Source organism: Mycobacterium sp. NGS18, from assembly GCF_059813185.1.
On sequence record NZ_JCALEC010000007.1, the window covers coordinates 1 to 115,343 of the forward strand.

The 115,343-nt window shown below is 68.7% G+C and carries 99 protein-coding genes, 1 tRNA gene and 2 pseudogenes (1 of these 102 running past the window's edge); 72 read left to right on the forward strand and 30 right to left on the reverse strand.

What is annotated here, in order from left to right; genetic code table 11:
• The 4 genes from AC5Y31_RS14355 to AC5Y31_RS14370 all read left to right on the forward strand — a co-directional run.
• The coding region (locus tag AC5Y31_RS14355; protein ID WP_499981088.1) for an SDR family NAD(P)-dependent oxidoreductase at positions 1-2,847 on the forward strand (2,847 nt) is incomplete at its 5' end.
• Positions 2,847-8,333 (forward strand): type I polyketide synthase, encoded by a 5,487-nt coding sequence (locus AC5Y31_RS14360; protein ID WP_499981090.1) that lies wholly within the window; start codon positions 2,847-2,849, stop codon positions 8,331-8,333. The genes AC5Y31_RS14355 and AC5Y31_RS14360, both read left to right, overlap by 1 nt.
• The gene (locus AC5Y31_RS14365; protein ID WP_499981091.1) at positions 8,330-12,733 is read left to right on the forward strand and encodes a type I polyketide synthase; all 4,404 of its coding nucleotides are present in this window, start codon (positions 8,330-8,332) and stop codon (positions 12,731-12,733) included. The genes AC5Y31_RS14360 and AC5Y31_RS14365 overlap by 4 nt, the downstream gene beginning before the upstream one ends.
• A 19-nt stretch (positions 12,734-12,752) precedes the next feature.
• Entirely contained in the window at positions 12,753-14,012 is a 1,260-nt protein-coding gene (locus AC5Y31_RS14370; RefSeq protein ID WP_499981092.1) for a phthiocerol/phthiodiolone dimycocerosyl transferase family protein, read from the forward strand.
• On the opposite strand, the gene AC5Y31_RS14375 is transcribed toward AC5Y31_RS14370, so the two are convergent.
• Positions 14,005-14,835, reverse strand: coding sequence for a class I SAM-dependent methyltransferase (locus AC5Y31_RS14375; protein WP_499981093.1), 831 nt, complete (start codon positions 14,833-14,835; stop codon positions 14,005-14,007). The genes AC5Y31_RS14370 and AC5Y31_RS14375 overlap by 8 nt on opposite strands.
• Before the next feature lie 217 nt (positions 14,836-15,052).
• On the opposite strand from AC5Y31_RS14375, the gene AC5Y31_RS14380 reads away from it, so the two are divergent.
• The 6 genes from AC5Y31_RS14380 (at position 15,053) to AC5Y31_RS14405 (ending at position 22,244) form a co-directional block, all read left to right on the forward strand.
• Positions 15,053-15,748 (forward strand): flavodoxin family protein, encoded by a 696-nt coding sequence (locus AC5Y31_RS14380; protein WP_065025248.1) that lies wholly within the window; start codon positions 15,053-15,055, stop codon positions 15,746-15,748.
• Between the two features lie 13 nt (positions 15,749-15,761).
• On the forward strand, positions 15,762-16,274 hold the full coding sequence (locus AC5Y31_RS14385; protein ID WP_065025249.1) for a DUF2505 domain-containing protein: 513 nt from the start codon (positions 15,762-15,764) through the stop codon (positions 16,272-16,274).
• Positions 16,271-16,999 carry a nitroreductase family protein gene (locus AC5Y31_RS14390; RefSeq protein ID WP_064853842.1) on the forward strand — a complete coding sequence of 243 codons (729 nt, stop codon included), beginning with the start codon at positions 16,271-16,273 and terminating at the stop codon, positions 16,997-16,999. Before AC5Y31_RS14385 ends, AC5Y31_RS14390 begins: the two co-directional genes overlap by 4 nt.
• A 148-nt stretch (positions 17,000-17,147) precedes the next feature.
• A complete protein-coding gene (locus AC5Y31_RS14395) occupies positions 17,148-18,749 on the forward strand; it encodes a hypothetical protein (RefSeq protein WP_499981096.1) in 1,602 nt (533 codons plus the stop codon).
• A gap of 265 nt (positions 18,750-19,014) precedes the next feature.
• Complete coding sequence (locus AC5Y31_RS14400; protein ID WP_131810575.1) at positions 19,015-20,730, forward strand: hypothetical protein; 1,716 nt, start codon at positions 19,015-19,017, stop codon at positions 20,728-20,730.
• Positions 20,731-20,894: 164 nt separating this feature from the next.
• Positions 20,895-22,244, forward strand: a complete 1,350-nt coding sequence (locus AC5Y31_RS14405) for a hypothetical protein (RefSeq protein ID WP_065025253.1) — start codon at positions 20,895-20,897, stop codon at positions 22,242-22,244.
• A 48-nt stretch (positions 22,245-22,292) separates the two neighbouring features.
• On the opposite strand, the gene AC5Y31_RS14410 is transcribed toward AC5Y31_RS14405, so the two are convergent.
• Positions 22,293-23,360, reverse strand: coding sequence for a PE-PPE domain-containing protein (locus AC5Y31_RS14410; protein WP_499981098.1), 1,068 nt, complete (start codon positions 23,358-23,360; stop codon positions 22,293-22,295).
• Positions 23,361-23,508: 148 nt separating this feature from the next.
• Here AC5Y31_RS14410 and AC5Y31_RS14415 point away from each other — a divergent pair.
• Together AC5Y31_RS14415 and AC5Y31_RS14420 are read left to right on the forward strand one after the other, a co-directional pair.
• Positions 23,509-24,300 (forward strand): annotated as a pseudogene (locus AC5Y31_RS14415) (SDR family NAD(P)-dependent oxidoreductase); the annotation flags it as partial.
• 195 nt (positions 24,301-24,495) lie between these two features.
• Positions 24,496-25,173 (forward strand): annotated as a pseudogene (locus AC5Y31_RS14420) (alpha/beta hydrolase); the annotation flags it as partial.
• A gap of 38 nt (positions 25,174-25,211) precedes the next feature.
• On the opposite strand, the gene AC5Y31_RS14425 reads toward AC5Y31_RS14420, so the two are convergent.
• From AC5Y31_RS14425 to AC5Y31_RS14445, 5 genes are all read right to left on the reverse strand, one after another.
• Complete coding sequence (locus tag AC5Y31_RS14425; RefSeq protein ID WP_064853944.1) at positions 25,212-26,024, reverse strand: phthiotriol/phenolphthiotriol dimycocerosates methyltransferase; 813 nt, start codon at positions 26,022-26,024, stop codon at positions 25,212-25,214.
• 71 nt (positions 26,025-26,095) lie between these two features.
• Positions 26,096-26,926: an SDR family NAD(P)-dependent oxidoreductase gene (locus AC5Y31_RS14430; RefSeq protein WP_499981099.1), complete on the reverse strand. Its 831-nt coding sequence runs from the start codon at positions 26,924-26,926 to the stop codon at positions 26,096-26,098.
• Positions 26,923-28,281 carry a cytochrome P450 gene (locus AC5Y31_RS14435; RefSeq protein ID WP_064853836.1) on the reverse strand — a complete coding sequence of 453 codons (1,359 nt, stop codon included), beginning with the start codon at positions 28,279-28,281 and terminating at the stop codon, positions 26,923-26,925. Before AC5Y31_RS14435 ends, AC5Y31_RS14430 begins: the two co-directional genes overlap by 4 nt.
• Before the next feature lie 190 nt (positions 28,282-28,471).
• Entirely contained in the window at positions 28,472-29,239 is a 768-nt protein-coding gene (locus AC5Y31_RS14440) for a phthiotriol/phenolphthiotriol dimycocerosates methyltransferase (protein WP_499981396.1), read from the reverse strand.
• Between the two features lie 85 nt (positions 29,240-29,324).
• Positions 29,325-30,422 carry an AurF N-oxygenase family protein gene (locus AC5Y31_RS14445; RefSeq protein ID WP_301635460.1) on the reverse strand — a complete coding sequence of 366 codons (1,098 nt, stop codon included), beginning with the start codon at positions 30,420-30,422 and terminating at the stop codon, positions 29,325-29,327.
• 230 nt (positions 30,423-30,652) lie between these two features.
• Here AC5Y31_RS14445 and AC5Y31_RS14450 point away from each other — a divergent pair, with 230 nt between their 5' ends.
• The 4 genes from AC5Y31_RS14450 (at position 30,653) to AC5Y31_RS14465 (ending at position 36,581) form a co-directional block, all read left to right on the forward strand.
• The gene (locus tag AC5Y31_RS14450) at positions 30,653-32,149 is read left to right on the forward strand and encodes a flavin-containing monooxygenase (RefSeq protein ID WP_499981100.1); all 1,497 of its coding nucleotides are present in this window, start codon (positions 30,653-30,655) and stop codon (positions 32,147-32,149) included.
• A gap of 77 nt (positions 32,150-32,226) precedes the next feature.
• Positions 32,227-35,367 (forward strand): MMPL/RND family transporter, encoded by a 3,141-nt coding sequence (locus AC5Y31_RS14455; RefSeq protein WP_499981102.1) that lies wholly within the window; start codon positions 32,227-32,229, stop codon positions 35,365-35,367.
• 232 nt (positions 35,368-35,599) lie between these two features.
• Positions 35,600-36,082, forward strand: a complete 483-nt coding sequence (locus tag AC5Y31_RS14460; RefSeq protein ID WP_499981103.1) for a hemerythrin domain-containing protein — start codon at positions 35,600-35,602, stop codon at positions 36,080-36,082.
• 55 nt (positions 36,083-36,137) lie between these two features.
• Positions 36,138-36,581 carry a hemerythrin domain-containing protein gene (locus tag AC5Y31_RS14465; RefSeq protein ID WP_499981105.1) on the forward strand — a complete coding sequence of 148 codons (444 nt, stop codon included), beginning with the start codon at positions 36,138-36,140 and terminating at the stop codon, positions 36,579-36,581.
• Here AC5Y31_RS14465 and AC5Y31_RS14470 read toward each other — a convergent pair.
• Positions 36,578-37,987, reverse strand: coding sequence for a PE-PPE domain-containing protein (locus tag AC5Y31_RS14470; RefSeq protein ID WP_499981106.1), 1,410 nt, complete (start codon positions 37,985-37,987; stop codon positions 36,578-36,580). The two genes, AC5Y31_RS14465 and AC5Y31_RS14470, sit on opposite strands and share 4 nt — an antisense overlap.
• Before the next feature lie 26 nt (positions 37,988-38,013).
• A complete protein-coding gene (locus tag AC5Y31_RS14475) occupies positions 38,014-38,772 on the reverse strand; it encodes a lipase family protein (RefSeq protein WP_499981108.1) in 759 nt (252 codons plus the stop codon).
• A 272-nt stretch (positions 38,773-39,044) separates the two neighbouring features.
• Here AC5Y31_RS14475 and ileS point away from each other — a divergent pair, with 272 nt between their 5' ends.
• The 4 genes from ileS (at position 39,045) to AC5Y31_RS14495 (ending at position 45,552) form a co-directional block, all read left to right on the forward strand.
• Complete coding sequence (gene ileS / locus AC5Y31_RS14480; protein ID WP_499981110.1) at positions 39,045-42,185, forward strand: isoleucine--tRNA ligase; 3,141 nt, start codon at positions 39,045-39,047, stop codon at positions 42,183-42,185.
• 315 nt (positions 42,186-42,500) lie between these two features.
• Positions 42,501-43,787: a PPE family protein gene (locus AC5Y31_RS14485; protein WP_499981112.1), complete on the forward strand. Its 1,287-nt coding sequence runs from the start codon at positions 42,501-42,503 to the stop codon at positions 43,785-43,787.
• Between the two features lie 13 nt (positions 43,788-43,800).
• Positions 43,801-45,189: a PPE family protein gene (locus tag AC5Y31_RS14490; protein WP_499981114.1), complete on the forward strand. Its 1,389-nt coding sequence runs from the start codon at positions 43,801-43,803 to the stop codon at positions 45,187-45,189.
• Between the two features lie 21 nt (positions 45,190-45,210).
• Positions 45,211-45,552, forward strand: a complete 342-nt coding sequence (locus AC5Y31_RS14495; RefSeq protein WP_065026516.1) for a DUF732 domain-containing protein — start codon at positions 45,211-45,213, stop codon at positions 45,550-45,552.
• A 2-nt stretch (positions 45,553-45,554) separates the two neighbouring features.
• Here the strand turns inward: AC5Y31_RS14495 and AC5Y31_RS14500 are convergent, their stop codons facing one another.
• Positions 45,555-46,121, reverse strand: a complete 567-nt coding sequence (locus AC5Y31_RS14500) for a class I SAM-dependent methyltransferase (RefSeq protein ID WP_499981115.1) — start codon at positions 46,119-46,121, stop codon at positions 45,555-45,557.
• A 66-nt stretch (positions 46,122-46,187) separates the two neighbouring features.
• On the opposite strand from AC5Y31_RS14500, the gene AC5Y31_RS14505 reads away from it, so the two are divergent.
• Entirely contained in the window at positions 46,188-47,546 is a 1,359-nt protein-coding gene (locus AC5Y31_RS14505) for a DNA polymerase IV (RefSeq protein WP_499981117.1), read from the forward strand.
• 9 nt (positions 47,547-47,555) lie between these two features.
• Here AC5Y31_RS14505 and AC5Y31_RS14510 read toward each other — a convergent pair whose 3' ends face one another.
• Positions 47,556-48,494 (reverse strand): asparaginase, encoded by a 939-nt coding sequence (locus AC5Y31_RS14510; RefSeq protein ID WP_499981119.1) that lies wholly within the window; start codon positions 48,492-48,494, stop codon positions 47,556-47,558.
• A 42-nt stretch (positions 48,495-48,536) separates the two neighbouring features.
• Here AC5Y31_RS14510 and lspA point away from each other — a divergent pair, with 42 nt between their 5' ends.
• From lspA to AC5Y31_RS14525, 3 genes are all read left to right on the forward strand, one after another.
• Positions 48,537-49,214 carry a signal peptidase II gene (gene lspA, locus AC5Y31_RS14515; RefSeq protein ID WP_065026526.1) on the forward strand — a complete coding sequence of 226 codons (678 nt, stop codon included), beginning with the start codon at positions 48,537-48,539 and terminating at the stop codon, positions 49,212-49,214.
• Positions 49,215-49,218: 4 nt separating this feature from the next.
• On the forward strand, positions 49,219-50,157 hold the full coding sequence (locus tag AC5Y31_RS14520) for an RluA family pseudouridine synthase (protein ID WP_499981121.1): 939 nt from the start codon (positions 49,219-49,221) through the stop codon (positions 50,155-50,157).
• A gap of 107 nt (positions 50,158-50,264) precedes the next feature.
• On the forward strand, positions 50,265-51,749 hold the full coding sequence (locus tag AC5Y31_RS14525) for a neutral zinc metallopeptidase (RefSeq protein WP_499981123.1): 1,485 nt from the start codon (positions 50,265-50,267) through the stop codon (positions 51,747-51,749).
• Here AC5Y31_RS14525 and AC5Y31_RS14530 read toward each other — a convergent pair.
• Both AC5Y31_RS14530 and AC5Y31_RS14535 read right to left on the reverse strand, forming a co-directional pair.
• On the reverse strand, positions 51,746-52,519 hold the full coding sequence (locus AC5Y31_RS14530; protein ID WP_499981125.1) for a methyltransferase domain-containing protein: 774 nt from the start codon (positions 52,517-52,519) through the stop codon (positions 51,746-51,748). The genes AC5Y31_RS14525 and AC5Y31_RS14530 overlap by 4 nt on opposite strands.
• A 5-nt stretch (positions 52,520-52,524) precedes the next feature.
• Positions 52,525-52,752, reverse strand: a complete 228-nt coding sequence (locus AC5Y31_RS14535) for a dodecin family protein (protein ID WP_064853819.1) — start codon at positions 52,750-52,752, stop codon at positions 52,525-52,527.
• Between the two features lie 137 nt (positions 52,753-52,889).
• Here AC5Y31_RS14535 and dnaE point away from each other — a divergent pair, with 137 nt between their 5' ends.
• Positions 52,890-56,429 (forward strand): DNA polymerase III subunit alpha, encoded by a 3,540-nt coding sequence (gene dnaE / locus AC5Y31_RS14540; protein WP_499981127.1) that lies wholly within the window; start codon positions 52,890-52,892, stop codon positions 56,427-56,429.
• Here dnaE and AC5Y31_RS14545 read toward each other — a convergent pair.
• Positions 56,426-56,878: a PPOX class F420-dependent oxidoreductase gene (locus AC5Y31_RS14545; RefSeq protein ID WP_499981128.1), complete on the reverse strand. Its 453-nt coding sequence runs from the start codon at positions 56,876-56,878 to the stop codon at positions 56,426-56,428. The two genes, dnaE and AC5Y31_RS14545, sit on opposite strands and share 4 nt — an antisense overlap.
• A gap of 53 nt (positions 56,879-56,931) precedes the next feature.
• Here AC5Y31_RS14545 and AC5Y31_RS14550 point away from each other — a divergent pair, with 53 nt between their 5' ends.
• The 3 genes from AC5Y31_RS14550 to AC5Y31_RS14560 all read left to right on the forward strand — a co-directional run bounded on the left by AC5Y31_RS14550 (position 56,932) and on the right by AC5Y31_RS14560 (position 59,077).
• A complete protein-coding gene (locus AC5Y31_RS14550) occupies positions 56,932-57,342 on the forward strand; it encodes a MerR family transcriptional regulator (protein WP_499981129.1) in 411 nt (136 codons plus the stop codon).
• 148 nt (positions 57,343-57,490) lie between these two features.
• Positions 57,491-58,180 (forward strand): hypothetical protein, encoded by a 690-nt coding sequence (locus AC5Y31_RS14555; RefSeq protein WP_499981131.1) that lies wholly within the window; start codon positions 57,491-57,493, stop codon positions 58,178-58,180.
• Positions 58,181-58,336: 156 nt separating this feature from the next.
• A complete protein-coding gene (locus AC5Y31_RS14560) occupies positions 58,337-59,077 on the forward strand; it encodes a hypothetical protein (protein ID WP_131810607.1) in 741 nt (246 codons plus the stop codon).
• Between the two features lie 9 nt (positions 59,078-59,086).
• Here the strand turns inward: AC5Y31_RS14560 and AC5Y31_RS14565 are convergent, their stop codons facing one another.
• The gene (locus AC5Y31_RS14565) at positions 59,087-59,920 is read right to left on the reverse strand and encodes a class I SAM-dependent methyltransferase (protein WP_499981132.1); all 834 of its coding nucleotides are present in this window, start codon (positions 59,918-59,920) and stop codon (positions 59,087-59,089) included.
• Between the two features lie 80 nt (positions 59,921-60,000).
• On the opposite strand from AC5Y31_RS14565, the gene AC5Y31_RS14570 reads away from it, so the two are divergent.
• The 3 genes from AC5Y31_RS14570 to AC5Y31_RS14580 are packed head-to-tail and all read left to right on the forward strand — an operon-like array spanning position 60,001 to position 63,181.
• Positions 60,001-60,786 (forward strand): enoyl-CoA hydratase/isomerase family protein, encoded by a 786-nt coding sequence (locus AC5Y31_RS14570; RefSeq protein WP_499981133.1) that lies wholly within the window; start codon positions 60,001-60,003, stop codon positions 60,784-60,786.
• Between the two features lie 22 nt (positions 60,787-60,808).
• On the forward strand, positions 60,809-62,641 hold the full coding sequence (gene fadD11, locus AC5Y31_RS14575; protein WP_499981134.1) for a fatty acid--CoA ligase FadD11: 1,833 nt from the start codon (positions 60,809-60,811) through the stop codon (positions 62,639-62,641).
• 3 nt (positions 62,642-62,644) lie between these two features.
• Positions 62,645-63,181 (forward strand): DUF488 domain-containing protein, encoded by a 537-nt coding sequence (locus AC5Y31_RS14580; RefSeq protein WP_499981135.1) that lies wholly within the window; start codon positions 62,645-62,647, stop codon positions 63,179-63,181.
• A gap of 15 nt (positions 63,182-63,196) precedes the next feature.
• On the opposite strand, the gene AC5Y31_RS14585 is transcribed toward AC5Y31_RS14580, so the two are convergent.
• Entirely contained in the window at positions 63,197-63,397 is a 201-nt protein-coding gene (locus tag AC5Y31_RS14585) for a hypothetical protein (protein ID WP_065026500.1), read from the reverse strand.
• A gap of 90 nt (positions 63,398-63,487) precedes the next feature.
• Here AC5Y31_RS14585 and AC5Y31_RS14590 point away from each other — a divergent pair, with 90 nt between their 5' ends.
• From AC5Y31_RS14590 to AC5Y31_RS14600, 3 genes are all read left to right on the forward strand, one after another.
• On the forward strand, positions 63,488-63,925 hold the full coding sequence (locus tag AC5Y31_RS14590; RefSeq protein ID WP_065026499.1) for a nitroreductase family deazaflavin-dependent oxidoreductase: 438 nt from the start codon (positions 63,488-63,490) through the stop codon (positions 63,923-63,925).
• 28 nt (positions 63,926-63,953) lie between these two features.
• Positions 63,954-65,255 (forward strand): threonine ammonia-lyase IlvA, encoded by a 1,302-nt coding sequence (gene ilvA, locus AC5Y31_RS14595; RefSeq protein WP_499981138.1) that lies wholly within the window; start codon positions 63,954-63,956, stop codon positions 65,253-65,255.
• Between the two features lie 90 nt (positions 65,256-65,345).
• The gene (locus AC5Y31_RS14600; RefSeq protein ID WP_499981141.1) at positions 65,346-66,695 is read left to right on the forward strand and encodes a threonine/serine exporter family protein; all 1,350 of its coding nucleotides are present in this window, start codon (positions 65,346-65,348) and stop codon (positions 66,693-66,695) included.
• A gap of 1 nt (position 66,696) precedes the next feature.
• On the opposite strand, the gene glgX is transcribed toward AC5Y31_RS14600, so the two are convergent.
• The 3 genes from glgX to ripD form a co-directional block, all read right to left on the reverse strand.
• Positions 66,697-68,838 (reverse strand): glycogen debranching protein GlgX, encoded by a 2,142-nt coding sequence (gene glgX, locus AC5Y31_RS14605; RefSeq protein ID WP_499981142.1) that lies wholly within the window; start codon positions 68,836-68,838, stop codon positions 66,697-66,699.
• Positions 68,829-71,051, reverse strand: coding sequence for an acetyltransferase SucT (gene sucT / locus AC5Y31_RS14610; RefSeq protein WP_499981144.1), 2,223 nt, complete (start codon positions 71,049-71,051; stop codon positions 68,829-68,831). The genes glgX and sucT overlap by 10 nt, the downstream gene beginning before the upstream one ends.
• Positions 71,052-71,123: 72 nt before the next feature.
• A complete protein-coding gene (gene ripD / locus AC5Y31_RS14615; RefSeq protein ID WP_065025283.1) occupies positions 71,124-71,774 on the reverse strand; it encodes an NlpC/P60 family peptidoglycan-binding protein RipD in 651 nt (216 codons plus the stop codon).
• A 159-nt stretch (positions 71,775-71,933) separates the two neighbouring features.
• Here ripD and AC5Y31_RS14620 point away from each other — a divergent pair, with 159 nt between their 5' ends.
• Genes AC5Y31_RS14620 through AC5Y31_RS14635 form a run of 4 tightly spaced genes read left to right on the forward strand, consistent with a single transcriptional unit; the run spans position 71,934 to position 75,651 of the window.
• Entirely contained in the window at positions 71,934-73,226 is a 1,293-nt protein-coding gene (locus AC5Y31_RS14620) for an adenosylmethionine--8-amino-7-oxononanoate transaminase (protein ID WP_499981146.1), read from the forward strand.
• Between the two features lie 32 nt (positions 73,227-73,258).
• On the forward strand, positions 73,259-74,467 hold the full coding sequence (locus tag AC5Y31_RS14625; RefSeq protein WP_499981148.1) for an 8-amino-7-oxononanoate synthase: 1,209 nt from the start codon (positions 73,259-73,261) through the stop codon (positions 74,465-74,467).
• Positions 74,464-75,144 (forward strand): dethiobiotin synthase, encoded by a 681-nt coding sequence (bioD, locus tag AC5Y31_RS14630; protein ID WP_499981150.1) that lies wholly within the window; start codon positions 74,464-74,466, stop codon positions 75,142-75,144. The genes AC5Y31_RS14625 and bioD overlap by 4 nt, the downstream gene beginning before the upstream one ends.
• A gap of 3 nt (positions 75,145-75,147) precedes the next feature.
• Positions 75,148-75,651 (forward strand): 2'-5' RNA ligase family protein, encoded by a 504-nt coding sequence (locus AC5Y31_RS14635; protein WP_065025279.1) that lies wholly within the window; start codon positions 75,148-75,150, stop codon positions 75,649-75,651.
• Here AC5Y31_RS14635 and AC5Y31_RS14640 read toward each other — a convergent pair.
• On the reverse strand, positions 75,648-76,220 hold the full coding sequence (locus tag AC5Y31_RS14640) for a TetR/AcrR family transcriptional regulator C-terminal domain-containing protein (protein ID WP_499981153.1): 573 nt from the start codon (positions 76,218-76,220) through the stop codon (positions 75,648-75,650). The genes AC5Y31_RS14635 and AC5Y31_RS14640 overlap by 4 nt on opposite strands.
• 14 nt (positions 76,221-76,234) lie before the next feature.
• Here AC5Y31_RS14640 and bioB point away from each other — a divergent pair, with 14 nt between their 5' ends.
• From bioB to AC5Y31_RS14655, 3 genes are read left to right on the forward strand one after another with little or no spacing between them, the layout of a single operon-like run.
• Positions 76,235-77,266, forward strand: a complete 1,032-nt coding sequence (bioB, locus tag AC5Y31_RS14645) for a biotin synthase BioB (protein WP_082966513.1) — start codon at positions 76,235-76,237, stop codon at positions 77,264-77,266.
• Entirely contained in the window at positions 77,266-77,502 is a 237-nt protein-coding gene (gene bsaP / locus AC5Y31_RS14650) for a biotin synthase auxiliary protein BsaP (RefSeq protein WP_065025276.1), read from the forward strand. The genes bioB and bsaP overlap by 1 nt, the downstream gene beginning before the upstream one ends.
• Entirely contained in the window at positions 77,499-78,200 is a 702-nt protein-coding gene (locus tag AC5Y31_RS14655; protein ID WP_499981156.1) for a DUF2567 domain-containing protein, read from the forward strand. The genes bsaP and AC5Y31_RS14655 overlap by 4 nt, the downstream gene beginning before the upstream one ends.
• Here AC5Y31_RS14655 and AC5Y31_RS14660 read toward each other — a convergent pair.
• Positions 78,166-79,503 carry a lipase family protein gene (locus AC5Y31_RS14660; RefSeq protein WP_499981157.1) on the reverse strand — a complete coding sequence of 446 codons (1,338 nt, stop codon included), beginning with the start codon at positions 79,501-79,503 and terminating at the stop codon, positions 78,166-78,168. The two genes, AC5Y31_RS14655 and AC5Y31_RS14660, sit on opposite strands and share 35 nt — an antisense overlap.
• Positions 79,504-79,528: 25 nt before the next feature.
• A complete protein-coding gene (locus AC5Y31_RS14665) occupies positions 79,529-80,248 on the reverse strand; it encodes an NUDIX hydrolase (RefSeq protein WP_499981158.1) in 720 nt (239 codons plus the stop codon).
• 46 nt (positions 80,249-80,294) lie between these two features.
• Between AC5Y31_RS14665 and nadA the strand changes: the two genes are divergently transcribed.
• The 3 genes from nadA to nadC are packed head-to-tail and all read left to right on the forward strand — an operon-like array spanning position 80,295 to position 83,784.
• The gene (nadA, locus tag AC5Y31_RS14670; RefSeq protein WP_499981160.1) at positions 80,295-81,347 is read left to right on the forward strand and encodes a quinolinate synthase NadA; all 1,053 of its coding nucleotides are present in this window, start codon (positions 80,295-80,297) and stop codon (positions 81,345-81,347) included.
• Positions 81,344-82,918: an L-aspartate oxidase gene (locus tag AC5Y31_RS14675; protein WP_499981164.1), complete on the forward strand. Its 1,575-nt coding sequence runs from the start codon at positions 81,344-81,346 to the stop codon at positions 82,916-82,918. The genes nadA and AC5Y31_RS14675 overlap by 4 nt, the downstream gene beginning before the upstream one ends.
• 8 nt (positions 82,919-82,926) lie before the next feature.
• Positions 82,927-83,784 carry a carboxylating nicotinate-nucleotide diphosphorylase gene (gene nadC, locus AC5Y31_RS14680; RefSeq protein ID WP_499981399.1) on the forward strand — a complete coding sequence of 286 codons (858 nt, stop codon included), beginning with the start codon at positions 82,927-82,929 and terminating at the stop codon, positions 83,782-83,784.
• Between the two features lie 87 nt (positions 83,785-83,871).
• Here nadC and AC5Y31_RS14685 read toward each other — a convergent pair whose 3' ends face one another.
• Together AC5Y31_RS14685 and AC5Y31_RS14690 are read right to left on the reverse strand one after the other, a co-directional pair.
• Positions 83,872-84,273, reverse strand: coding sequence for a nitroreductase family deazaflavin-dependent oxidoreductase (locus AC5Y31_RS14685; protein WP_301635521.1), 402 nt, complete (start codon positions 84,271-84,273; stop codon positions 83,872-83,874).
• A 30-nt stretch (positions 84,274-84,303) separates the two neighbouring features.
• Complete coding sequence (locus AC5Y31_RS14690; RefSeq protein WP_499981166.1) at positions 84,304-84,708, reverse strand: nitroreductase family deazaflavin-dependent oxidoreductase; 405 nt, start codon at positions 84,706-84,708, stop codon at positions 84,304-84,306.
• A 141-nt stretch (positions 84,709-84,849) separates the two neighbouring features.
• Between AC5Y31_RS14690 and hisD the strand changes: the two genes are divergently transcribed.
• From hisD to AC5Y31_RS14740, 10 genes are all read left to right on the forward strand, one after another.
• Positions 84,850-86,175 carry a histidinol dehydrogenase gene (hisD, locus tag AC5Y31_RS14695; protein ID WP_499981401.1) on the forward strand — a complete coding sequence of 442 codons (1,326 nt, stop codon included), beginning with the start codon at positions 84,850-84,852 and terminating at the stop codon, positions 86,173-86,175.
• Complete coding sequence (locus AC5Y31_RS14700; protein WP_499981167.1) at positions 86,172-87,305, forward strand: histidinol-phosphate transaminase; 1,134 nt, start codon at positions 86,172-86,174, stop codon at positions 87,303-87,305. Before hisD ends, AC5Y31_RS14700 begins: the two co-directional genes overlap by 4 nt.
• Positions 87,302-87,916 (forward strand): imidazoleglycerol-phosphate dehydratase HisB, encoded by a 615-nt coding sequence (hisB, locus tag AC5Y31_RS14705; RefSeq protein WP_065026556.1) that lies wholly within the window; start codon positions 87,302-87,304, stop codon positions 87,914-87,916. Before AC5Y31_RS14700 ends, hisB begins: the two co-directional genes overlap by 4 nt.
• Entirely contained in the window at positions 87,913-88,527 is a 615-nt protein-coding gene (hisH, locus tag AC5Y31_RS14710) for an imidazole glycerol phosphate synthase subunit HisH (protein ID WP_065026555.1), read from the forward strand. The genes hisB and hisH overlap by 4 nt, the downstream gene beginning before the upstream one ends.
• A gap of 8 nt (positions 88,528-88,535) precedes the next feature.
• Positions 88,536-89,276 carry a bifunctional 1-(5-phosphoribosyl)-5-((5-phosphoribosylamino)methylideneamino)imidazole-4-carboxamide isomerase/phosphoribosylanthranilate isomerase PriA gene (priA, locus tag AC5Y31_RS14715; protein WP_082966631.1) on the forward strand — a complete coding sequence of 247 codons (741 nt, stop codon included), beginning with the start codon at positions 88,536-88,538 and terminating at the stop codon, positions 89,274-89,276.
• A gap of 8 nt (positions 89,277-89,284) precedes the next feature.
• Complete coding sequence (locus AC5Y31_RS14720) at positions 89,285-90,100, forward strand: inositol monophosphatase family protein (RefSeq protein WP_499981169.1); 816 nt, start codon at positions 89,285-89,287, stop codon at positions 90,098-90,100.
• A 1-nt stretch (position 90,101) separates the two neighbouring features.
• Positions 90,102-90,887, forward strand: coding sequence for an imidazole glycerol phosphate synthase subunit HisF (gene hisF, locus AC5Y31_RS14725; protein WP_065026552.1), 786 nt, complete (start codon positions 90,102-90,104; stop codon positions 90,885-90,887).
• Positions 90,884-91,231 (forward strand): phosphoribosyl-AMP cyclohydrolase, encoded by a 348-nt coding sequence (gene hisI / locus AC5Y31_RS14730; RefSeq protein ID WP_499981171.1) that lies wholly within the window; start codon positions 90,884-90,886, stop codon positions 91,229-91,231. The genes hisF and hisI overlap by 4 nt, the downstream gene beginning before the upstream one ends.
• Positions 91,232-91,267: 36 nt before the next feature.
• Positions 91,268-91,981, forward strand: a complete 714-nt coding sequence (locus AC5Y31_RS14735) for a V-type ATP synthase subunit E family protein (RefSeq protein WP_065026550.1) — start codon at positions 91,268-91,270, stop codon at positions 91,979-91,981.
• 173 nt (positions 91,982-92,154) lie between these two features.
• Complete coding sequence (locus AC5Y31_RS14740) at positions 92,155-93,186, forward strand: hypothetical protein (protein ID WP_499981173.1); 1,032 nt, start codon at positions 92,155-92,157, stop codon at positions 93,184-93,186.
• On the opposite strand, the gene AC5Y31_RS14745 is transcribed toward AC5Y31_RS14740, so the two are convergent.
• Positions 93,183-93,647 (reverse strand): peroxiredoxin, encoded by a 465-nt coding sequence (locus AC5Y31_RS14745; protein ID WP_499981175.1) that lies wholly within the window; start codon positions 93,645-93,647, stop codon positions 93,183-93,185. The genes AC5Y31_RS14740 and AC5Y31_RS14745 overlap by 4 nt on opposite strands.
• A gap of 26 nt (positions 93,648-93,673) precedes the next feature.
• On the opposite strand from AC5Y31_RS14745, the gene AC5Y31_RS14750 reads away from it, so the two are divergent.
• From AC5Y31_RS14750 to AC5Y31_RS14790, 9 genes are all read left to right on the forward strand, one after another.
• Entirely contained in the window at positions 93,674-95,230 is a 1,557-nt protein-coding gene (locus AC5Y31_RS14750; protein WP_301635537.1) for an anthranilate synthase component I, read from the forward strand.
• Positions 95,223-95,882 (forward strand): TIGR02234 family membrane protein, encoded by a 660-nt coding sequence (locus tag AC5Y31_RS14755; protein ID WP_499981178.1) that lies wholly within the window; start codon positions 95,223-95,225, stop codon positions 95,880-95,882. The genes AC5Y31_RS14750 and AC5Y31_RS14755 overlap by 8 nt, the downstream gene beginning before the upstream one ends.
• 72 nt (positions 95,883-95,954) lie before the next feature.
• Positions 95,955-96,773, forward strand: coding sequence for an indole-3-glycerol phosphate synthase TrpC (trpC, locus tag AC5Y31_RS14760; protein WP_065026546.1), 819 nt, complete (start codon positions 95,955-95,957; stop codon positions 96,771-96,773).
• A complete protein-coding gene (gene trpB, locus AC5Y31_RS14765; protein WP_499981179.1) occupies positions 96,774-98,042 on the forward strand; it encodes a tryptophan synthase subunit beta in 1,269 nt (422 codons plus the stop codon). It begins immediately after the preceding gene.
• Complete coding sequence (gene trpA, locus AC5Y31_RS14770; protein ID WP_499981181.1) at positions 98,039-98,845, forward strand: tryptophan synthase subunit alpha; 807 nt, start codon at positions 98,039-98,041, stop codon at positions 98,843-98,845. Before trpB ends, trpA begins: the two co-directional genes overlap by 4 nt.
• Entirely contained in the window at positions 98,842-100,260 is a 1,419-nt protein-coding gene (lgt, locus tag AC5Y31_RS14775) for a prolipoprotein diacylglyceryl transferase (protein ID WP_499981182.1), read from the forward strand. The genes trpA and lgt overlap by 4 nt, the downstream gene beginning before the upstream one ends.
• Positions 100,261-100,294: 34 nt before the next feature.
• Complete coding sequence (locus AC5Y31_RS14780) at positions 100,295-100,696, forward strand: NINE protein (protein ID WP_082966629.1); 402 nt, start codon at positions 100,295-100,297, stop codon at positions 100,694-100,696.
• A 60-nt stretch (positions 100,697-100,756) separates the two neighbouring features.
• Complete coding sequence (gene pyk, locus AC5Y31_RS14785) at positions 100,757-102,175, forward strand: pyruvate kinase (protein WP_499981185.1); 1,419 nt, start codon at positions 100,757-100,759, stop codon at positions 102,173-102,175.
• Positions 102,175-103,053: an acyl-CoA thioesterase II gene (locus tag AC5Y31_RS14790; protein WP_065026542.1), complete on the forward strand. Its 879-nt coding sequence runs from the start codon at positions 102,175-102,177 to the stop codon at positions 103,051-103,053. The genes pyk and AC5Y31_RS14790 overlap by 1 nt, the downstream gene beginning before the upstream one ends.
• On the opposite strand, the gene AC5Y31_RS14795 is transcribed toward AC5Y31_RS14790, so the two are convergent.
• From AC5Y31_RS14795 to AC5Y31_RS14810, 4 genes are all read right to left on the reverse strand, one after another.
• Complete coding sequence (locus AC5Y31_RS14795) at positions 103,050-103,607, reverse strand: DUF4190 domain-containing protein (protein WP_499981186.1); 558 nt, start codon at positions 103,605-103,607, stop codon at positions 103,050-103,052. The genes AC5Y31_RS14790 and AC5Y31_RS14795 overlap by 4 nt on opposite strands.
• Before the next feature lie 97 nt (positions 103,608-103,704).
• Complete coding sequence (locus AC5Y31_RS14800) at positions 103,705-104,313, reverse strand: HdeD family acid-resistance protein (RefSeq protein ID WP_499981402.1); 609 nt, start codon at positions 104,311-104,313, stop codon at positions 103,705-103,707.
• Between the two features lie 39 nt (positions 104,314-104,352).
• Positions 104,353-105,597, reverse strand: a complete 1,245-nt coding sequence (locus tag AC5Y31_RS14805) for an alpha/beta hydrolase (RefSeq protein ID WP_065026539.1) — start codon at positions 105,595-105,597, stop codon at positions 104,353-104,355.
• A gap of 63 nt (positions 105,598-105,660) precedes the next feature.
• Positions 105,661-106,968 carry an adenylate/guanylate cyclase domain-containing protein gene (locus AC5Y31_RS14810; protein ID WP_499981188.1) on the reverse strand — a complete coding sequence of 436 codons (1,308 nt, stop codon included), beginning with the start codon at positions 106,966-106,968 and terminating at the stop codon, positions 105,661-105,663.
• A gap of 66 nt (positions 106,969-107,034) precedes the next feature.
• Here AC5Y31_RS14810 and AC5Y31_RS14815 point away from each other — a divergent pair, with 66 nt between their 5' ends.
• The gene (locus AC5Y31_RS14815; RefSeq protein ID WP_065026538.1) at positions 107,035-107,361 is read left to right on the forward strand and encodes a YnfA family protein; all 327 of its coding nucleotides are present in this window, start codon (positions 107,035-107,037) and stop codon (positions 107,359-107,361) included.
• Between the two features lie 13 nt (positions 107,362-107,374).
• Here AC5Y31_RS14815 and AC5Y31_RS14820 read toward each other — a convergent pair.
• Positions 107,375-107,451 (reverse strand) — tRNA-Leu (locus AC5Y31_RS14820).
• 73 nt (positions 107,452-107,524) lie between these two features.
• Between AC5Y31_RS14820 and AC5Y31_RS14825 the strand changes: the two genes are divergently transcribed.
• The 8 genes from AC5Y31_RS14825 to AC5Y31_RS14860 all read left to right on the forward strand — a co-directional run.
• Positions 107,525-108,148, forward strand: a complete 624-nt coding sequence (locus AC5Y31_RS14825) for an ANTAR domain-containing response regulator (RefSeq protein ID WP_065026537.1) — start codon at positions 107,525-107,527, stop codon at positions 108,146-108,148.
• 37 nt (positions 108,149-108,185) lie between these two features.
• A complete protein-coding gene (pafA, locus tag AC5Y31_RS14830) occupies positions 108,186-109,547 on the forward strand; it encodes a Pup--protein ligase (RefSeq protein ID WP_109470887.1) in 1,362 nt (453 codons plus the stop codon).
• Positions 109,548-109,564: 17 nt separating this feature from the next.
• Entirely contained in the window at positions 109,565-110,560 is a 996-nt protein-coding gene (locus AC5Y31_RS14835) for a helix-turn-helix transcriptional regulator (protein ID WP_499981192.1), read from the forward strand.
• Positions 110,557-111,507 carry a helix-turn-helix transcriptional regulator gene (locus tag AC5Y31_RS14840; RefSeq protein WP_499981194.1) on the forward strand — a complete coding sequence of 317 codons (951 nt, stop codon included), beginning with the start codon at positions 110,557-110,559 and terminating at the stop codon, positions 111,505-111,507. Before AC5Y31_RS14835 ends, AC5Y31_RS14840 begins: the two co-directional genes overlap by 4 nt.
• Positions 111,504-111,734: a DUF2510 domain-containing protein gene (locus tag AC5Y31_RS14845; protein ID WP_499981196.1), complete on the forward strand. Its 231-nt coding sequence runs from the start codon at positions 111,504-111,506 to the stop codon at positions 111,732-111,734. The genes AC5Y31_RS14840 and AC5Y31_RS14845 overlap by 4 nt, the downstream gene beginning before the upstream one ends.
• Positions 111,735-111,890: 156 nt before the next feature.
• Positions 111,891-112,121, forward strand: coding sequence for a Sec-independent protein translocase subunit TatA (gene tatA / locus AC5Y31_RS14850; RefSeq protein WP_064855676.1), 231 nt, complete (start codon positions 111,891-111,893; stop codon positions 112,119-112,121).
• Between the two features lie 109 nt (positions 112,122-112,230).
• Positions 112,231-113,067 (forward strand): twin-arginine translocase subunit TatC, encoded by an 837-nt coding sequence (gene tatC / locus AC5Y31_RS14855; RefSeq protein WP_301636326.1) that lies wholly within the window; start codon positions 112,231-112,233, stop codon positions 113,065-113,067.
• Positions 113,060-115,343, forward strand: the 5' portion of a protein-coding gene (locus AC5Y31_RS14860; protein WP_499981198.1) for a DEAD/DEAH box helicase. It continues 488 nt past the right edge of the window; only the first 2,284 of its 2,772 coding nucleotides appear in the window; the start codon lies at positions 113,060-113,062; the stop codon falls past the right edge of the window. Before tatC ends, AC5Y31_RS14860 begins: the two co-directional genes overlap by 8 nt.

Sequence of the window (115,343 nt, forward strand, 5' to 3'; positions counted from 1 at the left end):
CTGTTGACGCACTCGATCATCGAGACGGTCGAGGCCGCCGCAGCCGAACCCGCGACGGTGGCGTCGACCCTGCGCCGGGGCGACGACGAAACGCTGAGCTTCCACCTTCAGCTCGCCGAACTGGGCTCCGGCGCAGACGGCACCATTGCCGGGGGCTTCGCCGAATTGCCCAGCGCCCCATGGCAGCACAGTCATCACTGGCTCGCTGCGCCCGCGCGGGCCGGCCAGGCACCCGATGTCCACCCGCTGCTTGGTGCGCACGTCGAGCTGCCCACCGGCCGCGACCACATCTGGCAGACCGACCTGAGCACCGAACTGCTGCCCTGGCTGGCCGAGCAGCAGGTGCAGGGACAACCCGTGCTGCCGGCGGCGGCCCTGATCGAGATGGCCTTGGCCGCGGGCAGCCAAGCACTCGGCACACCCGTCGAGTCGCTCTCGGTGACCGGCTTGGCGATCGAGCAGCCGCTGGTGCTCGACGACGCGATGCAGATCACCACCCAACTCAAAGCGGACGCGCAGACCCGGATCGAGATCCACGCCCGGTCCGCCGGCGGGGCCTGGACGCGGTATGCGCTCGCCGAGATCGCACCGGCGGCGCAGGCGGCCGAGGCGACCCCGGGGCAGAGCGTGCTCACGCTGCCCGACGACGTCGCCACCCATCCGGCCTACCACCTGCACCCGGTGCTGCTCGATGCCGCGCTGCGCCAGCTGGCGGCAGCGATCCCCGGCGACGGCTCCGGAGACCTCGGTTATGCGCCGGCGGCGGTGGCCGCGGTGCAGGTTTTCGCACCGGCCGGACGTCAGGTGCGTTGCCACACCGAGGTGACCGGCAGCGACGACGGAGCCGCGGTGGGCCGGGTGCTGCTGACCGATGACGCGGGCGCCCCACTCGCCGAGCTCACCGGGATCGAACTGCGTCCGATCGACCCGCGCTCGCTGCGGGTGCCGCTGGAGCAGAAGATCTTCGCCACCGAGTGGATCGAGTCCGCGGCGCCGGAACCCGCCGATGCGGCCCCGGGCAGCTGGCTCGTGCTCGCGGAGCCGGACTCGGACACCGAGGGCGTCGCGGCGGCATTCGCCGCGCGGCTGGCCGCACCCGACCGCAAGGTCGTCACCGGCCCGTTCGCCGACCGACCGGCACTGACCGAGGCCGTCGCGCAGGCCGCCGCCGATTCCGCGCACCCGCCGGCCGGGATCGTGGTGTTCCTGGCGCGGCAGAGCCTCAATGTCGCCGACCCGCAAGCGCTGGCCCGCGCCCGCGACCTCATCTGGACGGCGTCCACGGCTGCTCGCGCGGCCGTTGAGGCCGGGGCTAAAGGCGCGCGGCTGTGGCTGGTCAGCCGCGGCGGGCTGGCGGTCGCCGGCGGCGAGCCCGGCGACCCGGCCATCGGCGCCCTCAAGGGTGTGGTGCGTACCTGGCGGTTCCCCGGCGAGCTGGCCCGGGTGCTGGCCGACGAACCGGACTTGGCCGCCACCCTGGTCGATGTGGACCCCGCGGCCGACACCGAGTCCCTGGTCGCCACGCTGCTGGGCGAACTTCGGGCCCCGGTCCGCGACGATGTCATCGCCTACCGCGGGCAGCAGCGCCACATCGAGCGGCTCACCCGGGCCACACTCGCCGGAACCGGCGACACCCCGCGCGCCACCGTCCGCGCCGACGGCTCCTATCTGCTCACCGGCGGTCTGGGCGGGCTGGGCATCGTGGTGGCACGCTGGCTGGCGGCCCGCGGCGCCGGGCGGATCGTCCTCAACGGCCGCAGCGAGCCCTCTGAAGCCCAGCGCGCGGTGCTGGCAGAGCTGGCCGTCGACACCGAGGTGCTGTTCGTTCCCGGTGACATCAGTTCGCCGGGGGTGGCGCAACGTCTGGTCGCCGCCGCCGAAGAGACCGGCCGGCCGCTGCGCGGCGTCGTACACGCGGCCGGTGTGCTCGGTGACGGGCTCGTGACGGAAGTGACCCCGGAGAGCCTGGAGAGCGTCTGGTCGGCCAAGGCCGCCGGCGCGGCGCAGCTGCACGCCGCCACCGCGGACCGCGGGCTGGACTGGTGGGTGGGGTTCTCCTCGATGGCCGCCCTGCTGGGCCTGCCCGGCCAGCTCGGCTACGCCACCTCCAACGCGTGGCTGGACGCCCTGATGGCGTGGCGGCACGCGTCCGGCTTGCCGGCCACCGCCATCAACTGGGGCCAGTGGTCCGACGTGGGCCTCGGGCGCTCCATGACCCTCAGCGTTCTCGATCCGATCAGCCCCGACGAGGGCGTCGAGGCGCTGGACGCGGTGCTCGGCGCGGACTTCTCGCGGGTCGGGGTGGGACGGCTGCGCATCGACCGTGCGGTCGCCACCTCGCCGGAGTTCCGCGACCTCACCTTCTTCGAGGATCTGGTCGGCGAGGCCGCGACGTCCGGTGCTGCCGAGTCTTCGGGCAGCGGCGGTGCCGCAGATCCGTCGGCGGCCCCGGACTGGTCGCAGATCCCCGCGGACCAGCGACGTGACGAGTTGGTGGTCAGATTGCAGGCTATTCTTGCCCGCGAGCTCCGGACATCGGCGGCTGCGGTCGACGTCGATCAGCCGTTCCCGGAGATGGGCCTCGATTCGATGATCGCGATGACGGTTCTGAAAGAGACACAGCAGCTGGTGGGGGTGGATTTGTCGGCGTCAATGCTCTGGAATCACCCCAGCATTTCTGCTTTGGCGACCCATCTGGTGGGATTGTTGGCATCCCGGTACGCCCCCCAGGACGACGCAGCCCAAGATGACGGTCATCTGACGTTCGACTCCACCGGCGGTGTGCTGGACGAGTTGTTCGATCAGGTCGAATCGGCATCGACCGGGAGCGAGAGCGGTAGTTTTTGATGACGACGATCTTCAACAGGATGTCGGCGCTGCCGGCCGAGAAGCGCGACGAACTGAACGGGAAGTTCGAGAAGGCAGCGCAGACCACGGCCGCCGAACCGATCGCAGTGGTCGGCATCGGTTGCCGGCTGCCCGGGGGAGCCGCCGGTCCGGACGCCTACTGGAACATGCTCGCCAACGGCACCGACGCGATCGTCGAGGTTCCCGCGGACCGCTGGGACGCCGAGGAGTACTACGACCCGGACACGCTGGCGTCGGGCAAGATGTCGTCGAAGTGGGGCGGCTTCCTCACCGATGATGTGGCCGGGTTCGATGCTGATTTCTTCGGCATCTCGCCGCGCGAAGCCGAAGCCATGGACCCCCAGCAGCGGCTGATGCTGGAAGTAGCGTGGGAAGCCCTCGACCACGCCGGGATGTCGCCGGAGAAGCTGGCCGGCATCCGCGCCGCGGTGATGATGGGCATTTATTACACCGAATACCAAGGTATTTCGGGATCGAACCCGAACGCCATCGACGGTTACACGGCCACCGGAACCGCCCACGCCGTGGCGGTCGGACGCATCGCCTACCTGTTGGGCCTGCGCGGGCCCGCGATCGCGATGGACTCGGCGTGCTCCTCGTCGCTGGTCACCATCCACATGGCCTGCCAGAGCCTGCGCATGCGTGAGAGTGACCTGGCCCTGGCCGGCGGCGTCAGCCTCATCCTGCGCCCCGAGACGCAGATCGCCATGGCCAAGTGGGGCATGCTGTCCCCGCGCGGCCGCTGCCACAGCTTCGACGCCGGCGCCGACGGCTTCGTGCGCGGCGAGGGCACCGGGGTCGTGGTGCTCAAGCGGCTCACCGACGCGATGCGCGACGGCGACCGGGTGCTCGCTGTGGTGCGGGGTTCGGCGGTCAACCAAGACGGCCGTTCCAACGGCCTGACTGCGCCGAACACCATCGCCCAAAGCGAGGTCATCCGCCAGGCGCTGCGCGGGGCGAACGTCCCGCCGAGTTCGGTGAACCTGATCGAAGCGCACGGCACCGGAACCGGTCTCGGTGACCCGATCGAGTTCGAGGCGCTGGCCGACGTGTACGGCAAGGGACCCGACCGCTGTGCGCTGGGCGCGGTGAAGACCAATATCGGCCACCTGGAGGCCGCCGCGGGAATCGCCGGCTTCATCAAGGCCGCACTGGCGGTACAGCGGGCCCAGATTCCGCCGAATCTGCACTTCTCCAAATGGAACCCATCGATCGACCCGTCCCCGACCCGGCTGTTCATCCCCACCGAGATGACACCCTGGCCGGCGGCCGAGGGCCCCCGCCGCGCCGCGGTGTCGTCGTTCGGGCTGGGCGGAACCAACGCGCACGTGGTGCTCGAGCAGGGACCCGACCTGGCACCGGCACCGGCTCCGGCGGATCCGGTGAGCACGCTGGTGGTCTCGGGCAAAACCGAGCAGCGGGTGGCGGCCTGGGCCGCCACCCTGGCCGACTGGCTGGCCGGCCCCGGCGCCGCGGTGCCGCTGGCCGACATCGCCAACACGCTCAACCACCACCGCGGCCGGTACGCCAAGTTCGCCACCGTGTGCGCGCGCGACACCGAGCAGGCGTTGGCCGGGCTGCGGGCGGTCGCCGGCGGATATCCGGCGCCCGGCGTGGTCGGCACCCGCACCGCGCAGAGCGACCAGGGCGGCAAAGGCACGGTCTTTCTGTACTCGGGCCAGGGGTCGCAGTGGGCCGGTATGGGCCGTCAACTGCTGATCGACGAGCCGGCGTTCGCTGCCGCCGTCGACGAGCTGGAGCCGGACTTCGTTGCGCAGGTCGGGTTCTCGCTGCGCGGCGTGCTGGAATCCGGTGAACCGGTGGTCGGCATCGACCGGATCCAGCCGGTGCTGGTGGGCATGCAGCTGGCGCTGACGGCGTTGTGGCGCTCCCACGGGGTCGAGCCGGACGCGGTGATCGGGCATTCGATGGGGGAGGTGGCCGCCGCGGTGGTCGCCGGTGCGCTGAGCCCGGCCGACGGACTGAAGGTGATCGCCACCCGCTCGAAGCTGATGGCCCGGTTGAGCGGCCAGGGTGCGATGGCACTGCTGGAGGTGGACGCCGAGGCGGCCGAGAAGCTGGTCGCCGAGCACGGCGGGATCACCGTGGCGGTGTACGCCGCCCCGCAGCAGACCGTGATCGCCGGCCCGCCCGATCAGGTCGACGCGGTGGTCGCGGTGGTCGACGCCCAGGGCAAGCTGGCCCGTCGCGTCGAGGTGGACGTCGCCTCGCATCACCCCACCGTGGACCCGATCCTGGGCGAGCTGGCCACCGCGCTCGCCGGCCTTGCGCCGTCGGCCCCGAAGATTCCGCTGATCAGCACGGTCGGTCAAACCGGAGATGGAACCGGCCTGCCGGTATTTAATGCCGACTACTGGGTGCACAACCTGCGCAACCCGGTGCGGTTCAGCCAGGCCGTCACCGCCGCCGCGGCCGGTCACGCCACCTTCGTCGAGGTCAGCCCGCACCCGCTGCTCAGCCACGCCATCAACGGCAACCTGGAGTCGGCGCGGCCCGCCGGCGACCACGTCGTGACCGGCACCTTGCTGCGCGATCAGCCCGAGGCGCTGAGCTTCCACACCAACCTGGCGGCCGTCGCCCCGCCGCCGGCTGACGCGCCGCACCCCGACGGCGGCATCGGGCGCGCCGACCTGCCGCCGCGGCCGTGGCAGCACGTGCGGTACTGGGCGGGCGCGACCGCCGCCAACCGGCACTTGGCGGATGCGCATCCGCTGCTGGGTGTCCACGTCGAGCTACCGGCCGGCCACGGCCACGTCTGGCAGGCCGACGTGGGCACCGACATCGTCGCGTGGATGGCGCATCACAAGGTGCACGGCCAGGTCGTGATGCCGGCCACCGGTTTCGCCGAGATTGCGCTGGCCGCGGCCGGCGAAGCGCTGGGCCTGCCCCCGTCGGCAGTCGCGGTGGACCGGGTCGAGGTCGAGCAGATGCTGCGGGTCGACGACCGCACCGAGGTCACGACCCGGCTGTTGCACGACGCTGATGGCTCCGACGAGTTGCGGGTCGAGGTCCACTCCCGCGCTCCCGGCGGCGCCTGGTCGCGTCACGCCGTCGCCCGGGCCGCGGCGGCGCAATCCGCCGCCCCGGCGCAACGTCCGGCATCCGCCACCGGCGGTACCACGCTGTCCCCGGCGGATCTGTACACGGCGCTGCGTCGCACCGGACTGCAGCACGGTCCGGCGTTCGCCGCGCTCACCCGCATCGTCCGCAAACCCGGCGGCGCCTCGGAAGCCGAGATCGTGCTGCCCGACGAGGCGACCGCGCACCGCGGCTACCGGATTCACCCGGTCATGCTCGACGCGGCCCTGCAGTGCTTGGCCGCCGCGCTGCCCGACGAATCGCTGAGCGGGGCCGAGGAAGCCACCTACCTTCCGGTCGCGGTGGAGACCATCCGGGTGTTCGGCGAAGTGGGCCGGCGGGCCCGCGGCTACGCCGAGGTGGTCAGCCATGACGACGGCGGCATCCTGGGGCGGGTCATCCTGACCGACGAGACCGGGGCGACGACCGCGGAGCTGTCCGGGATTTATCTGCAGCGGGTGCAGCGCCGCACGGTGCCGCTGCCGCTGACCCAGAAGATCTTCGACACCGACTGGATCGATGTTCCGGTTCCGGCGCAGCCCCCGGCAGCCGCCGACGGCAGCTGGCTGGTGCTGACCGACGGACCTGAAAGCGAAGCGCTGGCAGCTGATTTCGCCGCCCGGTTCTCCGCGGAGAGCCGCCGGGTCATCACCGCGGACCTGCGCAGCGAGCCCGCGGTGCGCGAGGCGTTCTCGCGGACCGCCGACGACCCGGACCGGCCCCCGGTCGGCGTGATCGTCGTGCCTGCCGCCACCCCCTTCGACGAGACCCCGGGCGATGCAGCTGTTCGAGGCCGCGATCTGGCCTGGTCGGTCGCCTCGACGGTGCGCACCATCGTCGGCGGCTGGCACGGCACCGCGCCACGGCTGTGGCTGGTCGGCCGCAACGGCCTGACCGTCGGTGCCGGAGAATCCGGCGGTTCAGCGAGGCTCGACGGAGGAGAGGCGAAGCTGGGACCGCCGCTTGAGCACGGCGACCCGTCGATCTCCGCCCTCAAGGGGCTGGTGCGGGTGCTGGCCTACGAGCACCCGGACCTGCACACCGGCGTGGTCGACCTGGACGCCTCGGCGGACCCGGTGGCGGCGCTGATCACCGAGCTGGGGCTGGCCAGCACCGACGACGTGGTGGCTTGGCGCGGGGAGAACCGCTACGCCGAACGCCTCAAGCGGGCCACCCTGACCGCCACCGGCGTCCCGGCCGTGCGGCGCGACGGCGCCTACGTGCTCACCGGCGGTTTGGGCGGCATCGGGCTGGTGGTGGCCCGCTGGCTGATCGACCACGGCGCCGCGCGGATCGTGCTCAACAGCCGTTCGCAGCCCTCCGCGGAGCAGCGCGCGGTGCTCGACGAGCTGGCCGAACGCGCCCAGATCGCGGTGGTCTCCGGTGACCTCGCCGCTCCGGGTACCGCCGAGAGCCTGGTCACCTCGGCGGAAGAGACCGGGCTGACGCTGCGCGGAGTGATCCACGGCGCCGCGGTGATCGACGACCAGATCGTGGTCGGCATCGACAAGGAGACCTTGGACCGGGTGTGGGCGCCCAAGGCGGCCGGAGCTCTGCGCCTGCATGTGGCCACCACCGGAAAAGACCTGGACTGGTGGGTCGGGTTCTCCTCGACGTCATCGCTGCTCGGGGCGCCCGGCCAGGCCTCCTACGCCGCGGCCAGCGCCTGGCTGGATGGCCTGGTGGCGTGGCGGCGGGCCGCCGGGCTGCCGGCGATCACCATCAACTGGGGCCAGTGGTCGGGTGTCGGCGTCGCTCAGGAGCTCAAGTTCAGCGCGCTGGACCCGATCGACCCGGTCGAGGGGATGGAGGCGCTGGAGGCCATTCTCGGCGGCGATCTCGGGCAGATCGGGGTGGCGCGACTGCGGCTGGACCGGGTGGCCGCGGCCTTCCCGGAACTGCAGCAACTCGGGTACTTCTCCACCTTGGCCGGCGAGCTCGACCTCGACAGCGAGGACGACGACTGGCCCGGCCCGGAGGGCCTGCGCCAGCTCGACCCCGCCGAAGCAACCAAAGCGGTGGTCGCCCGGTTGGGGGCCCGGATCATGGCCATCATGGGCTACCCGAAGGACAGTGCGATCGATCCGGCCCGTCCGCTGACCGAACTCGGGATGGACTCGTTGATGGCGGTACGCATCCGCAACACCGTCCGCGGCGACTTCGGGGCGGAGCCGCCGGTGGCGCTGCTGTTGCAGGGCGCCTCACTGACCGACCTGGCGGCCGACCTGACCCGGCAACTCGGCCTGGCAGCACAGGAGAGCGGAGACGGCGCCGGCGATGTCGGCGGTGTTCGTAGCCGGGCGCAGCAGCGTGCCGCAGCGCGGCAACGGGCGGCGTCGCGGCGAAAAGTAGGAGACCGAACGTGAGCACCAACAACGAAGTGCCGCCCAATGCAATCGCGGTCGTGGGTATGGCCGGGCGGTTTCCCGGCGCCCGCACCCTGACGGCGTTCTGGGACAACCTGCGGCGCGGCACGGAGTCCATCGTCACGCTGTCCGAAGACGAGCTGCGTGCCGCCGGCGTCAGCGACAAGGCGCTGGCGAACCACAACTACGTTCGGCGAGCCGCGCTGCTGGAGGGCATCGAGGAGTTCGACGCCGGGTTCTTCGGCTTCACCCCGCTGGCCGCGCGCACCATGGACCCGCAGCACCGGCTGTTCCTGCAGACCGCATGGCACGCCCTGGAGGACGCCGGCTACCAGCCCGGCGAGCTCGAGGGATCGGTCGGCGTCTACGGGACCAGCACCACCAGCGGCTACCTGCTGCACAACCTGATGTCGCACTACGACCCCAACCAGATCATCGGGCAGGGCGTCAGCTTCGACATGGTCAACCTGTCGCTGCAGAACGACAAGGACTACCTGGCCACCCGGGTGGCCCACCAGCTCAACCTGCGCGGGCCGGCGCTGTCGGTGCAGACGGCCTGCTCCTCGGCGCTGGTCGCGGTGCACCTGGCCTGCCAGAGCATTCTCAACGGCGAATGCGACATGGCGCTGGCCGGCGGTGCGTCGCTGCGCATTCCGCACCACGTCGGGTACTGGCACGAGCCGGGTTCGATGGTGTCGGCGACCGGGCACTGCCGGCCGTTCGACGTGCGCGCCGACGGCACGATCTTCTCCAGCGGTGTCGGCGTGGTGGTGCTCAAGTCGCTGGCCGACGCGGTCGACGACGGTGACCGCATCCACGCGGTGATTCGCGGCTCGGCGCTGAACAACGACGGCGCCACCAAGATGACCTACGCCGCGCCCACCGCCGCCGGGCAGGCCGACGTGATCGCCGAAGCGCACGCGGTGGCCGAGGTCGACGCCTCCACCATCAGTTACATCGAATCGCACGGTACCGGCACTCCGCTGGGCGACCCGATCGAAATCGAAGGCCTGCGACAGGCTTTCGCCGTTTCGGAGGAGGAGCGCTCCGGCCCCTGCTATGTGGGCTCGGTCAAGTCCAACATCGGGCACCTGGAGTCGGCGGCCGGGATCGCGAGCCTGATCAAGACCATCCTGTGCCTCAAGCACCGGGCCATCCCGGGCACGCTGCACTACACCAGCCCGAACCCGGAACTGCACCTGGACTCCGGGCCGTTCCGAATCCGCAGCGAGTACGGGCCCTGGGAGTCCGACGGCATCCGCCGCGCGGGTGTCAGCTCCTTCGGGGTCGGCGGCACCAACGCGCACGTCATCTTGGAAGAATGGGCGGAGGAGTCGCCGGTGGGCGCCGCACCGCAGGCCGGGCCGCAGGTGCTGTTGCTGTCCGCGCGTACCGCCGAGGCGCTGCAACAGGGCCGGTCGGACCTGGCGGCCGAGCTGTCCGGCGGCGCTGACACCGAAGCGCCGAATCTGACCGATGTGGCCTACTCCCTGGCGCGCCGCAAGCCGGAGAACCTCCGGCTGGCCGCGGTCGTCGCCGACCGGGCCGACGCGGTCACTGTGCTCGGCGCCGAGGAGAGCGAGAACGTCTTCATCGGCGAAGGTGTGACCGACGCGTCGGAGACCGACCGGGTGGTGTTCTTGTTCCCGGGCCAGGGCGCGCAGCACATCGGGATGGCGCGCGGGCTGTATGACACCGAACCGGTGTTCGCCGAGTACTTCGACCGTTGTGTCGCCGGATTCGACGCCGAACTGGGCTTCGACCTGCGCGCGCTGATCTTCGACGGCACCTCCCGCGACCTGGAGCGCACCGACCGCACCCAGCCGGCACTGTTCACCGTCGAATACGCGCTGGCGAAGCTGATCGAAAGCTACGGGGTGCGTCCGGCGGCGCTGGTGGGCCACAGCATCGGCGAATACGCCGCGGCCACCGTCGCCGGCGTCTTCGACCTCGACACCGCGATCAAAGTGGTGGCGATGCGGGCCCGCCTGATGCATGCCGCGCCACGCGGCGTCATGGTGGCGGTGCCGCTGAGCCCCGACGCGGTCGGCACGTATCTCACCGGCGACGTCGACCTCGCCGCGGTCAACGATCCCGACGGCTGCGTGGTGGCCGGCAGCGAAGAGGCGATCCGCGCGTTCTCCGACGCGCTCAAGCAGGCGGGGATCAACGCCCGCCGGGTGCGCACCTCACACGCATTCCACTCCCGCCTGATGGAGTCGATGATCCCGGAGTTCACCGGTTTCCTGTCCCGCCAGACGCTGCACGAGCCGCGGATTCCGCTGCTGTCGAACCTGACCGGCACTCAGATGGCGGCCAGCGAAGCCACCAACCCGGCCACCTGGGCGCGCAGTGTGCGGGCCACGGTGCGCTTCGCCGACGAGATCGACACACTGCTGAACGAGCCGCACCGTGTGCTGGTGGAGGTCGGACCCGGGGCCACCCTGACCGCCTCGGCGGCCCGCCATCCCAAGTTCGCCGACGGTCACCGCACCGTGCGGCTGATGCGCCACCACGCCCAGAACCGCGACGACCGGGACACCTTCTTGCTGGCGCTCGGCCAACTCTGGGCCGCCGGCGTCGACGTGGACTGGTCCGGCCTGCGCGGCGATTACCAGCCCAAGCGGGTCACCGTCCCGGGCTATCCCTTTGAGCGTCAACGGCATTGGCTGGAGCACAATGCCGGGGCCACCTGGGTGTCCGGCGCGGTGAACAACGGTGCCGCGGCGAGCGGGGCCGGCAGCGCCGACGGTGCCGGCGGCTCGACCGGGTCGTCTATCGAGGCGACGCTGCAACGCATCTGGGGGATCTGCCTGGGGGTCGGCTCGGTCGACCGCAACGCCAACTTCTTCGACATCGGCGGGGACTCGCTGGTGGCGATCAGCGTCGCGATGGCCGCCTCCCACGAGGGGATGGACCTGACCCCGCAGGATCTCTACGACAACCCGACCGTCGCGGCGCTGGCCAAGGCACTGACCGCCCGCTACGCCGCCGGCGGGCTGGCCCGCCAGTCGCCCGGCAGCGTCGAGCACCCGCCGGTCCCGCCGAACATCACCTACTTCCTGGAGAACGGTGTTCGCGAGCACGGGCATTGGCGCATCCCGCTGATCCTGCGACTGCGCCCCGACGTCTCGGTCGACGACGTCCGTTCGGTGCTCACCGCGGTGGTCAATCACCACGACGCCCTGCGGCTCCGCATCACCGAGCGGGCCGGCACCTGGGAGCAGCACATCGCCGAGCCCGGCGAGTTCGGCGAGATCGGCACGCATTCGCTGCCGGAGGGCCTCACCGCAGAGCACGACGCGGTGCGCACGATGCTGGCCGAACACATCCGCGAACAGGACCTGTCCTGCCCGCCGCTGACCGCCCTCTACATCCGCGGTTCAGCGGGTGACGTCTGCTATCTGGGCCTGAGCCTGCACGCCACGGTCGGTGACGAGGCGTCCCGCGACATCCTGCTGACCGACATCTTCACCGCGTTCGGCCAGAAGCTGGCGGGCAACGACATCGAGTTGGCGCCGGTCGGCGTCGGCTGGGCTGAATGGTCGCAGCGCTGCGCCGGGCTTGCCACCCACCCGGCGGTGTTGGAGAGCCGCGAATACTGGGTGCAGGCAACCAAAGCCGCGACCCTGCGGCTGGGCGCGGAGGTCGCCGAACCGCCGGCGGCCGCCGACCTGTCCAAGCTCACCTCGTCGCTGGCGGCCGCTGACACCAGCGAGATCGACGACGCCCGACGCCGGCTGCGTCTGCCGATCAACGAGATCCTCTTGGCCGGGTTGAGCCGGGCGGTGGCGGCGACGGTCGGTGCGGGCACCGTGGCCGTCGATATCGGGGGAGCGGGCCGCTCGGTGCTCAAGCCCGACGTGGATCTGCGGCGCACCGTGGGCTGGTTCACCACCATCTACCCGGTCGCGCTGAGCTGCTCCACCGAGGCGCAGGCCACCGCACGTCAGCTGCTGGACGAAGTCCACGAAACCCTGGGCGGTGTACCGCATTACGGGATCGGCTACGGCTTGCTGCGCTACCTCTACGCGCCGACTGCACGACTGTTCTCCTCGGTCGCACCCGCCGACATCCACTTCGCGTACGTCGGTGCGATCCCCGAGCTGCCGTCGCTGGGCGACGCACCGGTGCAGTTCGACCGCGACATCGCGATGCCGGTGCGCGAGGCGATCCCCGGTCTGGGACACGCTCTGGAGCTGCGGGCCTACCGCACCTCCGGTGTGCTGCATCTGGACTGGTGGTTCGACAGCCGCCGGATCGAGGAGTCGGTGGTGTCCTCGATCGCCGACGGCTTCTCGACAGCGGTGATGGATCTGGTCCGCGAGGCCATCGCCGAAGACGATCTGGCAACGGCCGATGCTGAAGACGGGGAAATGACCCTGGTAGAGCTGTCCTAGTTGAGGGGAGAACCCGAAAGTGTTTGCCACGTCGGTCATTCGGAAGCTTGCGAACAGTGAGGAGATGCTCGCCGAGACCCACAATTTCGTGGGTCTCGCCGCCCACCTCACCGGTCCGGTCGACATCGATCTGCTCTCGGAGGCCTACGAGGCGCTGCTGGAGGCGCACCCCATCCTCACCGGGCGACTTGAGCGACTGCCCGACGGCAGGCACCAGTTCGTCACCGACGACCTGATGCCCGACGGCATCGAGGTGATCGAACTCGCTCGCCCCGATGCCCAGCCGCCGGCCCCGCACTTCGACCAGACCGAGTCGCTGGTCGCGATGCGGGTGATCATCCGCGACGGGCAGGCACAGCCGACGCTGTATGTGCACCACGCCGTCGCCGACGGCCACCACATGTATGCGCTGATCGAAGAGATGCTCGCCTTCTACACCGATCTGGTCACGACCGGACGCATCGGTGCGATCAACGTCGAGCCCGCGCCGCAGTCGATCGAGGCGGTGCTCGCCGACCGGGGGATCGAGAAGCAGCAGCGTTCCGGGATCGAGCGGTTCATGCCGGCCCTATTCGCCTACGACCTGCCGCCGACTCGCCGAGCCGTCTCGCAAGAGACACCGTCGGAACCGGTACTGGTCCCGATGGCGTCTTGCCGGCTGACCGAAAGCCAGACCGACGACGTGGTCGCGTTCGGCCGGGCGCACGACCTGAGCCTGCACGCGGTGCTCTCGGCGGCGGTGCTGCTGGCCGAATGGCAGTTACGCGGCAAGCTGCGCATCCCGGTGCCCTACATCTACACCGTAGACCTGAGATATTTTCTGTCGCCGCCGGTTTCGGCCACCGGATGCACCAACCCGATCGGGCTGGCCACCTACCTCGCCGAGATCGACGCCAAGACCGAGCTGGTCGACATGGCCCGCGAGATCGCCGAGAACTTCCAGAAGGACCTCGACGAGGGCGTGATCCAGCAGTCGCGGCTGCACTTCAGCCCGCAGTACGTCGGCAACCCGCCCGGCATGCCGGACGTGGTGGTGCTGAGCAACAACGGTCTGGTGCCGCCGGTGCGGACCCCACCGGGTGTGGAGGTGACCACCACGCACGGCGAGCTGTACTTCGCCGTCAGCGCCGGCATCGACATCTACTTCACCCAGATCTTCGCCGGCCAGCTCAACATCGAGTACCACTCGCACGGGCCCGAGCCGGAGCGCTCGGTGGAGGCGATCCGCTCGCTGCTGTGCGGCATCGCCGAGCGGCACGCCGCTGCCGGCGTCAGCTGACCGGGCCGAAAGCGTAGCGGTGGTACTGCAGCATTCCGCGCAGCGGCGGCACCGCGCGAGCCACCCGGCTGGATCGCCGGAATCCGGCCGGCACCCGGCGGAAGGTCTCGGCGTCGAAGAGGTTGGCGGCGGCCAGCAGCCGGATTCCGGTGACCTTGTCGAGAATGTCGGCCGGGTCGTTGACGGCCCAGTGCAGCGTGGCGCCGGATTGGCGCTGCAGCCGGTGGGTCTTCTGCGTCTTGACCCCGAGCCAGTTGTAGAAGTCGATCTGCAGTTCGCCGGCGGGAAACCGGTCGACGATGCTCTGCAGCAGCGCCACGCCGTCGGATTCGGTCAGGTACATGCTGATGCCCTCGGCCAGCAGCAGTACCGGGCGATCGGCGGGGATCTCGTCCAGCCAGGACGGGTCGGTCGCCGACGTCGCCACCAGGTGATAGCCGGGACGGTCGGGATAGATCTGCTCGCGCAACGCGATCACCGGCGGTTGGTCGACGTCGTACCAGGCCACCTGCGGTCCCGGGTCGATCCGGAAGACGCGGGCGTCCAGGCCGCAGCCCAGGTGGATGACGGTGGCCTGCGGGTGGGCGGCCAGGAACTGACGTGCCCAGATGTCGTACTGGGCGGTGCGCACCGTCACCAGCGGCGCCCACCGGCCGGGGGCTTTGAGTGCGTCCCAATCGAAGTCGATGCGCTCGACCGCTTCCTTGGCGTACCGATCGCCCAGGACCGGGGAGTCGAAATCGGCGTCGAGTGCCTTGAGGTACAGCGTCGTCAACATGGTCGCCGCGGCACCGTGCAGGTCGACGGGGATCTTGTCTGCCACGTCGGGGAGCCTAATACGCTAGACCAGCACTCGATGCACCGCACGGTCGAACCCGGCGGTTCAGCGAGGCTCGACGGAGGAGAGCCGAAGCTGGGACCGCCGCATGAACCCGGCGGTTCAGCGAGGCTCGACGGAGGAGAGCCGAAGCTGGGACCGCCGCATGAACCCGGCGGTTCAGCGAGGCTCGACGGAGGAGAGCCGAAGCTGGGACCGCCGCATGAACCAGGAGGCAGACATGGCGGATGAGACCAATGGCAACCAGCGGGCGCCGCGGATCCTGTTGCTGTACTACAGCTACAGCGGGCAGGCGCTCAAGGTGCTCGAGGCCGCCGGTGAGGCCTTCGCCGAGCGCGGCTGCGAGGTGGTCAAAGCCGGCATCGAATTCACCGATCCGCGCTATGCGCAGCGGTTCTCGCGGTTCCCCATGCGGCGGGTGTGGCCCGACATGCTCAGCGTGCTCAAGGCCCAGCAGCGCGGCGAGACCGGCGAGATCCGCACCCCCGACGCGGTGCGCGACGGCGACTACGACCTGATCTGCATCGGCTCACCGACCTGGTGGAAGGCGCCGGCCATGCCGATCCGGTCCTTCCTGCAAACGGATGAGGCGCGAAAGCTGTTGGACGGCAAGCCGTTCGCGGTATTCACCGTGTGTCGGGAGTACTGGCAGGAGAACTACGCCGAGGTCGCTCGGCTGGGGGAGCAGTGCGGTGGCCGCTACACCGACGAGATCCACTTGACCTATCCCGGCGACCCGCTGCACTCGATGCTGTCGCTGACCAGCTACCTGGGCACCGGGCGCTACCGCAAGCGTTACCTGGGGCTGCGCCTGCCGCCCACCAACGTCCAGCCCGAGCAACTCGACCGGGTCCGCACGTTCGCCGCGGGCCTGGCGAGCCGCTTGTTCGGCAAGTAGGGGAAAGGTACCCATGCCGCGTTCCTTCGAGATCGTGTTCGAGTCGCCCGCGAGCGTCGAGCAGGTGCACTCCGCGTTCGGCTCGCGCGACTACTGGCTGGCCCGCAACGCCGAGTTTGACGGCGGCGAGAAGACGCTGGACTCGCTGACCGTCGACGCCCAAGGCGCGGTGCGCGTGGTGGTCACCGAAGACCTGCGCCACGGCGCGCTGCCGGGAATCCTGACCAAGGTCTACCGTGGCGACCTCAACATCGTCACCACCGAAGTCTGGACCCCTACCTCCGACGGCCGGGTCACCGGCGACATCGACGTCGCGGTGGTCGGGGCGCCGGGCCGCGGCGGCGGGACCGCCGTGCTGCAACCCACCGGCAGTGGCTCGCGGATGGATCTCACCGGGACCATCGAGTTCAAGATCCCGCTGGTCGGCGGCCCCATCGAGAGTTTCCTGGCGAAGGAATTCGCCCAGGGCATCCCCGAGATCCAGCGGTTCACCGCGGAGTGGCTGGGCGACAGGGCCGGAAAATGACGGCACCGGACGCCCCGCGGTTCATTCCCACCCACGTGCCCGCCCCGGCCGAGGCGCTGGCCCGCCTCGATATGCCGCTGGGCGAGGCGATGATGACCCAGCGCGCGGTGCGGCGGGTGTACTCCGAACCGGTCGACGACGCCGTGGTGCTCAAGTGCATCGAGCTGGCGCAGCGCGCGCCCACCGGTAACGACGGGCAGAACTGGGAGTTCATCGTCGTGCGGGACCGGCGGGTCAAGGAAGAACTGGCCAAGCGTTACCGGCAGGCCTGGAAGCTTCAGCGCGGGGTGGTGCTGCGGCGCAGACTCAAGACCGACCCGGCGATCGCCGGCATCGCGCGGGCGATGGAGTGGCAGATCGACCACTTCGCCGAGATTCCGGTGCTGGTGGTGGCCTGCCTGCGGCTGGGCGCGCGAGAGGGCCGGCTGCCGGTGGTGCGGATGCCGCACATCGCCGAGTCGGCCTACTGGGGCTCCATCTATCCCAGCGTGCAGAACCTGCTGCTGGCCGCGCGCGCCATGGGGCTGGGCGCCTCGCTGATCACGCTGCCACTGTGGAGTCAGCGCGCGGCGCGGCGCATCTTGGGTCTGCCGCACGCGGTGACGCCGTGTTGCATCGTGCCGCTGGGGTGGCCGCGCGGGCGCTACGGTCCCACCACGCGCCGACCGGTCGGGGAAGTGGTCCATCTGGACAGCTACGGCAACCGCGCCTGGCTGACCAAATGATACTTTTTGGATGAATTGGCTCTCGGTATAAGCGAGATAGCCTTTAGCGTTGCGGTAACAATCACAAAATATTGTCTTTAGTGGTGTAGGCGTACCGCCTGGTGTAGATTCAGCCGGTCTTATGTAACGCCTGGGGCCGGGGGGATCCGTGAACTTCAACAAAGACGCCGCAATGCGCCCACCCGAGGCGAAACTCGCCGCTCTGGCGGCGGCCGGCCTGGTCGCCGCCGCTCTGGTCACGCCGGTGGCGACGACACCGATATCGGCCGTCGAGCGCGAACTGCTGCTGCTCAGCGGCGCCGACTCGCTGCTGAACGTCCCGCTGAACCTGTTCCAAGCGCTGGTCAACGTGCCCAGCACCGAGATCGGGGCGATGAACATCGTGGGGAACGCCCTGATCTACAGCGGTAACTGGTGGTCGCCGAGCGCGACCAACATCTGGGGAGAGGACCCCGGCGACCCGGGACACTTCATGGGCGTCATCGACATGGCTTTCCCGTTCAGCCAGATCTCCGGGCAGGGCAGTCCGGAACCGGGTGCTCCCGGCTTCGACTGGGACGAGGCAGCAGCTGGGCACCTGGGTCTGGGCCAGCAGTTCACCCTGCTCGCCGATGCCGAGATCCCGACGAGTGCATCCAGTGACGCCGACTACAGCGCGCCGCTGTTGCCCTCGAGCGAGATAACCGGCTCCTCCTTTTTCGACCACAATGCCTGGTTTTTTGCCGCGCTCTCGGGAATGCAGCCCTACCCGATATTCCAGAACTGGTTCCAGGTCCCGCTATCGGATCTGCAGAATGGCTACACCTTTCCCACCGTGATCAATCCGGCGATGGGGATCGGAACCGACGCAGCGGGAAATCCCGACGGCTCGGTGCCCAGCGACCCCACCCTCGGTTTCGTCGGCACCCATCCGGCGACCCCGGCTGACATTGCCAACCTGCCCCAGGACGCCGCCACTCAGTCGCAGGGCATTCACGTCGTCCCCGGCACCGATGAGGTCGTCAACGGCAACGGCAACCCGGTCAACCTGATGCCGTGGTCCAACGAGACGTTCAAGCTCGACCTGTTGTATCCGTTCCAGAACTTCTTCAACAGCCTGCAGGCTCCGGTCGACCTCAATACCTACGCCAGCGGCTTCCAGATCCCCACGTTCGAAGAGTTCGGCCGGGCACTGCAGACCATGGCCGCGGGCCAGATCATCGCTTTCGACCCGTCGTCTCCCGGTGACCCGTTCTGCGGGACCACATGTCTGGCCAATCCGTCGGCGACGCCGCTGGCACTGGTGTCGGAGCTGGACAAGATGTGGCCCGGCAACCCCTACCTGGAGGACTGGCTCACCCGGGCCAATGCGGATAGCCCGCTGAACGCGTTCTACGGGATGGCCAACGGCCCGACTCCGCACCAGGTCGACGTCAATGACGCGGTGTCGCAGTCGCTGCAGCAGTGGTTCGATATCGGCAACCCGTCGCCGGCTAACCCGCCGGCAAATATCGACACCCCGATCGCTTTCGCGCCGTCGCCGGCGATGCAGCAGCTCATCGACTTCATGCAGCAGTCGGGAGTTCAGCAGTTCTTCGCGGACTGGGCGAACTCCGCCGGGTACCAGCCGGTGGACTTCGACGACCTGACCCCGGTGCTCGGGGCGGCCACTGACACCGGGGACGCCGGTGGCGCTGCTGCGGGGAGCGCGGACGGGTTCACCGGGCTGCTCGACGCCTTCGGATTGGGGGACCTGAACGCTTTGTTCTAGGCCGGCGCCACGGGCTCACCCGCTCCTCGCGCAGGCGGTAGCGCGGTGCGGTATCGTCCCGCTGGGCCGACAGCGCGGGTGCTACGGTCCGGCCCGCCCGCTGATATCGACCAGAAGATCAGCCAAAGATGACCATGATGTGCGACTTAGCAGATGTTTGTACGGACCCTATGTAAATTGACTCGTACTCGCTTAGACACCGGGTCGTGACACAGATATGCTGTCACGGTCTGTAGGGACTCAAGGGGGAAATGTGAAGCATGGTGTGACGCGTGAGCGTGGGTATGCGGACGCCGGCCGGCACCGGGCGGCGCCGGAGCGTCGATTTGCGCTCCGCGGCGCCCATCGGGCGGCCTCGCAGCGCCGCCACGTGACCGCGGGGGCGGCCGTCGCCGCCGCGAGCGTCGTGGCGCTGGCTCCGGTCGCTCCGGTCAATCCGTGGACACCGGGACTGACGGCCGCGGAGCGGGCGGTGGCGCTGGCCGCCGAGGCCTCCTTCCTGAACATTCCGTTCAACCTGTTCCAGGACCTCGTCAACATCCCGTTCAACGAGGTGTCGGCCACCAACGTGCTGGCCAACTCGTTCTTCTTCACCGGCAACTGGTTCACCCCGAGCGCCACCAACATCTGGGGTGAGGACCCGGGCGACCCGGGCCACTTCATGGCCGTGATGGACTACCTGTTCCCGTTCGCGCCCCAGCTCTCCGGCCTGTACGACCCCACGATCGACCCGGATGCCCTGGCCAACGGCACCGCGGGCTGGGGCCAGCAGTTCGCGATGTTCGCCGCCGCCCTGCTGCCTATCAGCGCCTCGTGTGACTCGATCCAGTGCTACCCGATGTCGCCGGTCGAGCCGATCACCGGGATCACCGGTTTGGACGCAATGCTGAACTTCTTCGCGAAGTTCACTAACTTCCCCAACGACGACAACCAGCTGGACCTGTTCAAGTACTGGCTCAAGGTGCCGATCCAGGACATGCTGAACGGTTACAAGTTCCCGGACAGCCCGTTCAGCGACCCCGACAACCCCACGTCCGGCGGCATCGCCAACCCGGACGCCGGTGTCGGTGAGGGCGGCGCGGTGCCGGGCGGGCCCATGTACGGCGGGAGCCCATGGTCCGGTGCGGCCCAGCCCGGCTTCGGCTACCCGGGCACGCATCCGCTTCTCGACGAAAACGGCGACCCCGTCCTCGACGAGCACGGCAACCAGATCAACCTGATGCCGTGGGCGGGCCTGGAGTTCAAGCTGGACCCGTTCGGCCCCATGCAGAAGTGGTTCGACAGCCTGATGCAACCGGTCGACTGGAGCGTCAACGGCGACGACCCGCTCACCGGCTTCCACTTCGCCAGCTCGGACGACGTCTTCCAGGCCATGAAAGCCCTGATTGCCGGGATGGTCGTCGACTTCAACCCCTACGTCGCCGGCAGCCCGATGTGTCCGGGACTGTGCAATATGCCGCCGGTCTCCCCGCCGTGGGGGGTGACCACCCTGGACCTGGTCAAGTCGATCCAGGGCATCGGCGCCCCCAACCCACTGATCCAGCAGTGGATCGACCTGACCGAGCAGGAAGCGGCGAACGCCGTCGGCAATGCCAACGGCGGAACCGACGAGCAGATCCTGGCCGGTATCTCGGCGCTGCAGACCGGTATGTTCACCTTCGACGCGGACACCCACAACCAGATCATCGACTCGCTCGCGGCCATCAACCCCTGGTTGCCGGCCCTGGTCGTCAACGGCGGGATCCTGACCGACCCGGGCCTGCTGGGGCCGTGGCCGATCAACCCCGAGACCGGCTACTACATGCCGCCGACCTGGAACCCCGACCTGCCGCTGGACATGCAGGAGATCGGCGACTACGGCGGCAAGAACTCGCTGCTGGTCTGGGACGACTTCCTGCACGCCCTGGACCCCGAGCACGACAGCGTCTATCTGGGGCTCACCGACCTGTGGGCCGAGATGTCGAGCTGGTTCAACTTCTAGACCGGCACACCACAACAGCCCGGCCCGCATCTGCGCGGCCGGGCTGTCGTGCGCTTCCGGCCGGGCGGACTTCGGTGTGACGCGTTGCACTTATTTAACGCTTTGGTAGATTACTCACGTCTCTCAGAGGTACGTCGGCCCACTGCAATCGGAGGATCATCGGGATGGTTGCTGCCCTGCGCTCGTACGGCAGTGCCGGGCTGGCGATCACCACGGCGGGTCTCATCGCCGTCACTCCGGCGGTAGTGCGCGTTCCGGAGCCCACCGCAGTCCACCTCGCGGAGCGTCTCACCGCCGGCGAGTCGTTGGTGAACGTCCCGCTGAACCTGTTCCAGGCGCTGGTCAACATTCCGGCAAACGAGATCCACGCGCTCGACACGCTGTCGAGGTCCCTGTTCTACAGCGGGCCCTGGTTCGTCGGCAGTCCGACGAACATCTGGGGTGAGGATCCGGGCGACCTCGGCCACTTCGAGTCGGTCATCCAGCTGCTGGTGCCGTTCCCGGAGCTATCCGGCGCCGGCCACGAAGGAGATTTCTTCTACCCGGGTCTGGGCCAGCAACTGTCGATGCTGGCCAACGTCGAGATCCCGGTGCACCCGAGTTGTGCCAGCCTGGACTGCCTGCCGGCCATGCCGACCAGCCCCATCACCGGCTTCACCTGGATCGACCAGACCATCTGGAGCCTGCTGATCGCCACCGGCCTGCAGAAGTTCCCGCTGATCGAGAACTGGTTCCAGGTCCCGTTCTCGGACATGATGGACGGCAATTCCTACTACTTCGACCCGAATTCACCGGGCATGATCAACAGCGGGCTGGCCCACGACGGGTTCTACTGGGAGGGCAGCCGCACCCTCGAGCAGCTGGGCCTCAACCCGGAGGACTACCCGAACATCGACCCGGACACCCCGCTGATGCCCTGGGCCGGAACGTCTTACGAGATGCAGTTCGACCAGCCGTTCATCAACTTCTTCAACAGCTTGATGCAGCCCTTTGACCCCGACAAGTTCCAACTGCCTGATCCCGTGGAGTTCGGCAGGGTCATGCAGGCCGTCATCGCCTCGATGCTGGTGGCCTTCAACCCGTTCGTCCCGGGCAGCCCGTTCTGCCCCGGACCGTGCCTGCTGCCCGACCCGGCCGGCGACCTCCTGGACCCCGCCACCTGGTCGCTGCCCAGCTACTACGTGCTGGCGAAGGCGGTCGGTGACCTGTGGCCGGGTAACCCGGTGATCGACCAGTGGCTGGCCCACTACGACGAAGGCACCGCCAACATCTCGACCCCGGAGATCATCGACTACGAGGCCTGGCTGTGGCGGCTGGGTACGGTGCTGCTGGACCTGAAGAATCCGCTTCCGCCCGACGCGGTGATCGACACCACCGACTTCCTGCCTTCGATCGAGCAGATCCACGACTTCTTGGGCGACTACCTCTACAACATCGCCGACAACAGCGGGATCATCGGGCCCTTCGACATGCAAGGGCTCTGGGATGCCGTCTTCGACGTTGCCGCCACCTAGTCGGCCGGCCCGATTCGGACCGGCCGACCGGATGGGTTCTGCGGTGTCTTAGACCCCGATCAAACCGGAGAGGTCCGGCAGGTACGGGTACAGGTCCGGCAGCTCGGTTTCCGGCAGCATCCCCAGGTCGACCTGGGCGGCGATCCAGCCCTGCTCGAACCCGAGCTGCAGTTGTTGGGACACGGTGTCCCAGTCGATCGTCGGCAGGCTCCACGACACCGGCGTGAGGACATCGGCGGGATCGGTGCGGTCATAGCCGAGGTCGACCAACACCCGCAGGGCGGGCTGAATCAGGTCGGCCATCGCCGGGCCGAAGAAAGGCATCCAGCGTATGCCGTCGAGCAACGGCAGATTCTGGGTCGGGATGAGGAAGTAGTCAGTGTTGATGTCGCCCGAGGTCGGCAGCTGTACCGCGTCGGCGACCGCACTCGGGTCGAACGTCGTCGGCCACCCCGGCAGCAGGGCCGGGTGCAGGTTGACGTAGCCGGACATCGCGTTGGCCAATGCGAGGAAGTTCAGCGGATACTTCGGGAAGTCGGTCGCCCCGCTGTACTGGATGGTGTAGATGTCGGTGTGGTAGATGCCGTCCGTAGGCGTCATCGGCATGTCCGAATCGAAGCGGGTGAAGAACCCGCCGTTGGGGTTGCCGAGGTTCTCCAGCAACACGAAGCTCAACTGATCCGGATCCGGCTGCTCGCCGGGCGGCAGCGCCAGCAGGTTGATCATTTCCTGAGTGGCCACCGCGGCGCTCATCGAGTAGCCCCAGACGGTGACATTGTCGCCGTCGGCCAGGTGATCCATGATCGCCTTGTGGATGTCGGCGACCCCCTGGGTCAGCCCGGGGCCGTAGTCGGTCTCCGGTGTGGTCACCCCGACGGGGGTGTAGCCGGGAAAGGTCGTTTGCCCGGGAAAAGGGTTCTGCGGGTTGAGAAAATCGCGCATGACCTGGTCGATGTAGGAGTCCTTCGGGGTGGGCTGAAGCGCCGAGCCCATGATGAGCGCGGTGTCCTCACCCAGGGCGAACCCCGCGTTGAGCATCGAAGTCAACCCCATCAGGCCGGCGCAGCCCCCCGCTGCCAAACCGACCGCCATCCACCGGTAGCCAGAGCGTGTCATCAAAATTCCCCCATTTAGTCCACACACATGTCCGCGTCAGCGTACACAGGAACTCATCCCAGCGCTTGTCGAGGTGTCTAGAATTTGCACCAGCGTCAGATCCTTGCCGCCGCGCGGTCGACGGTGCACCGGACGATAGGGTGAGCCCGTGGCTTTACCAGCACCCGGTCCCGACCGCGCAGCCATCGTCACCGGCGCCTCGTCGGGGATCGGTGCGGCGGTAGCGCGTGAGCTCGCCCGCCGCGGCCACCAGCTGATCGTGGTGGCGCGCAGCGCCGATCGCCTCCACGCGCTGGCCGCCGAGCTGGGTCCCTGGCCGGTGCACGTGCTGCCGGCCGACCTGTCCTGCCGCACCGAACGCGCGGCCTTGCCGGACCGGGTCGCCGAACTGGGCCTGGTGCCCGATGTCCTGGTCAACAACGCCGGCCTGGCGGTGGTGGCACTGGCGGCGACTGCGGAACCGGAGCGCCAACTCGGCCTGGTCGAGGTCGATGTCGCCGCGGTGGTCGACCTGTGCACCAGGTTCCTGCCGGGCATGGTGGAGCGGGGACGCGGTGCCGTGCTGAATGTGTCGTCGGTTGCCGCGTTCGGGCCGCTGCCCGGGCAGGCGAGCTACGGCGCCGCCAAGGCGTTCGTCGCCTCCTACACCGAAAGCCTGCGGGCCGAGTTGCGCGGGACCGGGGTTACCGCCACCGCCCTGTGCCCGGGGCCGGTGGACACCCGATTGGACCTCGCCGCCGGGTTCCGCGAGGGGGAACGGCAACGGGTGTTGCCCGCTGTGATGTGGAAGTCGGTGGACAAGGTCGCTCAGGCGGCCGTCGACGGCCTGGCCTCCGGCAAAGGCCGTGTGACGCCCGGATGGGCCAACCGATTTCTGGTTGCCGCCTACCGTATCGTGCCGCACGGTCCGCTGCTACCGTTGCTGGCGCGGCGCACTCCACTTTCGACGCGCAACGCGGGTAGGGGAGGGACCCGGTTGTCGACGGCGTCAGGGGACGGCCGATCGCCGGACAGGGGGAGCGGTGTGGTGCTTGAGGTGATCGACAAGGGCTGCGTCAGCGACGCCCATCCTGTTCCTTTGCTGTTCGTCCACGGCGCCTGGCACGCCGCCTGGTGCTGGAACGAGCATTTCCTCGGCTACTTCGCCGACCACGGCTACCGCGCGGTGGCGGTCAGTTTCCGCGGTCACGGCACCAGCGGGCTCGACAAGCCGCTGCGGGACTGCACCGTCGCTGACTACGTCGCCGACATCGCCTCAGTTGCCGACAGTCTGCCGGTGCCTCCGGTGGTCATCGGCCACTCGATGGGCGGCCTGATCGTGCAGAAGTATCTGGAGTCGCACGCCGCGCCGGCCGGTGTGCTGATGGCCTCGATCCCCCCGCAGGGCAACCTGGGGTCGAGCCTGCGCTGGCTGCGGCATCGACCGGGGCAGGCCGTGAAGATGGCGATCACCGGAAAGTCACTGCGCTACATCAACACTCCGGCGCAGGCCCGGGAAAAGTTCTTCTCCGCGAACACCCCGGAGGAGGTGGTCGCCGACTGCGCCTCCCGCCTGCAGGAGGACAGTTCGCGGGTCAGCATCGACTGTCTGGTGCTCAAACTGCCTCGCCCCGACCGGGTGACGACGCCGCTGCTGGTGCTGGGCGCCGAACAGGACGCCGCGCACACACAGAAGGAGGTGCGGGCGACGGCGCGTGCCTACCGCACCGAGGCGGAGTTTTTTCCCGACATGGGGCACAACATGATGCTGGAGCCGGGCTGGGAGTCGGTGGCCGACCGGATCCACGCTTGGCTCGGTAGCCGCGGACTCTAGCGCCGTCTCTGGTGCGGCCGTCTCCGCGGCCAGGGCTATCAGTCCTTGGTGAAGTGGTACAGCCGGTAGACGAACTCGCCGTTCTTCAGGGCGCCATTGAAGGTCCAGTCAGTGGCAGCACTGGCGAAGCGCGCCAGGCTGCCGTGGTGGGCGATCATGTCCTGCTTGCGGGCCAGGTTCTTCTCGTTGCCGCGCAGCACCGCCATGCTGATGTCCTCTTGCGACACCAGCCGCAAGCCCGTGTCGGCCAGCTCGGCGTCCCAGCGGGCCAGCTCGCTGCGGCGGCGGAAGTCGGTGTAGAGGAAATGTCCGCCCGGGGCCAGCACCCGTGCCGCGCCGTTGAAGAACTTGGCCGGGTGCGGGTACAGGTGTGAGGCCTCCACTTGGAACACCACGTCGAACGAGCCGTCGTCGAAGGGCAGGTTCTCGGCGTCGCCCTGCACGAACTCCATCCCGGGCAGCTGGTGGCGCTCCCGGCAGAACTCGATCGCGGTCTCATTGAGGTCCAGGCCGGTGTAGGAGGCGGGTTTGAAGGTGCGGGCCACATAGGACGCGCCGCCGCCGTGGCCGCAGCTGACCTCGAGCACCTTCTTGCCGGCCAGATCGGCTTGGGCGGCGGTGCGGTGGTACTGCTGGATGAAGAACCGGTTGGGCTCGTCGGAGGGTTCCAACGGCACCGCCATCGCCGGGTCTTCTTCGTAGCCGTAGTTCAAAAACAGCCAGTCGTCACCGGAGAGCATCTTGGTCTGGGTGGCGAACCGCTTGGTCACGAACGAGGTGAACAGCAGGTGGTAGACGAACGGGTTCGTCATGATTCGGTGGGAGACCGGGTTGAAGATGAGGCGGTTCATCGTGGGCACCGGGGCAGTATGTCACGGCGGGTGGGCCCCGTCGGTGACTGGGTCACGGGGTCTTTGCCGCCTCAGTCGCGCAACTGGCGCATCACAATTCGCTCCCACATCCGGTCGGTCAGCAGTGCCCGGGCGAACACGGTGGCTTTTCCCGACGCTCCGACGATGTAGCGGGGTCGAGGGTTCTTCGACCGGACCGCGCGCAGCACCGCACGGGCGACCACGTCGGCTTCGATCATCACGCCGCGCTTCGCCGACAGCCGCCGGGTGTTGTCGGCGTAGCGGCGTTTGAAGCCGCCGTAGGGGTCGTCGGGGGCGTAGACGGGCTGCGCCTCCTGCTGCGAAGTGACGAACGGCGTGCGCACCGCGGTCGGGTCGAGCAACACCACCCGTATGCCGAACGGCGCCACCTCGGCACGCAGTGACAGCGACAGCGCCTCCATGCCGTATTTGACCACGTGATAGCCGCCGGCGCCCGGGCTGGCGAAGCGCCCCCCGGTGCTGCCGACGTTGACGATGATGCCGCTGCCACGCTCCCGCATGGCCGGCAGTACGGCCTGCGACAGATGCAGTGCCGCAACGACATTGGTTTCGAACAGGTGGCGCAGATCGGTCAGTGGCACCTGCTCGAGCGGACAGGTCAGTGGAAAACCCGCGCTGTTCACCAGGACGTCCACCGCGCCGTGGTCGGCTTCGATCTCGGCGACCAGGCTTCCTACCGCGGACTCGTCGGTGACGTCGAGTGCGCGTGCGATCAGTCCCCGCGATGCCAGGCGTTGCAGCGCTTCGGGATTGCGGCCGACCGCGAACACGCGGTAGCCGGCGGCCTGCAACCGCTCGGCGGTCGCCTCACCGATCCCGCTCGTCGCCCCGGTGACCAGCGCTACCGGCTCGGAACTCATCGGGTGCCGGTACGCCCGGACGGGGCCGCCGCCGGATCCACGCCCGCTTGCGCGGGCACCAACTCGACAGGCAGGTGCTCCAGGCCGCGCATCGTGGCATTCACCAGGTACCGGTGCTTCCCGGCCGGCCGGATCTCGGCGACGTGGGGGATCAGCTGAGTCAGCACCCGGCTGACCTCGATGCGGGTCAGGTGCGTGCCGAGGCAGTAGTGGGCGCCGCCGCCGAACGCGAGGTGGTCGGTCGGATTGCGGTCCAGATCGAAGGTGTCGGGATCGGGGTAGTGCGCGGGATCGCGATTGCCTGCCGCGTACAGCACCAGCACCCGCGCACCGGCCGGGATGGTGTGGTCGCCGACCCGATAGTCGCGGGTCGCGGTCCGGTAGAACCCTTGCACCGGGGAGACCAGCCGCAGCTGCTCTTCGATGGCGGCGGGGATCAGCTCGGGGTGCTCGCGCAGCCGGGTGTAGACGTCCGGGCGCTGTGCCAGCGTGAGAAACAGGCCCGAGATCAGGTTGGTGGTGGTCTCACTACCGGCGCCGACGAGCATCGACGCGCTCCAGAACACCTCGTCGTCGGAGAGGGTGTCCTCGCCGCTCGGAGCCGCCAGCATCGAGATCAAGTCGTCGCCGGGTGCGGCGCGCCGCTCCTTGATCATCGGATCGAGGCTGCGGTGCATCGCGATGACCGCCTTGCTCGAGCGCATGTTCAGGGCCATGCCGCGCGGGGTCAGCGGCGCGAACGCCGCCTCGTTGATGGTGTCGGCCCACTCCAGGAACTGGTGGCGGTCCTCCTGGGGGATCGCCAGCATCATCGTGATCAACCGGTTCGGCAGCGGCTTGGCCAGATCGTTGACGATCTCGACTCGGCCGCGGGTGATCATCTCGTCGACGAGTTCGTCGGCGACCCGGTTGATGTTGACCTCCCACGCTTTCATCGCGCGCGGGGTGAAGGCCCGCGACACCGACCGGCGCAGCCGGGTGTGCACCGGCGGGTCCTGGGCGTTCATCGTCTGCAAGCGGACCCGGAAGCGGGCCTGGCTCTGCGCCGAGGACAACGCCTCGTCGTCGCGCAGTGCCTGCCGGACCTCGTCGTAGCCCGGAATGATCCAGATGCCGCGTTTGCGGCTGTACCAGACCTTGGGACCGGTCAGCAGGGTGCGATATCCCGGGTAGGGGTCGAGCATCGTTTCGCGAGCGAAGGGGTCGAAGTCGGTCAACGGGGCGGTCTCGCGGCCGGTCAGGGCGTACCGGTAGGCGCTCGCCCGGTCCCGGGCCACCCCGACCAGGCCATCGATGCCGATCTTGAACAGGCTGGCGCGGAAGCGAAGCCGACGCGTCAGTTCCCTCTGGTCCATCTGGCTAGCCCCTCGTCACGATCGTCGGGTTTTCAGCGCGATTGGCCCGCGATCGGGCCGACAATGACTGCAGCCGTCACCCTAACCCGGTTTCGCCTCGCCGGTTCACGGGACATCAGCCGGAAAATAAAGCGCCGGAGCGGGGGAACAAGTCCCGGCCCGCTCCGGCGCTTCGAACAGTTCGGTGGAGTCAGTCCTTGACGAGGTCGAAGATCCGGTAGGTGATCTCACCGCGGTCCAGGTCGCGGTAGAACAGCGACCCCTCGACCACCGCGAACTCCCGGGCGAAGCGACGCAGGAAGAACGGCATCCGCTCGTTGATCAGCTCGTTGGAGCGCGGCGAGTTCGCCGCCAGGCCGCGGACGACCTCCCGGCTGATGTCGCGCTCGTTGAGCACCCGCAACGGCGGGGTGGCCAGGGTCTGCTGCCAGGACCCGATGTCCTCCTTGGCGCGGAAGTCGGTGTGCAGGAAGTGCCCGCCCGGACGCAGCACCCGGCCCACCTCACGAACAAACTGCGCGAAGTCGGGGTAGATGTGCGAGGCCTCGACGTTGACCACTGCGTCGAACGAGTTGTCGGGGAACGGCAGGTTCAGTGCGTCGCCCTGCACGAACTCCAAGCCCGGCACCTGGTGGCGCCGCTGGCAGAAAGCCACCCCGTCGGGGTTGAAGTCCAGGCCGGTGTAGGAAGCCGGCTTGAGGGTGCGGGCCAGGAACGAGGCGCCGCCGCCGTGGCCGGAGCTGACCTCCAACACCTTCTTGCCGGCCAGGTCGATCTGGGTGGCGGTCTGGTGGTAGAGCTGGATCGAGTACCGGTTCTCTTCGTCGGCCGGATCGAGCTTGAGGCCCAGCGGCGGGTCCTGCTCGTAGCCCCAGTTCAGGAAGACGACGTCGTCGTGTCCCATCCGCTTGGTCATGAACGGGTACCAGTACTTAAAGGCCTTCTTGTACAGCGGCATTGCCGAGATCCGGTAGACCAGATCGGCGCCGACTTTTTCCAAGGTCTCAGATGGGGAACGCACCATACCGAAAGTATGGCACAGCTCAGGAGGCGCTTTTGACCCCGGTGACTTGCACCGCCACCTGCGCGCGCTGCGGCTCGCCGCGGTAGCGCGACGGCGCTCCGTCGATCTTGCAGATGCGCCACATCAGCCGCCCGGCGAGAGTCATCAAACCGATGTCGTCGCAGAGCATCCGGATGTCGGCGAACGTATCTCTCAGCGCCTGCTGGGACTCGGGCGAGCCGGACCGCAGCTGCTTGCGCACCGAACGGGGCACCTCGAACTGCCGGAAGAAACTGCGCGGCGGCACCACCATCGGCTTGGCCAGCAGTCGCATGACGAACGGCACGTACACCGACATCCATAGCCGGTTGATCCGCCACACCTTCGGCACGCGTTTACGCAGGTAGGCATCGGCGAACGAGATATGGCGGGCCTCTTCGGCGATGTGGATGGCCATCACCTTCTCCACCACCGGATGCCCGGAGCCGGCCTCGCGCAGTGCGTTGGTCTGGATCACGTCCACCGGCACCTCACCGGCCAGAACCCCGAAGAAGAACACGTTGGGGAACGGCCCGGCGTACAGCGGCATCAGCGGGGACAGCCAGCGCATCCACCACTGCATCCCCGGAACGTCGAACCCGATGCGGTTCACCAGCTCCTGGAACATCAGGACGTGGTTGCACTCCTCGACGGACTCGTGCATGCAGTAGCGGTGTTCGGGCGAGCCGTTGGGCACCCGGGACGCGTACTGGACCAGGCCCCGGATCAGCATGCTTTCGAACTGCAGGGTGACCTTGGCGATGTTGGCTTGGCGCCACATCCCGATCGCGATCTGCTTGTCCAGCGGCTGGCTGCGGTACCAGTCGGTACGTCCCAGCGGGTCGTCGGTCAGCACCCAGCGCGGGTCGTCGGCGGTGATGGCGTTTTCGGGGGCGTCCCAGTCGATGTCGGTGAACGGATCGAATCGGCGTCGTACTGAGCTCTGTGACAGGTTTTGCAGCGTCGCCGTGTACTGAGGATCGTCGCTGACGTCCATGGTGCGGCGGTAGCGGGCAACAGCGAGAGCGACGGTGGCGGAGACCAATCCGACGACCAACAGGCTGCCCAGCAGCCCGAGGATCTGGAGCCAGATCGGCATCTCGAAGTCACTTCCGTCGTTGGGCACCGCGCGAAGAAGTCGGCGGCTCGGCCGAAGCTTACCGCCGAAATTGGCAAAACACTAAGATCCGCCGCGCTGTTGTGGTGTGATTGCCGCCATCTCGCGACCGGTCGGCGCCCGTTACTCTACCGCCGGCTCATGCAGCCCGCAGTTCGAACGGGCAGCGCGCACAACGGCGTGCCGCGAAATTGCGGTAGCGTGTTCACCTTATGGGGACCCAGCAGTACCAGCACTACGAGGCCATCATCGTGGGAGCGGGCTTCGGTGGAATCGGCGCGGCGATCCAACTGAACCGGCTGGGTTACCAGAACATCCTGATCGTCGACCGCGAGGACGGCCTCGGTGGGACGTGGCGGGTCAACCACTATCCCGGCCTGTCCGTCGATCAGCCCTCGACGACCTATTCCTATTGGTTTGAGCCCAACCCCTACTGGTCGCGGCTGTTCGCGCCGGGCCATGAGGTCCAGGCCTACGCCGAGCATGTCGCCGACAAGTACGACGTGAACCGCTTCATGCGCTTCAACACCTGCGTCGACGGCGCCCAATGGGACGAGGACGCCAAGGTGTGGCGGGTGACCGTGGCCGGCGGCGAGACCCTGACGGCGCAGTTCCTCATCGTGGCCACCGGCTTCTTGTGCCAGCCGAAGACACCGGACATCCCCGGTATCGACACCTTCGCCGGGCGCATCGTGCACACCGCGGCCTGGGACCACGAGTACTCCATGGCCGGGCGGCGGGCGGCGATCATCGGCACCGGTTCGACCGGGATCCAGGTGATCCCGGAGCTGGCCAAAGAGGTCGCCGAGCTGACGGTCTACCAGCGCACGCCGATCCTGGTGACGCCCAAATCCGACGTGGCGTTTCCGCCCGTGGTGCAGCGGATGTTCGCCCGGGTGCCGTTCACCCAGCGCATCGTGCGGTGGATCACCGACAACGTCACCGACTTCATGATGGTCCTGACGATGTGGCGCTACCGGCGGTTCAAGCTGCTCAACAAGGCGATGGCGGCCCAGTCCGCACGGCACCGGCGGCGGTCGGTGCGGGATCGCGAGCTGGCCCGCAAGATGGCGCCCGACTTCGACTTCGGCTGCAAGCGTCCGTCGATCTCCAACAATTACTACCCGACATTCGCCAAGCCGAATGTGCACCTGGTGACCGAGGGAATCGAGCGGATCGAACCCGACGGCATCGTGGCGCGGGACGGCACCAAGCGTGAGATCGACACCCTGGTGCTGGCGACGGGCTTCGACGTCTGGGAGGGCAACCTGCCGGCGATCGAGGTGGTGGGTCGCGGCGGGCGCAACCTGGGCAAGTGGTGGCGGGAGACCCGCTTCCAGGCCTACCAGGGCATGACCGCGCCCCAGTTCCCGAACTTCATCAACATGGCCAGCCCGTTCGCCTGGGTGGGGCTGTCCTGGTTCAACACCGTGGAATACCAGATGCGGCACATGAACCGGCTGTTCGGTGAGCTGCAGCGGCGCCGGGCGCGCACCTTCGAGGTCACCGAAGAGGCCAACACGGCGTTCTACGAGCGGATGATGGGCCTGCTGGACAGCTCGGTGTTCCACCTCGGCAACTGCGCGACGTCGAATTCCTATTGGTTCAACCACAACACCGGAGAGGCCCCGCTCTTCCGGCCGACCTCGGTGCGCACTGCGGTCAAGGAGCAGGATCACTTCCCCCTGTCGGACTACCTGATCGGGTAGCTTCCGCTGCCGCGGTCGGTGAACCGGGGTTACAGTGATCGTTTGGGGGAAATCGTCTGGTGAGGGGCCTTGGATAAGTGACGAAAACGCACCTGAGCCATAGCCGGTCGTCTGCGGCAGGATTGGTCCGTAAGTTCGCGTTGCCGATCATTCTCGGCTGGGTGGCGATCACGCTTTTGGTGAGCCTCGCCGTTCCACCGCTGGAGCAGGTCGCCAAGGAACACCCGGTGTCGTTGAGCGCCAAGGATGCGCCGTCGATTCAGGCGATGGCGCGGCTGGGACACTCCTTCCAGGAGTCGAACACCGACAGTGCGGCGATGATCGTCCTCGAAGGCGACGAACCCCTCGGCGATGCCGCGCACCACTACTACAACGAGCTGATCGCCCAGCTCAACGCCGACACCAAGCACATCCAGCACATCCAGGACTTCTGGGGGGACCCGCTCACCGCGGGCGGAGCCCAGAGCTCTGACGGCAAGGCGGCGCTGGTCCAGCTGAACCTCGCCGGCAACCAGGGCGAGGCGCTGGCCAACGAATCGGTCGAAACGGTCCGCGACATCGTGTCGCGCACGCCCGCGCCGCCTGGCGTGCGCGCCTACGTCACCGGCCCGGCGCCGATGGTCACCGACATGAACACCAGCGGTGACCGTGCGGTGCTGAAGATCCTGATCGCCACCGTGTCGGTGATCTCGCTGATGCTGTTGCTGCTCTATCGCTCGTTCAGCACCGTCGCTGTGTTGTTGGCGGTTGTCGGTGTCGAGCTGGCGGCGGCGCGCGGAATCGTGGCCTTCCTGGGCGACAACGGGTGGATCGGGTTGTCCACCTTCGCGATCAACATCCTGGTGACACTGGCGATCGCCGCCGGGACCGACTACGGCATCTTCTTCATCGGCCGCTACCACGAGGCGCGCCACGCCGGCGAGGACCCGAAGACGGCCTACTTCACCACCTACCGCGGAGTCGCCCACGTAGTGCTGGCGTCGGGCCTGACGATCGCCGGCGCCACCTTCTGCCTGAGCTTCACCCGGCTGCCGGTCTTCCAGACCATGGGCATCCCGTGCGCGGTCGGCATGCTGGTCGCGGTGGCGATCGCGCTGACGCTGGTCCCCGCGGTGCTGGCCGTCGCCAGTCGGTTCGGCCTGCTCGAACCCCGGCGCAAGATGTCGGATCGGGGCTGGCGCAAGGTGGGCACGGCGATCGTGCGCTGGCCCGGACCGATCTTCGTGGCCGCGTGTTCGGTCGCGCTCATCGGACTGCTGGCACTGCCGGGCTACAAGGTCAGCTACAAGGACCCGTCGTTCATCCCGGCCGACACTCCGGCCAACCTCGGTTGGGCGGCCGCGTCACGACACTTCCCGGAATCGCGGTTGCTGCCCGAGGTGCTGCTGATCGAATCCGATCACGACATGCGCAACTCCGCGGACTTCCTGGTGCTCAACAAGCTGGCGAAAAGCGTCTTCGCAGTCGAGGGCGTCGCGATGGTGCAGGGGGTGACCCGACCCGAGGGCACTCCGCTGGGGCATACCTCGATCCCGTTCCTGCTGAGCATGCAAAGTGCCGGGCAGATGCAGAACCTGGACTTCATGAAGAACCGGGTCGCCGATATGCGCAAGCAGGCCGACGACCTCGAGGGCACCATCGCGTCGCTGCAACGGATGTACGGGCTCATGCAGCAGTTGGGCACCAACACCCATGAGGCGACCGGCGTTTCGCACGAGGCGATGGATCTGGCCCAGCAGATGCGCAGCCACATGGCCGATTTCAACCAGAACTCCAAATTGCTGCGCGAAACGGTCGACACGAACGACTGCCGCGGGGACCCAACCTGCCTGTCACTGCGGTCGGCGTACGCCTCGATGGACGGCGCGACCCAGCTCACCGACAAGCTCAACGAGCTGGCGCCGGTGATGAGCAACGTCGACGTGGTGACGCCGCAGTTGCTGGAGATGATGCCGGCGCAGATCGCGGCGCTTCGCAGCCTGCAGACCATGATGCTGACGTTGCACAGCACCATGTCCGGGATGATGGCGCAGGTCGAGGAGGTCGGCGGGGATTCGGCCGCGATGGGCCAGGACTTCGACGCGGCCAAGAGCGACGACTCGTTCTACCTGCCGCGGGAGGCGTTCGACAACCCGGACTTCAAACGCGTGATCCAGCTGTTCCTCTCGCCCGACGGCCACGCGGCGCGCTTCTTCATCACCCACGACGGCTATCCGGCGACGCCGGAGGGCATGGCGCGGGTGAACCTGATCAAGAAGGCCGCCACCGAATCTCTGAAGGGAACGCCGCTGTCGTCGGCCCAGGTCTATGTGGCCGGTACCGCCGCGCTCTTCAACGACCTGCAGGGAATCGCCGACTACGACCTGTTGATCGCCGGAATCGCTTCGCTGGCAATCATTTTCATCATCATGCTGCTGATCACGCGCAGCTTCATCGCCTCGCTGGTGATCGTCGGGACGGTGTTGGCCTCACTGGGGGCGTCGGTCGGGCTGTCGGTGTTGGTGTGGCAGTACATCTTCGGCATCCACCTGCACTGGCTGGTGATGGTGATGTCGGTGATCATCCTGCTGGCGGTGGGCTGTGACTACAACCTGCTGCTGGTCGCCCGGTTCAAGGAGGAACTCGGCGCCGGGATCAAGACCGGCATCATCCGGGCGATGGGCGGCACCGGCAAGGTCGTCACCGCCGCCGGCTTGGTATTCGCGTTCACGATGGCCTCGATGCTGGTCAGCGACCTGCGGGTGGTGGGCCAGGTGGGCACCACGATCGGGCTCGGCCTGCTGTTCGACACCCTGATCGTGCGCTCGTTCATGATGCCGTCCATGGCTGCGCTGCTGGGCCGGTGGTTCTGGTGGCCGCTGAACGTGCGTGAGCATCCGGCGCGCGCGCCGCGCGTGACCGGACCGGTCACGGCGGCCGCTGACGACATCGACACCGACGCCGAGTACACCGACGTTGCCGACGCCGACGACGCTGACGAGGCTGTTGTCGCCGTGGACTCCGACGCCGCTGACGACGCTGATGATGTCAACCAGGACGTCTCGGCGGATGTCGAACCGGACGAGACGACCGAACCGGCCAAGGACGACCGGACGTTCGAGGACATGGTGGCCACGGCGTTCCCCGAGCTGTCCGGACGGCCCGACGTACCCGGCGAGGATCGCGCCAGTGAGGTGCTGGCCGCCATGCAGCCACCGGAGGAGGAAACCGACCGGTAGTCGGGCCGATCGGCTCTGGTCAGCGCGCCGCCCCGTGCACTAACGTTTCAACAAACGTTGATTGTAAAAAATACTGGTGCGGGTTCCAGCTCTCAGCCGGCGTCCACACCGAGGAGGCGGCGGATGAGCATCGCGGATCGGACCGAACAGACCACCGGGGAAGGAGCGCTGACGCCCGGGGCGGGAACATTGGGCCACGGCAGCAGCGGTGCCCTCGACGGGCTGCCCGCCAATGTCTGACGAAAACCTCTCGGCCGCACTGGAACGCGAGCATCAGGAAATCGACGCCGGCATCGGGGATTTCCTGGACAAGCTGGATGCCGGCAGCGTGGACGCCGAGGCCCTCCGGGTGACCCTGGCAGCGCTGCGGCGCCACATCTATCTGGAAGAACAGCTCCTGTTCCCGCCGATCAGCAAGGGCGCCCAGATGATGTCGGTGTTCGGGATGATCCGCGGCCACGGGGAGATCTGGCGCACCATCGACGCACTTGACGGCCTGGTCGGCGGGCCGGACGACCCGGCCGACCCCGACACGTTGCGGGAAGTCTGCCAACGGCTGGTGGCGCTGCTGGTCGACCACAACAAGGTCGAGGAGCCGGTGATCTACCCGGCCGCCGACACCGGCCTGGCGCCCGAGCAGGCCGCCGAACTGGCGGAGTTCCTCGAAGCGGGCCGGATGCCCGAGGGCTGGGTCTGCGCGAAAGCCACCGTCTGAGTTGGATTGGGGAACGCCGGTGTCCGTTGAGAAATCAGACAGGTCCCCGTCGGCCATGCTGGAACGTGAGCATCAAGAGGTCGACGCCCGCCTCGAGGCGTTCCTGATCGGGCTCCGGGACGACCGGGTCGATGCCGACGAGGTGAACGCGGCTCTGGAAGCGCTGCGCCGGCACATCTACCTCGAGGAGCGGATCCTGTTCCCGCCGATCCGGCACGGCGGGATGGCGATGCCGGTCGCGGTGATGATGACCGAGCACGGCGAGATCTGGCGCACCATGGACGCGCTGGCGAGCCTGGTGGCCGGCGGTGACACCGAGCGGACCGGCACGATCTGCCGACTGCTGCTCGATCAGCTCGCCGTGCACAACTCCAAAGAGGAGCAGGTGATCTACCGCGCCGCCGACTCCGAGCTGGAACCCGAGCAGGCGGCGGAGCTGACCGACTTCATCGAGACGGGGCTGATGCCCGATTCCTGGGAGTGCCGGGAGGCGCGCTAGAGGCCGCCGCCGAGTCCGAGTCCGAGGGCCACGGCGATCGGGATCAGCGCCATGTCGGCCGCGATCGGAAGACCGATTGCCTCGATGAGGTTGCCCGACTCGAGCTGGTCGAGAAAAACCGTCAGGTTGTAGGCCGGCAGGGTGATGGTCAATGCAGTGAACATGTCGGCCAGCGGGAGCAGTTGGGTGTAACCCTCCGATGGCGTCCCCGATGAGCCGAGGTCCAGCGCGTTGAGCACCTGGGTGAAGGTCGACAGGTTCGGATCGTCGAGGAAGGCCGCCGGGTTGGTGGTGAGGTCGCCGAGGGCGTACGCCGCCCGCAGTAGCGGACCGGTCGCCGGATTGTCGGCAATCGAGGCGAAGACGTCGTAATTCTGCGGGTCCAGCAGATCCCTGCCGGCAGCGACGATCCCCTCCGGTATCGCCTTGACCAGTGCGTTGAAGACGTCATCCCAATCGAGGTCCGGCGGGAAGAGACCGAACGGGGTTTCCACGTCCGCCGGACCCTGGCTCCAGCCCTCGGTGATACTTCCGTAGCCGAGGTTCACCAGGATCTTCATGGCCGGCTCCAGCAGGTCGGCCAGCGGATTGCCGAGGAACGGCAGGAAGCGCACCAGGTCCAGTAGCGGCAGATGATCCTGCGGAATCATGAAGTAGTGGGTCAGTGAGTCGGCGTCCGCCGTCGGCAGCGGTATGGCGTTGGCGATCTGGTCGGGTTCCAGCCCCAGATAGGTGAAGTGCTCGAGCACCATTCCCGCCATGGCGTTCAAGACCGCCAGCGGATTGAGCGTGTACTGCGGGAAGTCGGCGAAGCCGTCGTATTCCAGCGTGTAGACGTCGGTGGGGTAGAGGTCCGGCGTGGGATGGCCGAACGTGATGCCCAGGCTCGGGATCGACGGGTTCGAACCCAGCGGGACGTCGAAGCGTTCCAGCAGCCCGCCGTTGGGTGCCGCGGTGTCGCCGACCAGCACGAAGTGAACATCCTCGGCCGGCACGCCCTGGTCGGCGAGCTGGGTCATGGCCAGCGAGGAGAGCGCCGAGCTCTGCGAATAGCCGAAGACCACCACCGGATTCGTGGCGTCCACACCGCCGTCGGCGATTTGGCGGCTGACCGTCTCACTGAGCATCTGCGCCCCCTGGGTTTCGGAGACGAACGCCGGGAGGCTCTTGACGCCGGTCGTGGGGTAGAAGCCCGCCGGGGTGAACAGGGCCTGCGGTGTCCCGGTGAAGCCGTGCGGTTGGAGGTAGAGCGTGGTGGCGGCGTCGACATAGCCGGGCGGCGGGAGCGGGATCCCGCTGCCGCCCATGATCAGCGCTAACCCGTCTCCCAGGCCGGCGAGCCGCACCTCACCCGCCTGAGATCCCGGTACCGCCGGGACGAGACCGATCAGCACGGTGGCCGCCATACACAGTCCGCGAGCAACCGGCTTGGTCATGGCGGCGCGGCGATCAGCGCCGACAGCCCGGCGTGATAGGCGGCCAGGCTGTGCCGCCAGCCGACGTCGATAGCCCCGCCGCTGTCCACAGCGATCTCGGCCCCCACGTGCACGTACGGCGACGGCGGTACCAGCGGCACGACGTCGAGGAAGTTCACCACCCGATAGCAGCATTCGATCGCCGCGTCGAAGGCGGCGGCGAAGTCGGGCAGCCCGACCCGCGGTCCGGCGAAGGTGGTCAGCCGCGGCTCGATGGTGTTGGGTGGCATCGCCAGGGCGATGTCCGGCGCCGCCAGCACGGCCAGTGCCGCGCCGAGGCTGTCGCCGGTGATTAGGATCTGGTTGCAGCCGTGGGTGGCGGCGGGCAGGTTGGCGGCGATGCTGTCCCGGACGCAGCGGTAGACGTCCTGGAACCCGGCATGGACCTGGCCGAACCCGCTGACCGGTGCATAGACCGCCGGCACGAAGTCAAAGTCGGCGATCCAGTCGGCCACGTCCGCGCTGCCGCGAACGGACACGAACGCGGTTCCGGTCGCGGTGTCGTGCCCCATCAACCCGAAGACGTTGGTGTCCTTGGCCATCGCTTTTGCCGGGTGCTGGTCGGGCAGTGCGGCCAGGTGCGCGGAATCGGCTTTGATCAGGGCGGTCTGGGCGAACCCGGGCGGCAGCGTGGGCTGGGCGCCGGTCATCACCGTGTAGGCCGCCTGCGCCAGCGGCAGCACCACATCGCGGGCATAGGACGCGCTGAATGCCACGCAAAAAAGTGTAGGGTCCGGCGGCCCTGCCAATACGAAGATCGACCAGGGGATCTAGACTCTGGTGCCAACGGCAATGATCCGGCCATCACCGGGGAGCCTTCGGAAGAACGGGCCAGGCAGAGACCGGCCTCAGTAGAACCGAACGGGTAAGCCCGTCACAGCCTTGTTGAGCGGTCGCGTCGGAAGCGCGGCAAGCGGGGTGGTACCGCGGTGCTCGCGTAACCTGCGCGGCGTCGTCCCCGGGCCGGGCGCTTGGGAGACGACAGACAGTGAGCGAACGCAGCTATCCGAAGCCGGCCGCCGGTGCCCCCGACTTTCCGGCGGCCGAGGCCGAGGTCCTCGATTACTGGGCGGCTGATGACACCTTCCGGGCCAGCATCGCCCGCCGCGACGGCGCCGAAGAATACGTGTTCTACGACGGCCCGCCGTTCGCCAACGGACTGCCCCATTACGGGCACCTGCTCACCGGTTATGTCAAGGACATCGTGCCGCGGTATCGCACCATGCGCGGCTACAAGGTGGAGCGCCGGTTCGGCTGGGACACCCACGGTCTTCCCGCCGAACTGGAGGTGGAACGCCAGCTCGGCATCACCGACAAGTCGCAGATCGACGCGATGGGTATCGCCGCCTTCAACCAGGCCTGCCGGGAGTCGGTGCTGCGCTACACCGCCGAATGGCAGGCCTACGTCACCCGGCAGGCCCGCTGGGTCGACTTCGACAACGACTACAAGACGCTCGACCTGCCGTTCATGGAATCGGTGCTGTGGGCGTTCAAGCAGTTGTGGGACAAGGGACTTGCCTACGAGGGCTACCGCGTACTGCCGTACTGCTGGCGTGATGAGACCCCGCTGTCCAATCACGAACTGCGGATGGACGACGACGTCTACCAGAGCCGCCAGGATCCCGCGCTGACCGTGGGGTTCCAGATTGTGGGCGGGGCGGCGGGAGAGGGGTCGGCCGGGGAGCTGGCCGGCTCCCATCTGCTGGTGTGGACCACCACGCCGTGGACGCTGCCGTCGAACATGGCGGTCGCGGTCAACCCCGAGGTGACCTATGTGCAGGTCGCGGCGGGGGAGCGCCGCTACGTACTGGCCGAAGCCCGGCTTGGCGCCTATGCGCGTGAACTCGGCGAAGAACCGCAAGTACTGGCGAGCTACCGGGGTGCTGACCTGCTGGGCATGCGGTACCTGCCGCCGTTCGGATACTTCATGGACTCCGCCAACGCTTTTCGGGTGCTCGCCGCCGACTTCGTCTCGACCGAGGACGGCACCGGGCTGGTGCACCTGGCGCCGGCCTACGGCGAGGACGACAAGAACACCACCGATCCGGCCGGGATCACCCCGGTCACCCCGGTGGACGCCAAGGGCCGCTTCGATTCCAGCGTCGGCGATTACGCCGGTCAGCACGTCTTCGACGCCAACAAGGCGATCATCGCCGACCTGAAGAACGGCACCGGACCGGTCGCCGCCAACGGGGCGGTGCTGGTGCGCCACGAAACCTACGAGCACCCCTATCCGCACTGCTGGCGGTGCCGTAACCCGCTGATCTACAAGGCGGTTTCGTCGTGGTTCGTGCGCGTCACCGAGTTCCGCGACCGGATGGTGGAACTCAACGAACAGATCACCTGGTACCCGGAGCACGTCAAGGACGGCATCTTCGGCAACTGGCTGCGCGGTGCGCGCGACTGGTCGATCTCGCGAAACCGCTACTGGGGCACCCCGATCCCGGTGTGGAAATCCGACGATCCGGCGTACCCCCGAATCGATGTCTACGGCAGCCTCGATGAGCTCGAGCGGGATTTCGGGGTGCGCCCGGATAATCTGCACCGGCCCTACATCGACGAGTTGACCCGGCCCAACCCCGACGATCCGACGGGCGCCTCGACGATGCGACGCATCCCCGATGTGCTCGACGTGTGGTTCGACTCCGGGTCGATGCCCTACGCCCAGGTGCACTACCCGTTCGAGAACTCCGACTGGTTTCAAACCCATTACCCCGGCGACTTCATCGTCGAGTACATCGGTCAGACCCGCGGCTGGTTCTACATGATGCACGTGCTGGCCACCGCGCTATTCGACCGGCCGGCATTCAAAACCTGTGTGGCGCATGGCATCGTGTTGGGCTCCGACGGGCAGAAGATGAGCAAGTCGCTGCGCAACTACCCGGATGTGAACGAGGTGTTCGACCGCGATGGCTCCGACGCCATGCGCTGGTTCCTGATGGCCTCGCCGATCCTGCGGGGCGGCAACCTGATCGTCACCGAGCCGGGCATCCGCGAGGGTGTGCGCCAGGTGATGCTGCCGTTGACCAATGCCTACAGCTTCCTGGCGCTCTACGCACCGAAACCCGGGGCTTGGCGCACCGATTCGTCGCACGTGCTGGACCGCTACATCCTGGCGAAGCTGGCAGCATTGCGCGAGGAGCTGACCGCGGCGCTGGACGGTTGCGACATCTCCGGGGCGTGTGAGGAACTGCGCCAGTTCACCGAGGCGCTGACCAACTGGTATGTGCGGCGCTCCCGGCAGCGGTTCTGGGACGAGGACCCCGATGCCATCGACACCCTGCACACCGTGCTGGAGCTGACCTGCCGGCTGGCCGCACCGCTGCTGCCGCTGACCACCGAGGTGATCTGGCGTGGTGTCACCGGTGAGCGTTCGGTGCACCTGACCGACTGGCCCGAGCCTGCCGGCCTGCCCGCCGATCCCGAGCTGGTCGCCGCGATGGACCAGGTGCGCGAGGTGTGTTCGGCCGCGTCCTCGCTGCGCAAGTCGCATCAGCTGCGGGTGCGGCTGCCGCTGCCCAAACTCACCGTGGCCGTCGATGATCCGCAGCGACTGGCGCCGTTCACCGAACTGATCGCCGACGAGCTCAACGTCAAGGCGGTGGAGCTGACCGCCGACATCGACCGCTACGGCCGCTTCGACCTGGCGGTCAACGCCAAGGTGGCCGGTCCGCGACTGGGCAAGGATGTGCAGGCCGCGATCAAGGCCGTCAAGGCGGGACAGGGGGTGGTGCATCCGGACGGCACCCTGAGCGCCGGGCCGGTGGTGCTGCGCGAGGGCGAATACACCTCGAAGCTGGTGGCCGCCGATCCGGAGTTCACCGTGGCCCTGCCGGACGGCGCCGGACTGGTCGTGCTCGACGGCACGGTGACCGAGGAGCTCGAAGCCGAGGGCTGGGCCAAGGACCGCATCCGCGAATTGCAAGAACTGCGCAAGAACACCGGCCTGCAGGTCTCCGACCGGATCAGCGTCGTGATGTCGGTGCCCGACCAGCGGCGCGGATGGGCGCAGGCCCATCGCGACCTGATCGCCGGCGAGATCCTCGCCACCGGCTTCGATTTCGGCGACCCGGGTGCCGGCGCGTCGGAGATCGGCGACGGGGTGCAGGTGAGCATCGCCAAGGCGTGATCAGCGCAGCGGCCCGGCGGCGACGCGAGTTTCTCGCAGCCAGATTCTTTTGGTCACCGGCGGTCGGACCGTCCCCGACAGCGGGGTGCGTCTCGGCGGCCGATAATCGGTGTTCGCGCTGATCAACGTGCCCGACGGCGCCCGGCGAACAGACCTCCGAGCGCCGCGGCAAGCGCTTGCCAGACGTGGCTCGCGCGGCCGGGAACACCGGTCTCGCCGGCCCGGAAACCGGCCCTCCGCTGGCTAATCTTCTGACACATCATCCTTGATTGCCGGTGGCTGCAGTCGGTTACTGATCGGAAGCGGAGGAGGGCTATGGATTTCGGGGCACTGCCACCGGAAATCAACTCCGCCAGAATCTATTCTGGGCCGGGGTCGGCTCCCCTGCTGGCCGCTGCGACAGCCTGGGATGCACTGGCAGGCGAACTGCATACCACCGCGACGGGGTACGGGTCGGTCATCGCCGACCTGGCCAGTTCAGCCTGGCACGGGCCCTCGGCGGGTGCGATGGCGACCGCGGCAGCGCCGTATGAACAGTGGATGAGAGCCACCGCGGCGCAGGCGGAGCATGCGGCGCTTCAGGCCAGGGCGGCCGCTGGCGCCTACGAGCTGGCCTTCGGCGCCACCGTCCCGCCGCCGGTGATCGCGGCGAATCGGACTCTGCTCGCATCGCTGGTCGCCACCAATTTTCTGGGGCAGAACACGCCGGCGATCGCCGCCACCGAGGCCCAGTACGGCCTGATGTGGGCCCAGGATGCGGCCGCAATGTACGCCTACGCCGGCTCCTCGGCGGCCGCCACCCAGCTGACCCCCTTCTCCGGGCCCCCGCAGACCACCGATCCCAGCGGACAAGGCAGCCAGGCGGCAGCGGTGGCCAACGCGACGCAGTCCTCGGCCGGCTCCAATGCGCAGTCGGCGCTGTCTCAGCTGATGTCGCAGGTGCCGAGCACCTTGCAGACGCTGACCACGAACCCGACCTCGCTGTCGTCGGCGGCTACCCAGGCGACAACAGGTCTGAAGAACGGCATGGACAGCATCACCAACCTCATCAAGGTCGTCGACGGTCCCTATTCGCCACTGGGGATACTGCGGCTGTTCAAGAACTGGTGGCAGGTCAGCTCCAGTCTGGTCAGTACGCACAACGGTGCGCAGAGCCTGACCTCGTTCCTCAACCCGAAACCCATCACCGGGGCGCTGTCGCCGCTGCTGGCCAGCGAGCTGCTGACCGGCGGGCCGGCGGTCAATCCGGCGAGCGTGCCCGCGGCGTCGGCGGCGATCGGCCGCGCGGGCATGGTCGGGTCACTGTCGGTCCCGACCAGCTGGGCCTCGGCCGCTCCCGGGGTCCAGACGGTGTCGTCGGTGCTGCCGACGACCGTACTCGAGGCGGCTCCCGCGCTGGCGGCCAACGGCCAGAGCGGCATGTTCGGACAGATGGCGGCGTCGAGTCTGGCGGGCCGGGCCTTCAGCGCACCGGTCAGCAACGCGGTGGGTGCGGCCACCACCCGCACGATCAGCACCGTCACGCAGGTCACCAACACGGTGGCCGCCCCGGACATCGCCACCACCGCCACCATCATCGTCATCCCGCCGATTCAGAAGTAAGGAGGCGCAGCACATGGTTTTTCAGAGCTTCGCGGCGCAGCCGCCGGAGATCATCTCCGGTCTGATCTATTCGGGTCCGGGTGCGGCGCCCCTGCTGAGCGCCGCCTCGGCCTGGACCGGCCTGGCCGGCGAATTGCATGCCACCGCAGAGTCGTACGCCGCGGTGGTCTCGGGGCTCACCAGCGGTGGATGGCAGGGGCCGGCCGCTGCAGCCATGGCGGCCGCGGTTGCCCCGTACGTGAGCTGGTTGTCGACCACGGCCGCGCAAGCCGAGGAGACCGCCGGCCAGGCCAGGGCCGCGGCGGGTGCCTACGAGTCCGCCTTCGCCGGAATCGTGCCGCCGCCGGTGATCGCAACCAATCGCGTTCAGCTCGCATCGTTGGTGGCCGGCAACATCCTGGGGCAGAACAGCGCCGAGATCGCCACCGTCGAAGCCCAGTACGGCCAGATGTGGGCGCAAGACGTCGCGGCGATGGTCGGCTACGCCACCGAGTCGCAGGCGGCCACCCAGCTGACACCGTTCGCGGCGCCGGCCCAGACCACCGACGACAGCGGCACGGCCCGCCAGGCCGCCGCGACCGCGGAGGCGACCCAGGCCTCGGCAGGCTCCAACGCGCAATCACTGCTGTCGAAGCTGGGGCAGTCCATCAGCACCGCACCCAACAGCTACACCGATGCGGCGGAGGGCGCGATCAACGGCGCCACCGGAAATCCCGACTTGGCGGGGCTCTACGAGTCGTTCTGGAACTTCCAGTCCTCGATCGGCTCGGAGGGCACCTGGACCAATGCGGTGGGCGGCACCACCAACCTGGGCATGACCCAGGTCAGGCTGTTCCACAAGCTTCCCAGTGCGCCGGTGATCGCGAAATCGGCGCTGGGCGGCGGACTTATGAGCACCGGATTGACCGGCGGCGGCCCGGTCGCGGGCGCGGCCCGCGGCCTGGCCACGGCCGCGGCGACCGCGGGCAGCGCCTCGACGGTGGGGGCGCTGTCGGTGCCGCCCAGCTGGGCCACCGCCGCCCCGGCGATCAAGCTGGCTTCGCTGGCGTTGCCCAACGCCGCAGCAGCCGCGGCGCCATCAGCAGGGCTCGGCGGACTGCTCAGTCCGGCCGCGCTGGGCAGCATGACCGGAGCTGCTTTGGGCGGCCCGGCCGCGCGGGTGGCCAGCCCGGGCGTGCGAGTCATGACGACCAACACCAAGAACCGTGACGCTCCGGTCAAGCTCGATCAGGTCATTGCCCAGCTGCAGCAGACGCCGGACGTGGTGCAGCATTGGAACGTCGACCAGGCCGGGCTCGACGATCTGGTCGCCAAGCTGTCGCTGAAGCCGGGTATCCACGCCGTCCACGTGTGCGCCGAGGGCGAGGAAGTGCCCGCCGGGGCGCAATCCGCGCTCGGCTGACCCATGTCCAGGAGGTCTGCAATGCGAGTCTTGTTCGCCCCGTTGGTGGCACTGCCCGCGATCGTTCTTGCCGCGCCGGCGCACGCCGAACCCGGTGTCGTCGAGGCGAGCGCCGTGGATCCGACCGACTTCATCACCTCGCTGCACCAGGTGGGAATCACCTTCGATGACCCGGCGCAGGCCGTGGCGGCCGGCCAGGCGGTCTGCGGTCTGGCGGCCAACGGCGAAAGCGGCTTGGAGCTGCTCACCGATCTGCGCGAGGCCAATCCCGCGCTGACCATCAGCGGCGCCGCCCAGTTCGCGGCGATCGCGGCCAAAACCTATTGCCCGCAGCAACTCACCCCGGCCAAGTCGGCCAAGTAGTTTCAGGGCTTGACCGCTCGCCAGCGTTGGCGCCCGCCGGCTCTGCGCACCTCCACATCAGCGAATCCGCTGCGCTGCAACCGGTCCGGAAGCGTCTCGGGGGAGACCGGGTTGTAGGTGTCGCGAGTGTGCAAGAGGCGGAACGTGGTCGAATGCACGCCGTCGCTGCCGGCGAACACCCCGCCGGGCTTGAGCACGCGAAACGCCTCGTCGAACAACCGATCCTGTAACGCAGGCGTCGGGACGTGATGCAGCATCGTGAAGCACACCACCGAACTGAACTTCCCGGCCGGCAGGCCGGTGTCGGTGCCGTCGCCGTTGATGATGCGCGCCCGCGAGCCGTATCTCGCCTGGAGCAGCTCGGTCATCGGGGGATCGATTTCGACCGCGGTCAACTGCGGCGTCATCTCCAGCAGGCACCGCATGTTGGCGCCGTAGCCCGGGCCAACCTCCAAGGTGTCGTCCCCGAGGTCCACGCCGGCGAGCGCCCACGGCAGCAGCTTGTGCTCGACGCTGCGCGCCCAATACGCCGAACTGCAACACAGCCGGTGAACCAGATTCATCGCCATGGAATCTCACGCTAGTCCCGCGTCGGCCGGCGGCGGCGCACTTGCGGCCCAATAGGATCGAGCACTGTGGACGCGCGGTGGGTCCTGCACCTGGACATGGACGCCTTCTTTGCCTCCGTCGAGCAGTTGACCCGCCCGACGCTGCGCGGACGGCCGGTACTGGTCGGCGGGCTGGGCGGTCGCGGCGTGGTGGCCGGTGCCAGCTACGAGTCGCGGGTGTTCGGGGCGCGCTCGGCGATGCCGATGCATCAGGCGCGCCGGCTGGTGGGCGCCGCCGCGGTGGTGTTACCGCCCCGCGGCGCGGTCTATGGGATGGCCAGCCGCCGGGTCTTCCAGATCGTGCGTGCGGTGATCCCGGTCGTCGAGCAGTTGTCCTTCGACGAGGCGTTCGGCGAACCGGCGGAGCTGGCGGGGACGAGCGCCGAGGACGTGCAACGGTTCTGCGAGCAGTTGCGGCGCCGGGTGCGCGAGGAAACCGGCCTGGTGGCCTCGGTGGGGGCTGGTTCGGGCAAGCAGATCGCCAAGATCGCCTCCGATCTGGCCAAACCCGACGGGGTGCGGGTGGTCAGCCGCGCCGAGGAACGGCTGCTGCTCGACGGCCTGCCGGTGCGCCGGCTGTGGGGGATCGGCCCGGTCGCCGAAGAGAAGCTGCACCGGCTGGGCATCGCCACCATCGGGCAGTTCGCCGCGCTGACCGATAGCGAGGTCGCCGACATTCTGGGCGCCACGATCGGTCCCGCCCTGCACCGCTTGGCCTGCGGGATCGACGACCGCCCGGTCGCCGAACGCGCCGAGGCCAAACAGATCAGCGCCGAATCCACCTTCGCCACCGACCTGACCACGCTGGAGCAGCTGCGCGCCGAGGTCGGCCCGATCGGCGAGCACGCCTATCGCCGGCTGCTGCGCGACGGCCGGGGCGCGCGCACGGTGACGGTGAAACTCAAGAAGGCCGACATGAGCGTGCTGACCCGCTCGGCCACCTTGCCCTACGCGACCACCGATGCCGCCGCGTTGACCTCGGCGGCGGCCAGGCTGCTGCTCGACCCGCAGCAGGTCGGCCCGATCCGGCTGCTCGGGGTGGGGTTTTCCGGGTTGACCGATGTCCGCCAGGAGTCACTGTTCCCGGATCTGGCTTTTCCGGAACCCGCCGCATCGGAGTCGCCGGAAACACCTGCCGCAGAGGCGATTTCACCGCCGGCCACCGCGCCGTGGCGGATCGGCGATGACGTCGCCCACCGCGAGCTGGGGCACGGCTGGGTGCAGGGGGCCGGCCACGGGGTGATGACGGTGCGATTCGAGACCCGCAGCTCGGGCCCGGGACCGGTGCGGACGTTTCCGATCGACGAGCCGGCGATCACCCGCGCCGACCCGGTCGAAAGCCTGGATTGGCCCGATTTCGCCGCCAGCCCGGAGGAGCCGGCTTAGGGGAGCGGGTCAGCCCCACCGGTCGATGACGTCGTCGACCGGCAGCCCCGCTCCCAGCGCCGCCATCAGCAGGACCCGGGCCTGCGGGGGCCGCAGCCGCGGCACCATGACCGCACCGGCGTCGACCAGCGCCCGGCCCGGCCCGTAGGCCGCACCGACCCGCGCATCCGGCACCCGGCTGGACACCGCGACCACCACCCCGTCGCGGCACTGCCGACGCACGCCCTCGATCACGGCGGACCCGGCGTTGCCCGAGCCCAACGCCTCCAGTACCACCGCGCGCGCCCCGGCGGCCACGCAGGCGTCCAGGGCCACCGCATCCGCGCCGGCGTAAAGCGCGATGACGTCAACCCGGGGGGCCTCTGCCACCTCCAGGTGGGGACGGGCCTTGCCGTCGTTCAGCCGCACCCGCCCATCCGCCACCGTGCCCAGCCGTGGCCCGCTGAAACCGGTCAGATCGGTGGTGGTCGTCTTGGACAGGCCCAGCGGCGCCAGCACCTGCCCGGCGAAGCACACCAGCACGCCGAGCCCTCGCGCCGCCGGGTCGGCGGCCAGCGTCAGCGCGTCGCGCAGGTTGCCCGGACCGTCGGCGTCCGGAGCGTCCGCGCTGCGCTGCGCTCCGGTCAGCACCACCGGGGCGACCCCGGTGTAGCCCAGTTCCAGCCACAGCGCGGTCTCTTCGCAGGTGTCGGTGCCGTGGGTCACCACCACCCCGTCGGCGCCACCGTCCACGGCGGCCCGCACCGCGGTCAGGATCCGCTCCCAGTCGGCCGGGGCCAGCTCCGAGCTGTCGCGCGCCATCAGGTCGACCACCGTCACGTCGGCGCCGGAGTCGAGACCGGCGACCAGATCGGCACCGTGCACGGTCGGCCGGCGCACCCCGCCGTCGTCGGTACTGGCGGCGATCGTTCCGCCGGTGGTGATGACCGTGAGGCGCTTGGACACCATGCCGCGATCATGCCGCACGCGCGCTAAGGGATGATGGGGGGCGTGACTGACGAGACAACCGACTCGACCGAGCCGGCCGTCGATCCGGTGCCGGACCCGGAGCCGGCCGCGCCGCCGCGGCGGCTGGGCCTGCTGCTGTCGGTGGCCGCGGTCGTGCTGGTGGTCGACGTCGTCACCAAGGTGCTCGCGGTGAAGATGCTGACCCCCGGTCAGCCGGTGTCGATCATCGGCGACACCGTGACCTGGACCCTGGTGCGCAACTCCGGTGCCGCGTTCTCGATGGCCACCAGCTACACCTGGGTGCTGACGCTGATCGCCAGCTCGGTGGTGCTCGGCATCATCTGGATGTCGCGCCGCCTGGTGTCGCCGTGGTGGGCGGTCGGGTTGGGCATGATCCTCGGCGGAGCACTGGGCAATCTGGTGGACCGGTTCTTCCGGGCGCCCGGCCATCTGCAGGGCCACGTCGTCGACTTCCTCTCCATCGGCTGGTGGCCGGTGTTCAACGTCGCCGATCCCGCGGTGGTGGGCGGTGCGATCCTGCTGGTCGGGCTGTCGGTGTTCGGCTTCGACTTCGACACCGTGGGCCGTCGCCGCGCCGGCGACGAGGCAGCGCGAAGCGATGCCGAGGAGCCGCGCCATCAGCACCGCGCCGGCGACGAGGCAGCGCGAAGCGACGCCGAGGAGCCGCGCCCCCAGTCGGGCGCGGGTGACCAGGCCTGATGGCGTGACCGAACGGTCCATGCCGGTGCCGGAGGGGCTGGCCGGCATGCGCGTGGACGCCGGGCTGGCCCGCCTGCTGGGTCTGTCCCGCACGGTCGCCGCCACCCTGGCCGAGAACGGCGACGTCGAACTGGACGGGGCACCCGCCGGCAAGTCCGACCGGTTGGCCGCCGGCGCGTGGTTACACGTGCGCCTGCCCGCGCCGCCGGCTCCGCTGGAGAACACCCCGACCGAGGTCGAGGGCATGACGATCCTGTACTCCGATGACGACATCGTCGCCGTCGATAAACCCGCCGGGGTGGCCGCCCACGCGTCGGTGGGCTGGACCGGGCCCACCGTGCTCGGCGGGCTGGCCGCGGCCGGCTACCGCATCACCACCTCCGGGGTGCCCGAACGCCAAGGCATCGTGCACCGCCTCGATGTCGGCACGTCGGGGGTGATGGTGGTGGCGATCTCCGAGCGCGCCTACACCGCGCTCAAACGCGCCTTCAAGGCCCGCACCGTCGACAAGCGCTACCACGCGCTGGTGCAGGGCCATCCGGATCCGTCCAGCGGCACCATCGACGCCCCGATCGGCCGGCACCACGGCCGTGACTGGAAGTTCACCGTCACCGCCGACGGCCGGCACAGCATCACCCACTACGACACGGTGGAGGCCTTCGTCGCCGCCAGCCTGCTCGACGTGCACTTGGAAACCGGTCGCACCCACCAGATCCGGGTGCACTTCGCCGCCCTGCGGCATCCGTGCTGCGGCGACCTCACCTACGGCGCCGACCCGACCCTGGCCAAAAAGCTGGGATTGGAACGCCAGTGGCTGCACGCCCGCTCGCTGGCCTTCGCCCACCCCGGCGACGGGCGGCGCGTCGAGATCACCAGCGAGTACCCGGGTGATCTCCAACACGCCCTCGACGTGCTGCGGCACCGCGACCAGCACGCGCTGTAAAGGGCGCCGCGTTTCCAGGAACCGGTACGGCGCGCCGATTTGGGTGCCGGTGCAGCACCCCCTATCCTTTGCGGGTCGTAGTGCAGGTTTACGGGCGAGGTCGGAGTATGAGACAACGCCGGTGCAGGCGAGGTATTCGGTGGGCCGGCGCGTTGCTGACCGCTGGATTGGTCAGCGCGGCCGCGGCGCTGGCGCCGGCGGGCTACAGCAGCACCGTCGACGGCCGGCCGGTCTCGATGCGCTACGACCCATGGCGGGTCAGCGGCCTGCCGGTGACCGACGGCCCCAGCGGGCCGCGCCCGGACGCCCCCGTGGCGACCGGTACCGTCCGTGACGGCGACGGCGGCGACATCGATCGGCTGGCACTGCTGTCGGTCAACGACATCGCGGACTTCTGGCAGCGCAACTACGACGGTTTGCACGGCCGCTTCGCCCCGGTCGGCACGCTGATCTCTTATGACTCCAGCGACGCCGCCGGCTCGACGCTCTGCGGTGTCAATACCCACGGGTTCGTCAACGCGTTCTATTGCTACGGCCACGACAAGATGGCGTGGGACCGAGGGGTGTTGCTGCCGGGCGCCAAGCGCTACTTCGGCGACATGGCGGTCACCGGGGTGCTGGCGCACGAATACGGGCACGCGGTGCAGGACATGGCCAAGCTGGTCGACAGCTCGACGCCGGTCCTGGTGGCCGAACAGCAGGCCGACTGCTTCACCGGGGCTTATTTGCGCTGGGTCGCCGAAGGCGATTCACCCCGCCTGACCCTGAGCACCACCGACGGACTCAACGGGCTGCTGGCCGGGCTGATCACGCTGCGCGATCCGGTGCCCGGCCCGGACGGCGAACTGGTCGTCGGAGCCGGGCACGGCACCGCGCTGGACCGGATCGGTGCCCTGCAGCTGGGCTTCGACACCGGCGTGCAGCGCTGCACCGAGATCGACACCGGCGACATCGAGCACCGCCGGGCCGGCACGCCGGCGTCGTTGCGGGTCGGACCCACCTCTCACACGCCGTCGCCGGTGACCCGCATCGATGAAGGCCGCCTGAGGCGGATGATCGAGGCGCTCAACACCCGTTTCCGCCCGGTGCGCCCGCCCGCGCTGTCCATCGCGTCGGCGTGCCCCGACGGTGCGGCAAGCCCACCGGTGTCGTATTGCCCGGCTGTCAACACCATCGCCGTCGACCTGCCCGGTCTGCAGCGCCTGACCGGCGCCCTCGACGACGACGGCGGGAACCGGCTGATGCTGCACGGAGCCAATACTGCGTTGTCGGTGGTGATGTCGCGCTACATGCTGGCGTTGCAGCACCAGCGCGGTGTCGAGCTGACCTCGGCGATGGCGGGGCTGCGCACCGCGTGCCTGACGGGGCTGGGGCAGCGGCGCCTGTCGGAATCGTCGGACGAGGGCACCCGCGGGACGCTGAGCGCCGACGACCTCGACGAGGCGGTCACCGGCCTGCTCACCAACGGCCTGGCCGCCAGCGGCGCCGACGGCGCGGCGGTGCCGGCCGGTTTCACCCGGATCCAGGCGTTCCGTTCCGGGCTGTTGGGCGACGCCGAGCTGTGCTATCAGCGCTACTCCTCACCCGCCTAGGGATTCGCGGGTTTGCGGGCCTCGACGAGCACCCGGGTGGCGTGCGCGACGAACGGGCCTTGGGCCTCGATGCGCTCATGCAGCTCGCGTAGCCGGTCCCGGTGCTCGTCGACAGCGAAGTCGGGCACCGTCCAGATCACCTTGCGCAGGAAATAGATCACCGCGCCGATATCGAAGAACTCGGCGCGCAGCCGTTCCATCCGCAGATCGAGCACCTCCATACCGGCGGCCGCCGCGTCGGCACGCACCGCTTCGGGCTCGTATTGGGCGCCTTTGCCCGGCATCGGCCCGAGAAAGAACTCGCTGAGCTCGAGCATCGTCGCCGGACCGATCTGCTGGGCGAAGTAATGACCGCCGGGCCGCAGCACCCGAAAGATCTCGTCCCACCACGTCGCCAACGGGTGCCGGCTGCTGACCAGATCGAATGCGTCATCGCCGAACGGCAACGGCGGCCGGTCCGGCACGGTCACCACCACGACGCCACGCGGATGCAGCAGCGTGGTGGCGCGGGCGGCATTCGGCGGCCACGACTCGGTGGCGGCCATAGCGGGCGGGAAGGTACCGAACTGCTCGATGCCCGCCAGCACCTCGCCGCCACCGGTGTGCAGGTCGACTGCGGCCGCCACGCCCGACAATCGTTGCGCCAGCTGACGTTGATACCTCCACGACGGCCGCTGTTCGGTGGCCCGGCCGTCCAGCCAGGAGAACTCCCAGCCGTCGACCGGTGCGGCGGCGGCCTCGGCGACCAGCTCGTCGAAGCTTCGCGGCACGGTGGTCAGCTGGGTTCGCGCGATGCCTTCGGCGGCCGGATCTTGAAGGAGATCCGCAGCTTGGTGCGGTAGATGATCCCGCCCTTGTCGTCGAGGGTGAGGTCCTGCTCGACGACCTGGGCGACGCGGATGTCGTCGATGGTTTGCTTGGCCCGGTGCACCGCCTCGGCCGCGGCGTTCTCCCAGGACGACGGACTCGTCCCGATGATGTCGATCACCCGGTACACGCTCATGTATGTGTCTCCTCCGCTTCCGACGAACCTCAACGTAGTGCACGGCGGCGGTCGCTGTCCGGCGAAACGCCCGCCGAGAAGACACACCCGACGACACGCCGAGTGCCGTCGGTGGCCGGCCATAGACTTGCGGACCTATGGGATCTTCGTTCGTACACCTGCATAACCACACCGAGTACTCGATGCTGGACGGTGCGGCGAAGATCGCCCCCATGCTGGCCGAGGCCCAGCGGCTGGAGATGCCCGCGATCGGGATGACCGACCACGGAAACATGTTCGGCGCCAGCGAGTTCTACAACGCCGCGACCAAAGCCGGCATCAAGCCGATCATCGGGGTGGAGGCCTACATCGCCCCCGGTTCTCGGTTCGACACCCGCCGGGTCCACTGGGGCGATCCCGGCCAGAAGAGCGACGACGTCTCCGGCAGCGGTTCCTACACCCACCTGACCATGGTCGCCGAGAACGCCACCGGGTTGCGCAATCTGTTCAAGCTGTCCTCGCTGGCCTCCTTCGAGGGCCAACTCGGCAAGTGGTCGCGGATGGACGCCGAGATCATCGCCGAGCACGCCGAGGGCATCATCGCCACCACCGGTTGCCCGTCGGGGGAGGTGCAGACCCGGCTGCGGCTCGGCCAGGAGCGCGAGGCGCTGGAGTCGGCCGCGAAATGGCGAGAGATCTTCGGCGCCGAAAACTACTTCCTGGAATTGATGGATCACGGCCTGTCCATCGAGCGCCGGGTGCGCGACGGGCTGCTGGACGTCGGTCGCAAGCTCAGCATCCCCGCGCTGGCCACCAATGACTGCCATTACGTCACCCGCGACGCCTCGCAGAACCACGAAGCGCTGCTGTGTATCCAGACCGGCAAGACACTGTCGGATCCGACCCGGTTCAAGTTCGACGGGGACGGCTATTACCTCAAGTCGGCCGCCGAGATGCGGGCGTTGTGGGACGACACCATCCCCGATGCCTGCGATTCCACCTTGCTGATCGCCGAGCGGGTGCAGTCCTACGCCGACATCTGGGCCCCGCGCGACCGGATGCCGGTGTTCCCAGTTCCCGACGGTCACGACCAGGGGTCCTGGCTGCGCCACGAGGTGCAGGCCGGCCTGCAGAACCGTTTTCCGGCCGGGGTGCCGGCCGAGTACACCGAGCGCGCCGCTTATGAGATCGATGTCATCTGCGGCAAGGGATTTCCGTCCTACTTCCTGATCGTCGCGGACCTGATCAACTACGCGCGCTCGATCAACATCCGGGTGGGTCCGGGCCGTGGCTCGGCGGCCGGGTCCCTGGTGGCCTACGCGCTGGGTATCACCAATATCGACCCGATTCCGCACGGGCTGCTGTTCGAACGCTTCCTCAACCCGGAGCGGCCGTCGGCCCCCGATATCGACATCGACTTCGACGACCGTCGCCGCGGCGAGATGGTGCGCTATGCCGCCGAGCGGTGGGGCAGTGACCGAGTCGCCCAGGTGATCACTTTCGGCACCATTAAAACCAAAGCGGCGCTGAAAGATTCGGCACGCGTGCATTACGGGCAGCCCGGTTATGCGATCGCCGACCGGATCACCAAGGCACTGCCCCCGCCGATCATGGCCAAAGACATCCCGCTGTCGGGCATCACCGACCCGACCCACGAGCGGTACAAGGAGGCCGCCGAGGTCCGCACGCTGATCGACACCGATCCCGACGTGCGCACCATCTATGAGACCGCGCGCGGTCTGGAAGGCCTGGTCCGCAACGCCGGGGTGCACGCCTGCGCGGTGATCATGAGCTCCGAGCCGCTGATCGACGCGATCCCGCTGTGGAAACGGCCGCAGGACGGCGCCATCATCACCGGCTGGGACTACCCGTCGTGCGAAGAAATCGGCCTGCTGAAGATGGACTTCCTGGGCCTGCGCAACCTGACGATCATCGGTGACTGCCTGGAGAACATCAAAGCCAATCGGGGCGTGGACCTCGACCTGGATTCGCTGCCGATGGACGATCCGGCCACCTATGAACTGCTGGGCCGCGGTGACACGCTGGGGGTGTTCCAACTCGACGGCGGCCCGATGCGTGACCTGCTGCGTCGCATGCAGCCCACCGAGTTCAATGACATCGTGGCGGTGCTGGCGCTGTACCGGCCCGGCCCGATGGGCATGAACGCCCACAACGACTACGCCGACCGGAAGAACAACCGCCAGGCGATCAAGCCCATCCATCCCGAACTCGAGGAGCCGCTGCGCGAGATCCTGTCGGAAACCTACGGCCTGATCGTCTACCAAGAGCAGATCATGTTCATCGCGCAGAAGGTGGCCTCCTACACGATGGGCAAAGCCGATGCGCTCCGTAAAGCCATGGGCAAGAAGAAGCTTGAAGTGCTGGAGGCCGAGTACAAAGGCTTCTACGAAGGGATGACGGCCAACGGGTTCTCCGAGAAGGCCGTGAAAGCGTTGTGGGACACCATTCTTCCGTTCGCGGGCTACGCGTTCAACAAATCGCACGCGGCCGGCTACGGCCTGGTGTCGTACTGGACGGCCTACCTCAAGGCCAACTACCCGGCCGAATACATGGCCGGCCTGTTGACGTCGGTCGGTGACGACAAGGACAAGGCCGCGGTGTATTTGGCCGACTGCCGCCGCCTGGGCATCACGGTGCTGCCGCCGGACGTCAACGAATCCGAACTGAACTTCGCCTCGGTGGGCGCCGACATCCGCTACGGGCTGGGCGCGGTGCGTAACGTCGGTGCCAACGTGGTCGGGTCGCTGATCGGCACCCGAACGCATAAGGGCCGGTTCACCGATTTCTCCGATTATCTCAACAAGATCGATATCGCCGCCTGCAACAAGAAGGTCACCGAATCGCTGATCAAGGCTGGCGCCTTCGACTCGCTGGGGCATCCGCGCAAGGGCCTGTTCCTGGTACACACCGACGCCGTCGACTCGGTGCTGGGCACCAAGAAGGCCCAGGCGATGGGTCAGTTCGACCTGTTCGGCGGCGCAGACGGCGATAGCGCCGGCGCCGACGCGGTGTTCGGCATCCGGGTGCCCGAGGAGGAGTGGGCCGACAAGCACAAACTGGCCCTGGAGCGCGAGATGCTCGGACTCTATGTGTCCGGGCATCCGCTCAATGGCATCGCGCACCTGCTGGCCACCCAGGTCGACACCCAGATTCCGGCGATTCTGGAGGGCGACATCGCCAACGACACCCAGGTGCGGGTGGGCGGCATCCTGGCATCGGTGAACCGCCGGGTGAACAAGAACGGGATGCCCTGGGCGTCAGCGCAATTGGAGGACCTTACCGGCGGCATCGAGGTGATGTTCTTCCCGCACACCTATTCCGCCTACGGCGCCGAGGTCGTCGACGACGCGGTCGTGCTGGTCAACGCCAAGGTCGCCATCCGCGACGACCGGATCTCACTGATCGCCAACGAGCTGGTGGTGCCCGACTTCTCCGGCAACGCCGCGGACCGGCCACTGGCGGTCAGTCTGCCGACCCGGCAATGCACCATCGACAAGGTCAGCGCTCTCAAGCAGGTGCTGACCCGCCATCCCGGCACGGCACAGGTGCAGCTGCGGCTGATCAGCGGGGAGCGGATCACCGTGCTGGAGTTGGATCCCTCGCTGCGGGTGACGCCGTCGTCGGCGCTGATGGGCGACCTCAAGGCGCTGCTGGGTCCGGGGTGCCTGGGGGGCTAAGCGGCCCTGAGTGCCACCGCCACGATGGCACTGTCCGGCCAGAGGGTGCGGCTTCGCGCCCGACGCAGTTTTTCGCGCAGCGGCAAGTCGCGGTGCACATTGGTCACGCCCGGAACCCGGATCATCGGTATGACGGTCCACTGCCAGCCGTAACGCGCGCGCAGGATGCGGTTGGCGGCTTCGGCCTCGTCGCCGAACAGGATCGTGGCTTTCCCGGTCACCGGCGCGGTATCGGGACGGCGCCGGCCGCGGTAGTCGCAGGGGACCAAGGCGACATCCGGGCGTAGTGCCAGTCGCCGGGTCTTCGGGCCGACCTTAGTGCGGAAGACCACGGTGTCGCCGTCCAGCGCGAACCATATCGGCGTGTCCACCGCCGAGCCGTCGCGGCGGAAGGAGCGCAGCAGCGCGTAGCGGGCGTCGTGCAGTTCTTCGAGTCGTTGTGCGAGCATGGCGCCAGTGAACAACCTAGAGTTGGCTCTAAGTCAAGCACCAGGGAGCGTCGTTGTCCGGCCGATTGACCATTGGTGAGGTGGCCCGCCGCAGCGGAGTCGCCGCAACCACCTTGCGCTACTACGAGCAGATCGGCCTGGTGGCGCCGCCGGCCCGCATCGGTGGCCAGCGTCGCTACGACGAGGCGGTGCTGGCCCGGCTCGAGATCATCGGCCTGTGCAAATCCGCGGGTTTCGCCCTCACCGAGATCCAACTGCTGTTCGCCGACGACGTGCCCGGGCGCCCGGCGAGCCGAGCGCTGGCGCAGGCCAAGCTCGCCGCGATCGACGCCCAGCTGGACTCCTTGTCCCGGGCGCGGGCGGTGATCGAGTGGGGCATGCAGTGCCGATGTCCCTCCATCGATGCCTGTACCTGCGGTATCCACCCGCCGCCGGCGCGACCAGACGCGGATGAGGCGCACTGAAACGCCTGCTCAGACCCGGTGGCCGGAAGCGAGCTCAACCTCAACATAACGCTTAGGTCCGTTTCCGGTAACAACACAGCATCACCGGTGTAACGTCTGAAACTTCCCACACAACTGGTGGGGCTCTGGGGGGAAGGGACTATTAGTGATGTCTGTGCGACAACGCGTTGTATCGCTGCTCGGGGGAGTGGCAGCCGCCCTGTTCGCCGGATTTGTCATGCCGGCGGCGCTCGCCCACGCCGGCTACGCCGACCCCGGCCCTTATCAGACCTGCGAGGGGTCGACGTGTCTCGTCATGGGCGTCTACGACCCCGACACCTGGACCTACAGCGGCTTCCGGCCGTACTTCACCGACTGGAAGGGGGACCAGGTCTATAACGTCGAGGTGACCGGAGCCGACGGCGCCACGGTCGACGCGGGCAGCTATGACATCAAGGTGGAGGACTACTGGTCCACAATGATGTCCAGCTCCACCTACACCTACGGTGCCTTCACCGCGGCCGACACCGGCGCCGACCTGGGCGCCTTCGCCGATCTCACCGGTACGACCGTGTATAGCACCACTTTTGGCGACTTCCACCAGGTGACGATCAATGACGCGGCCAACGGTGCGAGCTACTGGATCGTCACCACGCCGAACTACGTCAACACCGAGGTGACGATGGATGGGGCGTCGCAGGACTACATCCAGTACACCGGAGATGCGGCGCCGACGCTGTTGTGGAATAGTCTCGATAACTCGAGTTATGTGCCGGTGCCCGACTACCTGATCCCGGATGACCCGTGGGCCGGACTGGACTTTGACCCGGGCCAGTACGGTTCGGTGGCGGGACTCTAGGAGCAACGCGTATGGTGTCGAAGCCGAACGAACCGAGACTCAGTAGCAACAAAAAATTTCGTCAGATTCGGATGTGAATCCGGTAACACGAGGGTAACGTTTGGTCACCTGCGGCATCACGGGTGCTCAAGTGCAACAAGCTTAACGGAGGCTTTCATGGGGAAATCGCGTCGTCTTCTTACCCTGATCGGGGTAGGCGCCGCTGCTGGGTTCGCGGCCTTTGTGCTGCCGATGTCGATGGCTACCGCCACGGCCGAAAGCACGACCAGCCCGGTCCCCGGATGGGACGGCCCCTATGAGACGTGCGACGGCGTTGTCTGCCTGGTGATGGAGCCGCTGACCCGCGAAAGCGTGGGCCGGGACTGGTCCTATGAGGGCATCCGCCCGTGGATCACCGACTGGAAGGGTGACCAGCTCTACAACGTCACCCTCAACGGCGAAGAGGTCGGCGGCTACAACATCAAGATCGAGGACTACTGGAACTCGTTGTTCTCCACGTCGGCCTACCAGTTCGGTGACTTCACGCCGAACGCCGACACGCCTGAAGATCTGAGTGTGCTGGGCAACTTCGGCTACCTGGCCGGCTCCTCGATGTACACGATCAACCTGTTCGACGGCGCCTTCACCAACGTGACCCTCAATGGTGTGGGGCCGCACGACCTGAACTACTGGATCATGTCCGCCGCCGGCACGACCTACTCGGTGGTGACCGACCCGCTCAACGGTGTTTCGGCGGGCTTGATCCAGTTCGGCGAGGAGGCCCCGCAACAGCTGTGGAACAGCCTGTTCCACGCGTGGACTCCAGAGATTCCGGACTACGTCATCCCGAACGACCCGTTCGCGCTCCTGGATTTCGACCCGTGTGACTTCCTTGGCGGTTGCGCCGCTCCGATGTAGCGGGCGCCGTCAGAACTTGTAGCGCAGCACCCGGGCCTTGCCGGCCACCGACTTGAAGCGGCCGGCAAGCCGGGTCACGCGCCGGGCCGCCGGGGGGAATGAGTCGACCTCGGCGGCGTGCGCCAGGCAGGCCTGCTCGACCAGGCGCAGCCGGGGATCCCAGCGCTCGGGCGTGTGCGGGTCGGTGAAGCCGGGGTTGGCCCAGACCTGGCGGAGCACGCTGAACATGCCGCGCGGAGCCAGCTTCATCCCCAGGGAACTGAGCCAGCCCACCCGGCCGTAGTCGTTGAACGCCAACTCGCCGGTGCCGAAGTAGTCGATGACGTGCGTGATCAGCGCGATGACCTGCGGTTCGGTGAGAAAGGCGAACAGGCCGTCGGCGATCACCATGGTGGGTCGGCCGACCGGGATGCCGTCGGTCCAGTCCGTGGACGTCAGGTCGGCCGCGATGACGTGCTCGGCGCGCTGAGCCGGCAACAGCTTCTCGCGCACTGCGACCAGGTGCGGCAGGTCGATGCTGTACCAGTCGACGGTTGCCGGTGGCTGGACCCGCGCCAGCGGCTCGTTGAGGCCGGCGCCGAGATCCACCACGACGGCGTCGGGGTTCGCGGCGGTATACCTGCGGACCCGCTCGTCGAGCATTTTGGCGCGCAGCGCCGTCTGCCGCACCACGCTGGCCGGGATCCGGAATCCGGCGAAGTCGTAGTCGATCAAGCCCACGACCCGGTCCGAGAACTCGTCGCCGAGGATTGGCGTGGGGGCGCGGTTGTCGAGGGCGCGGGCGTAGGCGGTGAGAAACGCGGTCTGCTCGAGGCGGCTGAACTCGGTCACGGCAATCGGCATGGGGTTCACCGTAGGCGACGACTGGACACGAGCGGGAAAACCGGAACCAATGTCCCCGTCGCGCCGCTACGGTCGAGGCCATGGAATCGCAGCAGGCGACCACCCTGGCGGTGGCGGCTGAGGGGGCGCGCGGCTCGATCACGTTGAACCGCCCGGACAAGCTCAACCCGCTGAGCACCGTGACCCTCGAGGAGCTGGTGGCGGCGGCCCGCTGGCTCGACGCCCGGCCCGCGGTGAAGGTCGTCGTCGTCGCCGGCAATGGCCGGGCCTTCTCGGCCGGCGCCGACCTGGCTGCGTTCGCGGCGGCCGGCGACAGCGCGGCAGCAATGCGGGAGGCCGCTGACGCCGGGCGGCGGATGGCCGAGGCGATCGAGGCCATGCGGGCGGTGACGGTGGCGCGCCTGCACGGCCACTGCGTCGGCGGCGGGGTGGTGCTGGCCGCAGCCTGCGACCTGCGGGTGGCCGCCGAGGACACCCGGTTTTCGATCCCGGAAGTCGATTTGGGCATCCCGCTGGCCTGGGGCGGTATCCCGCGGCTGGTCCGTGAGATCGGCCCGGCGCTCACCAAGGAACTGGTGATGACCTGCCGGCCGTTCGACGCCGTCGAGGCGAAGGCGGCCGGATTCCTCAACCGGGTGGTGCCCCAGTCCGACCTCGACGCCGAGGTCGACGCGCTGGTCGAGAATCTGGTCGGCAAATCCGCGCTCACGTTGTGCGGCACCAAGCGTCAGGTCAACGCGGTGAGCGAGGGAATGGTGGCCACGGCGCGCAGCTGGAACGACGCCGACGCGCTCGTGACGGCCCTGCACGACCCGGAGTCGCAGGCGGGGGCAATGGCGTATCTGGAACGGATGAGTCGCCGCTGAGGCGGCAGAGCAGGAGGACGGGATGGCGGGCAGTGAACCGGCGACGTTGTGTGAGGCGTTTCAGCGCACCGCTGCCATCGATCCCGACGCGGTCGCAGTGCGCACCGTCGGCGGTGGCCAGACGCTGACCTGGCGCGACTACGCCGTACAGGTGCAGCAGGTGGCGGCCGGACTGGCCGGGCTCGGGGTGCGGCGAGGTGACACGGTATCGCTGATGATGGCCAACCGGATCGAGTTCTACCCGCTGGAGGTCGGGGCTCAACACGCCGGTGCCACGTCGTTCTCGGTGTACAACACGCTTCCCGCCGAGCAGCTTGGGTACCTGTTCGACAACGCCGGTACCAAGGTGGTGATCTGCGAGCAGGCCTACGTCGAGACGATCCGCGCCAGTAGCGCTCCCATCGAACACCTCGTGTGCATCGACGGGCACCCCGACGGCACCCTGTCGATCGAAGAGCTGCTGGCCGCCGGTGAAGACGACTTCGACTTCGAAACGACGTGGCGCGCAGTGCAACCCGACGACGTTGTGACGCTGATCTATACCTCCGGGACCACCGGGCTGCCCAAGGGGGTGGAGATGACGCACACCAACCTGCTGTTCGAGGCGGCTGCCCTGGATGCGGTGCTCGGGGTGCGCTTCGGCGACCGGATCACCTCCTACCTGCCCTCGGCGCACATCGCCGACCGGGCGATGGCGCTCTACAACTCCGAGATCTCCGGGGTGCAGGTCACGGTGGTGCCAGACGCCCGCGAAATCGGCGCGGCCCTGCCCGATGTGCGGCCGACGATCTGGGGCGCGGTTCCCCGGGTCTGGGAGAAACTCAAGGCCGCAATCGAATTCGCGGTGGCGGGCGAATCGGACGACAACCGCCGCGCCGCCCTGCAGTGGGCGCTGACGGTCGGCGCGAAGCGGTCTGCGGCATTGCTGGCCGGTGAGCCGGTTCCCGACGACGTGGCGGCCGAGTGGGCGCAGGCCGATGAGCTGGTGCTGTCGAAGCTGCGGGCCAAGCTGGGCTTGGACGAACTGCGGTGGGCGGTATCGGGCGCGGCGCCGATTCCCAAGGAGACCCTGGGTTTCTTCGCCGGGATCGGTATCCCGATCTGTGAGGTCTGGGGCATGTCGGAGCTCAGCTGTGTCGCCTCGACCACCCATCCGAGCGAAGCGCGGCTCGGAACTGTCGGAAAGTTGTTGCCCGGCTTGGAAAGTTGCATCGCCGACGACGGCGAGTTCCTGGTCCGGGGGCCGCTGGTGATGCGGGGCTACCGCAAGGAGCCGGCCAAGACCGCCGAGGCGATCGACTCCGACGGCTGGCTGCACACCGGCGACATCCTGCAACAAGATGCCGACGGCTATCTGCGGGTGGTCGACCGCAAGAAGGAGTTGATCATCAACGCCGCCGGCAAGAACATGTCGCCGGCCAACATCGAGAACGCCATTCTGGCGTCGTGCCCGATGATCGGAGCGATGGTCACCATCGGTGAATCCCGGCCCTACAACACCGCGCTGATGGTCTTCGACGCCGACTCGGTCGGCCCTTACGCCGCCGCGCACGGTCTTGCCGAGGCGACACCGGCCGCCCTGGCCGCCGATCCGGGCGTGATCGAAAAGATCGCCGCCGGGGTGGCCGACGGCAACGCCAGGCTCTCGCGGGTCGAACAGATCAAGCGCTTCCAGGTGCTGCCCACGCTGTGGGAGCCCGGCGGCGACGAGGTGACGCTCACCATGAAGCTGAAACGCCGGCCGATCGCCGCCAAGTACGCCGACGAGATCGAGGCGCTCTATGCCGCCGAGCCCGGACCGCACATCCACCAGCCGCCGGCCACCGAGGCGGCCCGGCCGGCGACCGTCGTCTGAGAGGTGAGTGCCACGCCAATTTTCACCTTCGGTCACGGCACCGCGGATGCCGCGGAGATCGCAACGCTGCTGACCGGCGCCGGGGTGCAGCGGCTTGTCGACGTTCGCAGCGCGCCCGGCAGCCGGCACAATCCGGACTCGGCACGCGACGCCATGGCCGGCTGGCTGCCCGAGGCGGGCATCGCCTACCAGTGGGAGTCACGGTTGGGCGGCTGGCGCCGAGTCAATGGGGAGAGCCCCGACACCGGGTTGCGCGTCGAGTCGTTTCGGTCCTACGCCGCGCACATGCGCACCACCGAGTTCCGGACCGCGATCGACGAGCTGCTGGCGACCGCGGCCCTCGAGCAGATCGCGGTGATGTGCGCCGAAACGGTGTGGTGGCGCTGCCACCGCAGGATGATCGCCGACTACCTCACGCTGGTCCGCGGCGTCGAGGTACGCCATCTGATGCATGACGGCAAGCGGCGCCCGCACCGGCCGATCCCGGAGGCACGAGTGGACGGTGACGTGCTGATCTATGACGGCGCGCCCCCCGACTAGATCGGGGCCGGACTCTCAGCCGTGCCGCAAGCCCAGGAGGAGCCACACCGCGGTGCAGACACCGGCGGCGGTCAGCACCGCGGCGGCCGCACTGGCCGTGACGGCGCCGACGCCCAGCAGGGTTGCCACGCCGACCGCCAGCGCGACCAGCTTGTAGGCCGGCCAGGGCACGCCCGCGATCGGCACCTGCTGCCGGGGGCGCTCCGCGGTGGTCATGCAATTAACGGTACGCGATAACCAATTGTTAGGCCAGCCGAAACCTCTCGGTCCGGTGGGCGTGTCGCGGCATCGGACTAAGCTGACGGGATGCCTCTGAGCGGAGAATACGCACCCAGCCCGTGGGATTGGTCCCGAGAGAACGCCGAGAAATACATGTCCTCCGGCGGCACCGAGGGCACCGAGATGAAGGGAAAGCCGGTCATCCTGCTGACCACGGTCGGCGCCAAGACCGGCAAACTGCGCAAGACGCCGCTGATGCGCGTCGAGCACGAGGGTCAGTACGCGATCGTCGCCTCGCTGGGCGGCGCCCCGAAAAACCCGGTCTGGTATTACAACGTGATCAAGAACCCGCGGGTCGAGCTGCAGGACGAAACGGTCACCGGCGACTACGAAGCCCGCGAGGTCTTCGGCGACGAAAAGGCCCAGTGGTGGGAGCGGGCCGTCGCGGCCTGGCCCGACTACGCCGACTACCAGAAGAAGACCGACCGGCAGATCCCGGTGTTCGTGCTGACCCCGGTGGGCTGAACCCGCTGCTAGGTGGCACCATATTGCGGTGTCCGCCGAACTGCGTCAGACCCGAAGTGACCCCGCGAAGGGCCCGATGAACGGGCCGCTGACCGCGGCCGACGTCGACGCGGCGGCCAAGCGGATTGCCGGGGTGGTGGCACCCACCCCGCTGCAATACAGCGACCGGCTCTCCGAGGTCACCGGCGCCAACGTGTACCTCAAGCGCGAAGACCTGCAGTCGGTGCGGTCCTACAAGATCCGGGGCGCCTACAACCTTTTGGTGCAGCTGAGCGAGGACGAGATGGCCGCCGGGGTGGTCTGCTCGTCGGCCGGCAACCACGCCCAGGGGTTCGCCTACGCCTGCCGGTCGCTGGGTGTGCACGGCCGCGTCTATGTCCCGGCCAAGACGCCGAAACAGAAGCGTGACCGAATCCGCTACCACGGCGGCGATTTCATCGAGCTGATCGTCGGCGGCGCGACGTACGACATGGCGGCGGAGGCGGCGCTGGACGATGTGGCCCGCACCGGGGCCACCCTGGTGCCGCCCTACGACGACCTGCGGACGATGGCAGGGCAGGGCACCATCGCCGTGGAGATCCTCGACCAACTCGGCGCCGAACCGGACCTGGTCGTCGTTCCGGTGGGCGGCGGCGGCTGCATCGCCGGCATCACCACCTACCTGGCGCAGCGGACCACCAACAGCGCGGTGCTGGGCGTCGAGCCGGCCGGAGCCGCCGCGATGATGGCCGCGCTGGCCGCCGGAGAATTGGTGACCCTCGACCACGTCGATCAGTTCGTCGACGGCGCCGCCGTCAAGCGCGCCGGGGCGCTGCCCTACGCGGCGCTCGCCGCCGCCGGCGACATGGTCTCGGTCACCACCGTCGACGAGGGCGCGGTCTGCACCGCGATGCTCGACCTCTATCAGAACGAGGGCATCATCGCCGAGCCGGCGGGCGCACTGTCGGTGGCCGGGTTGTTGGAGGCCGACATCGCCGCAGGCTCCACGGTGGTCTGCCTGATCTCCGGCGGCAACAACGATGTCTCCCGCTACGGCGAAATACTGGAGCGCTCCCTGGTACACCTGGGCCTCAAACACTACTTCCTGGTCGACTTTCCTCAGGAGCCGGGCGCACTGCGGCGGTTCCTCGACGAGGTGCTCGGCCCCGGCGACGACGTCACGCTGTTCGAGTACGTCAAGCGCAACAACCGCGAGACCGGCGAGGCTCTGGTCGGCGTGCAACTGGGCTGCGCGGCCGACCTCGAGGGCCTGCTGGCCCGGATGCGCTCCTCGGAGATCCACGTCGAGCCGCTGGAGCCCGGGTCGCCGGCCTACCGCTACCTGCTGTAGCCGTCCGGGCGGAGTCGACCGCCGCGCGGCGGGTACCGATCGTGCCGAACGGGTAGTGGTACCGCCATGGCTTTATCGCAGACAACGCACATGGATGAAACCCGCGTTCGCAAGGTGCTCGATATCGCCCTGCGGTTCGGACAGCTGCTGTTGGGCTCACAGGCGGGAACCGCCGACGTCGCCTCGAGCATGCTGGCTATCGCCACCGCCTACGGATTACCGCAGACCCAGGTGGACATCATGGCGAACTCGATCCGGGTGTCGGTGCCGCGCGGCGTGCCCGGCGCCCCGGTCACCGCGATGTATCTGGTGCAGTCGCGCTCGGTGGACTACACCCGGCTGCAGCTGGCCACCGATCTGGCCGAACACGTGGTGAACACGACGCCCGACCCCGAGTGGGTGCAAGAGCAGTTGGACGCCGTGAGCCGGGCCGCGCACCCCTATCCGCGGTGGGTGGCCACCGTAGGCTGGGCGGTCATGGCCGGCGGCTTCTCCGTGCTGATCGGCGCCGGGCCCTTGGTGGCGCTGGTCTCGGCGGTCACCACCGCACTGATCGACCGAGTCGGCCGAGTGCTCAACGGCTGGCAGCTGCCGCTGTTGTTCCAGCAGGTGGTCGCCGCAGCGCTGGCCACCGGCGTCGCCATCGGCCTGCACGCCGTCGGCTGGTTGCCCGCCGGCACTCCGGTATCGCCGGTGGTGGCGGCCAACATCGTGGTGCTGTTGTCGGGTCTGGCCACGGTCGGCTCGGTGCAAGACGCCATCACCGGCTACCAGCTCACGGCGGTCTCGCGGGGTATGGACATCCTGCTCTCCTCGGTGGGCATCCTGGTCGGCGTCTCCATCGCGGTACAGATCGGCGGAGCGTTCGGTGTGGCAGTGCGCGTTAGTCCCGAGATGCCGGTCGCGGTGCTGAGCGTGCCGGTGTACACCTTGGCGGGGGCCATCGGTGCGGCGGCCGCCGCGATTGCGGGCTATGCGCAGCCCAAGGCCGCCCTGGCGGCGGGTCTGGCGGGGGCGACCGCGGCGCTGCTGTTCTTCGGACTGCAACTCGTGCAGGCCAACCCGATCGTGAGTTCGTTCGCGGCAGCGGCGGCCACCGGCCTGGTCGGCACGCTGCTCGCGCCCCGGCTGCGCGTCACGCCGCTGGTGATCATCATGGCCGGCATCATCCCGCTGGTTCCCGGACTGACCCTGTTCCGGGGCTTCGTGCAGTTGGTCAACGGCCAGCCCAACGCCGGCGGCACGCTCGGATTGGCGGTCGGGCTGGCGCTGGCGCTCGGCGCCGGCGCGGTGCTGGGGCCGCTGTTGGCGCCCTCGGTGCGGCGCGAGCTGAGCCGCTACCACCTGCGCGGTCGCGGACACGCGGGGCGTCGCGTGCGCAGCCCGTACCGGATTCCGCAGCTGGCCGGGATCCGCTACTTCGGGCGCCGGGCGGCGTAGCTCAGCGGCTCTTCTGCAAGATGATCAGCGAGCGGGCGGCGACCGCCACGGTCTGACCGGCCTGGACTTCGAGGTCACTGGCGCCGATGGGATCTGCGGTATCGATCACCGCTTGCCAGCCGTGGGCGTACTCGGTGTTGGGGGTGACGAAGTCCACCGCTGTCTCACCGGCGTTGAAGCACAACAGAAACGAGTCGTCGATGATGCGCTGGCCGCGGGCATCGGGCTCGGGCAGCGCCTCGCCGTTGAGGAAAACCATGACGCACCTGCCGAATTCGCTGCCCCAGTCCTGCTGGGTCATCTCCTGGCCGGCCGGTGTCAGCCAGGCGATGTCCCGCACCTCGTCGCCGCCGCGAATCGGCCGGCCCTCGAAGAACCGGCGCCGGCGGAACACCGGATGCGCGGCGCGCAGGGCGGTCAATGCGCGGGTGAACGCCAGCAGGTCGGCGTTCTTGTCGACCAGCGACCAGTCCATCCAGGACAGCTCGGAGTCCTGGCAGTAGACGTTGTTGTTGCCGTGCTGGGTGCGGCCCATCTCATCGCCGTGCGCGATCATCGGGGTGCCCTGGCTGATCAGCAGGGTGGCCATGATGTTGCGGACCTGGTGTGCGCGCAACGCCAGGATGGCCGGGTCGTCGGTCGGCCCCTCGACACCACAGTTCCACGACCGGTTGTAGCTCTCGCCGTCCCGGTTGTCCTCACCGTTGGCTTCGTTGTGTTTCTCGTTGTAGGACACCAGGTCTGCCAGGGTGAAACCGTCATGGCAGGTGACGAAGTTGATGCTGGCGCTGGGCCGCCGGCCGGTCGCCTCGTATAAGTCCGATGATCCGGTCAAGCGGGAGGCGAACTCGCCCAGCGTCTCCGGTACACCACGCCAGTAGTCGCGCACGGTGTCGCGGTATTTGCCGTTCCACTCCGTCCACAGCCCCGGGAAGTTGCCCACCTGGTAGCCGCCTTCGCCGACGTCCCACGGCTCGGCGATCAGCTTGACCTGGCTGACCACCGGATCCTGTTGCACCAGATCGAAGAACGCGGACAGCCGATCGACATCATGCAGTTCCCGGGCCAGCGTCGACGCGAGGTCGAAACGGAATCCGTCGACGTGCATCTCGGTCACCCAATAGCGCAGCGAGTCCATGATCAGCTGCAGGGTGTGCGGGTGGCGAGCGTTGAGGCTGTTACCGGTACCGGTGTAGTCGGTATAGAGGCGCCGGTCGTCGTCGGACAGCCGATAGTAGGCGGCGTTGTCGATGCCGCGGAAGTTGATCGTCGGGCCCAGATGGTTGCCTTCGGCGGTGTGGTTGTAGACCACGTCGAGGATGACCTCGATGCCCGCCTGGTGGAAGGCACGCACCATCGCCTTGAACTCTGCCACCGCGCCGCCGGCCACCCGGCTGGCCGCGTACTGACTGTGTGGTGCGAAGAACCCGAACGTGTTGTAGCCCCAGTAGTTCCGCAGTCCCAGTTGCAGCAGCCGATGATCGTGCAGGAACTGGTGCACTGGCATCAGCTCGATCGCGGTCACGTTCAGCGACTTGAGGTGCTCGATGATCACCGGGTGTGCCAGCCCGGCGTAGGTGCCGCGCAGCTCTTCGGGTATCCCGGGGTGGGTCTGGGTCATGCCCTTGACATGCGCCTCGTAGATGATCGTCTCGTGATACGGGGTGCGCGGTGAGCGGTCGGCGGCCCAGTCGAAGAACGGGTTGATCACCACGCTGGTCATGGTGTGCCCCAACGAATCCAGCGCCGGGGGAGGCCCGTCACCGGCCGGGTCGTTCAGGTCGTAGGAGAACAGCTCCGGGCCGAAGTCGAAATCGCCGTGGAATGCCTTGCCGTACGGGTCCAGCAGCAGCTTGCCGGGATCACAGCGGTGCCCCGCCGACGGGTCGAACGGCCCGTGCACCCGGAACCCATAGTGCTGGCCGGGCCCGACGCCAGGCAGATAGGCATGCCAGACATAGCCGTCCACTTCCTCGAGACGGATCCGGGACTCGGTGTTGTCGGCCTCGTCGATCAGGCACAGCTCCACGCGCTCGGCGACCTCGGAGAATACCGCGAAATTGGTTCCGGCTCCGTCATAGACGGCGCCGAGCGGGTAGCTGTGCCCTGGCCAGACCGTGGGCGCGACCGGGCTCACCACCATCCGGTGGCCGCGCCCATCTGCCGGCCGAGTTCACCGGTCATGGTGCGCATGTAGGTGGCCGACAGGTGATGGGAGTCGTGATAGATCAGCACATTGCCCTCCACGGCGCGGCAGATGTCGGTGTCGCACACCGCATCGGACAGATCCAGCGGCTTGAGCAGCGGGAAGCGTTCGACGAAATCCAGGGTGGGGTTGCGGTCGACGAGGACTTCGGAGCGTTTGATGCCGCAGGACATCGCGTCACCCCCGGAGGCCAGGCAGTCCGCCGGCTGGAAGGGGTCACCGTCGCGCACCAGCCACGGGGTGTCGCGCACGCCGAGGATAGGAATTTTGTGCTCGGAGAACCTTTGCCAGATCCCGATGTAGGTTGCCGGCATCACGTCGCCGGGTTTGATGTTCCACGGCCGGGTGGCGGTGGTGAACACGAAGTCGGGGTGGTCGGCGATCAACTTGTCCATCGTCTTGCCCACCCACTCGTAGCACTGCGGATAGGGCGCGTTGTTGCCCATGATCAGCGGCACCTTCTCGGTGGACAGCGGGCAACCCATCTTGAGGTAGGTCACCACTTTGAAGTGGTGTTTCTGGCCCAGGATGTCCAGCGCCGGCAGCCAGTGTTCGGCATGCGACCCGCCGGCCAGCGCGACGGTTCGGGTGGCCTCCGGGTCACCATAGGTGCAGTTGATCAGAGCCGGATTGGTGAAGGTGCTGATGCAGCCGTCGCGGGTGGAGCGCGGCAGGTCCTTCTTGGCCTCCAGGATGGTGGGCCGCATCCGCAGCTTGGGCACCCGCTGATGCTTGATCAGCGCGCGGGCACCCGGGTAGTCGTCTTTGCTGAGCTTGGCCAGTTCCTTGCCGCTGGCGCGCTGGACGGTGACGTGTTCGCGCCAGGTGAACGAGGTCGCGGTCAGCGCGACGCCCAGCAGCACCACCGTCGAGCCCAACGCCATCGTCGGCCGTTTCCACCAGCCGGCCGACGGTTTCCGCCAGCGAATGCGCTGCGGGGCGGGCTTAGCGGCGGCCGATGCGCGAGAGCGCAGCGGGTCCTCGACGAGCCGGGTGGTCAGATAGGCCAGCACGCCGGACAGCAGCAGGATGCCCGCGCCCTCGAGCACCGAGGCGTGTTTGTGGCCGGTGTAGGACAACCAGAAGATCAGCAGCGGCCAGTGCCACAGGTACAGCGAGTAGGCCATCGCGCCCAGCGTCACCAGCGGCCCGGTGGCCAGCCACCGGCTGGGCCACGGGAGTTTTTCGCTGGTGCTCGGGTGCGTGTGCCGGTTGGCGCCGGCCAGGATGAACGCCACCGCGGCACCGACCGGCACCAGCGCCCAGGGGCCGGGGAATTCCCGCACGCCTTCGATCAGGGCACCGCAGCTCAGGATCGCCGCCAGCGCCACGGTGGCGACGGTGGTCCGCAGCCACATCGGCCAGCGGATATAGGGAACGAGCGCCCCGGCCAGCGCGCCGAGCAGCAGTTCCCAGGCGCGGGCGAAGCTGTTGTAGTAAGCCAGCGCCTGGTTGGACTGGTGCGCGACGATCGCATACCAGAACGACGCCACGGTCAGCCCGGTGAGCAGCACCACGAACGCCGTGCGCAGGTGGGTGCGCAGCAGCCGCCGGAAGGCGTACGCGAAACCGAAGATCAGCAGCAGGAAGCTGAGATAGAACTGGCCCTGCACCGACATCGACCAGATGTGCTGCAGCGGGCTGACCGCCTCGCCGGCGCGCAGGTAATCCGAGGCGGTGCGGGCCAACTCCCAGTTCTGGTAGTAGCCCAGGCTGGCCAGGCTCTGGTCGGCGAAGGTCTCCCAACGGGTCTGGGGCTGGATCCAGATGGTCAGCGCCGCACAGGCGGCCAGCACTACCACCAGGGCGGGCAGCAGGCGGCGAACCAGCCGGATGAGGTCGGGCACCGGTGACAGCGACGACGTCGGGTTCAGCGCGACACGCAGCAGCTTGCCGCCGAAGAAGAAGCCCGACAGCGCCAGGAAGACGTCCACCCCGCCGGAGACCCGTCCGAACCAGACGTGGAACACCGCCACCAACGCGATCGCGATGCCACGCAGCCCGTCGAGGTCGTGGCGGTAGAAACCCGTCTTGCGGGTTCCCATCGCAGCCGCCGACCCGGAGGCCGAAACGGATCCGGCAGTGGGTCCGCAAGCGGGGGGTGCCGCAACAGGTGTTGCCGCCGGTCGCGGCGGGGACAGGGCAATCATGATCGCCCGATAATCTACCTAATCGGGCTGGAGAAACCGTATTCCAACGGCTGTGATGTCGACCCGGTGTGTCTAGGGAATCACCCGGGTCAGATAGGGGACCATGTTGGAGGTGCGGGCCGGTGAGACCGTGACTGCGGGGCTGGTGCCCTCGATCATCTGGTTGTTACCGAGGTACAGCGCGACACTCTGCGATCCGCCCGGTCCGTAGCAGAGCAGGTCGCCGGCGCGGGCCTGCGCGGGCGGGACCTTGTGGCCGACGCTGCACTGCTCGCCGGAGGTCCGCGGCATTTTGATGCCGGCGCCGGCGTAGGCGTACTGGATCAGGCCGGACGCGTCGAAGCCGACGGTGGTGGTGTCGGGGATGTCCGCGGTGGGCGGCACGGCGGTGCCCGGCAGGATCGGGGCGGTGCCCGGCAGACCAGGTGCGGTGCTGCCGGCGACGGTGGGGCCGCCCGGGAGACCGGTGCGGCCGGTGACGTCGGTCAGCGCGCTGCGGGTGGTGGCGGCGCGGGCCCGGGCGTTGTTGGTGGGCCCGGAGACGTCGCCGCCGCCGTAGACGTAGGGCACCCCGCGCTGGGAGAGGGCGCGTTGGATCACCCGCTCGATGAGCTGGTTCTGACCGGACTGCGAGATCGGGTCGGCGCCGGCGGGCCCAGCGGCGCTGAACGCCGGGGCCAATACCGCCGCCACGGCGATCGCGGTGGCGCAGACGCGTTTCATCGGACATCTCCCTTCGCGCCGGTCATCACGGCAGCATCATTGGTCACTTCTGTCACAAAGCGTACCGGCGGGTACGCGCCCTGCGCCGTCGCTGTGCAGAAATTCGGCAACCTGTGACCGAACGGTTACGGCCGACGACCTGCACTACTGTCGTCAGTCATGTCCGCGTTGACTCCCCAGCAGATCAGCGCCATCGACACGGCTCATGTGTGGCACCCCTACAGCACGATCGGCGCCGAGACGCCGGCCCCGACGGTGGCGGTGGCTGCCCGCGGCGCCTACCTGACGCTGATCGTCGACGACGCGCCGGTCGAGGTGCTCGACGCGATGAGCTCCTGGTGGACCGCGATCCACGGCCACGGCCACCCCGTGCTCGACGCGGCGATGACCGCGCAGCTGGCCACCATGAATCACGTCATGTTCGGTGGCCTCACCCACGAGCCCGCGGCGCGGCTGGCGCAGCTGCTGGTGGAGATCACCCCTCCCGGGCTGGACACGGTGTTCTTCTCCGACTCCGGTTCGGTGTCGGTGGAGGTGGCGGTGAAAATGGCGCTGCAGTACTGGCGCGCCCGCAGCCGGCCAGCCAAGCACCGGCTGATGACCTGGCGCGGCGGCTACCACGGTGACACCTTCACCCCGATGAGCGTCTGCGATCCCGACGGCGGCATGCACAAGCTGTGGGTGGACGTGCTGGCCGCGCAGGTATTCGCCCCGCAGGTGCCCCGCGACTACGACCCGGCCTACAGCGCCGCCTTCGAGGCTCAGCTAAAGCGCCATCGCGACGAACTGGCGGCCGTGGTGGTCGAGCCGGTGATGCAGGGCGCCGGCGGCATGCGCTTTCACGACCCGCGCTACCTGAGCGATCTGCGCGACATCTGCACCCGCCACGGCGTCTTGCTGATCTTCGACGAGATCGCCACCGGATTCGGCCGCACCGGCGAGCTGTTCGCCGCCGAACATGCCGGTGTCAGCCCCGACATCATGTGTGTCGGCAAGGCACTGACCGGCGGTTACCTCAGCCTGGCGGCGACGCTGTGCAGCACCGAGATCGCCCACGTCATCACCGGCGGGGAGGCCGGCGCCCTGATGCACGGGCCCACCTTCATGGCCAACCCGCTGGCCTGCGCGGTGTCGGTAGCCAGCACCGAGCTGTTGCTGGGCCAGGACTGGCGCTCGTGCGTAGCCGAGATCGGTTCGGGACTCAACGCCGCCCTGGAACCGGCCCGCGGGCTGCCCACAGTCGCCGACGTGCGGGTGTGCGGCGCGGTCGGGGTGATCGAATGCCGGGAGCCGGTGGACCTGGCGGTGGCCACGCCGGTCGCGCTGGCGCACGGGGTCTGGCTGCGCCCGTTCCGCAACCTGGTGTACGCGATGCCGCCGTATGTCTGCACACCCGACGAGATCGCTCGCATCGGTGCCGCGATGGTCGGCGTGGTCCGTGCCTTAACCTGAACGGTGTTCAACTGTCGTCGAGGGAGTGCACGGTGACCCGCACGGATCTGTCTCCGCTGGCCTGGCTGGCCGAGGTGGAACAGCAGCGCCGCCAGGACGGGCTGCGGCGCTCCCTGCGGGTGCGGCCCGCCGTCGCCACCGAGCTGGACCTGGCCTCCAACGACTACCTCGGGCTCTCGGCACACCCGGCCGTCATCGCCGGCGGGATCGAGGCGCTGCAGACCTGGGGCGGCGGCGCCGGCGGATCCCGGCTGGTGACCGGCAACACCGAACTGCACCAGCAGTTCGAGCAGGACTTGGCCGACTTCGTCGGCGCCCCAGCGGGTTTGGTGTTCTCGTCGGGCTACACCGCCAATATCGGGGCCGTCGTCAGCCTGTCGGGCCCGGGGTCGCTGCTGGTCTCCGACGCCTACTGTCACGCCTCCCTGGTGGACGCCTGCCGCTTGTCGAAGGCGCGGGTGGTGATCACCGGCCACCGCGATGTCGAGGCGGTGGCGGCGGCACTGGCGGCCCGCACCGAGGAACGCGCCGTGGTGATCACCGAGTCGGTCTTCAGCGCCGACGGCGCATTGGCCCCGCTGCCGGACCTGCACGAGGTGTGCCGCCGGTATGGCGCGCTGCTGATCGTCGACGAGGCGCACGCGGTGGGGGTGCGCGGCGCCGGCGGTCGCGGGCTGGTGCATGAGGTCGGGCTGGCCGGAGCGCCCGACGTGGTGGTGACCACCACGCTGTCCAAGGCTTTGGGCAGCCAGGGCGGCGCGGTACTGGGGCCGGCCGCGGTGCGGGATCACCTCATCGACGCCGCCCGGACCTTCATCTTCGACACCGGGCTGGCCCCGGCGGCCCTCGGTGCCGCGTCAGCCGCCCTGGGCGTGCTGGCCGCCGAGCCCTCCCGCGCCGCCGACGTGCTGCGCCACGCTGCTGAGTTGGCCGCCATCTGCGATGTCGAGCAGCACCCGGGCTCATGCGGCAGTCCCAGCTTCGGCTCTCCTTCGTCGAGCCTCGCTGAACCGCCGGAGTCCGCGGTGGTCTCGGTGATCCTCGGCGACGCCGACGTGGCGGTGGCCGCCGCGACCGCCTGCCTGGACGCCGGGGTGCGGGTGGGCTGTTTCCGGCCGCCCACGGTGCCGGCCGGCACCTCGCGCCTGCGGCTGACCGCGCGGGCCTCGCTGACCGCCGACGACCTCGAGCTGGCCCGGCGCGTCCTGACCGCCGTGCTACGTGATCACCGGGCGCAATGACCGTTCTGGTCATCACCGGAACCGGCACCGGGGTCGGGAAGACCATCGCCACCGCGGCATTGGCCTGCTGTGCCCGCCAGGCCGGCCTGGACGTGGCGGTGTGCAAGCCGGTGCAGACCGGCACCGCCGACGGCGACGACGACCTGGCCGAGGTCGGGCGGCTCTCGGGGGTGACCGAGCTGTGCGGGACGGCCCGCTACCCGGAGCCGCTGGCGCCGGTCGCGGCCGCCGAACAGGCCGGGAGGGCGTTGCCCACCCGTGCCGAGCTGCTGGCGACGATCCACTCCGCCGACCGCCCCGGACGGTTGACCCTGGTCGAGGGCGCCGGCGGGCTGCTGGTCGAGCTGGCCGCCGATGGAATCACTCTGCGGGATCTGGCCGTCGACCTCGGCGCGGCCGTGCTGGTGGTGGTCAACGCCGAACTGGGCACCCTCAACCACACCGCTCTGACTTTGGAATCGCTTGCCGGGCAAGGCTTGTCATGCGCCGGTCTGGTCATTGGCAGCTGGCCCGCACAGCCCGGGCCGGCTGCCGCGAGCAATCACGGAGCCTTGGCGCGGCTGGCGCCGGTGCGCGCCGCGCTGCCGGCGGGTTCGGCGGCCCTGGACGTTGCGGAGTTCGCCGAGATGAGCCGGGCCGCTTTCGACGCCGACTGGGTGCGCACGCTGGCGGGCTGAGCAATGGTGCACTCGATCGAGCTGGTCTTCGACGCCGAGACCGAGACGGCGGTCCGCGATATCTGGGCGCAGCTGGCCGCGGCCGGGTTGCCCAGCCAGGCCCCAGCCGCCCGCCCGCACGTCACCCTCACCGTCGCCCAGCGCATCGATTCCCGGGTCGACGCAGAGCTGGCCGCAGTCGCCGACCGGCTGCCGATCGGCTGCATCCTGGGCGCGACGGTGATCTTCGGTCGCTCACACGGGGTGCTGGCGCGGCTGGTCGTGCCGACCGTCGAATTGCTGGACCTGCATGCCCAGGTGCACCGGGTGTGTGCGCCCTACCTGGTTCCCGGGCCGATGCCCAACGCGCTGCCCGGCCAGTGGACCGCGCACACCACCCTGGCCCGCCGGATCGGTCCGGCTAAGTTGGGCCGGGCTCAGCGCATCGCCGGCCGCTCCGACATCACCGGGCGGTTCGTCGGCCTGCGACGCTGGGATGGCAACACCCGCACCGAGTATCCGCTCTAGACCGCGAGCCCCGCCCGCATCGTCAGTCCGTCGATCAGCAATCCCAGCCCGAACGCGAACGCGCTGCTCGGGTCGGCGTCGGAGGTGATCTCGGCGGCCCCGGCGGCGTCCCACTGCAGGCGGGACTGCTCGTCGGCGGTGAATCCCAAAACGTAGTAGACGACGGTGCGGGCGACCTGCCCGGCCTGATCGGGATGCACACCGGCCGCCGTGGCCGCGTCCGCCAGCAGCGCCAGGATGTCGGTGGCCGCCCGGGACTGACCCGCGGCCAAGCTGGCCGACACCAGCTCGGCGCCGTCGGTGTGGGACAGCAGCGCATCGCGCAGGCGTTCGCCCACTGTCTGCATCCGCCACTGCCAGCTGCCCGGTCCCAGGTCCGCGCAGGCCGGGCCTAACACCCGGTCGGCGACCGCCCCGAGCAGTTGCTGCTTGTTGGCGAAATGCCAGTACAGCGCGCTGGGGCTGACGTTCAGCTCGCGCGCCACCCGGCGCATCGACAGGTCGGCGATGCCGTAGTTGTCCAGGATGGTGGCCGCCGCGGCGACCACGTCAAGTTTGTGCAGCTGCACCCCGCTACCCTAACCTGAACACCGTTCAAGTTTTGAGGGGAGCACGTGTGACCGACGACATCCTGGCGCTGGCCCGTGAGCAGGTTCTGGAGCGCGGCGAGGCGTTGCGGCGGGATCAGGTCCTCGAGGTGCTGCAACTGCCCGACGAGCGGCTCGAGGAGCTGCTGGCGCTGGCCCACGACGTGCGGATGCGCTGGTGCGGTCCCGAGATCGAGGTCGAGGGCATCATCAGCCTGAAAACCGGTGGCTGCCCGGAGGATTGCCACTTCTGCTCGCAATCCGGGCTGTTCCAATCGCCGGTGCGCAGCGCCTGGCTCGACATCCCCAGCCTGGTCGAGGCGGCCAAGCAGACCGCCAAGACCGGCGCCACCGAATTCTGCATCGTCGCCGCGGTGCGCGGGCCCGACGAGCGGCTGCTTGCCCAGGTCGCCGCCGGTATCGAGGCGATCCGCAATGAGGTCGACATCCAGATCGCCTGCTCGCTGGGCATGCTGACCCAGGAGCAGGTGGATCAACTCGCCGCGATGGGCGTGCACCGCTACAACCACAACCTGGAGACCGCCCGGTCGCACTTCCCCAACGTAGTCACCACCCACACCTGGGAGGAGCGCTGGGAGACCCTGCGGATGATCGGCGAAGCCGGTATGGAGGTGTGCTGCGGCGGCATCCTGGGCATGGGGGAGACGCTCGAGCAGCGCGCGGAGTTCGCCGCCGACCTGGCCGAGCTGGACCCCGACGAGGTGCCGCTGAACTTCCTCAACCCGCGCCCGGGCACGCCGTTCGGTGACCTGGACGTGCTGCCGGCCGCCGACGCGCTGCGCGCGGTCGCCGCGTTCCGGCTGGCGCTGCCGCGCACCATGCTGCGGTTCGCCGGAGGCCGGGAGATCACGCTGGGCGACCTGGGCGCCAAGCAGGGCATCCTGGGCGGGATCAACGCGATCATCGTCGGCAACTATCTGACGACGCTGGGCCGTCCCGCAGAGACGGACCTGGAATTGCTCGACGATCTGCAGATGCCGATCAAGGCTCTCAACGCCACCCTGTAATGGTTCGCGACCTGCCGGTCGTCGGGGCCGGCGTCTACAACGTCTACACCGGCGTGCAGATCGAGGACGCCGCCGGTGAATCGGTCCCGACAGCCGCCCAGCTGGGCCTGGAGCCGCCGCGGTTCTGCGCGTCCTGCGGGCGCCGGATGACGGTGCAGGTCCGTCCGGATGGCTGGTGGGCCAAGTGTTCTCGGCACGGGCTGGTGGATTCGGCCGATCTGGACACCCAGCGATGATCGGCGAACCGGCGGAGCTTGCCCCGCGGCTGACGCGGCGGAGGGCATGTCTGATCGTGGCCGCCGGACTGACCGTCGCCGGGTTGCCGATCGGTGCGTTGTGGGCGTGGATCGCCCCACCGGTGCACGGCGTGGTGGCGCTGTCCCGCCGCGGAGACCGGGTGCAGGCCTACCTCGGCAACGAGGCCGACCATTTCTTCGTCGCGCCGTTTCTGCTGCTGGGCATGCTGGGCGTGGTGGCGGTCGTATCGGCCACGCTGGCCTGGCAGTGGCGGGCGCACCGGGGCCCGGGCATGGTCGCCGCTCTGTCACTGGGCCTGACCGCCGGCGGGGCGCTGGCGGCGTTGCTGGGGGCGGCGTTGGTACATCGCCGCTACGGCACGGTCGATGTCGACGGCGCGCCGGTCTCTGCCGAGCACCGGGTGTACTACATCGTCGAGGGGCCGCCGGTGTTCTTCGGGCACACTCCGTTGCAGGTCGCTGCCACGTTACTGTTGCCGGCGGCGACGGCAGCGCTGGTCTACGGCCTGTGCGTCACCTGGAGCACCCACGACGATCTGGGCGGCTATCCGCCCGAGCCCGCCAGGCGATCGCCGATGCCGGCGGTTCAGCGAGGCTCGACGGAAGAGAGGCGAAGCTGGGACCGCCGAATAAATCCGGTGGTCACCGCGGACGGCGGCGCAACGTCCCACCGGTGATGACCCGCGCTGCCACCAGGCCCAGCCGCGCCAGGCCGAGGTAGGTCTTGGGGTTCAGCAGTGCCGGCCACTGACTCTGCACCGCGCCGGCGGGCAGCGGCCGGCCCGCGAACCGGTCCCGCAACCAGTCCAGCACCATCGGGGCGGACAGCGGGTGCAGCAGGATGTGCTCGCTGAGCAGGTCGCGGTGATAGGTCAGGTTGGCGCCGCCGCTGGCATAGGTCTCGGCCAAGTGGTCGATGTGCACGACTGAAATCACCTGGTCGTGAATGGCTTGCAGCATCAACACCGGTGGTTTCGGCGCATGGCAGCCGAGCTTGGTGTCCTCGAAGACATGTTGCACCGCAGGGAGTTCCACCAGGTCCTGGAGCGGCTGGTCGATGAACTTCCCGAGTGACTTGTGGCGCATCCGCATGATCGCGCCGGCCGTGGTCATCGATTCCAGTGAACGCATCAACGCCTTGCCCTCGGCGGTGGCGTGATCGTCGATCACCTTCTGCAAGTCGGGGTAGACCTTCGCCAAGGTGGCGATCATCACCGCGGGCAATCCGGAGAAGAACGTCCCGTCCAACCCGAGGAAGGTGTGCCCGAGATCGCCCACCGGTGAACCGAGCACCGCACCGACGATGTTGAGTTCGGGGGCGTAACCGCCGCAGACTTCCGCCGCCCAGCCGGTGGCCAAGCCCCCGCCGGAGTAGCCCCACAGCCCGACCGGGTCTTCGGAGGACAAGCCGAGCTGCTCGGCGCTCTGCGCGGCGCGCACCCCGTCGAGCACGTAGTAGCCCGGTTCGTACGGCGCGCCCCAGTGCCCGTCGCAGCCCTCGTGGTCGGGGATGGACACCGCCCAGCCCTGCGCCAGGATGGCGGCGATGAGCACGAACTCGAGCTGGGTGAACGAGCCGTAACCATTGGCGTGTCGGCGCAGCGCATAGGAGGGGAAGCAGCGGCTGTCCACCGCGTCGATCGCGCACTGGTACGACACGATCGGACAGGGGCGGCTGCGATCGCGGTCGGCCGGGACCAGCACCGTGGTCACCGCGGCCTGCGGGATGTTGTTGCGGTCGACGGTCCGGTAGAGCAGCTGGGTGGCGACCAGTTGCTGGGGGATCAGACCCAAAAAGGCCAGCTCGACGTCCCGTGAGCGCAGCACGGTGCCGGCCACGGCGTGCTGGAAGCCGGCCGGCGGCTCATAGAACGGGTCCTCGGCCAGCCGGAGCGGTCGTTCTCCGGATTGCAGCGGCTGGTGGGGGGCTTGTCCGATCCACTCGACAGACGTTTCGCGGGCCAGGTTGTCCAAGTCCATCCCGGCATTGTCGCTTAAGAGGGCATTAAGAATCCAGTCCGACATGCCCTGGCGGCCGCAATGCTGCGAATTCGTCGGTGACCCGCAGCTCGGAGTCGGTGAACCGGTAGCGGGCGGCCGGCCGGCCCCCGCTGCGCCCGGAGCGGGCCGTGGTGCCGGTGCGGGTGATCACCCCGCGGCGCACCAGCACCCGCTGCAGGTTGGTCGCATCGACCTGGTATCCGAGCACCACACTGTAGATGTCACGCAGCGTAGACAGGATGAATTCGGTTGGCGCCAAAGCGAACCCGATGTTGGTGTAAGACATCTTGGCAACCAGCCGGCTGTGGGCGTGCGTCACCATGGTGGCGTGGTCGAACGCCATCGGCGGCAGGTCGTCGACCGGATGCCAGTGGGTGTCGCCCGGCAGTTCGGGGTCGGCGGGGGAGGGCACCAGGCCCAGAAATGTCGAGGCGATGGTGCGTACCCCCGGCACCCGGCGCGGGTCGGAGAACACAGCCAGCTGCTCAAGGTGGGCTATCTCACGTAGGTCCACCTTCTCGGCCAACTGGCGGCGCGCCGACGCGGTCACATCCTCGTCGTTCCGCAACAGTCCACCTGGAAGCGACCATCGTCCGAGCTGCGGTTCTCGGGCGCGCTGCCAGAGCAGCACATGGAGCCGGGGACGGGGCCCTTGGCGGCGGCCGCCGCCGCTGACCTGGAAGACCGCGGTGAGCACCTCATGCGCGGTGCTAGTATGAACCATGTTTTCGATTGTAAGTCGAAAACCTAAACCGCGAGAGGAGTCGCGCATGACCACCCTCACCGACCCCGGTGTGCAGGCGGGCAGCCTGGCCGACCGCATCATCAACTCTCCGGCCGGCTACAGCGGTGTCGAGCCCGACGAGGAGTGGGTGGCCGAGATCCTCCGGCTGAAAAAAGCACGCAATGCGACGATCTTGGCGCACAACTACCAGCTGCCCCCGATCCAGGACATCGCCGACCACGTCGGGGACTCGCTGGGCCTGGCGCGCATCGCCGCGGACACCGACGCGGACACCATCGTGTTCTGCGGCGTGCACTTCATGGCCGAGACCGCCAAGATCCTGTCTCCGGACAAGACGGTGCTGATCCCGGACGCCCGGGCCGGCTGCTCGCTGGCCGATTCGATCTCCGCCAAGGACCTGCAGGCCTGGCGTGACGACCACCCCGGCGCGGTGGTGGTGTCCTACGTCAACACCACGGCCGCGGTCAAGGCGCTCACCGACTACTGCTGCACCTCGTCGAACGCTGTCGACGTGGTCAATGCGATCGACCCGGACCGCGACGTGCTGTTTCTGCCCGACCAGTTCCTGGGCCAGCACGTCCAGCGGGTCACCGGACGCAAGAACATGCACATCTGGGCCGGTGAGTGCCACGTCCACGCGGCCATCAACGGTGACGAGCTCGAGGAGAAGGCGCGGGCGAACCCGGACGCCGAGCTGTTCGTCCACCCGGAGTGCGGCTGTGCGACCTCAGCGCTGTACCTGGTCGGCGAGGGCCACTTCCCCGAAGAGCGGGTCAAGATCCTGTCCACCGGCGGAATGCTCGAGGAGGCCCGCCGCACCCAGGCGCGAAAGGTGCTGGTGGCCACCGAGATCGGCATGATCTACCAGCTGCAGAAGGCGGCGCCGCAGGTCGACTTCGAGGCGGTCAACTCCAAAGCGGCCTGCAAGTACATGAAGATGATCACCCCGGCGGCCCTGCTGCGCAGCCTGACCGAGGGCGCCGACGAGATCCACGTCGACCCCGAGACCGCGCGCCTGGCGGCCCGCAGCGTGCAGCGCATGGTCTCGATCGGTCACTCCGCCCCGGTCAGCAAGTGACCGGTGGTCCCAGCTGGCAGCAGCGGGCCGATGTCGTTGTCATAGGCACCGGGGTCGGCGGGCTGGCCGCGGCCCGTGCCGCACGCCGCGCCGGCCGGGACGTGGTGGTGCTCAGCAAGGCCGACACCGGCTACGCGGTGACCGCGACGCACTACGCCCAGGGCGGGATCGCGGTGGTGCTGCCGGGCACCGACGACTCGGTACAAGCCCATGTCGCCGACACCCTGGCTGCCGGCGGCGGATTGTGCGACGCCGACGCGGTGACCTCGATCGTGGCCGACGGCTATCGCGCGGTCGCCGAATTAGCCGGTGCCGGCGCACAATTCGACCGCGAAGCGGATGGAAACTGGGCGATCACCCGCGAGGGCGGGCACTCGCGGCGCCGCATCATTCACGCCGGCGGCGACGCGACCGGAGCAGAGGTGCAGCGCGCCCTGGATCACGCCGCGGCCGGTCTGGACATCCGTCACGGCCAGGTGGTGCTGGCGATTCTGCGCGACACCGACACCGTCACCGGTGTGCTGGTGGCCAATGCCGACGGGCTCGGGGTGATCCGCGCTCCGTCGGTGGTGCTGGCCACCGGCGGTGTGGGCCACCTGTACGCCGCGACCACCAATCCCGGTGGTGCCACCGGCGACGGGCTGGCGCTGGCGCTGCGGGCCGGGGTTGCGGTCAGCGATCTGGAATTCATCCAGTTCCACCCCACCATGTTGTTTGCCGGCCCGGGCGGCGGTCGCCGGCCACTGGTCACCGAGGCGGTGCGCGGGGAGGGCGCGATGCTGATCGACTCCCGGGGCGTCTCGGTCACCGCGGGAGTGCACCCGATGGGTGACCTGGCGCCGCGCGACGTGGTGGCCGGCGCCATCGACGCCAGGCTCCGCGAGACCGGCGACGCCTGCGTCTACCTCGACGCCCGCGGCATCAGCGGCTTCGAGGGTCGGTTTCCGACTGTCACCGCGGCCTGCCGCGACGCCGGCATCGACCCGGTGCACCAGCCGATCCCGGTGGTCCCGGGCGCGCACTACAGCTGCGGCGGCGTCGTCACCGACACCCACGGTCGCACCGAGCTACCCGGCCTGTTCGCCGCCGGCGAGGTGGGCCGCACAGGCATGCACGGCGCCAACCGGCTGGCGTCCAACAGCCTGCTGGAAGGCCTGGTGGTGGGCGAGCGCGCCGGATCGGCGGCGGCGACTCACGCCGTGGCGGCCGGGCAGATGCGCGCCGGCGCCCCGCAGTGGGACCGGCATCCCGCGCTGGACCGGCAGGCCCTGCAGCAGGCGATGTCGCGCGACGCATCGGTGGTCCGCGACGCCCGGGGCTTGCAGCGGCTGAACGACCTGTTGGCGACGGCCGGGGAGCGGCGGGTCACCGACCGGACCGGTTTCGAGGACGCCGCGTTGACCCTGGCCGCGCAGGTGGTCGCCGGGGCGGCGCTGGCGCGTACCGAGAGCCGGGGCTGCCACCACCGGGCCGAGTTCTCCGGCGCCGATCCCGCTCAGGCCCGTAGCACCACGGTCCGGCTGCGCGATGGCGCGGTGGTGCTCGAAGTTCCGGCGGCGGTGGCCTCATGACCCGCTCGCTGACCCTGTCGGAGACCGAACTCAGTGAGGCGCGCGCGGTCATTGCCCGGGCGCTCGACGAGGATCTGCGCTACGGGCCCGACGTCACCACCACCGCGACGGTGCCGGCGGATGCGGTGACCGAGGCGGCGCTGGTGCCCCGGGTGGCCGGGGTGATCGCCGGAGTCGACATCGCCCTGCTGGTGCTCGACGAAGTACTCGGCGCCGACGGCTACCGGGTGCTGGATCGGGTGGCCGAGGGAGCCCGCCTGGAGGCCGGTGCACCGGTGCTGAGGCTGCAGGCCGACACCCGGGGCCTGCTCACCGCCGAACGCACCATGCTCAACCTGGTCTGTCACCTGTCCGGGATCGCCACCGCCACCGCGGCCTGGGTCGACGCCGTGGACGGCACGCCGGCGCAGATCCGCGACACCCGCAAGACCCTGCCGGGCCTGCGGGTGCTGCAGAAGTATGCGGTGCGGGTCGGCGGCGGGGTGAACCACCGGATGGGGCTGGGGGATGCCGCGCTGATCAAGGACAACCATGTCGCTGCCGCGGGGTCGGTGGCCGCGGCGCTGCGCGCGGTCCGGGCGGCCGCCCCCGAGGTGTCCTGCGAGGTCGAGGTCGATTCGCTGGAGCAGTTCGACGAAGTGCTCGCTGAGGGACCCGAGCTGGTGCTGTTGGACAACTTCCCGGTGTGGCAGACCCAGATCGCCGTACAGCGCCGCGATGCCCGGGCGCCCGGGGTGCTGCTGGAGTCCTCCGGCGGGCTGACCCTCGACAGCGCGGCCGCCTACGCCGCCACCGGCGTCGACTACCTGGCGATCGGGGCGCTCACCCACTCGGTGCAGGTGCTCGACATCGGTTTGGATATGTAGTTTCTTTCCGCCGAGCAGACACGAAAGCCCCCTCACGAGGCCTGAAATGGGGGCCTACGCGTCTGCTCGCGGTAGGGGAACCGCGCTTCAGGCGATGTCGGTGACCAGCACCGCCACCTTGCGGTTCTGCAGTCGCACCGCCCACGGCAAGGACGCATCGGCGGTGCCGGCCGGCAGGATCCGCGGGTTGGTCAGGTGCAGTTCGCTGCGGAACAGCCGCACGTCGGCCTCCCCGGCGGCCAGCACGTTCTTGACCCAGTCGGCCTTGCCGTGCCCGAGCGCGACCGCCAGCACGTTGCCCTTGCGGTAGGTCGTCACCACCGTCTCGTAGGGTTTGCCGGACTTGCGGCCCCGATGCTTGATCACCGACGTGCCGGGCAGAAACCGGGACAGCGGCTTGACCACCGGGTTCATGTACTTGATCTGCAGCCGGTCCAGCCACGGCGGGAACACCACCGGCAGTTTCTCGGCACCCTTGTCGACAGCCATCGCGACTCCGTTTCTCTTTGAAGGGTTTCTTCAGGTGATGTCAGCGACGAGTATTCCGACCCAGCGGGCCCCAACCCGCGCGATCAGCGGCAACCCGCTGGTGTCGCCGCCGATCGGCACGATCCGCGGATTGGTGACGTGGACGCTGCGCCGAAAAAGCCGCACGTCGGCCTCACCTGCGGCCAGCACGTTCTTGACCCAGTCGGCCTTGCCGTGACCGAGCAGCACCGTCAGCCGCGGGCCCTTGCAGAACGCGCGCACCACGGTGCGGTACGGCGTGCCGGACTTGCGACCCCGATGGTCGATCACCGCGAAGGACGGCAGGTGGAATCGCTTGATCAGCGGGGTCTGCATCGTGCGCTGCAGGTAATCAAGCCAGTCCGGGAAGATGTAGGGCACCCCGGGAACGCTCTTCGGGTGATCCTTGGTGGGCATGCCGCCTCCGTTTCCCGCGTCTTCCGCTGCGAACCACCCTAGCCGGGGCGGACCTGCCGCGGCGCAGCGAGAGAGCCGGGCGCGATGCGCTGCGAAATTCACTTGGATGGCTCTGGGACAATGGACGACGTGAACACCGCCCTGCTGGCACGCATCGACCTGCGTGGCACCGACCAGTCGAACCTTTCCAAGGCTCAACTGCGCGCCGTGCTGCCGCGCGGCGGCGTCGACGTCGAGGCGGTGTTGTCGCGGGTGCGCCCGATCGTCGAGGAGGTCGCCGAGCGCGGAGCCGCCGCGGCGTTGGAGTTCGGCGAATCGTTCGACCAGGTCCGTCCGGCAGCGGTCCGGGTGCCGGAGGCGGCGCTTCAGACCGCCTTGGCCGGCCTGGACCCCGCGGTGCGGGCCGCCCTGGAGGTGGCGATCAGCCGCGCCCGCGCGGTGCACGCCGACCAGCGGCGCACCGACACCACCACCACCCTGGCGCCGGGGGCGACCGTCACCGAACGCTGGGTTCCGGTCGAGCGGGTCGGCCTGTACGTTCCGGGCGGCAACGCGGTCTACCCGTCGAGTGTGGTGATGAACGTCGTCCCGGCCCAGACCGCCGGGGTGGACTCGCTGGTGATCGCCAGTCCGCCGCAGGCCGCCTTTGACGGCCTTCCGCACCCGACGATCCTGGCCGCGGCCCGGTTGCTCGGCGTCGACGAGGTCTGGGCGGTCGGTGGCGCGCAGGCGGTGGCGCTGCTGGCCTACGGCGGCACCGACACCGATCAGGCCGAGCTGGCCCCGGTCGACATGATCACCGGCCCCGGCAACATCTACGTGACCGCCGCCAAACGGCTGTGCCGTTCGCAGGTCGGTATCGACGCCGAAGCCGGTCCCACCGAGATCGCCATCCTGGCCGACCACACCGCCAACCCGGCGCACCTGGCCGCCGACCTGATCAGCCAGGCCGAACACGACGAGATGGCCGCCAGCGTGCTGGTCACCACCAGTTCGCAACTGGCCGACGCGACCGAGCGGGAAGTGACCGCGCAGCTGGAAACCACCGTGCACCACCAGCGGGTGGCCACCGCGCTGGGCGGCCGCCAGTCGGCGATCGTGTTGGTCGACGACCTGGACGCCGGTATCCGGGTGGTCGATGCCTATGCCGCCGAGCACTTGGAGATCCAGACCGCCGACGCCGCCGCCGTGGCGGCCCGGATCCGTTCGGCCGGAGCCATTTTCGTCGGCCCCTACGCCCCGGTCAGCCTCGGCGACTACTGCGCGGGCTCCAACCACGTGCTACCCACCGCGGGCAGTGCGCGGTATTCCAGCGGGCTGTCGGTGCAGACCTTCCTGCGCGGAATCCACGTCGTGGACTACACCGAGGCCGCGCTCAAAGATGTCAGCGGGCACGTGATCGCGCTGGCCAACGCCGAGGATCTGCCCTCGCACGGCGAAGCGGTCCGGCGGAGGTTCGAGCAGTGACCCGGCCCGGAGGCGAGATCACGCTGGCCGACCTGCCGCTGCGCGAGGATCTGCGCGGCAAGTCGCCCTACGGCGCACCGCAACTCAGCGTTCCGGTGCGGCTGAACACCAACGAGAATCCGCACCCGCCCAGTGCGGCGCTGGTCGACGACGTCGCCCGCTCGGTGCGCGAGGCCGCGGCCGATCTGCACCGCTATCCCGACCGCGACGCGGTGGCGCTGCGCACCGACCTGGCCGGCTATCTGAGCATCCAGACCGGTGTCGAAGTGGGCCTGGAGAACGTGTGGGCGGCAAACGGCTCCAACGAGATCCTGCAGCAACTGCTGCAGGCGTTCGGCGGTCCCGGCCGCAGCGCGATCGGATTCGTCCCGTCGTATTCGATGCACCCGATCATCTCCGACGGCACCCAGACCCAGTGGCTGGCTGCGAACCGGGCCGACGACTTCGGGCTGGACGTCGACGTCGCGGTCGGGGCCATCACCGACCGCAAGCCCGATGTGGTGTTCGTCGCGAGTCCGAATAATCCGTCCGGGCAGAGCATTTCACTCGATGATCTGCGTAGCGTGCTCGACGTCGCGCCGGGAATCGTGATCGTGGACGAGGCCTACGGCGAATTTTCGTCGCAGCCCAGCGCGATCGGGTTGATCGGCGACTATCCGACGAAGCTGATCGTCACCCGCACCATGAGCAAGGCGTTCGCATTCGCCGGCGGCCGGCTCGGATACCTGATCGCCGCCCCGGCGGTAATCGACGCGATGCTGCTGGTGCGGTTGCCCTATCACCTGTCGGCGATCACCCAGGCGGCCGCCCGTGCTGCGCTACGGCACGCCGACGACACCCTGGGCAGCGTCGCGCAGCTCATCTCCGAACGGGAGCGGGTCTGCGCGGCCTTGAGCGCCATGGGGTTTCGGGTCATCCCCAGCGATGCCAACTTCGTGCTGTTCGGCGAATTCGCCGATGCGCCCGCAACCTGGCAGCGCTACCTGGATGCCGGCATTCTGATCCGCGACGTCGGCATCGCCGGGTACCTGCGCGCCACCACCGGATTGCCGGAGGAGAACGACGCCCTGCTCGCCGCCAGCCAACGCCTTGCGGCCACCGAACTCGCACAAACATTAGGAGCTTCATGACCGGCAGCCGCCGCGCCCGGGTGGAACGCACCACCCGCGAATCCGAGATCACCGTCGAACTCGACCTCGACGGCACCGGGACCGTCGACATCGACACCGGGGTGCCGTTCTATGACCACATGTTGACCGCGCTCGGCAGCCACGCCAGTTTCGACCTGACGGTGCGCGCCAAAGGTGATGTCGAGATCGAGGCGCATCACACCGTGGAGGACACCGCGATCGTGCTCGGGCAGGCCCTGGACCGGGCGCTCGGCGACAAGAAAGGTATCCGGCGGTTCGGCGACGCGTTCATCCCGATGGACGAAACACTGGCGCACGCCGCCGTGGACGTGTCCGGGCGGCCCTACTGTGTGCACACCGGCGAGCCGGATCACTTGATGCACAGCACCATTGCCGGTTCGCAGGTGCCGTACCACACCGTCATCAACCGCCACGTGTTCGAGACACTGGCCTCGAACGCCCGTATCGCGCTGCATGTCCGGGTGCTCTACGGGCGCGACCCGCACCACATCACCGAGGCGCAGTACAAGGCGGTCGCCCGTGCGCTGCGCCAGGCCGTGGAGCCCGATCCGCGGGTGACCGGCGTGCCGTCGACCAAAGGCGCTCTGTGAAGTCGGTAGTGATCCTGGATTACGGCTCGGGCAACCTGCGTTCAGCCCAGCGCGCCCTGCAGCGGGCCGGGGCCGCGGTCGAGGTGACCGCCGACGCCGAAGCGGCGGCTGCTGCCGATGGACTGGTGGTTCCCGGCGTCGGCGCCTTCGCGGCGTGCATGGCCGGGCTCCACGCGGTGCGCGGGGAGCAGATCATCGCCGAACGGGTGGCGGCTGGGCGCCCGGTGCTGGGGGTCTGCGTCGGGATGCAGATCCTTTTCGCCCGCGGCGTCGAGTTCGGCGTGGAGACCGTCGGCTGCGGACAATGGCCCGGCGCGGTCACCCGACTCGAGGCGCCGGTGATCCCGCACATGGGCTGGAACGTCGTGGACGCGCCGCCCGGCAGCACGTTGTTCGCCGGGTTGGACGCCGACACCAGGTTCTACTTTGTGCACTCCTACGCCGCGCAGCGCTGGGAGGGCCGTCCCGAGGCTTTGGTGACCCGGGCGACCCATCAGGTACCGTTCCTGGCGGCTGTCGAGGACGGGCCGTTGGCCGCCACCCAGTTTCACCCCGAAAAGAGTGGGGATGCCGGGGCGAGACTGCTGAGCAACTGGGTGGAGGCATTGTGAGTACACGTTTGATTTTGCTGCCGGCCGTCGACGTGGTCGGCGGGCGTGCGGTGCGACTGGTGCAGGGCAAGGCCGGCAGCGAGACTGAATACGGGTCGGCGCTCGAAGCCGCGCTGGGCTGGCAGCGCGACGGCGCCGAGTGGATTCACCTCGTCGACCTGGATGCCGCCTTCGGCCGCGGCTCCAACCGTGAGCTGCTCGCCGATGTGGTCGGCCGCCTTGACGTGAAAGTCGAAATGTCCGGCGGTATCCGCGATGACGACTCGCTGGCAGCGGCGCTGGCCACCGGCTGCGCCCGGGTGAACCTGGGCACCGCGGCGTTGGAGAACCCGCAGTGGTGTGCCCGCGCGATCGCCGAGCACGGCGACCGGATCGCGGTCGGCTTGGACGTACAGCTCGACAAGGACAGTCCGGAAGGCGCGTACCGGCTGCGCGGACGCGGCTGGGAGACCGACGGCGGCGAACTGTGGCCGGTGCTGGAACGTCTTGACCGCGAAGGGTGTTCACGCTTCGTGGTCACCGATGTGACCAAGGACGGCACCTTGGGCGGACCCAACCTGGAGCTGCTCGGCGAGGTCGCCGACCGGACCGACGCACCGGTGATCGCCTCCGGCGGGGTGTCCAGCCTCGACGATCTGCGGGCGATCGCCACACTGGTGGACCGCGGAGTCGAGGGCGCGATCGTCGGCAAAGCGCTCTATGCGGGGCGGTTCACCCTGCCCGAGGCGCTGACCGCGGTGCAAGGCTAGGCCCGCGCGTGGCGCTGGACACCGCGGATCTGAACGCCCTGGTCGCCGAGGCGTCGAAAATCCTTGATGTCGCGGCGCAGCCGTTCCTCGAGGGCCACCGCACCGGTTCGGCGGTTCGCAAGGGCGGCAACGACTTCGCCACCGAGGTCGACCTGGCTCTGGAGCGTCAGATCACCGACGACTTGGTGGCGGCGACCGGAATCGGTGTGCACGGCGAAGAATTCGGCGGCCCGCCGATCGATTCGCCGCTGGTGTGGGTGCTGGATCCGATCGACGGCACGTTCAACTACGCCGCGGGATCACCGCTGGCCGCGATCCTGTTGGGTCTGCTGCGCGACGGTGAGCCGGTGGCCGGGCTGACCTGGCTGCCGTTCACCGACCAGCGCTACACCGCGGTGGCAGGCGGCCCGTTGCTGCGCAACGGGGCGGTCCAGCCGGCGCTGGGCCCGACGGTGCTCTCGGAGTCCCAGGTCGGGATCGGCACCTTCAACGTCGAGTGGCGGGGACGCTTCCCGGGCCGCTATCGACTCGCGGTGCTGGAGGGCCTGAGCCGGGTGACTTCGCGGCAGCGGGTGCACGGCGCCACCGGAATCGACCTGGCCTACGTCGCCGACGGTATTCTCGGCGGGGCGCTCAGTTTCGGCGACCACATCTGGGACCACGCCGCCGGTGTCGCGCTGGTGCGCGCGGCCGGGGGCGTCGTCACGGATCTGACCGGCGCGCCGTGGACGTCGCAGTCGCGCTCGGCGCTGGCCGCCGCGCCGGGCGTGCACCGCGAGATCCTCGACATCCTGACCGCGGTCGGCGCCCCGGAGGACTACTGAGATGAGCCAACCCAGCGATGTGGCGGTGCGGGTCATCCCGTGTTTGGACGTCGACGGCGGCCGGGTCGTCAAAGGGGTCAACTTCGCGAACCTGCGCGATGCCGGCGATCCTGTCGAGCTCGCCGCCGCCTACGACGCCGAGGGCGCTGACGAACTGACCTTTCTTGACGTCACGGCGTCGTCGTCGGGGCGGGCGACCATGCTGGAGGTGGTCGCCCGCACCGCGGACCAAGTGTTCATCCCGCTCACCGTCGGTGGTGGGGTGCGCACCGTCGCCGACGTCGACGTGCTGCTGCGCGCCGGCGCCGACAAGGTGTCGGTGAACACCGCCGCGATCGCCCGCCCCGAGCTGCTGGCCGAGCTGGCCCTCCAGTTCGGCTCCCAGTGCATCGTGCTGTCGGTCGACGCCCGCACGGTGCCAACCGGATCGGCGCCGACCCCGTCCGGATGGGAGGTCACCACCCACGGCGGCCGGCGCGGCACCGGAATCGACGCCGTCGAGTGGGCGGTCCGCGGTGTCGAACTGGGCGTCGGGGAGATCCTGCTGAACTCGATGGACGCCGACGGCACCAAGGCCGGCTTCGACCTGCCGATGTTGCGCGCGGTGCGGGCGGCGGTGAGCGTGCCGGTGATCGCCAGCGGGGGAGCCGGCGCGACCGAGCATTTCGCCCCGGCGGTCGATGCGGGTGCCGATGCGGTGCTGGCGGCCAGCGTCTTTCATTTCCGCGAGTTGACGATCGGGCAGGTCAAAGCGGCGATGGCGGCCGAAGGGATCATTGTGCGATGACACTCGAGCCGGCGATAGCCGCCCGTTTGAAACGCAACGCCGACGGCTTGATCGCTGCGGTCGCGCAGGAGCGGGGCAGCGGCGACGTGCTGATGGTCGCCTGGATGGACGACGATGCCCTGGCGCGCACCCTGGAAACCCGTGAGGCGACGTACTTTTCGCGCTCGCGGGGGCAGCAGTGGGTCAAGGGCGCGACATCCGGACATACCCAACACGTGCACTCGGTGCGGTTGGACTGCGACGGTGACACCGTGCTGCTGGAGGTCGATCAGACCGGCGGGGCCTGCCACACCGGCGACCACAGTTGCTTCGACTCCGACGTGTTGCTGCCTCCCGCGGATTGATTCCCTGACCGGGCCCGAGCGGTATGCTGGCCGATTGTGAACTCCGACGAACCGGACGACTCGTACCCGTTGGACTACCCGGGTTTGGAGTTGGAGCGGGTTTCCCAGCAGATCGACTCCCACTACGCCCGGGGCACGGTCAGCGACAGCGAGGCGCACCTGCCGCGCGCGGGAGCACGGATTATCGCGCTCACCAAGCAGCTGAGCGAGTCGCAGGCGACCCTGGAGTCGACGTCCGTGCAGTTCAACGAGTTGGCGTCGGCCATCCCCGGTGACATCGTGGATCTCAGTGATCGGCTCTCCGGAATTCTCAACGGCGCCATGGCCGAAGCCGAGGACATTCGGACGGAGGCGCAGCGATTCGCCGACGAATTGCGCAGTGCTGCCGAAAAGGAAGCCGGGGCGATTCTCGATGACGCCGAGGCGCAGCGCCGAGAAGCGGCCGAACTGCGGGCCGAGCTGGAGGCCCAGCACAAGCAACTTCGGGTTCATGCCGCCCAATTGCGGCGGCAGGCCGTGATGAGCGCCGCGGAGATCATGAAGGAAGCCGAGAACCACGCCTCGGAGATATTGACCGAAATGAACAACGCGATCAATACGCATGTCGCCGATGCGCAGCTTCGGTTGACCGAGCTCATGGATGCCCGCGCGAAAATCGTCAATCAGATTCAGCGTTCGACCACCGGGGTGAAACGTGAATCCCTCGCCCCGGCCAAAGAGTCCTGGTTTCGCGAAAATCGTCCGCGCTGACTTATGTCAGCCCTGTTAATGCGAGCCGGTGACACGCCCACGCAGGTCTGGTACGCTGCGTCGCACGGCAACTGGCCGGTCCATTTGGCCTCGCGCACAAGCCAACTCAGTCGAGCAGCTGGTTGCCCCCCGAAACCCGCAGACCGAACCAGTCAGGTGCTAGGAGTAAATCGGTGGCCCTAGAGATTCCGGAATTCGAAACGCAGATGCGCGGTTTCGACCGCAATGAGGTGTCCGACTACATCGCGCGCCTGCATCATGAAATCGAGATCCTGCAGGATCGAACGAAATCTCTCGACGCGGTCAAGGCGCAGACGCGATTTGATCGCGAACAACTGACCGCCGAGGTCACGCGACTGCAAAACGACATTGTGCGGATGACCGCCGAGGCTGATTCCGAGCGTCAGCGCCTCACCGCTGAGCTGGCCGAACTGCGGTCCCAATTCGAGCAGGTCACCGGTCCGGTCGATTCGGTGGAGGGCATGTCGGATCGGATCGCACGGATGATGCGGATCGCCTCCGAGGAAGCGCGGCGCACCAAGGAACTGGCCCGCCAGGACGCGGAGGCGCTGACCGCAGAACTGCGCGAGCAGTTGGAGGCCGCCCGCCAGGACCGGTCCGCCGCCAGTGAGGCGCTGGCGGAGTTCCAGGCTTCCACCAATGTGCGCCGGGCGAAGATCCTCGAAACCGCGACGGCCGAAGCGGAGGAGATCCTGCGGATCGCCCATGAGGAACGCAGCCGGATCGCGCAGGAGATCGAGGACGCCGAACGCAGCCGCCGCGAGGTCTACCAGCGCCTCGCTGAGGAAGACGAGCGCAACCGCCGGGCGGCGCAGGAAGCGCTCGACGAGCAGATCAAGCTGGCCTGGGAGGAGGACGAGCGCAACCGCCGCGAGGCGCAGCGCCGGCTGGACCAGAAGATGCAGGCGGCCTGGGAACAGGCCGAGGCGAACATCGCCAAGCTCGACAAGGAAGCCCGCCTGGAGGCCTCCACGCTGATCAGCACCACCAAACGCGAGTCCAAGCTGCTCACCGAGCGCACCCAGGCCGAAGTGGATCTATTGGTGCGGGAGCGCTCCGGGATCGTCACCCACCTCAACGAGATCCGGAACTGGATCGACACCGCCGTCGGCGACAGCCGCCAGGTGGCCGAGGATGCTCCCGCCCAGGACGACGCGGCAGCGGAAGACGGCGCCGAGAATTAGGCCGAGGAGCGGGCCCGCAGCAGCTCCAGCGCCTTGTCGGCGTGGGTGTCCATGGAGAACTCGCTGGCGATCACGTCGAGCACCTTGCGGTCGGTGTCGATGACGAAGGTGGTGCGCTTGACCGGCATCAACTTGCCGAGCAACCCGCGTTTGACCCCGAACTGGGCGGCCACCGTGCCCTCGGTGTCCGACAGCAGCGGGTAGTCGAAGCCCTGCTGGTCGGCGAACTTGGCCTGCTTGGCCACCGGATCGGCGCTGATGCCCGCCCGCTGTGCCCCGACCGCGGCGAACTCGCCGGCCAGGTCACGGAAGTGGCAGGCCTCCTTGGTGCAGCCCGGCGTCATCGCCGCCGGATAGAAGAACAGCACCACCGGCCCGTCGGCCAGCAATGCGCTGAGCTTGCGCGGTGTTCCGGTCTGGTCGGGCAGTTCGAAATCGGCCACGGTGTCGCCTGTTTTCATGGCCGCAAGGCTACTCCTGACTCCACATGCGGGTCTGGGAAGATGGGCGGGTGCAAACGACCCACGCCGGCACCGCATCGCGCGAGGATTTCCGGGCCCTGGCCGCCGAGCACCGGGTAGTCCCGGTGACCCGCAAGGTGCTCGCCGACGCCGAGACGCCGCTGTCGGCCTACCGCAAGCTGGCCGCCAACCGGCCGGGCACGTTCTTGCTGGAGTCGGCCGAGAACGGGCGGTCCTGGTCGCGCTGGTCGTTCATCGGTGCCGGAACTTCCTCGGCGCTGACGGTGCGCGACGGCGAAGCGGGGTGGCTGGGCGCGGCCCCGCAGGGTGCCCCCACCGGCGGCGACCCGTTGCAGGCCCTGCGCGAGACCCTGGCGCTGCTGGAAACGGCCCACCTGCCCGGCCTGCCGCCGCTGTCGAGCGGCCTGGTGGGGTTCTTCGCCTACGACATGGTGCGCCGGTTGGAGCGGCTTCCCGAGCTGGCGAAAGACGACCTGCGATTGCCCGACATGTTGCTGCTGCTGGCCACCGACATGGCCGCTGTCGACCACCACGAGGGCACCATCACGCTGATCGCCAACGCGGTCAACTGGAACGGCACCGACGAACGGGTCGACGAGGCCTACGACGACGCGATCGCCCGCCTCGATGTGATGACCGCGGCGCTGAGTCAGCCGCTGGAGTCCAGTGTCGCGACCTTCGACCGTCCCGAGCCGGTCTACCGAAGGCAGCGCACCGCCGAGGAGTACGGGGCGATCGTCGAGCGGCTGGTCGGGGAGATCGAGGCCGGCGAGGCGTTCCAGGTGGTGCCGTCGCAGCGTTTCGAGATGGACACCGACGTCGACCCCATTGACGTCTACCGGATGCTGCGGGTATCCAATCCGAGCCCGTACATGTATCTGCTGCAGGTCCCCGATGACGATGGGGGACTGGCCTTTTCGATCGTCGGCTCCAGCCCCGAGGCGTTGGTGACGGTCCAGGACGGTCGCGCGACCACCCACCCGATCGCCGGAACCCGGTGGCGCGGTGCGACCGAGGAGGAAGACCTGCTGCTGGAGAAGGACCTGCTCAATGACGACAAGGAGCGCGCCGAGCACCTGATGCTCGTCGACCTCGGCCGCAACGACTTGGGCCGGGTATGCGTTCCGGGCACGGTGCGGGTGGCCGACTACAGCCACATCGAGCGCTACAGCCACGTCATGCACCTGGTGTCCACGGTCACCGGATTGCTCGCCGAGGACCGCACCGCACTGGACGCGGTGACCGCGTGCTTCCCGGCCGGCACCCTGTCCGGTGCGCCCAAGGTCCGCGCGATGGAGCTGATCGAGGAGGTCGAGAAGACCCGACGCGGCCTGTACGGCGGCGTCGTCGGCTATCTGGATTTCGCCGGCAACGCCGACTTCGCGATCGCGATCCGCACCGCCCTGCTCGCCGGCGGCACCGCCTACGTGCAGGCCGGCGGCGGGGTGGTGGCCGACTCCAACGGCCCCTATGAGTACACCGAGGCCTCGAACAAGGCCCGCGCGGTGCTGGCTGCGATCGCCGCCGCCGAAACACTGACCGCGCCCGGGACCGATGGCTGAGGGTCGGGCCCGTCGTGCCACCGTCGCGCTGCGGGTGGCGCAACTGCTGCTGGTGCTGGCCGCCGGCGGCCTGTGGGGTGCCTCCCGGCTGCCCTGGGTGCTGATCCGCTCGTTCGACGGGCTGGGGCAGCCCAAGGAGGTCGCGGTCACCGGTGCGTCGTGGTCGACGGCGCTGGTGCCCCTGGCGCTGCTCTGCCTGGCCGCCGCCGTCGCCGCGGTGGCGGTGCGGGGCTGGCCGCTGCGGGCGCTGGCGGTGCTGATGGCCGCGGTGAGCCTGGCGTCCGGTTATCTGGCCGTGAGCATGTGGGTGGTGCGCGACATCGCGCTGCGTGCCCTCGACATCGCCGAAATCCCGCTGACCTCGCTGCTGGGGACCGACCGCCGGCTGGCCGGTGCGGTGCTGAGCCTGCTCGCCGCGCTGTGCGTGCTGGCCGCTGCCGTGCTCCTGATGCGCACGGCCGCGCACGGCTCCGGCGGTGACGCGAAATATGCGGCGCCGGCGGCGCGCCGGGAGGCTGTCCGGGGCCGCGCTGGTGGCGCTGAGGGCCAGGAGATGTCGGAACGGTCGATGTGGGATGCACTTGACGAGGGCTCTGACCCGACCAGTGATCCACCCGATGACGCGCCCGGCCCGGCCGCCGAGGGCCGGTGACATCGCGGGTGGTGACGGTAGCTACCCTTCGATGAAGGTCTTCGACGGAACGTGCGAGAGGAACCGGCAGACATGAGTTCGGCAACCGTGCTCGACTCCATCATCGAAGGAGTCTGCGCCGACGTTGCCGCCCGGGAGGCCGTCGTCAGCCTGGCGCAAGTCAAGGCGGCAGCCGAGGCCATGCCCGCGCCGCGGGACGTCATGGCGGCACTGCGAGAGCCCGGCATCGCGGTGATCGCCGAGGTCAAGCGCGCCAGCCCGTCGAAGGGCCAACTGGCCGCCATCGCCGACCCGGCCGAACTCGCCTGCGCCTACGCCGAAGGCGGTGCCCGCGCGATCAGTGTGCTGACCGAACAGCGCCGGTTCAACGGCTCGCTGGCCGACCTGGACGCGGTGCGCGCCGCGGTGTCGGTGCCGGTGCTGCGCAAGGACTTCATCGTGCGGCCCTACCAGATTCACGAAGCACGCGCCCATGGCGCGGACATGCTGTTGCTGATCGTGGCGGCGCTCGAACAGCAGGCCCTGGTCTCGATGCTCGACCGCACCGAGTCCCTCGGGATGACCGCCCTGGTGGAGGTGCACACCGAGGAAGAGGCCGACCGGGCCCTGACCGCCGGCGCCAAGGTGATCGGGGTCAACGCCCGCGACTTGCACACGCTGGAGGTCGACCGGGACTGCTTCGCGCGGATCGCGCCGGGCCTGCCCACCGAGGTGGTCAAGATCGCCGAGTCCGGAGTTCGCGGCACCGCGGACCTGCTGGCCTACGCCGGCGCCGGCGCGGACGCCGTTCTGGTCGGTGAGGGACTGGTCACCAGCGGCGACCCGCGGGCGGCCGTTGCCGATTTGGTCAGTGCGGGTAAGCATCCGTCCTGCCCGAAGTCGGCCCGCTAGATGTCGGACACCGCCCAGCCTCCTCTTCCGCGCGCCAGCGCCGGAGTGGCCGAACCGAGCCGGCACGACCCCGACGCCCGCGGGCACTTCGGCGCCTACGGCGGTCGATACGTCGCCGAGGCGTTGATGGCGGTCATCGAAGAAGTCACCGCCGCCTACGACAAGGTGCGCAATGACCGCGAGTTCCTCGACACTCTCGACAACCTGCAGACGCACTACACCGGCCGGCCCTCACCGCTGTATGAGGCCGAACGCCTCTCCGCCCACGCCGGCGGGGCACGCATCTTCCTCAAACGCGAGGATCTGAACCACACCGGCTCGCACAAGATCAACAACGTGCTCGGTCAGGCGTTGCTGGCGCGGCGCATGGGCAAGACCCGGGTGATCGCCGAGACCGGTGCCGGACAGCACGGGGTGGCCACCGCCACCGCCTGCGCCCTGCTGGGGCTGGAGTGCGTGATCTACATGGGCGCCGTCGACACCCGACGCCAAGCGCTCAACGTGGCCCGGATGCGGTTGCTGGGTGCCGAGGTGGTCTCGGTGGAGTCGGGCTCGCAGACCTTGAAGGACGCTATCAACGAGGCGTTCCGGGACTGGGTGACCAACGCCGATCGCACCTACTACTGCTTCGGCACCGCCGCCGGGCCGCACCCGTTCCCGACCATGGTGCGCGACTTCCAGCGGATCGTCGGCCTGGAGACCCGCACGCAGATCCAGCAGATGGCGGGCCGGCTGCCCGATGCCGTGGTGGCCTGCGTAGGCGGCGGATCGAACGCCATCGGCATCTTCCACGCGTTCCTGGACGACCCGGCGGTGCGGCTGATCGGATACGAAGCCGGCGGCGACGGCGTGGCCACCGGCCGGCACGCCGCGACGTTCACCGGCGGATCCCCGGGCGCGTTCCAGGGGTCGTTCTCCTACCTGCTGCAAGACGAAGACGGTCAGACCATCGAATCCCATTCGATCTCGGCGGGGCTGGACTACCCCGGCGTCGGCCCGGAGCACGCCTGGCTGCGCGAGACGGGGCGAGCCGAGTACCGGCCGATCACCGATACCGAGGCGATGGAGGCATTCGGAATACTCTGCCGCACTGAGGGAATCATCCCGGCGATCGAATCCGCGCACGCGGTGGCCGGTGCGCTGCAGCTGGCCGCCGAGCTGGGCCCGGGCAAAATCGTCGTGGCGAACCTGTCCGGGCGCGGCGACAAGGACGTCGAGACCGCCGCCAAGTGGTTCGGCCTGCTCGACGACGAGAGCGGTCAGGCATGAGCGGTCACGCCGGCGACCGGCTGGCCTCGATGTTCGCCGCGTGCCGCGACGAGGGCCGCGCCGCCCTGATCGGCTACCTGCCGACCGGCTACCCGGACGTGCCGGGCTCCATCGCCGCGATGACCACGCTGGTCGAGGCGGGTTGCGACCTGGTCGAAGTCGGCGTGCCGTACTCCGATCCGGGAATGGACGGCCCGACCGTCGCAGGGGCCGCCGAGGCCGCGCTGCGGGGCGGTGTCCGGGTGCGTGACACCCTGACCGTGGTCGAGGCGATCACCCGCGCCGGCGGCCGCGCGGTGGTGATGACCTACTGGAATCCGGTGCTGCGCTACGGGGTCGACGCATTCGCTCGTGATCTCGCTTCGGCCGGTGGCCTCGGGTTGATCACACCCGACCTGATCATCGACGAGGCCGACGACTGGATGGCCGCCTCCGAGCAGCACGGGCTGGACCGGATCTTCCTGGTGGCACCGTCGTCGACACCGCAGCGACTTGCCGAAACCGCGCATGCCTCAAGCGGATTCGTCTACGCCGCGTCGACAATGGGCGTCACCGGTGCTCGCGACACGGTGTCCAACGCCGCACCGGAACTGGTGCGCCGGGTCCGGGAGGCCTCCGATATTCCCGTCGGGGTGGGGTTGGGGGTGCGGTCTGGGGTGCAGGCCGCCGAGATCGGCGCCTACGCCGACGGCGTCATCGTGGGTTCGGCACTGGTCACCGCACTCACCGATAGCCTGCCCACGCTGCGGTCCTTGACCGAAGAACTTGCTTCTGGTGTGCGTCAGAAGGTTTCGCACGGATGACGTTGAACTGGCTGACCTACTTTCCCAGTCCTGCACGCGGGGTCTGGCATCTGGGCCCGGTGCCCATCCGGGCTTATGCACTGTGCATCATCATCGGGATCGTCATCGCCCTGCTGATCGGGGACCGCCGGTGGCGGGCCCGCGGCGGCGAGCCGGGCGTCATCTATGACATCGCGCTGTGGGCGGTGCCGTTCGGGTTGATCGGTGGACGGCTGTATCACCTGATGACGGACTGGCGAACCTACTTCGGTGAGGGCGGCGTCGGATGGGAGGCCACGCCACGTATCTGGGACGGCGGTCTGGGCATCTGGGGTGCGGTGGCGCTCGGCGGTATCGGCGCCTGGATCGGCTGCCGCCGTCGCGGGATCCCGCTGCCGGCCTTCGGCGACGCGGTCGCGCCCGGCATCGTGTTGGCGCAGGCGATCGGGCGCATCGGCAACTACTTCAATCAGGAGCTCTACGGCCGGGAGACGACGCTGCCGTGGGGGCTGGAGATCTTCTGGCGTGAGGACGCTGCCGGGGTACGCGATCCGCACCTGCTCGACGGCGTGTCGACCGGGGAACTGTACAAGATCGTCCAGCCGACTTTCCTGTACGAATTGCTCTGGAACCTCGCGGTATTCGCGGTGCTGATCTACGCCGACCGGCGGTTCCGGATGGGGCACGGCCGGCTGTTCGCGCTGTATGTCGCCGGTTACTGCATCGGGCGCTTCGGCATCGAATTGCTGCGTGATGATGCGGCCACCCACATCGCCGGCATCCGGGTGAACTCGTTCACCTCGACCTTCGTGTTCATCGGTGCGGTGGTCTACATCCTGCTGGCCACCAAGGGCCGTGAGGATCCGGACGTCATCCGCCGCGCTTGGGAGCAGCAGGGATCCGGGCAGCAGGCGGTGGCGGCCGAGCCGGAGCCGGAAGCCGAAGAGGACTTGGTGGCGCTCGGCGCCGCAAACGGCGTCGGATCGGTGGTCCGGGTGCCGAAAAGGCTTATGGGCGAAAGCGAAACCGTGGTGGAGGACGGCGGAGCTGACGACGCTGTCGCCGAAGACGCCGAGATCACCGAAGACATCGAAGACATCAAAGACGCTGAAGACGTCGAAGTCTTCGAGGTCGAGGCCGAAGCCGACGAGAACGCCGACGTCGAAGCCGACGAAGACATCGAAGCTGTCCAGGACAGCGGCACCGACGAGGTCGACGAACCCGAGGCGCTATCGGACGAAGACGCTGAGCCCGAGCCGCTATCCGACGACGAGGCCGAAACCGACGAAGACGCTGAACTCGAGCCTGAAACCGACGACGAAGACGCCGAATCGGAGCCCGAGCCCGAAGCCGAGCCCGAGGTCGAGGTAAACGACGGGTCAGACGAGGACTCCGAAGCCGAACCGGACGCCGTCGACGACGCTGACCAGCGCTGATAGCGGCCCGCGCGGCCCTGCCGGCATTTCTGGCATGCTCGCAGACATGACCGACCCATCATGGTCACAAGGCAATTGGCAGCAGCCGTACCAGCAACCGCCACCAGGCTATCCGCCCCCGTATCCGGGCCATCCGGACATGTGGGCGCCCTACGGCCGCCATCCGGTGACCGGGCAGCCCTACTCGGACAAGTCGAAAGTCACCGCGGCCCTGCTGCAGCTGCTCGGGTTCTTCGGCTTCCTCGGGTTCGGCCGGATGTACCTGGGCCAGGTCGGACTCGGTCTGGTGCAGCTGTTGATCGGTCTGGTGGCCACCGTCACCACCTACGGGATCGGCATCAGTGTGCCGGCTATCTGGGGCATCATCGAGGCGATCCTCATGCTGAGCGGGCGGGTACATGACAAGCACGGCCGAAAGCTGCGCGACGCTACCTAACCCGTTGGCGCCAACCGTTCCTGAGGACGACGGCTCAGCCGGCCCGACTATGCTGACGGCGTGAATAGACGCGGCAAGATCGTCTGCACTCTTGGCCCGGCGACCCACTCCGCGGAAATGGTCAGGTCATTGGTCGACGCGGGCATGGATGTGGCCCGTCTGAACTTCAGCCACGGCGACCACGAGGACCACCAAGCCTCCTACGAATGGGTGCGCATCGCCTCGGACGCGACCGGGCGGGCGGTCGGGGTGCTCGCCGATCTGCAGGGGCCCAAGATCCGGCTGGGGCGTTTCGCCGACGGCCCCACTTACTGGGCTAACGGCGAGACGGTGCGGATCACCGTCGCCGACTGCCCCGGCGACCACGACCGGGTTTCGACCACCTATAAACAGCTGGCCGCCGACGCCGCGCCCGGGGACCGGGTCTTGGTCGACGACGGCAAGGTCGGCCTGGTCGTCGAGCACATCGACGGCGAGGACGTGGTGTGCACGGTCACCGAGGGCGGCCCGGTCAGCAACCACAAGGGCATGTCCCTGCCGGGCATGAAGGTCTCGGCGCCCGCGCTGTCGGAAAAGGACATCGAGGACCTGGAATTCGCCCTGACCCTCGGCGTCGACATGGTGGCGCTGTCGTTCGTGCGCTCGCCGTCGGATGTCGAGTTGGTGCACGAGGTGATGGACCGGGTCGGGCGCCGGGTTCCGGTGATCGCCAAGCTGGAGAAGCCCGAGGCGATCGAAGACCTCGAAGCCGTGGTGCTGGCGTTCGACGCGGTGATGGTCGCTCGCGGTGACCTAGGAGTGGAGCTCGCTCTCGAAGAGGTGCCGTTGGTGCAGAAGCGCGCCATCCAGGTGGCGCGGGAGAACGCCCGGCCGGTGATCGTCGCGACCCAGATGCTCGAATCGATGATCGAGAACTTCCGGCCGACCCGGGCCGAGGCGTCCGATGTGGCCAACGCGGTGCTCGACGGCGCCGACGCGGTGATGCTCTCCGGTGAGACCGCCGTGGGCAAGTACGCCCTGGAGGCGGTGCGCACGATGAGCAGGATCGTGTGTGCCGTGGAGGAGAATTCCACCGCCGCACCGCCGTTGAGCCATATCCCACGCACCAAGCGCGGGGTGATCTCCTATGCGGCTCGCGAGATCGGTGAACGACTCGACGCCAAGGCGCTGGTGGCCTTCACCCAGTCCGGTGACACCGTACGGCGGCTGGCCCGGTTGCACACCCCGCTGCCGTTGCTGGCGTTCACCGCGCTGCCCGAAGTCCGTAGTCAACTCGCAATGACTTGGGGCACTGAGACATTCATCGTCCCGCAGATGCAGTCGACCGATGGGATGATCCGTCAGGTCGACAAGGCGCTGCTGAATCTGGGCCGCTATCACCGCGGTGACCTGGTGGTCATCGTCGCGGGCGCCCCGCCCGGTACCGTGGGCTCGACCAACCTGATCCACGTGCACCGGATCGGGGAGGACGACGTCTAGTGCCGGCCGAGTCGAACACCGACTTCGCGGAGCTGTTGGCCGTACTGGATCTCAAGACCCCCCAAGACGACGTGTTCGTCGGATCGCATCCCAGCAAAACTCCGCTGCGCACCTTCGGTGGACAACTGATGGCGCAGTCGTTTGTCGCCGCGAGCCGCACCGTCGCCGCGCACCTGCCGCCCGGCGCGTTGTCCGTCCACTTCATCAACGGCGGGGATCCGGCCCGCGACATCGAGTTCCGGGTGCACCGGCTGCGCGACGAACGCCGGTTCGCCAACCGGCGGGTGGATGCGATGCAGGGCGACACCCTGGTCGCCACCGCGATGGTGTCCTACCTCTCGGGTGGTCGTGGGCTCGAGCACGGCGTGGCAGCGCCGGCGGTCCCCGATCCGGAGACGCTGCCCAGGGTCCGTGAGGTGCTCAAGGGCTACGAGGAAGTGGTGCCCAGCTTCGTCAATGCCCCCCATCCGATCGAGTGGCGGTACACCAATGATCCGGCCTGGGTAATGCGCGACAAGGGCGGGCGGCTCGATCACAATCGGGTCTGGATGAAAGCCGACGGGGTGTTGCCCGAGGACCCGGTGCTGCACACCGCGCTGATGGTGTATTCGTCGGACACCACGGTGCTGGATTCGATCATCACCACCCACGGGCTGTCGTGGGGCTTCGACCGGATCTTCGCGGCCAGCGCCAACCACACCCTGTGGTTTCACCGGCCGGTGCGTTTCGACGACTGGGTGCTGTACGCGACGTCGTCGCCGGTGGCGGCCGATTCGCGCGGGCTGGGTGCCGGGCACTTCTTCGATCGGGCCGGTCAGCTGCTCGCCACCGTCACCCAAGAGGGCGTCTTGAAGTACTTCCCGAGCGCCAAGCGCTAGGCCGGCATCAGCGCCGAGTCCGACGATTCCTGCACCAAGGGTGCTTCGGCGGTGCCGAACTTGTTCTCGAAGTGCTCACGGAAGCGGTCGGTGCACTGTTGCTGGGCGGCGGCATCCGAACCCGCCTTCGTCATGCAGTCGACGTAGTCGCCGCCGCCGGCCGTCCGCCAGATGCCGACGTAGACGAAGATGCAGCCGATTCCAGCGACGACCGCCAGCGCACCGAGGACGATCCCGGCGATGGCGACCCCGCCGTTGTCGGCTTCGCCGCGTTTGGCGCGGCTGTGCCCGAGGAAGCCGAGCACTATCGCGACGATGCCCAGCACAACCCCGCCGATCACCGACAGCGCGGTCACGATCCCGGCGATGGCTACCACCAGGGCAGCGATGCCCATCCCGTTCCGTGGCGCGCTGGGGCCGGGCGGGGGGTAGCCGGGGTACTGCCCGGGCGCCGGGTAGGGGTAGGGGTAGCCGGGCGGGGGATAGCTTCCGCCGGCCGGCGGCCAGGACGGTTGAGATTCAGGCGACAGCGAGGGCATCCCGGACTCGGGCATTGCGCGGACTCCAGATCAGAGCATCAGACAGGTGTCAAACGGGTTAGGACTCAGGGTACCCGCGTTGGCGCTGACGGGTCCCGAAGCTGTCGGGCGGCTAGCTGCCGGACAGCGCCGCGTCGATCTTGCGGGAGGCGGTACGGATCTTGAGGGCGGTGACGATCTCGACGATCCCGATGACGATCAACCACCAGCCGACCACCAGCGCCAGGATCCACAGCGAGGTGAACGGCGCCGCCAGCGTCACCAGCCCGGCCAGCAGGCTGATCACGCCCATGAAGATCTGCCAGCCACGGCCCGGCAGCGCCGGGTCACTGATGCCGGCGACGGTGGTGGCCACCCCGCGGAAGATGAAGCCGACCGCGATCCAGATGGCCAGCAGCAGCACCGCGAGGGCTTCCTCCTCGGAGTGGAAATGCCGGAAACACAGCACGGCCAGGATCACCGACGCGGTACCGCTGAGGAACAACAGCACCCGCCCGCCTGCGGATACGACCGGCAGGCTGAACGCGAAGATCACCTGGGCGACCCCGGTGATCACCAGGTAGATGCCGAACAGCACGGCGGCCGCCAGGATGGTTCGGCCCGGCCAGGCCAGGATCAGCACGCCTAGGGCCAGCGCCAGAACACCGGAGACCAGCGTCGACTTCCACAGATGCGGCAGCAGGCCGGAAGGGGTTGGTTCCATGGCCGAAGTCTGGCACAGATGTCGCGTAGCGGCCGGGGTATCGACCGGACGACCGCGTCAGGCGGCCGGGGCGATCCGCGCGCTGTAGATCTCGGCAAGGAACTGCTCGACGGCCAGCGCGGTGTGCGCTGCCCGGGGCGAGCCGAAGATGTCGAAGGCGTGCTGCGCCACCGGCAGTTCCGCGTAGACGACCGGGTTGGTGCTGACATCGCGCAGCCGGGCGGTGAAAGCACGGGCCTGCTCGACCGGCACCAGCGAGTCGTTACTGCCGTGCAGAACGAAAAACGGTGGCGCGTCAGCGGAGATGTACGTCATCGGGGAGGCGTCGCGGTAGGTGTCGGGGAACTTGCGGCGGCTCTGCTTGAACACGTAGGCACTGAGCGTCGGTGCCAGCAGCGGGTGCAGATCGGTGTCGCCGGTGAAGTCGTAGATGCCGTAGAACGGGATCGCCGCCCGCACGCTGGTGTCGGCATCGGCGAAGCCCGGCTGGAATCGGGGGTCGCCGGCGGTCAGCGCAGTCAGCGCGCACAGGTGTCCGCCCGCCGAACCGCCGGTGATCGCGACCCAGTCCGGGTCGCCGCCGTAGTCGGCGATGTGGGCTTTCGTCCAGGCCAGGGCGCGCTTGACGTCGACGATGTGATCGGGCCAGGTGGAGCGCGGACTGAGCCGGTAGTTGATCGACACGCACACCCAGCCCCGCTCCACCAGGTGAGTCATCAGCGGATGTGCTTGGCCGCGTTTGCTTCCCACCATCCAGGCGCCACCGGGCACCTGCAGCAGCACCGGCGCGCGGCCGTCGCGGGGCAGGTCGCGGTGCCGCCACACGTCGAGGGTGTTGCGGCCGCCGTATTCGCCGTAAGGAATGTCGGCATCGGTGGCGTAGTCGCGGTAGACCCGCATCATGCGCACCAGACCGGGTGCCTTCGCGATTTCGCCGTCCGGGCCTGGCCGCTTCCAGAGGTCAGCGCCGTCGGTGCGCCGGCCCGCGCCGAGTTCGGCGTCCAACGCCGCGGTCAGCGGCCGGTTGGCGGTGCGGCCGGCATGGCTCAGCCCGAGCAGGCCCAACCAGGACAGCACCGACACCAGCCAACTGAACCGTCGTAGCCGCGGCGACAATCGGCGCGAGACCGCCGCCAACGCCGCGGACTGCCCGGCGATCAGTTGCAACGGAAGCTCCGAGGCGAACACCCCGAACGCGAACGCGTACAGCGACGGGTAGCCGTGCTTGGTCAGCGGGCGGTAGCCATTGAGGGTGGTGGCGAGTCCGGCGAGCGAGCCGAACACAGCCAGAAGCCTCGTCATTGCGCTCCTTCGCGTTGGGGGACAACCGTTCGGCACCTTACCGAAACCGGTCGAGTCACCCGGTCAGCGCGCGGGCACCGACAGTGAGCGCGACGCCGGACCGCGCGAGGCCGGCGGGCGCGCACCCACCAGGAACCAGGTGTGCATGACGCCCTTGCCCTTCACGTCGACGTCACCGCGCTCCTCGAACACGAAGTCGCTGCTCAACCGCTGGTAGACGTCCTGCGGCACCTGGATGCGGTTCGGGGCGCCGGTCGACTCCATCCGGGAGGCGAGGTTGACCGCATCCCCCCACACGTCGTAGAAAAAGCGGCGGTTTCCGACCACACCGGCAACGACCGGGCCGGCGGCCAGACCGATCCGCAGCGACACCGGCCGGCCCAGCGGATCGCGCAGGTCGGCGATGGTGTCGGCGATGTCGAGTGCCAGCCGCGCCAGCGCATGCAGGTGATCGGGCCGGGCGTTGGGGACCCCGCTGACCACCATGTAGGAGTCGCCGCTGGTCTTGATCTTCTCCAGTCCGTGCCGCTCGACAAGCCGGTCGAGGCCGGTGTAGAGCTCGTTGAGGAATTCGACCAGTTGGCCCGGGTCGGTCTGACTGGCCCGGCGGGTGAAGTCGGCGATATCGGCGAACAGCACCGAGGCGTCCGGGTAGCTGTCGGCGATCACGTCCACGGCCGGGTTCTTCAGCCGGTCGGCGACAGCCGTGGGCAGGATGTTGGCCAGCAGCGCTTCGGAACGTTCGTACTCGGCCTCCATCGCCGCTTCGGCGTGGCCGATCTCGCGCAGCGCGTACCAGATGGTGGCGACCACCATGAAGCACGCCGAGACCACCACCAGGGCGAAGGACAGATTGCGCAGCCAGTCCGGCTGATCCAGGTTCTGGGCGGGGACCAGCAACTGCAGGGCGATGGTCAGCGCCGCGCCGATGCCGGCCACCACAGCGGCCAGCTTGATCCGATCGACGCCGAGGATGAGCACGCTGATCGATGCCGCGGCCAGGAAGTAGAACTGGATTCCCGAGCCGGTCCCGACCACCCAGCAGATGACGAAGGTCGTCAGGTAGGCGATGCCGACGAACGCCAAGGGTGCGATCAGCTCGCCGTAGTGGTACAGCAGCGGGGTCAGCACAAAGGCGGCGGCGGCGATCAGGTTGAGCGCACCGATCCACCAGTACGTCGGGTCGGCCCAGATCTCGAGAAGTCCGAAGCCCGCACTGATGATCGCGGCCAGCCCGGCGGAGACCTTGAGGATCCGCAGCCGCTGCGACAGCCGCGCCGCGTAATGCCGGGTGCGGGCCGGCATGCAGTGTGGGCTCCGGTAGGGGCTCTGGGCCCCGTCCGGCGCGGCCAGGAACCGCTTGACGGTCACGCTCCACAGCGTAATCCCGTGAGCTGCGCAATCGGAGGCTTCACCGAACAGCTAGGGTCGGCGGCCATGGTGCTGCGTTCGGTTGCGCTGTTCGTGTTGGCCGCGATTGCGGAGATCGGCGGCGCCTGGCTGGTGTGGCAGGGGGTGCGTGAGCATCGCGGCCTGCTGTGGGCCGGAGCAGGGGTGATCGCCTTGGGGCTGTACGGGTTCGTGGCGACCTGGCAGCCCGACGCCCACTTCGGCCGCATCCTGGCCGCCTACGGCGGGGTGTTCGTGGCCGGTTCACTGGTCTGGGGCATGGCCTTCGACGGATTCCGGCCCGATCGCGCCGATGTCCTGGGTGCGCTGATCTGCCTGGCCGGGGTCGCGGTGATCATGTATGCACCGCGCTGACCGGCGGTGATCGTGGTGCCCTCGGTGAGATTCGAACTCACACTGTACGGGTTTTGAATCCGTTTCCTCTGCCAGTTGGGATACGAGGGCTTCCGCGCGGTTTCCTACCCTAGACGATGCCCCACCGGGTTGCCGCCGCCGGCAACCGCGACAGAATGGGGTGATGACTGCGTCGACATCCGAGAGCACCCCGCGCCCTGCCCGCCGGGTCCTGATCGCCGAGGACGAGGCGCTGATCCGGCTGGATCTCGCCGAGATGCTGCGGGAAGAGGGCTACGAGGTGGTCGGTGAGGCCGGCGACGGCCAGGAAGCCGTGGAGCTGGCCGAACTGCTGCGCCCGGACCTGGTGATCCTGGACGTGAAGATGCCGCGGCGCGACGGCATCGACGCGGCCTCCGAGATCGCCGCCAAACGCATCGCGCCGATCGTCATGCTCACCGCGTTCAGCCAGCGCGACCTGGTGGAACGGGCCCGCGACGCCGGGGCGATGGCCTATCTGGTCAAACCCTTCACCCCCGGCGACCTGGTTCCGGCCATCGAGCTGGCGGTCAGCCGGTCCGAGGAGATCACCGCACTGGAACGCGAGGTCAGCACGCTGTCGGAGCAGCTGGCGACCCGCAAGCTCATCGAACGGGCCAAGGGCCTGCTGCAGTCCAAGCAGGGCTTGAGCGAGCCCGAAGCGTTCAAGTGGATTCAGCGCGCGGCGATGGACAAGCGGACCACGATGCGACAGGTGGCCGAGGTGGTGCTGGAAACCCTCGACACGGCGGCGAACCCCCCGGCCTGACCACCGTTGCGGTTGCTCAACGGCTACGCTCGATGACGTGCAGCGCAGAATCATGGGCATCGAGACCGAGTTCGGTGTCACCTGCACCTTTCACGGCCACCGGCGACTATCGCCCGACGAGGTGGCGCGCTACCTGTTTCGCCGAGTGGTGTCCTGGGGGCGCAGTTCGAATGTGTTCCTGCGCAACGGCGCTCGGCTGTACCTGGACGTCGGGAGTCATCCCGAGTACGCCACCGCCGAATGCGACAGCTTGATTCAGCTGGTCACCCACGACCGGGCCGGCGAACGGGTGCTCGAGGACCTGCTGATCGACGCCGAGCAGCGACTGGCCGATGAGGGCATCGGCGGCGACATCTACCTGTTCAAGAACAACACCGACTCGGCCGGCAACTCTTACGGCTGCCACGAGAACTACCTGATCGTGCGGGCCGGGGAGTTCTCCCGGATCTCCGACGTGCTGCTGCCGTTTCTGGTGACCCGCCAGCTGATCTGCGGCGCCGGCAAGGTGCTGCAGACCCCCAAGGCCGCCACCTTCTGCTTGTCGCAACGCGCCGAGCACATCTGGGAGGGCGTGTCGAGCGCGACCACCCGCTCCCGACCGATCATCAACACCCGCGACGAGCCGCATGCCGACGCCGAGAAGTACCGGCGGCTGCACGTCATCGTCGGCGACTCGAACATGTCCGAGACCTCCACCCTGCTCAAGGTGGGCAGCGCGTCGCTGGTGCTGGAGATGATCGAGGCGGGGGTGCCCTTCCGCGACTTCTCCCTCGACAACCCGATCCGGGCGATCCGGGAGGTCAGCCACGACGTCACCGGTCGGCGGCCGGTGCGCCTGGCCGGGGGACGCCAGGCCGGCGCCTTGGACATCCAGCGCGAGTACTACGGGCGGGCCGTGGAGTACGTGCGCACTCGCGCGGCCAGCAGCCCGCAGCTCGAGCAGGTCATCGACCTGTGGGGCCGCCAACTCGACGCCGTCGAATCCCAGGACTTCGCCAAGGTGGACACCGAGATCGACTGGGTGATCAAACGAAAGCTGTTCCAGCGCTACCAGGATCGCTACGACATGGAGCTTTCCGACCCCAAGATCGCCCAGCTGGATCTGGCCTACCACGACATCAAGCGGGGCCGCGGGGTGTTCGATCTGCTGCAGCGCAAGGGCTTGGCCGCCCGGGTCACCACCGACGAAGAGGTCGACGCGGCCGTCGACACCCCGCCGCAGACCACCCGGGCCAAGCTGCGCGGCGAATTCATCAGTGCCGCACAGGCCGCCGGCCGTGACTTCACCGTCGACTGGGTGCACCTCAAGCTCAACGACCAGGCCCAGCGCACCGTGTTGTGCAAGGACCCGTTCCGCTCGGTCGACGAACGGGTCAAGCGGCTGATCGCCAGCATGTAGCGCTTATCCTCCTTCTCATGGCGACCGCCAAAGTCGAACGGCTCCTGAACCTGGTCATCGCGTTGTTGTCCACGCGCGGTTACCTCACCGCGGAGAAGATCCGCACCAATGTCGCCGGCTACGACAGCACCCAGAACCTCGACGCGTTCTCGCGGATGTTCGAACGCGACAAGAACGAGCTGCGTGACCTGGGCATTCCGCTGGAGACCGGCAAGGTCTCGGGCCTCGACCCGGTCGAGGGCTACCGCATCAACCCCGACGCCTACAAGCTGCCCGCCATCGAGCTGACCCGCGAAGAGGCGGCCGCGGTCGCGGTCGCCGTCCAGCTGTGGCAGTCGCCGGAGCTGCGCGCCAACGCCCAGGGTGCGGTGGCCAAACTGCAGGCCGCCGGGGTCGACGTGGATGCGGATCGAGCCGACGTGCTGGTGGCGTCGCCGGCGGCGCTGCCCGGTATCCATCGCGCCGAGCCGGCGCTAAGGGCGCTGATGGACGCCGTCCAGGCGGGGCAGGCCGTGCAGTTCGGCCACCGCCCGTCGCCGGTGGCGCCCTACAGCACCCGCACCGTGGAGCCGTGGGGGGTGGTCACCCACGGCGGCCGGTGGTATCTGGTGGGCCACGACCGCGACCGCGATGCGGTCCGCACCTTCCGGATGTCGCGGATCGCCGACGACGTCACCCCGATCGGGCCGCCGGGCGCTGTCACCCGGCCCGAGGCCGCCGATCTGCGCCAGATCGTGGCGGCGGCGGTGGGGCAGGCGCCCAGCGGTCTGCAGGCGCGCATCTGGGTCGCCGACGATCGCGCCGTGGCGCTGCGCCGGACCGGCACGGTGCTGGGCCGCGAGTCGATGGCCGGCCGCGACGGCGACATCATCGGCGTCGACATCGGCACCCATGACCGGCTGGCCCGCGAGATCGCCGGCTACGGGGCCGACGCCGTCGTCCTGGACCCGGCCTCGTTGCGCGACGACGTGGTGGCCCGGCTCACCGCCTGTGCCCGGGGGGTGTCGGCGTGAACCAACTTCCGAAACGGCTGGTGCGACTGCTCAACATGGTGCCGTACTTCTTGGCGCGCCCGGGCATCACCAAGGAGCAGGCCGCCGCCGAGCTCGGGGTCAGCCTCAGCCAGCTGCAGACCGACCTCGAGCAGTTGGCGGTGTGCGGATTGCCCGGTTACGGGCCCGGCGATCTGATCGACCTGACGTTCTACGAAGACCGCATTGACGTCTACGAATCCGCGGGCGTGGACCGGCCGCTGCGGCTGACCTCGCCGGAGGCCACCGCCATGCTGATGGCGTTGCGGGCGTTGGTCGACATGCCCGGCATCGTCGACCCCCGGGCCGCTCGCAGCGCGATCGCCAAGATCGAGAACGCCGCCGGCACCGCCGTGCAGGAAGCATCCGAGGCCGCCGACCACGCCAACCCGGCCGCCGACGTGGTGCGCGAGGCCGTACGCCGCCACCGTGCGCTGGCCATCGACTACTACGCCGCCTCCCGCGACACCTCGTCGCACCGGATCGTCGACCCGATCCGGGTGGTGCTGATCGCCAACCACAGCTACCTGGAGGCATGGTGCCGAGAATCCGCGGGCGTGCGGCTGTTCCGCTTCGACCGCATCGACGGCGCCGAGGTGCTCGACGAGCCGTCCGCGCCGCCGGAACCGGCGCGGCAGGCCGAGACCGACACGTCGCTGTTCGACGCCGATCCGTCGATGCCGGTCGCGACCGTGCGCGTGGCACCCTCGGTGGCGTGGATGTTCGAGTACTACCCGATGCGACTGGTGGGCGAATTGCCCGACGGTTGGCGTGAGGCGGAGATGACGTACGCCTCCGACGAGTGGTTGACCCGGCTGCTGCTGGGAATGGGGGATGAGGTGCAGGTCGTGGCGCCCGAGTCACTGGCAACCGGCGTGCGCGACGCCGCGGTGGCCGCGCTGGCTGCCTATCAGAACGTGCGCTCATGACCGCCTACAACCTCGGAGCGCTGTTCGCCGACATCGTCTTCCTGGTTCTGATCGTCGGGGTAGCGGTGGGCATCGTTTTCCTGGTCAAGGCCAAATCGAAGCCGCCGAGCGACACGGCAGCGCCCCCGAACTGGTACCCGGATCCCGCCGATCCCGAACTGCTCCGCTACTTCGACGGCGAGAGCTGGACGGGCGCCACCCAGCCGCGGGCTGCGCCGCCGGGCTAACGCGGCGGTTCCACCTTCGCCTCTCCTTCGTCGAGCCTCGCTGAACCGCCGGGTTAATGCGGCGGTTCCAGCTTCGCCTCTCCTTCGTCGAGCCTCGCTGAACCGCCGGGTTCCTGAGCTGCGGTAGCATCGAGGCGACGTCTGGAGGTAACCAAAGTGAACGCTTTAGGACCGTCGCACCTGGCGATCCTCGCCGTCGCCGTGATCATCTTGTTCGGCGCCAAGCGACTGCCCGACGCGGCGCGCTCGCTGGGTAAGTCGCTGCGCATCTTCAAATCCGAGGTTCGCGAACTGCAAAGCGAGGCCAAGCCGGATTCGACCGCCACTCCGACCACCGTCCAGTCCGAGCGGGTCGACCCGCCGGCGGCCGGCGGTCAGTCGGCGTAGCCGGCCCCGCCGTCGCGGCAACCGCGCCTGACCTACTGTGCCCACGCTCGGAGCTCTGCGACGGCTGGATCCGCGGCTGCGCCGCAGTCGCACCAATCCCGACGGGACGATGTCGCTCGTCGACCACCTGCGTGAGCTGCGCACCCGGCTGCTGATCTCGCTGGCCGCGATCGTGCTCACCACGATCATCGGCTTCGTCTGGTACACCCAGCCGCTCTTCGGGCTGGAGAGCCTCGGCGAATGGCTGCGCCACCCGTACTGCGAGTTGCCGGCCTCCGCGCGCGCCTCGATCGCGCCCGATGGGCAGTGCCGGCTGCTGGCCACCGCACCCTTCGACCAGTTCATGCTGCGGCTCAAGGTGGGCTTGGCCGCGGGAATCGTGCTGGCCTGCCCGGTCTGGTTCTACCAGTTGTGGGCGTTCATCACCCCGGGGCTCTACCGCAAGGAGCGGCGCTTCGCGGTGGTGTTCGTGGTGTCGGCGGCCGTGTTGTTCGTCACCGGCGCGATCCTGGCCTACCTGGTGCTGTCCAAGGCGCTGGGTTTTCTGCTGACCGTCGGCAGTGACGTCCAGGTGACCGCATTGTCCGGCGACCGCTATTTCGGTTTCCTGCTGAACCTGCTGGTGGTGTTCGGGATCAGCTTCGAATTCCCGCTGCTGATCGTCATGCTCAACCAGGTCGGCGTCTTGAGCTACGCACGGCTCAAGGAGTGGCGGCGCGGGCTGATCTTCGCGATGTTCGTCTTCGCGGCGTTCTTCACCCCCGGATCGGACCCGTTCTCGATGATCGTGCTCGGCTTCACGCTGACCCTGTTGCAGGAGTTCGCGATTCAGATCGCCCGGCTGCACGACAAACGCAAAGCCAAACGGGAGGCCACCGAGGAGCTCAGCGACGACCAAGCCTCGCCCATCGACGCCCCCGCACCCGTCGCCGCCCCGCATGACTAGCCCGCCGCAGGCGCCCGAGCTGAGCCGGTTCACCGCGCAATTGCCGTTCGGACTGGACGACTTCCAGCGTCGGGCCTGCCAGGCCCTGCAGGACGGTCGGGGCGTATTGGTGTGCGCCCCGACCGGCGCCGGCAAGACGGTGGTGGGGGAGTTCGCGGTGCACCTGGCCCTGGCGGCCGGCGGAAAGTGCTTCTACACCACCCCGATCAAGGCGCTGAGCAACCAGAAGCACACCGACTTGGTCGCCCGCTACGGCAAGGACAAAGTGGGGTTGTTGACCGGCGACCTGTCGGTCAACGCCAACGCGCCGGTGGTGGTGATGACCACCGAGGTGTTGCGCAACATGCTCTATGCGAATTCACCTGCTCTGCAAGGTCTTTCGCACGTGGTGATGGACGAGGTGCACTTCCTGGCCGACCGGATGCGCGGCGCGGTCTGGGAGGAGGTGATCCTGCACCTGGCCGACGAGGTGCACTTGGTCAGCCTCTCGGCGACGGTTAGCAATGCCGAGGAGTTCGGCGGCTGGATCCAAACGGTGCGCGGGGACACCACCGTCGTGGTCGACGAACACCGCCCGGTGCCGCTGTGGCAGCACATGATGGTGGGCAAGCGGCTCTTCGACCTGTTCGGATCCCGCCCCGACAGCGACGGTCCGGGCACCGCGGGCCGTGCGCGCGTCGACCCACAACTGTTGCGGCACATCGCGCATCGGCGCGAAGCCGACCGACTCACCGACTGGCCACCGCGCCGCCACAGCGGCAGGGGCGGTCCCGGGCGCCCGGGCTACCGGCCCCCGATGCGTCCCGATGTGATCGCAGTGCTGGACTCGGCCGGGCTGCTGCCGGCGATCACTTTCGTGTTCTCCCGCGCCGGCTGCGATGCCGCGGTCAAGCAGTGCCTGCGCTCGCCGCTGCGGTTGACCACCGAGTCGGAGCGAGCCCGCATCGCCGAGGTGATCGACCACCGCTGCGGTGACCTCTCCGATGACGACCTGGCCGTGTTGGGCTATTACGAATGGCGCGAGGGGCTGCTGCGCGGACTGGCCGGCCACCACGCCGGGATGCTGCCGGTGTTCCGCCACACCGTCGAGGAGCTCTTCGCCGCCGGCCTGGTCAAAGCTGTGTTCGCCACCGAGACCCTGGCGTTGGGCATCAATATGCCCGCGCGCACGGTCGTGCTCGAAAGATTGGTCAAGTTCAACGGCGAGCAGCACGCCGCGCTGACCCCGGGCGAGTACACCCAGCTGACGGGGCGTGCCGGCCGCCGTGGCATCGACATCGAAGGCCACGCGGTGGTGCTGTGGCATCCGGGGGAGGCCACCGCCGATCCCGATCAGGTGGCCGGGCTGGCGTCTACCCGAACCTTCCCGTTGCGCAGCTCGTTCGCGCCGTCGTACAACATGACAATCAACCTCGTCCAGCAGATGGGCCCCGAGCAGGCCCACCGGTTGTTGGAGCAGTCGTTCGCCCAGTATCAGGCTGACCGGTCGGTCGTCGGCCTGGTGCGCAGCGCCGAACGCGGCGAACGAACCCTGGATGACATCGCCGCCGAACTCGGCGGCCGCGATTCGGCGGTCCTCGACTACGCCCGGCTGCGGGCGCAGATCTCCGAACGCGAACGCGCCCAGGCGCGTGCCTCGCGGCTGCAGCGTCGCCGGGCCGCCAGTGATGCACTGGCGGCGTTGCGAAAAGGCGACATCATCACCCTCACCCACGGGCGCCGCGGTGGTCTGGCGGTGGTGCTGCAGGCCGACCGGGATTCCGACGAACCGCGGCCGCTGGTGCTCACCGAGCACCGCTGGGCCGGCCGGATCTCCTCGGCGGACTATTCGGGCGCCGTGCCGCCGATCGGAACCATGAACCTGCCCAAGCGGGTGGAACACCGCCAGCCGCGGGTCCGCCGCGACCTGGCTTCGGCGTTGCGGTCCGTGGCGGAAGGCCTGGTGGTGCCCAAGGCGCGCGGGCGGCGCGGCGGCGGCCCGCAGGAGGACGCGGTGGATCCGGAATTGGCCGCGCTGCGGCAACAGCTGCGCGCTCACCCCAGCCATGCCGAGCCAGACCGTGAGGACAAGGTGCGCACCGCCGAGCGCTACCTGCGCGTGGAGGCCGACAACGCCCAACTGCGCCGCAAGGTTCAAGCGGCCACCAACTCACTGGCGCGCACCTTCGACCGGATCGTCGGGCTGCTCGCCGAGCGGGGCTTCATAGCGACCGGCGACGGCGATCCGAAAGTGACCGCCGACGGCCGGATGCTGGCCCGGATCTATAACGAAAGCG

Excerpts from the sequence above, each read along its gene's own strand:
- AC5Y31_RS14405 (WP_065025253.1), top strand. The coding sequence starts at position 20,895 with ATGGTTGCTGCCCTGCGCTCGTACGGCAGTGCCGGGCTGGCGATCACC.
- hisI (WP_499981171.1), top strand. The coding sequence starts at position 90,884 with ATGACACTCGAGCCGGCGATAGCCGCCCGTTTGAAACGCAACGCCGAC.
- AC5Y31_RS14805 (WP_065026539.1), bottom strand. The coding sequence starts at position 105,597 with ATGACGAGGCTTCTGGCTGTGTTCGGCTCGCTCGCCGGACTCGCCACC.
- AC5Y31_RS14665 (WP_499981158.1), bottom strand. The coding sequence starts at position 80,248 with ATGGTTCATACTAGCACCGCGCATGAGGTGCTCACCGCGGTCTTCCAG.
- AC5Y31_RS14360 (WP_499981090.1), top strand. The coding sequence starts at position 2,847 with ATGACGACGATCTTCAACAGGATGTCGGCGCTGCCGGCCGAGAAGCGC.
- nadA (WP_499981160.1), top strand. The coding sequence starts at position 80,295 with ATGACCACCCTCACCGACCCCGGTGTGCAGGCGGGCAGCCTGGCCGAC.
- AC5Y31_RS14690 (WP_499981166.1), bottom strand. The coding sequence starts at position 84,708 with ATGCCCACCAAGGATCACCCGAAGAGCGTTCCCGGGGTGCCCTACATC.
- bioD (WP_499981150.1), top strand. The coding sequence starts at position 74,464 with ATGACCGTTCTGGTCATCACCGGAACCGGCACCGGGGTCGGGAAGACC.
- AC5Y31_RS14390 (WP_064853842.1), top strand. The coding sequence starts at position 16,271 with ATGACGGCACCGGACGCCCCGCGGTTCATTCCCACCCACGTGCCCGCC.
- AC5Y31_RS14655 (WP_499981156.1), top strand. The coding sequence starts at position 77,499 with ATGATCGGCGAACCGGCGGAGCTTGCCCCGCGGCTGACGCGGCGGAGG.
- AC5Y31_RS14445 (WP_301635460.1), bottom strand. The coding sequence starts at position 30,422 with ATGCCGATCTGGCTCCAGATCCTCGGGCTGCTGGGCAGCCTGTTGGTC.
- trpB (WP_499981179.1), top strand. The coding sequence starts at position 96,774 with ATGTCGGACACCGCCCAGCCTCCTCTTCCGCGCGCCAGCGCCGGAGTG.
- fadD11 (WP_499981134.1), top strand. The coding sequence starts at position 60,809 with ATGGCGGGCAGTGAACCGGCGACGTTGTGTGAGGCGTTTCAGCGCACC.
- AC5Y31_RS14385 (WP_065025249.1), top strand. The coding sequence starts at position 15,762 with ATGCCGCGTTCCTTCGAGATCGTGTTCGAGTCGCCCGCGAGCGTCGAG.
- hisF (WP_065026552.1), top strand. The coding sequence starts at position 90,102 with ATGAGCCAACCCAGCGATGTGGCGGTGCGGGTCATCCCGTGTTTGGAC.
- trpA (WP_499981181.1), top strand. The coding sequence starts at position 98,039 with ATGAGCGGTCACGCCGGCGACCGGCTGGCCTCGATGTTCGCCGCGTGC.
- AC5Y31_RS14755 (WP_499981178.1), top strand. The coding sequence starts at position 95,223 with ATGGCTGAGGGTCGGGCCCGTCGTGCCACCGTCGCGCTGCGGGTGGCG.
- bsaP (WP_065025276.1), top strand. The coding sequence starts at position 77,266 with ATGGTTCGCGACCTGCCGGTCGTCGGGGCCGGCGTCTACAACGTCTAC.
- AC5Y31_RS14570 (WP_499981133.1), top strand. The coding sequence starts at position 60,001 with ATGGAATCGCAGCAGGCGACCACCCTGGCGGTGGCGGCTGAGGGGGCG.
- AC5Y31_RS14825 (WP_065026537.1), top strand. The coding sequence starts at position 107,525 with ATGACTGCGTCGACATCCGAGAGCACCCCGCGCCCTGCCCGCCGGGTC.
- AC5Y31_RS14460 (WP_499981103.1), top strand. The coding sequence starts at position 35,600 with ATGTCTGACGAAAACCTCTCGGCCGCACTGGAACGCGAGCATCAGGAA.
- trpC (WP_065026546.1), top strand. The coding sequence starts at position 95,955 with ATGAGTTCGGCAACCGTGCTCGACTCCATCATCGAAGGAGTCTGCGCC.
- glgX (WP_499981142.1), bottom strand. The coding sequence starts at position 68,838 with ATGGTGGTGAGCCCGGTCGCGCCCACGGTCTGGCCAGGGCACAGCTAC.
- AC5Y31_RS14835 (WP_499981192.1), top strand. The coding sequence starts at position 109,565 with ATGGCGACCGCCAAAGTCGAACGGCTCCTGAACCTGGTCATCGCGTTG.
- AC5Y31_RS14815 (WP_065026538.1), top strand. The coding sequence starts at position 107,035 with ATGGTGCTGCGTTCGGTTGCGCTGTTCGTGTTGGCCGCGATTGCGGAG.
- AC5Y31_RS14430 (WP_499981099.1), bottom strand. The coding sequence starts at position 26,926 with ATGAGTTCCGAGCCGGTAGCGCTGGTCACCGGGGCGACGAGCGGGATC.
- AC5Y31_RS14485 (WP_499981112.1), top strand. The coding sequence starts at position 42,501 with ATGGATTTCGGGGCACTGCCACCGGAAATCAACTCCGCCAGAATCTAT.
- AC5Y31_RS14410 (WP_499981098.1), bottom strand. The coding sequence starts at position 23,360 with ATGACACGCTCTGGCTACCGGTGGATGGCGGTCGGTTTGGCAGCGGGG.
- AC5Y31_RS14685 (WP_301635521.1), bottom strand. The coding sequence starts at position 84,273 with ATGGCTGTCGACAAGGGTGCCGAGAAACTGCCGGTGGTGTTCCCGCCG.
- AC5Y31_RS14465 (WP_499981105.1), top strand. The coding sequence starts at position 36,138 with ATGCTGGAACGTGAGCATCAAGAGGTCGACGCCCGCCTCGAGGCGTTC.
- AC5Y31_RS14795 (WP_499981186.1), bottom strand. The coding sequence starts at position 103,607 with ATGCCCGAGTCCGGGATGCCCTCGCTGTCGCCTGAATCTCAACCGTCC.
- AC5Y31_RS14555 (WP_499981131.1), top strand. The coding sequence starts at position 57,491 with ATGTCTGTGCGACAACGCGTTGTATCGCTGCTCGGGGGAGTGGCAGCC.
- AC5Y31_RS14495 (WP_065026516.1), top strand. The coding sequence starts at position 45,211 with ATGCGAGTCTTGTTCGCCCCGTTGGTGGCACTGCCCGCGATCGTTCTT.
- AC5Y31_RS14425 (WP_064853944.1), bottom strand. The coding sequence starts at position 26,024 with ATGAACCGCCTCATCTTCAACCCGGTCTCCCACCGAATCATGACGAAC.
- AC5Y31_RS14545 (WP_499981128.1), bottom strand. The coding sequence starts at position 56,878 with ATGCTCGCACAACGACTCGAAGAACTGCACGACGCCCGCTACGCGCTG.
- ripD (WP_065025283.1), bottom strand. The coding sequence starts at position 71,774 with ATGAAACGCGTCTGCGCCACCGCGATCGCCGTGGCGGCGGTATTGGCC.
- AC5Y31_RS14600 (WP_499981141.1), top strand. The coding sequence starts at position 65,346 with ATGGATGAAACCCGCGTTCGCAAGGTGCTCGATATCGCCCTGCGGTTC.
- AC5Y31_RS14525 (WP_499981123.1), top strand. The coding sequence starts at position 50,265 with ATGAGACAACGCCGGTGCAGGCGAGGTATTCGGTGGGCCGGCGCGTTG.
- AC5Y31_RS14435 (WP_064853836.1), bottom strand. The coding sequence starts at position 28,281 with ATGGACCAGAGGGAACTGACGCGTCGGCTTCGCTTCCGCGCCAGCCTG.
- sucT (WP_499981144.1), bottom strand. The coding sequence starts at position 71,051 with ATGATTGCCCTGTCCCCGCCGCGACCGGCGGCAACACCTGTTGCGGCA.
- AC5Y31_RS14635 (WP_065025279.1), top strand. The coding sequence starts at position 75,148 with ATGGTGCACTCGATCGAGCTGGTCTTCGACGCCGAGACCGAGACGGCG.
- AC5Y31_RS14750 (WP_301635537.1), top strand. The coding sequence starts at position 93,674 with ATGCGGGTCTGGGAAGATGGGCGGGTGCAAACGACCCACGCCGGCACC.
- AC5Y31_RS14500 (WP_499981115.1), bottom strand. The coding sequence starts at position 46,121 with ATGGCGATGAATCTGGTTCACCGGCTGTGTTGCAGTTCGGCGTATTGG.
- AC5Y31_RS14490 (WP_499981114.1), top strand. The coding sequence starts at position 43,801 with ATGGTTTTTCAGAGCTTCGCGGCGCAGCCGCCGGAGATCATCTCCGGT.
- AC5Y31_RS14510 (WP_499981119.1), bottom strand. The coding sequence starts at position 48,494 with ATGGTGTCCAAGCGCCTCACGGTCATCACCACCGGCGGAACGATCGCC.
- AC5Y31_RS14780 (WP_082966629.1), top strand. The coding sequence starts at position 100,295 with ATGCTCGCAGACATGACCGACCCATCATGGTCACAAGGCAATTGGCAG.
- AC5Y31_RS14380 (WP_065025248.1), top strand. The coding sequence starts at position 15,053 with ATGAACCAGGAGGCAGACATGGCGGATGAGACCAATGGCAACCAGCGG.
- tatC (WP_301636326.1), top strand. The coding sequence starts at position 112,231 with ATGTCGCTCGTCGACCACCTGCGTGAGCTGCGCACCCGGCTGCTGATC.
- AC5Y31_RS14585 (WP_065026500.1), bottom strand. The coding sequence starts at position 63,397 with ATGACCACCGCGGAGCGCCCCCGGCAGCAGGTGCCGATCGCGGGCGTG.
- hisB (WP_065026556.1), top strand. The coding sequence starts at position 87,302 with ATGACCGGCAGCCGCCGCGCCCGGGTGGAACGCACCACCCGCGAATCC.
- AC5Y31_RS14845 (WP_499981196.1), top strand. The coding sequence starts at position 111,504 with ATGACCGCCTACAACCTCGGAGCGCTGTTCGCCGACATCGTCTTCCTG.
- AC5Y31_RS14660 (WP_499981157.1), bottom strand. The coding sequence starts at position 79,503 with ATGGACTTGGACAACCTGGCCCGCGAAACGTCTGTCGAGTGGATCGGA.
- AC5Y31_RS14440 (WP_499981396.1), bottom strand. The coding sequence starts at position 29,239 with ATGCCGCTGTACAAGAAGGCCTTTAAGTACTGGTACCCGTTCATGACC.
- AC5Y31_RS14620 (WP_499981146.1), top strand. The coding sequence starts at position 71,934 with ATGTCCGCGTTGACTCCCCAGCAGATCAGCGCCATCGACACGGCTCAT.
- AC5Y31_RS14560 (WP_131810607.1), top strand. The coding sequence starts at position 58,337 with ATGGGGAAATCGCGTCGTCTTCTTACCCTGATCGGGGTAGGCGCCGCT.
- AC5Y31_RS14470 (WP_499981106.1), bottom strand. The coding sequence starts at position 37,987 with ATGGCGGCCACCGTGCTGATCGGTCTCGTCCCGGCGGTACCGGGATCT.
- AC5Y31_RS14745 (WP_499981175.1), bottom strand. The coding sequence starts at position 93,647 with ATGAAAACAGGCGACACCGTGGCCGATTTCGAACTGCCCGACCAGACC.
- AC5Y31_RS14590 (WP_065026499.1), top strand. The coding sequence starts at position 63,488 with ATGCCTCTGAGCGGAGAATACGCACCCAGCCCGTGGGATTGGTCCCGA.
- dnaE (WP_499981127.1), top strand. The coding sequence starts at position 52,890 with ATGGGATCTTCGTTCGTACACCTGCATAACCACACCGAGTACTCGATG.
- AC5Y31_RS14450 (WP_499981100.1), top strand. The coding sequence starts at position 30,653 with ATGGGGACCCAGCAGTACCAGCACTACGAGGCCATCATCGTGGGAGCG.
- AC5Y31_RS14535 (WP_064853819.1), bottom strand. The coding sequence starts at position 52,752 with ATGAGCGTGTACCGGGTGATCGACATCATCGGGACGAGTCCGTCGTCC.
- lgt (WP_499981182.1), top strand. The coding sequence starts at position 98,842 with ATGACGTTGAACTGGCTGACCTACTTTCCCAGTCCTGCACGCGGGGTC.
- AC5Y31_RS14565 (WP_499981132.1), bottom strand. The coding sequence starts at position 59,920 with ATGCCGATTGCCGTGACCGAGTTCAGCCGCCTCGAGCAGACCGCGTTT.